At 73.3% G+C, this 113,178-nt stretch carries 116 protein-coding genes and 1 pseudogene (2 of these 117 only partly in view); 98 read left to right on the top strand and 19 right to left on the bottom strand.

Annotated elements, in window-relative coordinates:
• On the top strand, positions 1–286 hold the final stretch of the coding sequence (gene pdxS / locus ACQP0T_RS19915) for a pyridoxal 5'-phosphate synthase lyase subunit PdxS (protein ID WP_433869443.1). Its footprint begins 611 nt before the window's first position; only the last 286 of its 897 coding nucleotides appear in the window; its start codon lies beyond the left edge, outside the window; it ends in the stop codon at positions 284–286.
• Between the two features lie 94 nt (positions 287–380).
• Here the strand turns inward: pdxS and ACQP0T_RS19910 are convergent, their stop codons facing one another.
• Entirely contained in the window at positions 381–953 is a 573-nt protein-coding gene (locus ACQP0T_RS19910; RefSeq protein ID WP_433869442.1) for a helix-turn-helix domain-containing protein, read from the bottom strand.
• Positions 954–1,020: 67 nt separating this feature from the next.
• Here ACQP0T_RS19910 and ACQP0T_RS19905 point away from each other — a divergent pair, with 67 nt between their 5' ends.
• From ACQP0T_RS19905 to ACQP0T_RS19845, 13 genes are all read left to right on the top strand, one after another.
• Positions 1,021–1,713 (top strand): AzlC family ABC transporter permease, encoded by a 693-nt coding sequence (locus ACQP0T_RS19905; RefSeq protein ID WP_433869441.1) that lies wholly within the window; start codon positions 1,021–1,023, stop codon positions 1,711–1,713.
• The gene (locus ACQP0T_RS19900; RefSeq protein WP_345362351.1) at positions 1,710–2,018 is read left to right on the top strand and encodes an AzlD domain-containing protein; all 309 of its coding nucleotides are present in this window, start codon (positions 1,710–1,712) and stop codon (positions 2,016–2,018) included. Before ACQP0T_RS19905 ends, ACQP0T_RS19900 begins: the two co-directional genes overlap by 4 nt.
• Positions 2,019–2,043: 25 nt before the next feature.
• The gene (gene pdxT, locus ACQP0T_RS19895; RefSeq protein ID WP_433873787.1) at positions 2,044–2,673 is read left to right on the top strand and encodes a pyridoxal 5'-phosphate synthase glutaminase subunit PdxT; all 630 of its coding nucleotides are present in this window, start codon (positions 2,044–2,046) and stop codon (positions 2,671–2,673) included.
• A gap of 41 nt (positions 2,674–2,714) precedes the next feature.
• The gene (locus ACQP0T_RS19890) at positions 2,715–3,467 is read left to right on the top strand and encodes a YebC/PmpR family DNA-binding transcriptional regulator (protein WP_433869440.1); all 753 of its coding nucleotides are present in this window, start codon (positions 2,715–2,717) and stop codon (positions 3,465–3,467) included.
• A 160-nt stretch (positions 3,468–3,627) separates the two neighbouring features.
• Positions 3,628–4,122 (top strand): DUF4262 domain-containing protein, encoded by a 495-nt coding sequence (locus ACQP0T_RS19885; protein ID WP_345362345.1) that lies wholly within the window; start codon positions 3,628–3,630, stop codon positions 4,120–4,122.
• Between the two features lie 102 nt (positions 4,123–4,224).
• The gene (gene ruvC, locus ACQP0T_RS19880; protein ID WP_433873785.1) at positions 4,225–4,803 is read left to right on the top strand and encodes a crossover junction endodeoxyribonuclease RuvC; all 579 of its coding nucleotides are present in this window, start codon (positions 4,225–4,227) and stop codon (positions 4,801–4,803) included.
• On the top strand, positions 4,800–5,390 hold the full coding sequence (gene ruvA, locus ACQP0T_RS19875) for a Holliday junction branch migration protein RuvA (protein WP_345362342.1): 591 nt from the start codon (positions 4,800–4,802) through the stop codon (positions 5,388–5,390). The genes ruvC and ruvA overlap by 4 nt, the downstream gene beginning before the upstream one ends.
• 7 nt (positions 5,391–5,397) lie before the next feature.
• On the top strand, positions 5,398–6,465 hold the full coding sequence (ruvB, locus tag ACQP0T_RS19870; RefSeq protein ID WP_433869439.1) for a Holliday junction branch migration DNA helicase RuvB: 1,068 nt from the start codon (positions 5,398–5,400) through the stop codon (positions 6,463–6,465).
• A gap of 478 nt (positions 6,466–6,943) precedes the next feature.
• Entirely contained in the window at positions 6,944–7,348 is a 405-nt protein-coding gene (gene yajC / locus ACQP0T_RS19865) for a preprotein translocase subunit YajC (RefSeq protein ID WP_433869438.1), read from the top strand.
• 340 nt (positions 7,349–7,688) lie between these two features.
• The gene (gene secD, locus ACQP0T_RS19860) at positions 7,689–9,260 is read left to right on the top strand and encodes a protein translocase subunit SecD (protein ID WP_433869437.1); all 1,572 of its coding nucleotides are present in this window, start codon (positions 7,689–7,691) and stop codon (positions 9,258–9,260) included.
• 1 nt (position 9,261) lies between these two features.
• Positions 9,262–10,449 (top strand): protein translocase subunit SecF, encoded by a 1,188-nt coding sequence (gene secF, locus ACQP0T_RS19855; protein ID WP_433869436.1) that lies wholly within the window; start codon positions 9,262–9,264, stop codon positions 10,447–10,449.
• A gap of 20 nt (positions 10,450–10,469) precedes the next feature.
• A complete protein-coding gene (locus tag ACQP0T_RS19850; RefSeq protein ID WP_433869435.1) occupies positions 10,470–11,006 on the top strand; it encodes an adenine phosphoribosyltransferase in 537 nt (178 codons plus the stop codon).
• A 187-nt stretch (positions 11,007–11,193) separates the two neighbouring features.
• Positions 11,194–13,506, top strand: coding sequence for a RelA/SpoT family protein (locus tag ACQP0T_RS19845; protein WP_433869434.1), 2,313 nt, complete (start codon positions 11,194–11,196; stop codon positions 13,504–13,506).
• A gap of 225 nt (positions 13,507–13,731) precedes the next feature.
• Here ACQP0T_RS19845 and ACQP0T_RS19840 read toward each other — a convergent pair whose 3' ends face one another.
• Complete coding sequence (locus tag ACQP0T_RS19840) at positions 13,732–14,568, bottom strand: peptidylprolyl isomerase (protein ID WP_433869433.1); 837 nt, start codon at positions 14,566–14,568, stop codon at positions 13,732–13,734.
• Positions 14,569–14,756: 188 nt separating this feature from the next.
• Here ACQP0T_RS19840 and ACQP0T_RS19835 point away from each other — a divergent pair, with 188 nt between their 5' ends.
• From ACQP0T_RS19835 to ACQP0T_RS19820, 4 genes are all read left to right on the top strand, one after another.
• Positions 14,757–15,458 (top strand): MBL fold metallo-hydrolase, encoded by a 702-nt coding sequence (locus ACQP0T_RS19835; RefSeq protein ID WP_433869432.1) that lies wholly within the window; start codon positions 14,757–14,759, stop codon positions 15,456–15,458.
• A complete protein-coding gene (gene hisS / locus ACQP0T_RS19830) occupies positions 15,458–16,720 on the top strand; it encodes a histidine--tRNA ligase (RefSeq protein ID WP_433869431.1) in 1,263 nt (420 codons plus the stop codon). Before ACQP0T_RS19835 ends, hisS begins: the two co-directional genes overlap by 1 nt.
• Positions 16,717–17,352: a hypothetical protein gene (locus ACQP0T_RS19825; RefSeq protein ID WP_433869430.1), complete on the top strand. Its 636-nt coding sequence runs from the start codon at positions 16,717–16,719 to the stop codon at positions 17,350–17,352. The genes hisS and ACQP0T_RS19825 overlap by 4 nt, the downstream gene beginning before the upstream one ends.
• A gap of 104 nt (positions 17,353–17,456) precedes the next feature.
• Entirely contained in the window at positions 17,457–18,041 is a 585-nt protein-coding gene (locus ACQP0T_RS19820) for a hypothetical protein (RefSeq protein ID WP_433869429.1), read from the top strand.
• Here ACQP0T_RS19820 and ACQP0T_RS19815 read toward each other — a convergent pair.
• The 5 genes from ACQP0T_RS19815 to ACQP0T_RS19795 form a co-directional block, all read right to left on the bottom strand.
• Positions 18,004–19,269, bottom strand: coding sequence for a YibE/F family protein (locus ACQP0T_RS19815; RefSeq protein WP_433869428.1), 1,266 nt, complete (start codon positions 19,267–19,269; stop codon positions 18,004–18,006). The genes ACQP0T_RS19820 and ACQP0T_RS19815 overlap by 38 nt on opposite strands.
• A gap of 498 nt (positions 19,270–19,767) precedes the next feature.
• Positions 19,768–21,009 (bottom strand): AAA family ATPase, encoded by a 1,242-nt coding sequence (locus ACQP0T_RS19810; protein ID WP_433869427.1) that lies wholly within the window; start codon positions 21,007–21,009, stop codon positions 19,768–19,770.
• A 109-nt stretch (positions 21,010–21,118) separates the two neighbouring features.
• Positions 21,119–21,412, bottom strand: a complete 294-nt coding sequence (locus ACQP0T_RS19805) for a putative quinol monooxygenase (protein ID WP_433869426.1) — start codon at positions 21,410–21,412, stop codon at positions 21,119–21,121.
• Positions 21,413–21,542: 130 nt separating this feature from the next.
• A complete protein-coding gene (locus ACQP0T_RS19800) occupies positions 21,543–21,737 on the bottom strand; it encodes a DUF397 domain-containing protein (RefSeq protein WP_433869425.1) in 195 nt (64 codons plus the stop codon).
• Complete coding sequence (locus ACQP0T_RS19795; RefSeq protein ID WP_433869424.1) at positions 21,734–22,600, bottom strand: helix-turn-helix domain-containing protein; 867 nt, start codon at positions 22,598–22,600, stop codon at positions 21,734–21,736. The genes ACQP0T_RS19800 and ACQP0T_RS19795 overlap by 4 nt, the downstream gene beginning before the upstream one ends.
• A gap of 123 nt (positions 22,601–22,723) precedes the next feature.
• Here ACQP0T_RS19795 and ACQP0T_RS19790 point away from each other — a divergent pair, with 123 nt between their 5' ends.
• From ACQP0T_RS19790 to ACQP0T_RS19780, 3 genes are all read left to right on the top strand, one after another.
• Positions 22,724–22,960, top strand: a complete 237-nt coding sequence (locus ACQP0T_RS19790) for a zinc finger protein (protein ID WP_433869423.1) — start codon at positions 22,724–22,726, stop codon at positions 22,958–22,960.
• Between the two features lie 423 nt (positions 22,961–23,383).
• On the top strand, positions 23,384–23,665 hold the full coding sequence (locus ACQP0T_RS19785; protein WP_433869422.1) for a hypothetical protein: 282 nt from the start codon (positions 23,384–23,386) through the stop codon (positions 23,663–23,665).
• A gap of 80 nt (positions 23,666–23,745) precedes the next feature.
• Positions 23,746–24,792 (top strand): Rv2578c family radical SAM protein, encoded by a 1,047-nt coding sequence (locus ACQP0T_RS19780; RefSeq protein ID WP_433869421.1) that lies wholly within the window; start codon positions 23,746–23,748, stop codon positions 24,790–24,792.
• Positions 24,793–24,826: 34 nt separating this feature from the next.
• Here ACQP0T_RS19780 and ACQP0T_RS19775 read toward each other — a convergent pair whose 3' ends face one another.
• On the bottom strand, positions 24,827–25,855 hold the full coding sequence (locus tag ACQP0T_RS19775) for a hypothetical protein (RefSeq protein ID WP_433869420.1): 1,029 nt from the start codon (positions 25,853–25,855) through the stop codon (positions 24,827–24,829).
• A 273-nt stretch (positions 25,856–26,128) separates the two neighbouring features.
• Between ACQP0T_RS19775 and aspS the strand changes: the two genes are divergently transcribed.
• The 13 genes from aspS (at position 26,129) to ACQP0T_RS19710 (ending at position 41,248) form a co-directional block, all read left to right on the top strand.
• Complete coding sequence (aspS, locus tag ACQP0T_RS19770) at positions 26,129–27,943, top strand: aspartate--tRNA ligase (protein WP_433869419.1); 1,815 nt, start codon at positions 26,129–26,131, stop codon at positions 27,941–27,943.
• Between the two features lie 235 nt (positions 27,944–28,178).
• Positions 28,179–29,393 (top strand): phosphotransferase, encoded by a 1,215-nt coding sequence (locus ACQP0T_RS19765; protein ID WP_433869418.1) that lies wholly within the window; start codon positions 28,179–28,181, stop codon positions 29,391–29,393.
• Positions 29,394–29,876: 483 nt separating this feature from the next.
• Positions 29,877–30,260, top strand: coding sequence for a hypothetical protein (locus tag ACQP0T_RS19760; RefSeq protein WP_433869417.1), 384 nt, complete (start codon positions 29,877–29,879; stop codon positions 30,258–30,260).
• Positions 30,261–30,329: 69 nt separating this feature from the next.
• Entirely contained in the window at positions 30,330–30,920 is a 591-nt protein-coding gene (locus ACQP0T_RS19755) for a carbonic anhydrase (RefSeq protein ID WP_433869416.1), read from the top strand.
• A gap of 33 nt (positions 30,921–30,953) precedes the next feature.
• The gene (locus tag ACQP0T_RS19750) at positions 30,954–32,468 is read left to right on the top strand and encodes a SulP family inorganic anion transporter (protein ID WP_433869415.1); all 1,515 of its coding nucleotides are present in this window, start codon (positions 30,954–30,956) and stop codon (positions 32,466–32,468) included.
• A gap of 54 nt (positions 32,469–32,522) precedes the next feature.
• Positions 32,523–33,875: a replication-associated recombination protein A gene (locus tag ACQP0T_RS19745; RefSeq protein WP_433869414.1), complete on the top strand. Its 1,353-nt coding sequence runs from the start codon at positions 32,523–32,525 to the stop codon at positions 33,873–33,875.
• Between the two features lie 314 nt (positions 33,876–34,189).
• The gene (locus tag ACQP0T_RS19740) at positions 34,190–35,155 is read left to right on the top strand and encodes a 2-hydroxyacid dehydrogenase (protein WP_433869413.1); all 966 of its coding nucleotides are present in this window, start codon (positions 34,190–34,192) and stop codon (positions 35,153–35,155) included.
• Between the two features lie 142 nt (positions 35,156–35,297).
• Entirely contained in the window at positions 35,298–35,705 is a 408-nt protein-coding gene (locus tag ACQP0T_RS19735; protein ID WP_433869412.1) for a DUF948 domain-containing protein, read from the top strand.
• Complete coding sequence (locus ACQP0T_RS19730; RefSeq protein ID WP_345362252.1) at positions 35,702–36,001, top strand: hypothetical protein; 300 nt, start codon at positions 35,702–35,704, stop codon at positions 35,999–36,001. The genes ACQP0T_RS19735 and ACQP0T_RS19730 overlap by 4 nt, the downstream gene beginning before the upstream one ends.
• 70 nt (positions 36,002–36,071) lie before the next feature.
• On the top strand, positions 36,072–38,744 hold the full coding sequence (gene alaS, locus ACQP0T_RS19725; RefSeq protein WP_433869411.1) for an alanine--tRNA ligase: 2,673 nt from the start codon (positions 36,072–36,074) through the stop codon (positions 38,742–38,744).
• Complete coding sequence (gene ruvX / locus ACQP0T_RS19720; RefSeq protein WP_345362246.1) at positions 38,741–39,211, top strand: Holliday junction resolvase RuvX; 471 nt, start codon at positions 38,741–38,743, stop codon at positions 39,209–39,211. The genes alaS and ruvX overlap by 4 nt, the downstream gene beginning before the upstream one ends.
• Entirely contained in the window at positions 39,208–40,407 is a 1,200-nt protein-coding gene (gene mltG / locus ACQP0T_RS19715) for an endolytic transglycosylase MltG (protein ID WP_433869410.1), read from the top strand. Before ruvX ends, mltG begins: the two co-directional genes overlap by 4 nt.
• A complete protein-coding gene (locus tag ACQP0T_RS19710) occupies positions 40,397–41,248 on the top strand; it encodes a shikimate dehydrogenase (RefSeq protein WP_433869409.1) in 852 nt (283 codons plus the stop codon). Before mltG ends, ACQP0T_RS19710 begins: the two co-directional genes overlap by 11 nt.
• Here the strand turns inward: ACQP0T_RS19710 and ACQP0T_RS19705 are convergent, their stop codons facing one another.
• From ACQP0T_RS19705 to ACQP0T_RS19695, 3 genes are read right to left on the bottom strand one after another with little or no spacing between them, the layout of a single operon-like run.
• Positions 41,249–41,512: an HPr family phosphocarrier protein gene (locus ACQP0T_RS19705; RefSeq protein WP_345362237.1), complete on the bottom strand. Its 264-nt coding sequence runs from the start codon at positions 41,510–41,512 to the stop codon at positions 41,249–41,251. It lies immediately after the preceding gene.
• Between the two features lie 25 nt (positions 41,513–41,537).
• Entirely contained in the window at positions 41,538–42,767 is a 1,230-nt protein-coding gene (locus ACQP0T_RS19700; protein ID WP_345362234.1) for a PTS transporter subunit EIIC, read from the bottom strand.
• On the bottom strand, positions 42,764–43,519 hold the full coding sequence (locus ACQP0T_RS19695; protein WP_433873784.1) for a GntR family transcriptional regulator: 756 nt from the start codon (positions 43,517–43,519) through the stop codon (positions 42,764–42,766). Before ACQP0T_RS19695 ends, ACQP0T_RS19700 begins: the two co-directional genes overlap by 4 nt.
• 277 nt (positions 43,520–43,796) lie before the next feature.
• Here ACQP0T_RS19695 and ACQP0T_RS19690 point away from each other — a divergent pair, with 277 nt between their 5' ends.
• From ACQP0T_RS19690 to ACQP0T_RS19655, 8 genes are all read left to right on the top strand, one after another.
• Positions 43,797–44,033 (top strand): glucose PTS transporter subunit EIIB, encoded by a 237-nt coding sequence (locus tag ACQP0T_RS19690; protein WP_433869408.1) that lies wholly within the window; start codon positions 43,797–43,799, stop codon positions 44,031–44,033.
• On the top strand, positions 44,030–44,485 hold the full coding sequence (locus ACQP0T_RS19685; protein ID WP_433869407.1) for a PTS sugar transporter subunit IIA: 456 nt from the start codon (positions 44,030–44,032) through the stop codon (positions 44,483–44,485). Before ACQP0T_RS19690 ends, ACQP0T_RS19685 begins: the two co-directional genes overlap by 4 nt.
• A gap of 101 nt (positions 44,486–44,586) precedes the next feature.
• Complete coding sequence (locus ACQP0T_RS19680) at positions 44,587–45,210, top strand: prepilin peptidase (protein WP_433869406.1); 624 nt, start codon at positions 44,587–44,589, stop codon at positions 45,208–45,210.
• Between the two features lie 115 nt (positions 45,211–45,325).
• Complete coding sequence (gene aroC, locus ACQP0T_RS19675) at positions 45,326–46,531, top strand: chorismate synthase (protein ID WP_433869405.1); 1,206 nt, start codon at positions 45,326–45,328, stop codon at positions 46,529–46,531.
• Positions 46,531–47,055 (top strand): shikimate kinase, encoded by a 525-nt coding sequence (locus ACQP0T_RS19670; protein WP_433869404.1) that lies wholly within the window; start codon positions 46,531–46,533, stop codon positions 47,053–47,055. The genes aroC and ACQP0T_RS19670 overlap by 1 nt, the downstream gene beginning before the upstream one ends.
• A gap of 52 nt (positions 47,056–47,107) precedes the next feature.
• Entirely contained in the window at positions 47,108–48,214 is a 1,107-nt protein-coding gene (gene aroB, locus ACQP0T_RS19665; protein ID WP_433873782.1) for a 3-dehydroquinate synthase, read from the top strand.
• Positions 48,211–48,642, top strand: coding sequence for a type II 3-dehydroquinate dehydratase (gene aroQ / locus ACQP0T_RS19660; protein WP_433869403.1), 432 nt, complete (start codon positions 48,211–48,213; stop codon positions 48,640–48,642). Before aroB ends, aroQ begins: the two co-directional genes overlap by 4 nt.
• 87 nt (positions 48,643–48,729) lie before the next feature.
• Positions 48,730–50,169 (top strand): beta-xylosidase, encoded by a 1,440-nt coding sequence (locus ACQP0T_RS19655; protein ID WP_433869402.1) that lies wholly within the window; start codon positions 48,730–48,732, stop codon positions 50,167–50,169.
• 468 nt (positions 50,170–50,637) lie between these two features.
• On the opposite strand, the gene ACQP0T_RS19650 is transcribed toward ACQP0T_RS19655, so the two are convergent.
• Positions 50,638–50,841 carry a cold-shock protein gene (locus tag ACQP0T_RS19650; RefSeq protein WP_433873781.1) on the bottom strand — a complete coding sequence of 68 codons (204 nt, stop codon included), beginning with the start codon at positions 50,839–50,841 and terminating at the stop codon, positions 50,638–50,640.
• 234 nt (positions 50,842–51,075) lie between these two features.
• On the opposite strand from ACQP0T_RS19650, the gene ACQP0T_RS19645 reads away from it, so the two are divergent.
• The 4 genes from ACQP0T_RS19645 to nusB all read left to right on the top strand — a co-directional run bounded on the left by ACQP0T_RS19645 (position 51,076) and on the right by nusB (position 54,044).
• The gene (locus tag ACQP0T_RS19645) at positions 51,076–51,750 is read left to right on the top strand and encodes a spermidine synthase (protein ID WP_433869401.1); all 675 of its coding nucleotides are present in this window, start codon (positions 51,076–51,078) and stop codon (positions 51,748–51,750) included.
• A 72-nt stretch (positions 51,751–51,822) separates the two neighbouring features.
• Entirely contained in the window at positions 51,823–52,932 is a 1,110-nt protein-coding gene (locus tag ACQP0T_RS19640; protein WP_433869400.1) for a M24 family metallopeptidase, read from the top strand.
• Positions 52,933–53,006: 74 nt separating this feature from the next.
• Positions 53,007–53,570 (top strand): elongation factor P, encoded by a 564-nt coding sequence (efp, locus tag ACQP0T_RS19635; RefSeq protein ID WP_433869399.1) that lies wholly within the window; start codon positions 53,007–53,009, stop codon positions 53,568–53,570.
• Between the two features lie 36 nt (positions 53,571–53,606).
• Positions 53,607–54,044: a transcription antitermination factor NusB gene (gene nusB / locus ACQP0T_RS19630; protein ID WP_345362201.1), complete on the top strand. Its 438-nt coding sequence runs from the start codon at positions 53,607–53,609 to the stop codon at positions 54,042–54,044.
• A 131-nt stretch (positions 54,045–54,175) separates the two neighbouring features.
• On the opposite strand, the gene bldD is transcribed toward nusB, so the two are convergent.
• Positions 54,176–54,664, bottom strand: a complete 489-nt coding sequence (gene bldD / locus ACQP0T_RS19625) for a transcriptional regulator BldD (RefSeq protein ID WP_010311046.1) — start codon at positions 54,662–54,664, stop codon at positions 54,176–54,178.
• 288 nt (positions 54,665–54,952) lie between these two features.
• Here bldD and pyrR point away from each other — a divergent pair, with 288 nt between their 5' ends.
• The 21 genes from pyrR to metK all read left to right on the top strand — a co-directional run bounded on the left by pyrR (position 54,953) and on the right by metK (position 75,149).
• Positions 54,953–55,540: a bifunctional pyr operon transcriptional regulator/uracil phosphoribosyltransferase PyrR gene (gene pyrR, locus ACQP0T_RS19620; protein ID WP_433869398.1), complete on the top strand. Its 588-nt coding sequence runs from the start codon at positions 54,953–54,955 to the stop codon at positions 55,538–55,540.
• A complete protein-coding gene (locus ACQP0T_RS19615; protein ID WP_433869397.1) occupies positions 55,540–56,472 on the top strand; it encodes an aspartate carbamoyltransferase catalytic subunit in 933 nt (310 codons plus the stop codon). Before pyrR ends, ACQP0T_RS19615 begins: the two co-directional genes overlap by 1 nt.
• The gene (locus tag ACQP0T_RS19610) at positions 56,469–57,767 is read left to right on the top strand and encodes a dihydroorotase (RefSeq protein WP_433869396.1); all 1,299 of its coding nucleotides are present in this window, start codon (positions 56,469–56,471) and stop codon (positions 57,765–57,767) included. Before ACQP0T_RS19615 ends, ACQP0T_RS19610 begins: the two co-directional genes overlap by 4 nt.
• Positions 57,767–58,312, top strand: a complete 546-nt coding sequence (locus ACQP0T_RS19605; RefSeq protein ID WP_433869395.1) for a transporter — start codon at positions 57,767–57,769, stop codon at positions 58,310–58,312. The genes ACQP0T_RS19610 and ACQP0T_RS19605 overlap by 1 nt, the downstream gene beginning before the upstream one ends.
• Positions 58,309–59,430, top strand: a complete 1,122-nt coding sequence (gene carA / locus ACQP0T_RS19600; RefSeq protein ID WP_433869394.1) for a glutamine-hydrolyzing carbamoyl-phosphate synthase small subunit — start codon at positions 58,309–58,311, stop codon at positions 59,428–59,430. Before ACQP0T_RS19605 ends, carA begins: the two co-directional genes overlap by 4 nt.
• Positions 59,430–62,747: a carbamoyl-phosphate synthase large subunit gene (carB, locus tag ACQP0T_RS19595; RefSeq protein WP_433869393.1), complete on the top strand. Its 3,318-nt coding sequence runs from the start codon at positions 59,430–59,432 to the stop codon at positions 62,745–62,747. Before carA ends, carB begins: the two co-directional genes overlap by 1 nt.
• On the top strand, positions 62,744–63,580 hold the full coding sequence (pyrF, locus tag ACQP0T_RS19590) for an orotidine-5'-phosphate decarboxylase (protein WP_433869392.1): 837 nt from the start codon (positions 62,744–62,746) through the stop codon (positions 63,578–63,580). The genes carB and pyrF overlap by 4 nt, the downstream gene beginning before the upstream one ends.
• A 72-nt stretch (positions 63,581–63,652) precedes the next feature.
• On the top strand, positions 63,653–64,198 hold the full coding sequence (locus ACQP0T_RS19585; RefSeq protein WP_433869391.1) for a hypothetical protein: 546 nt from the start codon (positions 63,653–63,655) through the stop codon (positions 64,196–64,198).
• A gap of 102 nt (positions 64,199–64,300) precedes the next feature.
• A complete protein-coding gene (locus ACQP0T_RS19580) occupies positions 64,301–64,810 on the top strand; it encodes a YbaB/EbfC family nucleoid-associated protein (protein WP_433869390.1) in 510 nt (169 codons plus the stop codon).
• 103 nt (positions 64,811–64,913) lie between these two features.
• Positions 64,914–66,077, top strand: coding sequence for a WXG100 family type VII secretion target (locus ACQP0T_RS19575; protein WP_433869389.1), 1,164 nt, complete (start codon positions 64,914–64,916; stop codon positions 66,075–66,077).
• Positions 66,074–66,772, top strand: coding sequence for a hypothetical protein (locus tag ACQP0T_RS19570; RefSeq protein WP_433869388.1), 699 nt, complete (start codon positions 66,074–66,076; stop codon positions 66,770–66,772). Before ACQP0T_RS19575 ends, ACQP0T_RS19570 begins: the two co-directional genes overlap by 4 nt.
• Before the next feature lie 14 nt (positions 66,773–66,786).
• Positions 66,787–67,464, top strand: a complete 678-nt coding sequence (locus ACQP0T_RS19565; RefSeq protein WP_433869387.1) for a hypothetical protein — start codon at positions 66,787–66,789, stop codon at positions 67,462–67,464.
• Between the two features lie 283 nt (positions 67,465–67,747).
• Positions 67,748–68,257: a hypothetical protein gene (locus ACQP0T_RS19560; RefSeq protein ID WP_433869386.1), complete on the top strand. Its 510-nt coding sequence runs from the start codon at positions 67,748–67,750 to the stop codon at positions 68,255–68,257.
• On the top strand, positions 68,247–68,804 hold the full coding sequence (locus ACQP0T_RS19555) for a DUF3558 domain-containing protein (RefSeq protein ID WP_433869385.1): 558 nt from the start codon (positions 68,247–68,249) through the stop codon (positions 68,802–68,804). The genes ACQP0T_RS19560 and ACQP0T_RS19555 overlap by 11 nt, the downstream gene beginning before the upstream one ends.
• A gap of 11 nt (positions 68,805–68,815) precedes the next feature.
• Positions 68,816–70,096 carry a hypothetical protein gene (locus ACQP0T_RS19550; RefSeq protein WP_433869384.1) on the top strand — a complete coding sequence of 427 codons (1,281 nt, stop codon included), beginning with the start codon at positions 68,816–68,818 and terminating at the stop codon, positions 70,094–70,096.
• Positions 70,097–70,166: 70 nt separating this feature from the next.
• Positions 70,167–70,946, top strand: a complete 780-nt coding sequence (locus ACQP0T_RS19545; protein ID WP_433869383.1) for an ESX secretion-associated protein EspG — start codon at positions 70,167–70,169, stop codon at positions 70,944–70,946.
• Between the two features lie 358 nt (positions 70,947–71,304).
• On the top strand, positions 71,305–71,622 hold the full coding sequence (gene mihF, locus ACQP0T_RS19540) for an integration host factor, actinobacterial type (RefSeq protein WP_345362554.1): 318 nt from the start codon (positions 71,305–71,307) through the stop codon (positions 71,620–71,622).
• A complete protein-coding gene (gmk, locus tag ACQP0T_RS19535; protein ID WP_433869382.1) occupies positions 71,619–72,221 on the top strand; it encodes a guanylate kinase in 603 nt (200 codons plus the stop codon). The genes mihF and gmk overlap by 4 nt, the downstream gene beginning before the upstream one ends.
• A 98-nt stretch (positions 72,222–72,319) precedes the next feature.
• Positions 72,320–72,613 carry a DNA-directed RNA polymerase subunit omega gene (rpoZ, locus tag ACQP0T_RS19530; protein WP_345362146.1) on the top strand — a complete coding sequence of 98 codons (294 nt, stop codon included), beginning with the start codon at positions 72,320–72,322 and terminating at the stop codon, positions 72,611–72,613.
• Positions 72,610–73,869, top strand: coding sequence for a bifunctional phosphopantothenoylcysteine decarboxylase/phosphopantothenate--cysteine ligase CoaBC (coaBC, locus tag ACQP0T_RS19525; RefSeq protein WP_433869381.1), 1,260 nt, complete (start codon positions 72,610–72,612; stop codon positions 73,867–73,869). Before rpoZ ends, coaBC begins: the two co-directional genes overlap by 4 nt.
• Positions 73,870–73,937: 68 nt before the next feature.
• Positions 73,938–75,149, top strand: a complete 1,212-nt coding sequence (metK, locus tag ACQP0T_RS19520) for a methionine adenosyltransferase (protein WP_345362140.1) — start codon at positions 73,938–73,940, stop codon at positions 75,147–75,149.
• 132 nt (positions 75,150–75,281) lie between these two features.
• Here the strand turns inward: metK and ACQP0T_RS19515 are convergent, their stop codons facing one another.
• Complete coding sequence (locus ACQP0T_RS19515; protein WP_433869380.1) at positions 75,282–75,737, bottom strand: tRNA (cytidine(34)-2'-O)-methyltransferase; 456 nt, start codon at positions 75,735–75,737, stop codon at positions 75,282–75,284.
• Between the two features lie 87 nt (positions 75,738–75,824).
• Here ACQP0T_RS19515 and ACQP0T_RS19510 point away from each other — a divergent pair, with 87 nt between their 5' ends.
• Positions 75,825–77,837 carry a primosomal protein N' gene (locus ACQP0T_RS19510; RefSeq protein ID WP_433869379.1) on the top strand — a complete coding sequence of 671 codons (2,013 nt, stop codon included), beginning with the start codon at positions 75,825–75,827 and terminating at the stop codon, positions 77,835–77,837.
• 13 nt (positions 77,838–77,850) lie between these two features.
• Here the strand turns inward: ACQP0T_RS19510 and ACQP0T_RS19505 are convergent, their stop codons facing one another.
• Positions 77,851–78,861, bottom strand: a complete 1,011-nt coding sequence (locus ACQP0T_RS19505) for a polysaccharide deacetylase family protein (protein ID WP_433869378.1) — start codon at positions 78,859–78,861, stop codon at positions 77,851–77,853.
• Positions 78,862–79,014: 153 nt separating this feature from the next.
• Between ACQP0T_RS19505 and ACQP0T_RS19500 the strand changes: the two genes are divergently transcribed.
• From ACQP0T_RS19500 to ACQP0T_RS19420, 17 genes and pseudogenes are all read left to right on the top strand, one after another.
• Positions 79,015–80,592 (top strand): putative glycoside hydrolase, encoded by a 1,578-nt coding sequence (locus ACQP0T_RS19500; protein ID WP_433869377.1) that lies wholly within the window; start codon positions 79,015–79,017, stop codon positions 80,590–80,592.
• Between the two features lie 59 nt (positions 80,593–80,651).
• Positions 80,652–82,451 carry a gamma-glutamyltransferase gene (gene ggt, locus ACQP0T_RS19495; protein ID WP_433869376.1) on the top strand — a complete coding sequence of 600 codons (1,800 nt, stop codon included), beginning with the start codon at positions 80,652–80,654 and terminating at the stop codon, positions 82,449–82,451.
• Between the two features lie 205 nt (positions 82,452–82,656).
• Positions 82,657–83,202, top strand: a complete 546-nt coding sequence (gene def, locus ACQP0T_RS19490) for a peptide deformylase (RefSeq protein WP_433869375.1) — start codon at positions 82,657–82,659, stop codon at positions 83,200–83,202.
• A gap of 1 nt (position 83,203) precedes the next feature.
• On the top strand, positions 83,204–84,127 hold the full coding sequence (fmt, locus tag ACQP0T_RS19485; protein ID WP_433869374.1) for a methionyl-tRNA formyltransferase: 924 nt from the start codon (positions 83,204–83,206) through the stop codon (positions 84,125–84,127).
• Positions 84,124–85,551, top strand: coding sequence for an RsmB/NOP family class I SAM-dependent RNA methyltransferase (locus ACQP0T_RS19480; RefSeq protein WP_433869373.1), 1,428 nt, complete (start codon positions 84,124–84,126; stop codon positions 85,549–85,551). Before fmt ends, ACQP0T_RS19480 begins: the two co-directional genes overlap by 4 nt.
• A 198-nt stretch (positions 85,552–85,749) precedes the next feature.
• A complete protein-coding gene (locus tag ACQP0T_RS19475) occupies positions 85,750–86,208 on the top strand; it encodes a nucleoside deaminase (protein WP_433869372.1) in 459 nt (152 codons plus the stop codon).
• Complete coding sequence (locus ACQP0T_RS19470; protein WP_345362115.1) at positions 86,205–86,606, top strand: OsmC family protein; 402 nt, start codon at positions 86,205–86,207, stop codon at positions 86,604–86,606. The genes ACQP0T_RS19475 and ACQP0T_RS19470 overlap by 4 nt, the downstream gene beginning before the upstream one ends.
• Positions 86,607–86,678: 72 nt before the next feature.
• Positions 86,679–88,061, top strand: a complete 1,383-nt coding sequence (locus tag ACQP0T_RS19465) for an amino acid permease (RefSeq protein WP_433869371.1) — start codon at positions 86,679–86,681, stop codon at positions 88,059–88,061.
• Between the two features lie 83 nt (positions 88,062–88,144).
• Entirely contained in the window at positions 88,145–88,825 is a 681-nt protein-coding gene (rpe, locus tag ACQP0T_RS19460; RefSeq protein ID WP_369774595.1) for a ribulose-phosphate 3-epimerase, read from the top strand.
• Between the two features lie 31 nt (positions 88,826–88,856).
• A complete protein-coding gene (gene ribD / locus ACQP0T_RS19455) occupies positions 88,857–89,870 on the top strand; it encodes a bifunctional diaminohydroxyphosphoribosylaminopyrimidine deaminase/5-amino-6-(5-phosphoribosylamino)uracil reductase RibD (RefSeq protein WP_433873779.1) in 1,014 nt (337 codons plus the stop codon).
• A gap of 51 nt (positions 89,871–89,921) precedes the next feature.
• The gene (locus ACQP0T_RS19450) at positions 89,922–90,566 is read left to right on the top strand and encodes a riboflavin synthase (protein WP_433869370.1); all 645 of its coding nucleotides are present in this window, start codon (positions 89,922–89,924) and stop codon (positions 90,564–90,566) included.
• Entirely contained in the window at positions 90,563–91,870 is a 1,308-nt protein-coding gene (locus tag ACQP0T_RS19445) for a bifunctional 3,4-dihydroxy-2-butanone-4-phosphate synthase/GTP cyclohydrolase II (RefSeq protein WP_433869369.1), read from the top strand. The genes ACQP0T_RS19450 and ACQP0T_RS19445 overlap by 4 nt, the downstream gene beginning before the upstream one ends.
• Positions 91,867–92,345: pseudogene (ribH, locus tag ACQP0T_RS19440) on the top strand (6,7-dimethyl-8-ribityllumazine synthase). Before ACQP0T_RS19445 ends, ribH begins: the two are co-directional and overlap by 4 nt.
• 9 nt (positions 92,346–92,354) lie before the next feature.
• Positions 92,355–92,807 carry a PH domain-containing protein gene (locus ACQP0T_RS19435; protein ID WP_433869368.1) on the top strand — a complete coding sequence of 151 codons (453 nt, stop codon included), beginning with the start codon at positions 92,355–92,357 and terminating at the stop codon, positions 92,805–92,807.
• Between the two features lie 7 nt (positions 92,808–92,814).
• The gene (locus ACQP0T_RS19430) at positions 92,815–93,576 is read left to right on the top strand and encodes a nucleotidyltransferase domain-containing protein (RefSeq protein ID WP_433869367.1); all 762 of its coding nucleotides are present in this window, start codon (positions 92,815–92,817) and stop codon (positions 93,574–93,576) included.
• A gap of 316 nt (positions 93,577–93,892) precedes the next feature.
• Positions 93,893–94,915 carry a dihydroorotate dehydrogenase gene (locus ACQP0T_RS19425; RefSeq protein WP_433869366.1) on the top strand — a complete coding sequence of 341 codons (1,023 nt, stop codon included), beginning with the start codon at positions 93,893–93,895 and terminating at the stop codon, positions 94,913–94,915.
• A 140-nt stretch (positions 94,916–95,055) separates the two neighbouring features.
• Positions 95,056–96,135, top strand: coding sequence for a glycoside hydrolase family 172 protein (locus tag ACQP0T_RS19420; protein ID WP_433869365.1), 1,080 nt, complete (start codon positions 95,056–95,058; stop codon positions 96,133–96,135).
• Positions 96,136–96,192: 57 nt separating this feature from the next.
• On the opposite strand, the gene ACQP0T_RS19415 is transcribed toward ACQP0T_RS19420, so the two are convergent.
• Positions 96,193–97,116, bottom strand: a complete 924-nt coding sequence (locus tag ACQP0T_RS19415) for an MBL fold metallo-hydrolase (RefSeq protein WP_433869364.1) — start codon at positions 97,114–97,116, stop codon at positions 96,193–96,195.
• Positions 97,117–97,183: 67 nt separating this feature from the next.
• On the opposite strand from ACQP0T_RS19415, the gene uvrC reads away from it, so the two are divergent.
• From uvrC to ACQP0T_RS19350, 13 genes are all read left to right on the top strand, one after another.
• The gene (uvrC, locus tag ACQP0T_RS19410; RefSeq protein WP_433869363.1) at positions 97,184–99,196 is read left to right on the top strand and encodes an excinuclease ABC subunit UvrC; all 2,013 of its coding nucleotides are present in this window, start codon (positions 97,184–97,186) and stop codon (positions 99,194–99,196) included.
• Positions 99,189–100,067, top strand: a complete 879-nt coding sequence (gene rapZ, locus ACQP0T_RS19405; RefSeq protein ID WP_345362082.1) for an RNase adapter RapZ — start codon at positions 99,189–99,191, stop codon at positions 100,065–100,067. Before uvrC ends, rapZ begins: the two co-directional genes overlap by 8 nt.
• A gap of 17 nt (positions 100,068–100,084) precedes the next feature.
• On the top strand, positions 100,085–101,041 hold the full coding sequence (locus ACQP0T_RS19400) for a gluconeogenesis factor YvcK family protein (protein ID WP_433873777.1): 957 nt from the start codon (positions 100,085–100,087) through the stop codon (positions 101,039–101,041).
• Positions 101,032–102,018 (top strand): DNA-binding protein WhiA, encoded by a 987-nt coding sequence (whiA, locus tag ACQP0T_RS19395; RefSeq protein WP_345362079.1) that lies wholly within the window; start codon positions 101,032–101,034, stop codon positions 102,016–102,018. The genes ACQP0T_RS19400 and whiA overlap by 10 nt, the downstream gene beginning before the upstream one ends.
• 221 nt (positions 102,019–102,239) lie before the next feature.
• Positions 102,240–103,250: a type I glyceraldehyde-3-phosphate dehydrogenase gene (gap, locus tag ACQP0T_RS19390; protein ID WP_345362076.1), complete on the top strand. Its 1,011-nt coding sequence runs from the start codon at positions 102,240–102,242 to the stop codon at positions 103,248–103,250.
• A gap of 287 nt (positions 103,251–103,537) precedes the next feature.
• Positions 103,538–104,740 (top strand): phosphoglycerate kinase, encoded by a 1,203-nt coding sequence (locus tag ACQP0T_RS19385; protein WP_433869362.1) that lies wholly within the window; start codon positions 103,538–103,540, stop codon positions 104,738–104,740.
• The gene (tpiA, locus tag ACQP0T_RS19380; RefSeq protein ID WP_433869361.1) at positions 104,740–105,525 is read left to right on the top strand and encodes a triose-phosphate isomerase; all 786 of its coding nucleotides are present in this window, start codon (positions 104,740–104,742) and stop codon (positions 105,523–105,525) included. The genes ACQP0T_RS19385 and tpiA overlap by 1 nt, the downstream gene beginning before the upstream one ends.
• A gap of 228 nt (positions 105,526–105,753) precedes the next feature.
• Positions 105,754–105,987 carry a preprotein translocase subunit SecG gene (gene secG / locus ACQP0T_RS19375; RefSeq protein ID WP_345362067.1) on the top strand — a complete coding sequence of 78 codons (234 nt, stop codon included), beginning with the start codon at positions 105,754–105,756 and terminating at the stop codon, positions 105,985–105,987.
• Positions 105,988–106,035: 48 nt separating this feature from the next.
• Positions 106,036–106,380 (top strand): RNA polymerase-binding protein RbpA, encoded by a 345-nt coding sequence (locus tag ACQP0T_RS19370; protein WP_345362064.1) that lies wholly within the window; start codon positions 106,036–106,038, stop codon positions 106,378–106,380.
• 140 nt (positions 106,381–106,520) lie between these two features.
• On the top strand, positions 106,521–106,925 hold the full coding sequence (locus ACQP0T_RS19365) for a YciI family protein (protein ID WP_433869360.1): 405 nt from the start codon (positions 106,521–106,523) through the stop codon (positions 106,923–106,925).
• A gap of 61 nt (positions 106,926–106,986) precedes the next feature.
• On the top strand, positions 106,987–107,460 hold the full coding sequence (gene rraA, locus ACQP0T_RS19360; protein ID WP_433869359.1) for a ribonuclease E activity regulator RraA: 474 nt from the start codon (positions 106,987–106,989) through the stop codon (positions 107,458–107,460).
• A 219-nt stretch (positions 107,461–107,679) separates the two neighbouring features.
• On the top strand, positions 107,680–109,179 hold the full coding sequence (tcuA, locus tag ACQP0T_RS19355; protein WP_433869358.1) for an FAD-dependent tricarballylate dehydrogenase TcuA: 1,500 nt from the start codon (positions 107,680–107,682) through the stop codon (positions 109,177–109,179).
• 85 nt (positions 109,180–109,264) lie between these two features.
• Positions 109,265–109,882: a GntR family transcriptional regulator gene (locus tag ACQP0T_RS19350; RefSeq protein WP_433869357.1), complete on the top strand. Its 618-nt coding sequence runs from the start codon at positions 109,265–109,267 to the stop codon at positions 109,880–109,882.
• Positions 109,883–109,966: 84 nt separating this feature from the next.
• Here the strand turns inward: ACQP0T_RS19350 and ACQP0T_RS19345 are convergent, their stop codons facing one another.
• The 3 genes from ACQP0T_RS19345 to opcA form a co-directional block, all read right to left on the bottom strand.
• On the bottom strand, positions 109,967–111,187 hold the full coding sequence (locus ACQP0T_RS19345) for a glycoside hydrolase family 10 protein (protein ID WP_433869356.1): 1,221 nt from the start codon (positions 111,185–111,187) through the stop codon (positions 109,967–109,969).
• A gap of 313 nt (positions 111,188–111,500) precedes the next feature.
• Entirely contained in the window at positions 111,501–112,256 is a 756-nt protein-coding gene (gene pgl, locus ACQP0T_RS19340) for a 6-phosphogluconolactonase (RefSeq protein ID WP_433869355.1), read from the bottom strand.
• Positions 112,253–113,178, bottom strand: the 3' portion of a protein-coding gene (opcA, locus tag ACQP0T_RS19335; protein ID WP_433869354.1) for a glucose-6-phosphate dehydrogenase assembly protein OpcA. The gene runs 31 nt beyond the window's last position; only the last 926 of its 957 coding nucleotides appear in the window; its start codon lies off the right edge, out of view; the stop codon is at positions 112,253–112,255. Before opcA ends, pgl begins: the two co-directional genes overlap by 4 nt.

Raw genomic sequence — 113,178 nt, 5'->3', positions numbered from 1 at the left:
GGTCGCCGAAGCCGGTCGGCTGCCGGTCGTGCTGTTCACGGCGGGCGGGATCGCCACCCCCGCCGACGCGGCGATGATGCGCGCGCTGGGGGCCGAGGGCGTCTTCGTCGGCTCCGGCATCTTCAAGTCCGGCGACCCGGCCGCGCGTGCGGCGGCCATCGTCAAGGCGACGACGTTCTGGGACGACGCCGACGTGCTCGCGCAGGTCTCCCGGGGGCTGGGCGAGGCGATGGTCGGCATCAGCGGCGAGGCGGTCGACGATCACTACGCGACCCGCGGTTGGTGAGGAGTGGGTACATCAGGAGGCGATCGGCGCAGCGAGAAGGCCGCTGAGGTTCCGCCACCCGCACCGCCACGCAGGCCATTGGCGAAAGCGGTCCTCAGACGTGCTCCATGAGCAGGACCGCCGTCGTGCCGGGGGCCAGGGCTTCGTAGAGGTGCGGGGCGCTGCCGGAGAAGGCGGCGTAGTCGCCCGGGGTCAGCTCCACCGGCTGCTCGCGCGGGCCGACGCGCAGGTGCCCGGCGGTGACCAGCACGTGCTCGACGGAACCGGGGATGTGCGGGTCGCCGTGGCGCACGCCGCCGGGTTCGAGTTCGAGCAGGTACAGGTCGCGCCGGGCGCCCGGCGGGCAGGAGCTGAGCAGGGCCGCGGCGTAGGGCGACTGCTCGGAGCGCACCATCGGGGCCTCGCCGGAGCGGATCACCCGGACCTGCGGGGACGGCGGTTCGACGAGCCTGCTGAACGGGATGCCGAGGGCGACGCCGAGCGCCCACAGGGTCTCCACGCTCGGGTTGCCCGTCCCGGCCTCGAGCTGGGAGAGCGTCGACTTGGCGATGCCCGCGCGCTTGGCCAGCTCCGTCAGGGACAGGCCGGCGCGGTCCCGCTCCCGGCGCAGCGAGGCGGCGATGGTCTCCAGCGGTGGGGCCGCCCGGCTGGTGTCGTTCTCGCGCATCATGTTCGATGTACCGACCTTTCTGTTCGGTTTGACGAACGCGGGACGCATGTTCATGCTAGCGAACGTGAGTACGGTTCAACGAACGCGGTGGTGGCACGATCGGCTGGTCCGCGACGCCCTGTCGATGGCCGCGGCCATGGCGATCGTGGGCGCCTCCCTGGGGGCGATCGCGGTCGGCAAGGGCGTCCCGCTCTGGCTGATCACGCTGATGGGCGCGGTGGTCTTCGCCGGCGGGTCGGAGTTCATGGTGGTCGGCCTGGTGACCGCGGGCGCCGCGCCGGTGACCGCGGTGCTCGGCGGGCTGATGCTCAACGCCCGGCACTTCCCGTTCGGCCTGGCGGTCGGCGGGCTGCTCGACCGGGGATGGCCGAGCAGGCTGCTCGGCAGTCACCTCATGGTCGACGAATCGGTGGCCTTCGCGCTGGCCCAGCCCACCGAGCCGGAGCGCAAGCGCGCGTACTGGCTGGTCGGCATCGCCCTGTACCTGGCGTGGGCGCCGTCGGTGTTCGTCGGCGGCCTGCTGGGCGCCCGGATCGGCGACCCGGCGGTGCTCGGGCTGGACGCGGCGCTGCCCGCCGCGCTGCTGGCCCTGATCACGCCCGCCCTGCGGGAGCACCGGACGCTGCGGGCGGTCGCCCTGGGCGCCCTGGTCGCGGTGGCGACCACGCCGCTGCTGCCCGAGGGGCTGCCGGTGGTGGCCGGGCTGGTCGGGCTCGCCGCCGCGCTGCCGCTGCCGAAGGGGGTGGCCGCCCGATGACGGTGGGGATCGTACTCGCGCTGGCCGCGGGGACCTACGCGATGCGGCTGGCCGGGCCGCTGCTGCGCGGCCGGGTGGAGTTCTCGCCGCGCTGGGAGCAGCTCATGTCGATCGCCGCGATGGTGCTGCTCGGCGGGTTCGTGGCCACCAGCACCGCGTTCGAGGGCGGCGACCTGGCCGGCTGGGCCCGGTTCGCCGGGGTGGCCGTCGGCGGCGTGCTGGCCTGGCGCAAGGCGCCGTTCGTGCTGGTCGTGGTCGCCGCGGCGGCGACCACCGCGCTGCTGCGGGTGGTCGGCCTGAGCTGATCGAGATCGAGGAGGAGACGTGCAGGTGAGGAACGCCCGGCCGGTGATCGGGGTGCTGGCCCTGCAAGGCGGGGTGGCCGAGCACCTCACCGCGCTGGAGCGCGCCGGGGCGCTGGCCCGCCCGGTCCGCCGGCCCGAGGAGCTGGCCGAGGTGCACGGCATCGTGCTGCCCGGCGGGGAGTCCACCACCATGTCCCGGCTGCTCGACGCCTTCGAACTGACCGAGCCGCTGCGCGCCCGGCTGGCCGCCGGGCTGCCCGCCTACGGCTCCTGCGCCGGGATGGTGCTGTTGGCCCGCGAGGTCCAGGACGACCGGGCGGTGCGCCCGCTGGGCGCGCTGGACGTGGTGGTGCGGCGCAACGCCTTCGGCAGGCAGGTCGATTCCTTCGAGACCGATCTGGACGTGCGCGAGGTGGGCCGGGTGCGCGGGGTGTTCATCCGGGCCCCGTGGGTCGAGTCGGCGGGGCCCGCGGTCGAGGTGCTGGCCACCGCCGGACACCCCGAGGTGCCCGACGCGTCGGCCCCGGCGGCGCCCGCCGGTAGGATCGTCGCGGTTCGGCAGGCACGCGTGCTCGCCACCGCCTTCCACCCGGAGCTGGTCGGCGGGGACGAACGCGTGCACCGCCATTTCGTGCAGACCGTCCGCGCGCGGTGACGCTCGCCGTCGGCGTGCGGGCGAACAACGACGGAGGACAGATGAGCGGCCACTCGAAGTGGGCCACCACCAAGCACAAGAAGGCCGCCGTCGACGCCAAGCGCGGCAAGCTGTTCGCGAAGCTGATCAAGAACGTCGAGGTTGCCGCGCGGACCGGCGGTGGTGATCCGGAGGGCAATCCGACCCTCTACGACGCCATCCAGAAGGCCCGGAAGAACTCGGTGCCGACGGACAACATCGAGCGCGCGCGCAAGCGCGGCGGCGGCGAGGAGGCGGGCGGCGCCGACTGGCAGACCATCATGTACGAGGGATACGGCCCCAGCGGGGTCGCCGTGCTGGTGGAGTGCCTGACCGACAACCGCAACCGCGCCGCGGGCGACGTGCGCACCGCGATGACCCGCAACGGCGGCTCGATGGCCGACGCGGGCTCGGTGTCCTACCTGTTCACCCGCCGCGGCGTCGTGCTGCTGCCGAAGAACGGCCTCGGCGAGGACGACGTGCTCGGTGCGGTGTTGGAGGCCGGCGCGGAGGAGGTCAACGACCTCGGCGAGAGCTACGAGGTGCTGGCCGACCCGTCCGACCTGGTCGACGTCCGCAAGGCGTTGCAGGCGGCGGGCATCGAGTACGACTCGGCCGAGCTGAGCTTCCTGGCCTCGGTGAACGTGCCGCTGGACGCCGACGCCGCCCGCAAGGTGTTCAAGCTGATCGACGCGCTGGAGGACTGCGACGACGTGCAGAACGTCTACGCCAACTTCGACGTGTCCGATGAGGTCATGGCCCAGGTCGACGCGTAGAAGTCGGCGTTCCGCCCTGTGTCAGATTCCACGTGTCCGACGAGGTCATGGCCCAGGTCGACGCCTGATCGCCGGAGCGCCCCGGTCGACGGGTGTGGGCCACCGCACCCGGCCCGGCCGTCCGGGCCGTCCCGCGGTGCGCGGCAGGCAGAATGGCGCCGTGGTGGACGAGGAGCTGCGGAAGTGGTTGGTCGACACCGCCGAGCGCGAGGGCGCGGCGGTGGTGCAGGTCGCCGGGGACGAGGGCGGTGCCCCGTTCGCGTTCTCGGTGGGTGCCTGGCGCCGGTTCGGCAAGCCGGAGGTGGTCGTGATCGGGCTGCCGCCGGAGGTCGCGCAGTCGGTCATCGGCCAGTACGTGCGGCGGGTGTCGGCCGGGGAGCGGTTCGCCCCCGGGCAGCTCTACGAGGGCTTCCTGCGGGGCTGCCCGGTCACCTTCGAGCGCATCGACCACCGGCACTACCCGGAGTACCTGGGCAGCGCGTTCGTGGTCTACGGCGGTGACGACTTCCCCGCGGTGCAGCTCATCGTCGCCAGCCCGGAGGAGGGCCGCTTCCCCTGGGACGACGACGCGCCCGGCGGCTTCCGCGAGTACCAGCCGGTGCTGACCGCCAGCGGGGCCCCGGAGAGCTGGCGGCCCGGCGTCGACGGACCCTGATCGCGTCGGCATGTCGGACCCGGGGCGGTGATCCCGGTCGGCTAGGCTTCGAACGGGTGTTCACGGCCGGAGTCGTCAGGTCAGCGGGGGAGTCAGCTCATGGTGCGGGTGCTCGGCGTCGACCCCGGGTTGACCCGGTGCGGCCTCGGCGTGGTCGACGGCCGGGGCCGGAAGCTGAGCTGCGTGGCCGTCGGCGTGGCGCGGTCCCCGGTGGACGACGACCTGGCGCTGCGGCTGCGGACGGTGGCCGAGGTGGTCGAGGACTGGATGGACACCCACCGCCCGGAGGTCGTGGCGATCGAGCGGGTGTTCAGCCAGCACAACGTGCGCACCGTGATGGGCACCGCGCAGGTCTCCGGGGTCGTGGCGCTGGCCGCCGCGCGCCGCGACCTCCCGGTGGCCTTCCACACCCCCAGCGAGGTCAAGGCCGCGATCAGCGGATCGGGCCGGGCCGACAAGAAGCAGGTGACCGCGATGGTCACCAGGATCCTCGGGCTCGCCGCGGCGCCCAAGCCCGCCGACGCCGCCGATGCGCTGGCCCTGGCCGTCTGCCACCTGTGGCGGGCGCCGATGGTGGAGCGCTTGGCGGCGGTGGAGGCCAAGGCCGCCGAACTGGCCCGCAACCACCGCGCGCGGCTGCAGGCGGCGCAGCGCTCGGCACGGAACGGAGGTCGACCGTGATCTCAACGGTGCGCGGCCCGGTGCTCTCCATCGGTCTCGATCACGCGGTGGTCGAGGTCGGCGGGGTCGGGTTCGCCGTCCACGCCACCCCGGCGACGCTGGCGGGGCTGCGCCGGGGCGAGGAGTCCCGGCTGTGGACCTCGCTGGTCGTCCGGGAGGACTCGCTGACCCTGTACGGCTTCCCCGACGCCGAGTCGCGGGACCTGTTCGGCCTGCTCCAGACGGCGTCCGGGGTGGGCCCCCGGCTGGCCCTGGCGACGCTGGCCGTGCTCACCCCCGACCAGCTCTGCCACGCGCTCGGCGACGGCAACCTGACGGTGCTCACCCAGGTCCCCGGCATCGGCCGCAAGAGCGCCGAACGGCTGGTCCTGGAACTGCGGGACAAGGTCGGCGCGGTGGTCTCGCCCGCGCCGTCGGGGCCGGACCGCGGGCGGCTGCGGACCGAGGTCTCCGAGGCCCTGGTCGGCCTCGGCTTCTCCGCCAAGCAGGCCGAGCAGAGCGTGGAGGCGGTGCTGGCGGCCGGGCACGACGGGCTGGACAACTCGGCGGTGCTGCGCGAGGCCCTGACCAAGCTGGGCCCGAAGTGAGGCGGGCATGACCGAGCTCGACGAGGACGGCCCGAGGCGCGACGAGGTCGCCCTGGACCCGCACCGGCAGGCCACCGAGCAGGACGTCGAACGCACCCTGCGCCCGCACCACCTGGCGGAGTTCATCGGTCAGCCCCGCGTCCGCGAGCAGCTCGAACTGGTGCTGCGCGGGGCGCTGAACCGGGGCGACCAGCCCGACCACGTGCTGTTCTCCGGACCACCGGGCCTGGGCAAGACCAGCCTCGCCATGATCATCGCCGCCGAGCTGGGCGCCGCGATCCGGGTCACCTCCGGCCCCGCGCTGGAACGCCCCGGCGACCTCGCGGCGATGCTGTCCAACCTCGCCGAGGGCGACGTGCTGTTCATCGACGAGATCCACCGCATCGCCCGCCCGGCCGAGGAGATGCTGTACCTCGCGATGGAGGACTACCGGGTCGACGTGGTGGTCGGCAAGGGCCCCGGGGCCACCAGCATCCCGCTGGAGATCGCGCCGTTCACGCTGGTCGGGGCGACCACCCGGTCCGGCGCGCTGACCGGCCCGCTGCGCGACCGGTTCGGCTTCACCGCGCACATGGAGTTCTACGTCCCGGCGGAGCTGGAGCAGGTGCTCCGGCGCTCGGCGGGCATCCTCGGGGTGGACCTGCGCGACGACGGGGCGGTGGAGATCGCGCGCCGCTCCCGGGGCACGCCGCGCATCGCCAACCGGTTGCTGCGCCGGGTCCGGGACTACGCGGAGGTGCGCTCCGACGGCGCGGTCACCCGCGAGATCGCCCGGGCCGCGCTGGAGGTCTACGACGTCGACGAGATCGGCCTGGACCGGCTGGACCGCGCGGTGCTGGGCGCCCTGGTCCACTCCTTCGGCGGTGGCCCGGTGGGGATCTCCTCGATGGCCGTCGCGGTGGGCGAGGAGTCCACCACCGTCGAGGAGGTCTGCGAGCCGTTCCTGGTGCGCGCCGGGCTGCTCGCCCGCACCCCGCGCGGCCGGGTCGCCACCGCCGCGGGCTGGGCGCACCTGGGCCTGCCGGCGCCGGAGAACGCCCCGGGCGGGCAATCAGCGACCCTGTTCGACGTCTGATCCCCGCGCCCCGGAACGGCGGTCCGCGCGAACGGCGCGCGGTGCGAGTCCCGGTAGGTGAGGGGCACCCTTGCCGTCGTTGGTACATCAGGAGGCGATCCCGCAGCGAGAAGGCCGCTGAGGTTCCGCTACCCGCACCGCCACGCAGGCCATTGGCGAAAGCGGTCCTTACTTGGGCAAGGGCGCCCCTCGCTCATGTCCCGAAGGGGTGGCGGGCCTGGTGCGCGGGTGGTGCTGGTGAGAAGGCACACCCGGGCCTGGCGCGGCGGTCGCGGGGCTGTTCGGGGCGGCCCCGAGCTGCTGCTGGGGGCCGCGCGACCGCTGCTGGGAGCCGAGCGCTCGGCGACAGGTGCTGAGGCGGAGGAGTAGGGTGCCCGCTACCTCCAGTTGACCTGGCACACTGGAGGTTGTACATCCGAACAATTCGGGCGCAGTGCTGCGAGGGCTGGGCCCTTAGCGTCCGCTGAAACGGAGCACGATGGAATCCCTGATCTTCCCCCTGCTGATCGTCCTGCTCGCCGTTCCGCTGTTCCTGCAGGCGCGCAAGCAGAAGCGCGCGATGCAGGAGCAGCAGAAGCTGCAGAACTCGCTGACCGCGGGTGACCGGGTGATGACCACTTCCGGCGTCTTCGGCACCGTCGTGGCCACCGCCGACGACAGCATCGAGCTGGAGCTGGCCCCCGGCCTGACCACCACCTGGGTGCGCGCCGCCGTGCGCGAGAAGGTCGTCGACCAGGCCGCCGCGGAGCAGCCGGTCGAGACCGCCGACGCCGATGAAGTCGAGGACACCGGCAAGACCGAGGACGCGGGCAAGGCCGCTGCCGACGACAAGGCCGCCGAGACCGACAAGGTCGCCGAGCCGGAGCAGCAGAAGGCGAACTGAGCGGGTTCGGTGCCCGGGCGGTGCCGGTGGAACGACCGGCGCCGCTCTGGAACGCCACCGAGCCGACCCCGCCGAACCGTCCGCACCCGAAGGGCGGCTCCGGCCGCCACCGGGTGCCGGACCGGTTCGCGCCGGGACCCGTCGCGCCAGGCAGTGCTGCCTGGCGCGCACCTGTGCCGACCCCCGGCGACCCCGGGTGACCAGCGGTGCACCTCCGGTTAGCACCCCGCGGCGGAGGGACCGCGCACCCGGCCTGTCAGACTGAGGGGCGGATTTCCGCGTCGTCCGCCGGGCTGGCGCGGTCTGGAGACGTAGATCGTGGACGGGAGACGGACGCACCGTGGCACCTCCGGCCGGGCAGATCCGCCCAGGGCGTTATCTCGGGATCTTCGCGCTGATCGTGGTGGCGCTGTACTCGCTGGTCTTCTTCACCGGCGACGGCAAGCCCACCCCCAAGCTCGGGATCGACCTGCAGGGCGGCACCCGCGTCACGCTCACCGCCCGCACTCCCGACGGCGCCCCGCCCACCAACGAGTCGCTGGAACAGGCGCGGCAGATCATCGAGACCCGCGTCAACGGCATGGGCATCAGCGGCTCCGAGGTGACCCAGGACGGTTCGAACCTGGTCATCACGGTCCCCGGTGCGGGCGGTGAGCAGGCCAAGCAGCTCGGCCAGACCGCGGAGCTGAACTTCCGCAAGGTCACCACCGCCGTCCCGGTGCAGCCGGCGCCGCCGGGCACCACGCCGCAGAACGCCGCTCCCGCGCAGGCCCCGTCGCCCGAGGACCAGCAGCGGCTCATCGAGGAAGCCAAGTCCACCCGGCAGAGCACCGATCCGGCCGTGCTGCAGCAGGCGTTGCAGACCCTGGACTGCGGAGCCGAGGACCCGCTGCGCGGCAACGACGACCCGACGCGCCCGCTGGTCACCTGCGACCAGGAGGGCACCGCGAAGTACCTCCTGGAACCCGTCTTCCTCCAGGGCGAGCAGGTCGCCGACGCGATGGCCCAGCCGCCGCAGCCGCAGAGCGGCCAGGGCTGGACGGTCAACCTCGAGTTCAAGAGCGAGGGCGCCAAGAAGTGGGCGGACTTCACCTCCGCCAACGTCGGCCAGCAGGCCGCCTTCGTGCTCGACACCGAGGTGGTGTCGGCGCCCAGCATCGAGACCGCGCTGCTGGGCGGCAACGCGATGATCTCCGGCCAGTTCAACCAGCAGAGCGCCACCGAGCTCGCCGAGATCCTCAAGTACGGCTCGCTGCCGCTGGCCTTCGACCAGTCCGAGGCGGAGACGGTCTCGGCCACCCTCGGCGTCGCCTCGCTGGAGGCCGGGCTCATCGCGGGCGGTATCGGCCTGGCGCTCGTCGCGGTCTACTGCCTGTTCTACTACCGCCTGCTGGGCATCCTGACGATCCTGTCGCTGGTGCTCTCCGGCGGCATCGTCTACGCGGTGCTCGTGCTGCTGGGGCGATGGGTCGGGTTCACCCTCGACCTCGCCGGGGTGGCCGGGTTCATCATCGCCATCGGCATCACGGCGGACTCGTTCATCGTGTTCTTCGAACGGCTCAAGGACGAGATACGCGAGGGACGCACGTTCCGCTCGGCGGTGCCGCGGGCGTGGCCGCGCGCCCGGCGCACCATCCTGTCGGCGGACACGGTCAGCTTCCTGGCCGCCGCGGTGCTGTACGTGCTCGCGGTGGGGCAGGTCAAGGGCTTCGCCTTCACCCTCGGCATGTCCACCGTCCTCGACCTGGTCGTGGTGTTCCTGGTGACGCACCCGCTGGTCGCGATGGCCTCCAAGAACAAGTTCCTGTCCAAGCCCTCGGTTTCCGGGCTCGGTGCGGTGCAGCGGATCGGCGACCGGGCTCGCGCCGCTCGCCGCCGGACGGGTCAGCCGACGACCGCCGAGGAGGCGTGACGTGACGACCCCAGGGAACGAGCAGCGGACCAGCATCTTCCACCGGCTCTACACCGGCACCGGCGCGTTCGACATCATCGGCAAGCGCGCCCGCTGGTACGTGTCGCTGGGCCTGCTGGTGCTCATCTGCCTCGGCGCCGTCGGGTTCAAGGGCTTCAACCTCGGCATCGACTTCGAGGGCGGCACCAAGATCCAGATGCCCGCCGTCGGCGCGCAGGGCCCGATCGAGGACGACGAGGTCCGGGCCTCCTTCGAGGAGGCGCTGGGCCAGCCCGCCGAGACCGTCCAGACGGTCGGCGCGGGGGACAGCCAGAGCATCCAGATCCGGACCGAGTCGCTGGACGCCGCCGAGGTCTCGCAGGTCAAGGAGGCGCTGTTCGCCGACCTGCGGCCGTTGGACGTCCAGGGGCAGCCGAACCCGGCGGTGATCAGCGACAGCGCGGTCAGCGGCACCTGGGGCGGTGAGATCACCCAGCAGGCGCTGATCGCGCTCGGCGTGTTCCTGGTGCTGGTGACGGTCTTCCTGGCGTTCTACTTCGAGCGCTGGATGGCGGTCGCGGCGCTGGCCTCGCTGCTGCACGACGTCGTGGTCACCGCGGGCATCTACTCGCTGATCGGGTTCGAGGTCACGCCCAGCACCGTGATCGGTCTGCTCACCATCCTGGGCTTCTCGCTGTACGACACCGTGGTGGTCTTCGACAAGGTCAAGGAGAACACCCGGGGCCTGCTGAGCACGACGCGGCGGACCTACGCCGAGGCGGCGAACCTGGCGGTCAACCAGACCCTGGCGCGCTCGATCAACACCTCGGTCATCGCGCTGCTGCCGGTCGCCGGTCTGCTGGTGGTGGGCTCCGGGCTGCTCGGCGTCGGCGTGCTCCGGGACCTCGCGCTGGTCCAGCTCATCGGGATGCTGGCCGGGGTGATCTCGTCGATCCTGCTGGCCACGCCGCTGCTGGTGGACTTCAAGGAGCGGGACCCGAAGTACCGCGAGCACGCCGCCAAGGTGCTGGCGCGCCGCGAGCGGGCCGCGGCCAAGGAGGCCGGGATCGAGCCGCCGGAGCGCCCCGCCGTCGCGGCGGGCACCGCGAGCGGCCGCCGGGCCCAGCGGTCGAACGGCAAGCCCGCGGCCGGTTCGGGCAAGACCCCGACCGGGAAGACGCGGCAGCCGTCGGGCAAGCGGCGGCGTTGAGCAGGAGGAGTGCGGGTTCCGTGCAGGTGGTGGACCAGACCGACAGCGCGTTGCGCGCGGCGGCCGAGCTGGTCCGGGAGGTCCCGGACTTCCCGGAGCCGGGAGTGCTGTTCCGCGACATCAGCCCGATGCTCGCCGACGGTCCGGCGCTGGCCGCCGTGGTCGGGGCGCTCGGGCGCGACTACCGGTTCGACGTGGTCGCCGGGGTCGAGGCGCGCGGGTTCCTGCTCGGCGCCGCGGTCGCCCAGGCCGCCGGTACCGGGGTGATCGGGCTGCGCAAGCCCGGCAAGCTGCCGGAGGTCGCCGACCGCGTGGACTACACCCTGGAGTACGGGCGCGCGACCCTGGAACTGCCCGCGGGCACGCTGCGGGCCGGGCAGCGGGTGCTGGTGGTGGACGACGTGCTCGCCACCGGCGGCACCCTGGGTGCGGCGTGCCGGCTGGTCCGGCAGGCGGGCTCCGAGGTCGCCGCCGCGGCGGTGGTGCTGGAGCTGACCGCGCTGGAAGGTCGCGACAAGATCGCCGGGGAGGAGATCCGCGCGCTGCTCAGCGTGTGACCTGGACCACCCGTTCGGGTGGGTGTCCGATCGGTCCGGCCGATCGGTGGCGTGCCGGTCCCCAGCGCCAGGGGACCGCTGGGCGTTTCACACCCGCACCAGGGAAGGCCGATCACTCGGATGGCGTTATTCTCGACGTCTGGGTCCCAGGAACGAGACCACGACGCCTTTGTGCCGGGAGCGTGCGTTGAGCCAACACGTCGAGTCCCCCGCTTCGGCGAGCGCGCCGCTCGCCGATCCGCGCCCCGCCTCGGCGACGCGACGTGTCCGGGCCCGGTTGGCCCGCCGGATCACCGCGCAGCGGGCGGCGCAGGTCAAGCAGGTGCTCGAACCGCTGGCCGCGGTGCACCGCGACCTGCACCCGCAGGCCGACCTCGGGTTGCTCCAGCGGGCCTACGACGTCGCCGAGGACAAGCACGCCAGCCAGCGCCGCAAGTCCGGCGACCCCTACATCACCCACCCGCTCGCGGTGGCCACCATCCTGGCCGAGCTGGGCATGGACACCACCACGCTCATCGCCGGGCTGCTGCACGACACGGTGGAGGACACCGACTACTCGCTGGAGCGGCTCGGCGACGAGTTCGGCGAGGAGGTGGCGCACCTGGTCGACGGCGTCACCAAGCTGGACAAGGTCAAGCTGGGCGCCGCCGCGGAGGCCGAGACCATCCGCAAGATGGTCATCGCGATGGCCCGCGATCCCCGGGTGCTGGTGATCAAGCTGTCCGACCGGCTGCACAACATGCGCACCATGCGCTTCCTGCCGCCGGAGAAGCAGGCCCGCAAGGCCCGCGAGACGCTGGAGGTGCTGGCGCCGCTGGCCCACCGGCTCGGCATGGCCACGATCAAGTGGGAGCTGGAGGACCTGGCCTTCGCCATCCTCCAGCCCAAGAAGTACGACGAGATCGTCCGACTGGTGGCCAACCGGGCCCCGTCGCGGGACACCTACCTGCGCACCGTCGTCGACGAGCTGTCCGGGCAGCTCGACACCGCGCGGCTGTCGGCCAAGGTCGAGGGCCGCCCGAAGCACTACTACTCGATCCACCAGAAGATGATCGTGCGCGGGCGCGACTTCGACGACATCCACGACCTGGTGGGCGTGCGCATCCTGGTCGACGAGGTGCGCGACTGCTACGCGGCGATGGGCGTGGTGCACGCGCTGTGGCAGCCGATGCCCGGGCGGTTCAAGGACTACATCGCCCAGCCCCGCTTCGGCGTCTACCAGTCGCTGCACACCACGGTGATCGGCCCGGAGGGCAAGCCGCTGGAGGTGCAGATCCGCACCCACGAGATGCACCGCACCGCCGAGTACGGCATCGCGGCGCACTGGCGGTACAAGGAGACCAAGGGCCGCAACGGCGGTCAGGCGGGCGTCGAGGTCGACGAGATGGCCTGGATGCGCCAGCTCCTCGACTGGCAGCGGGAGGCCGCCGACCCCGGCGAGTTCCTGGAGTCGCTGCGCTACGACCTGGCCACCCGGGAGATCTTCGTCTTCACGCCCAAGGGCGACGTGATCACGCTGCCCTCCGGGTCGACGCCGGTCGACTTCGCCTACGCCGTGCACACCGAGGTCGGGCACCGCTGCATCGGCGCCCGGGTGAACGGCCGGCTCGTCGCGCTGGAGCGCAAGCTGGAGAACGGCGAGGTCGTCGAGATCTTCACCTCCAAGGCGGAGGGGTCGGGCCCGAGCCGGGACTGGCTGTCGTTCGTGGCCTCGCCGCGGGCCAAGGCCAAGATCAAGCAGTGGTTCGCCAAGGAGCGCCGGGAGGAGGCGATCGAGTCCGGCAAGGACGCGATCGCCAAGGAGATCCGCCGCCTCGGGCTGCCGGTGCAGCGGTTGGTCTCGGCCGAGTCGCTGGGCGCGGTGGCCCACGAACTGCACTACGTCGACGTCACCGCCCTCTACGCGGCCGTCGGGGAGCGCCAAGTCTCCGCCCAGCACCTCGTGCAGCGCCTGGTGACCATGATCGGCGGGCCGGAGCAGGCCGCCGACGAGATCGCCGAGCGGTCCACCCCGTCGACGCTGGAGGGGGGCCGCCGGACGCGCGGTGATTCCGGCGTGGTGGTCAAGGACGTCGACAACGTGTGGACCAAGCTGGCCCGCTGCTGCACCCCGGTGCCCGGCGACGAGATCCTCGGGTTCATCACCCGCGGCGGCGGGGTGAGCGTGCACCGCACCGACTGCACCAACGCCGACGAGCTGCGCACGCAGCCGGAACGGCTGGTCGAGGTGCACTGGGCGCCCTCTGCCTCGTCGGTGTTCCTGGTGGCCATCCAGGTCGAGGCGCTGGACCGGCACCGGTTGCTCTCCGACGTCACGAAGGTGCTCGCCGACGAGCGGGTCAACATCCTCTCGGCCTCGGTGACCACCTCGAAGGACCGGGTGGCGGTGAGCCGGTTCTCCTTCGAGATGGGCGACCCGAAGCACCTGGGCCACGTGCTCAAGGCGGTGCGCAACATCGAGGGCGTGTACGACGTGTACCGGGTGACGTCCGCGGCCTGATCGGGTTTTCCGGGCCGGATCTCCTTGCCCGGCCCCCCGGCGGCTGGCAGCGTTCGGATGTCGCTCGCGGTGGGTGGGCGGCTGGTCCGGGGTGGTGCGCGTGCACCACCCCGGATTCTTGGCCCTGCGGTCCCCCGCGTGCCGGGTGGCTCAAGCGGGTGAGGGGCACCTTCATCCGACCATGCCGGATGCAGGTGCCCCTCACTCGGCTCCCGAACAGGTGGGTCAGGCGTTGACGACGACGTCCTCGAAGGTGACGTCGACGTTGGGCTTGCCGCCTCCCGCGGAGGAGTCGAAGGAGCCGTCGTGGCCCTGCCGGGCGACCTCGTCGATGACCTGCAGCCCCTCCTCGGAGATGGTGCCGAACACCGTGTAGTCCGGCGGCAGCGGAGCCTCCCCGTAGACCATGAAGAACTGGCTGCCGTTGGTGTTCGCACCGGAGTTGGCCATGGCCAGGTAGCCGCGGCCGTACTGGAGCTCGGGGAAGGTCTCGTCGTCGAAGGCGTAGCCGGGGCCGCCGGTGCCCTGGCCGGTCGGGTCGCCGCACTGGAGCATCTGCAGGCCCTCGGTGCTGATCCGGTGGCAGGAGGTCTGGTCGAAGTAGTTCTGCTCGGCCAGGCTCACGAAGCTGTTCACCGCGCACGGGGCCAGCGCGCGGTCCAGCGTCACCGGGATCTCGCCCTGGCTGGTCCGCATCGTGACGCCGACGGTCCCGGTCGAGGAGACCTCGCCGCCCTCGGGCGGCTGCACCGGCTTGGCGGGTTCGCCCTCGGGGCGGTACTCGCAGCTCACCGGGTCGGGCAGCGGGGTCGGCCGGGACGGCGGCGGGGCGAGCTCGGTCGGGATCTGGATCTCCGGCTGCGCCGGGGGTGGCGGCGCCGCCGCCGGGGTGTCCTCGCCGCTCCTGGTGAAGTAGAAGACGCCCACGACGACCACGATCACCACCGCGATCGTGGTGCCTGCCGTGATCATCCGGCGTCGCTTGGCCTGCGCGGCGCGCCGCTCGAGCTGGCGTTCGAGCTTGCGCTTGGCCGCCTGGCGGCGTTGCTCGTTGCTGGGCACCTGCTCCCTCCCCGGGCCTTGGTGATGTTGTCGCGGGGAGTTTATGGGGCCGCTCGCCGGTTGAACCTGAGAGCCCTCCTCAGGTTCGGCGAGCCATGCGGCGTCCGCCCCGGGAGCGGGGACGATAATCTGGACGTCGACCCGGGCAGCCGGGTCCGACACGTCGTCGTAGGTGGAAAGGTCGCCCCGTGCTAGTCCTCGGCTTCCCGGTCGGACCGCTGCAGGCCAACTGCTACGTGCTCGCCCCGGGGCGCGGTGGGCCCTGCGTGGTGGTCGACCCCGGGCAGGACGCCCTGGAACCGCTGGCCGAGCAGTTCGCCGAGAACGAGCTGACCCCGGCCGGGGTGCTGCTCACGCACGGCCACTTCGACCACGTCTTCAGCGCGGGCGAGCTGGGCGAGCGCTACGGGATCGCCTCCTGGCTGCACCCCGCCGACCGCCACATGCTCACCGACCCGGGCGCGGCGCTGGGCCCCGCCGGGCGGCAGCTCTTCGGCGACGGGCTGCGGATGAGCGCGCCCGCCGAGGTGCACGAGCTGGTGCCGGGCACCCCGGTCGAGGTCGCCGGGCTGCGCTTCGACGTCGCCCACACCCCGGGCCATACCGGCGGGTCGGTGCTCTACGGCATCGAGGCCGAGGAGGGCGGGCGGCTGCTGCTGTCCGGCGACACCCTCTTCGCCGGTGCGATCGGGCGCACCGACCTGCCCGGCGGTGACCACGACCGGATGCTGGCCAGCCTGGCCGAGGAGATCCTCCCGCTGGCCGACGACGTGGTGGTGCTGCCGGGCCACGGACCGACGACGACCATCGGGCGCGAGCGCGCGGGCAACCCCTTCCTGCAGGGCCTGCCCGCTGCCGACGCCGTGACGAGGACAGAGAACCCCCGCTGATGAGCACCTTCACCGCCCCCAAGGGCATCCCCGAGTACTTCCCGCCGGAATCGGCCGCGTTCCTGGCGGTCCGCGACACCCTGGCGGACGCCGCCCGGCGCGCCGGGTACGGCTACATCGAGCTGCCGCTGTTCGAGGACACCGTGCTGTACGCGCGGGGCGTCGGCGAGTCGACCGACGTGGTCAGCAAGGAGATGTACACCTTCGCCGACCGCGGCGGCCGGTCGGTCACGCTGCGCCCGGAGGGCACCGCCGGGGTGATCCGCTCGGTCATCGAGAACGGCCTGGACCGCGGCCAGCTCCCGGTGAAGCTGCACTACGGCGGGGCCTTCTTCCGCTACGAGCGGCCGCAGGCCGGTCGGTACCGGCAGCTCCAGCAGGTCGGGGTGGAGGCCATCGGGGTGGACGACCCGGCACTGGACGCCGAGGTGATCGCCATCGCCGACGAGGGCTACCGGCGGCTCGGCCTGACCGGCTTCCGCATCGAGCTGACCTCGCTCGGCGACAGCACCTGCCGCCCCGCCTACCGGGCCAAGCTCCAGGAGTTCCTGCGCGGGCTGCCGCTGGACGAGGCGACCCGGCAGCGCGCCGAGCTCAACCCGCTGCGGGTGCTCGACGACAAGCGGCCCGAGGTGCGCGAGCTGGTCGCCGACGCGCCGCTGATGGTCGACCACCTCTCGGCCGAGTCGAAGGAGCACTACGAGCAGGTCAAGGAGCACCTGCGGGCGCTCGGGGTGGCCTTCGCCGAGAACCCCATGATGGTCCGGGGGCTCGACTACTACACCAAGACGACCTTCGAGTTCGTCCACGACGGGCTCGGCGCCCAGTCCGGCATCGGCGGCGGTGGCCGCTACGACGGGCTGATGGCCGAGCTCGGCGGGCAGGAGTTCTCCGGCGTCGGCTTCGGCCTCGGGGTGGACCGCACCCTGCTGGCCTGCGAGGCCGAGGGGCTCACCGTGGGCGACCGGACGCGCTGCGACGTCTACTGCGTGCCGCTGGGCGAGGCCGCCAAGGCCCGGTTGGTCGCCGCCGCGGGCGGGCTGCGGCGCGCCGGGGTCCGGGTCGACCTCGCCTACGGCGGCAAGGGCCTCAAGGGCGCGATGAAGGCCGCCGACCGGTCCGGTGCCCGCTACGCGCTGGTGCTCGGCGAACGCGACCTGGAGTCCGGCGCGGCCCAGCTCAAGGAGCTGACCACCGGCGAGCAGCGGTCGGTGCCGCTGGACTCGCTGGTCGAGGTGGTCACCGAGGCCGTGGCGCGATGAGCACCGACGAGCCGGTCGCGCTCGACCTGCTGGACCGCAGGACCATCCGCGCCCGGGCGCGCAACGTGGCCATCGCCGCGCTGCTGGTCGGCGCGGCGCTCGGCGGTGTCGTCGGCCTGTTCGCGGGTCCGTTCGGCTTCGGCCTCACGTTCGCGGTCGTGGCGCTGCCGCTGCTGCTGCTGGCCTTCGCCGAGGCCCGCAAGACGGTGCGGCTGTCCGGCACCGAGGTGTCGGTGACGGCGGTGGGCACCCGGGTGGTGGAGCTGAAGACGGTCGACCGGCTGGCCGTGTTCGTCACCGACATGCGCGGTGCCCGCACGGTGAACCTGCTGGTCGGCGGGCCGCCGAAGGGCAAGGCGATCAGCATCTCGCTGGCCATGTACGCCGGGACCGGCGGTCGGGAGCTCGGCGTGTACGCGCTGCGCAGGCTCGCCGACGCGCTGGCCGCCATCGGTGACACCCGGGCGCTGGTGCTCTCCGAGCTGATCGTCGCGCAACTGCGCGCCGAGGCCCGGGGCGACGCGGCGCCCGACCGCCCGCTGTACCGGCTCGCCTCGGCCGCCCCGGAGGGCCGCGTCGCCCAGCAGCTGCACCCCGATGCCGTCGCCCGCTTCGTCGCCGAACTCGGCTGAGCGCGCTCCGGCGAACGGGTGACACCCGCGGTCGGTTGGTTTGGCGCGGCTCCGCGTCGTCGATCCGGGTGAGGCGACGATGACGACGTAGGCGGAGGTGGTCCGTGCCGGGCTTCGCGCTGTCCGAATTCCCGCCGCTGGCGCTCGGTTTCTTCGGCCTGGGCACCGGTTATCTGATCTGGGGACCGCAGGAGTTGTTCGGGTTCCCACCGCGGAGCCCGTCGGTGGACCGGACGGTGGGCACCTGGGGCATCTGGATGCCCGGGTTCTGCCAACTGGTCACCGGGCTCATCCTCTTCGGCGGGCTGACCTGGTTCCCGGTGTTCGACGAACCACCGCTGTACATGGCGGCGCTGGCGTTCTCGGCCTACGGCATCCACTGGTTCTCGCTGGGGTGGAACCGCTACCGGGGCAACGACCCGCAGCCGAACGCGGGCATGGCGGTGGCCTTCGCGCTGCTGTCCATCCTCGGCATCATCGTCTTCTTCAGCGCCGGGGAATGGCCGGTCGGCGTGCTGTTCGTCGGCTTGACCTGGGTCTACCTCAGCGAGGTGTTCGCCAGCATCGGCAAGTCGGCCGCCGAGCGCTCGCTGGGCCTGGCGCACACCCTCACCGGCCTGTGGCTGATGTACCTGACGTACGCGGCGGTGCTCAACCTCGCCCTCGGGTACCAGCTTCCGCTGAACTGATCTCCGAGGCGCGGCGGAGCACCGGCATCGCCGCGCCCCGCTTCGCGCCGCGGGCCACCCGTTCGGCCACCGTGCCACCGGAGCCCGTGCCGTCGGTGGTGGGGGGCGCCTCCCGCACCGCGACCGCGGCGGCGATCGCGGTGGTGATCGGCACCGCCGCGATCAGCCCGATGCTGCCGACCAGGGTGCGCACCACCTCCTGCGCCACCGCCTGCGAGCTGACGATCTCGGCGAAGCTGCGGCCGGACAGCGAGTAGGCCAGCAGCAGCGGCAGCGCGGTGCCCGCGTAGGCGAGCACGAGGGTGTTCACCGCCGAGGCCACGTGATCGCGCCCGATCTGCAACCCGGCGGCGTAGAGCCGGCCGAACGGCAGCGTCGGGTTGGCGCGGCGCAGCTCCCACACCGCGCTGGTCTGGGTGACGGTGACGTCGTCGAGCACGCCCAGCGCGCCGATCACGATCCCGGCCAGCAGCAGACCGCGGGCGTCGATCTCGGTGCCCAGGGTGCCGATCAGGTTGGTGGTGTTCTCGTCCAGCCCGGTGAGCCGGGTCGCCGCCGAGAACAGGGCGCTGAGCAGCCCGATCAGGCTGAGGCTGAGCAGGGTGCCGAGCACCGCCGTCGAGGTCCGCGCCGAGAACCCGTGCGTGGTGTACAGCACCACGAACATGATCAACCCGGCGCCCACCACGGCCACCAGCAGCGGGTCGCGTCCGGCCAGGATGGACGGCAGCACGAACACCACGATCAGCAGGAACGTGATGCCCAGCGCGACCAGCGCGGCGAGGCCCTGCCAGCGGCCGAGCACCAGCACGGCGGCGGCGAAGACCAGCCCCAGCACCAGCAGCGGCATCTCCCGCTGGAAGTCCACGACCTGGTACGACGAGGCCCGCTCCGGGTTGGCGCCCGCGTAGCTGAGCACGATCCGGTCGCCGACGCCGAACTCCGGCGTGCTCGGCCCGGTCGGCATCACCTGCTCGATGGTCTCGCCGGGCCGGGGGCCGTCGGTCATCCGGATGCGCAGCTCGACGCAGTCGTCGGCCGCCGGTCCGGTGGCGCCGCTGGTGCACGGGCCGGCCTGGGCGGCGACCACCTCGCCCCGCACCGGGTGCTGCCCGAGCCCCAGGTCCGCGCCGGTGCTGCGCTCCTGCCCGAACGGGTGCAGCAGCAGCACCCCGAGCACCGCGGCCAGCGCGAACGGCACCAGTGCCAGCGCCAGCAGCCGCTTCACCTTCCGCGACGAGGGCGGCGCGGTCCCGTGGCCGTGGCCATGACCGTGGCCGTGCCCGTGACCGTGCCCGCGACCCGGCGCGCTCGACCGGCGGGCGGCCCGGCGCCTTCCCCGGCGGTGCGCGGGCGGTTCGGCGGGAGGCTGCTCAGTCACCCGGCAATTATGGGCGCCAAGGCCCCGCACCACCCCGAAGAGGGGCATCAGGATCACATCGCCGCCGCACCACCCGAACGAGGACCAGGTGAGGGGCCCCCTTGCCCGAGTTGGGACTGCTTTCAGAATGGCTTGCGTGGCGGTGCGGGTGGCGGAACCTCAGCGGTCTTCTCGCTCCGGGAGCCGTTCCTGATGCACCGAACACGGACACGGCGTCACGGCTGTCCTCGCGAGAAGACCGCTGAGAACCCGCCGCGGTGCACGCTGCGTGCCTCACCGCATGCGGCTCCGCCGCATTCTGAAAAGGACCCCCAACCGGGACAAGGGTGCCCCTCACCCAAATCCCTATCGGGCGACCGCCACCTGTTCGGGTGGTGCGTGAGGGGCGCCTTCATCCGGCATAGTCGGATGAAGGCGCCCCTCACTCGCTTCCGGAGGTGTCCGCGGGGGCTCGGGTGACTCTTCGGGGTTGGGGGTGAGCCGGTCGAGGAGGGGGCGTGCCGCCTGGAGCAGGGCGTTGGCGGTCTCGTCGGCGGTCCGCCCGGTGGTGTCGAGGACGGTGCGGTCCGCCGCGCGGTGGCGCATCCGGTCCGCTTCGGCCGCGGCCCGCGCCGCCACCCGCCGCTGGACGGCGGTCGGCGCGCCGCGCAGCTCGTCGCCCGCGAGCAGCGGCGCCTCACCCGCGGCCCGGCGCCGGACCCGGTCGGCCAGGGTCGGGGCGTCGGCGTCGAGGTGGACCACGGTGACCGGAGCGCCCGCCAGCGCGGGCGAGTGTTCCGGCGCGGGCTCGCGGACCACGACGAGCAGCGCGCGGGCGCCCGCCCGGTGGTAGCCGCGTCGCAGGGCGGCGAGGTGGGAGGCTTCCAACGCCGGATCGGGCCCGGGGTGGACGAAGCCGAGCTGGCCGAGATCGACGTAGCCGGTCGGGACACCGCGTGTCCAGAGCTCCCGCAGCGCGCGCCACGCGGCGGTCGACTTGCCCACCGCGGTCGCCCCCGTCACGACCACCGCGGGCACCGGTGCGCCGTCGCGGGGCTCGGCGGGCAGCGCGCCGAGCGGTGCGGGACGCACGACGCACCGCTCCAGCAAGGCGTCCACGGTCTCCTCGGGATGCTGTCCGGACGTGTCGAGGACGGTGCCGGGGCCGTCGTGGTCGAGCTGGTCGGCCACGGCGAAGAGTTCGGCCAGCGTCTCGGCCGACGAGCCGCGACCGAGGAACCGCCGCCGCAGCTCCTCCCGGTCGCAGCGGAGCCGCACCAGCGCGAAGTCGACGTGATCGGCCTCGGCCCGGCCTTCGAGGTGCGGCGCGATGCCCCGGAGCGGGTCCACGACACCGGACACGATCACCTGGCGGACACCGCGCTGCCGCAGGGGTTCGAGCATCCGCAGCAGGTTGTCGGCCTTGATCCGGTGGCTCGCGGAACCCCCGCCCGGGGGCGGCCCGACCAGCCCGAGCTGGTCGATGTCGACGTGCGCCACGCCGCCCCCGACTCCGGCGATGCGCGTGAACAGGCCCCAGCCGGTCGTGGACTTCCCCGTCCCCGGCGCGCCGGAGATCCAGAGCACCCGGGTCCGCTCGCTTTCCACGCCCCGAAGCCTAGGAACCGGGGCAACCGGTTTTCGGTGCCGACGCTGCGAAGATCAGTCCACACCGGACCGTGCGCCACCGCCGAGAGCGGCTGATCCCGGGCATCGATCAGCCGAACGGATGGCCCGACCGGCTGATCTCGTGCTTGCGGACCTGGTCGTCCGCGATGGCGACGGAGCCGGAGGGCGCTGGTGCGATCGCGCGCCAGGTGTCCAGCGCCTCCTGCGACTCCCAGTGCTCGAAGAGGTTCACCCGCCCCGGTTCGGTGGGGTCGGGTGAGATCGACAGGTCGAGACAACCGGGGTACCGGCGCGCCTGCTCCACCAGGTCCCGGTGGCCCGCGACGAACCGGTCCCGCTCGCTCGGGTCCACGTACACCTTCCCCGCGATGATCAGTGCCAAGGTGCTCTTCCTCCTCGCGTTGAGAACGTCCGGGAGGAAGACCGGATTCGCCCGCGAAATTCATCGGCCGCCCGGGCGGGGAACGCGGAAGCGCCCTCCCCGCCGGGGGAGGGCGCTGCGCGGTGCGGGGTCAGCGGTCGTAGCGGCCGGTCTTGATGGCGCCGACGAACGCGGCCCACTGCGGGCCGGTGGTGGTGAAGTACCCGGTGGCGCGGTTCTTGGTGTCGCGGACCGCGGCGCCGTCGGCGACCCTGCCGACCTCGACGCAGCTCGTTTGCTGGGCTGATCGGCTGGACTTGCGCCAGCCGCTAGGTTCCGTGATCACGATGCCCCTTCCAACTCGGTGATTCGCTGGGCAATGACCTTCGAGGACTGGTCGATGCTCATCGCTGCCTGCGCGACGCTATCGACTGCCTGTCGGTAGGCCGCTACATCCTCGGATTCCGAGAGGAACACGGAGGAGCTCACGTGTTCCAGGTGGACGATCGGCGGGGCCTTCGGGAACTCGAAGTAGATGAACGGACCGCCCAGCGCTGCATGCCATGAGGTGAGAGAAGCGGGGATCACCTGGACTGTGACGTTCGCCTGCTCGGCCATCGTGGAGATGTGGTGGAGCTGTTCGGCCATCACATCCTGACCGCCGAGCTGCTTGTGCAGCGCGGACTCCTCGATGAACGCGTGGAAGTCGGGAGCGCCGTTCCGCCGCATCAGGACATCACGGCGGCCGACTCGCATCGCAACGCGGGCATCCACCTCATGTGAGGGCATCCCGCCCATGACGGCACGTGCGTAGTCGGAGGTTTGAAGCAAGCCGGGAATCAAGATCGGCGATATGTCGGTGATCGATGTCGCGGTGCGCTCGAACTCCATCAGGTCGGTCAGTTCGTGGGCGATGCCGAGAGAACCCGCGGAGCCGGATTTGAGCCAGTTGACGCCGGTCACGTGCTCCCGTGCCATCTCGGTAAGGCGCTCGCGTTCGGCTTCGGAGGCGCCGAGCGCGGTCAGGATCGAGGCCACCTCTTCGGGCGACGGCGAGCGAGTGGCCTGTTCATTGCGGGTGTATTTCGAGTGATGGCCGCCGATTCTCTGCGCCAGCTCTCGCACGGTCACCCCGGCGCGCTCCCGAATTTCGCGCAGCTCGGCGCCCAAGGCGCGGTTGCGTGGTGATCCGGACCTGTTGCGGCTCATGCGCCAAGCCTAGAACCCCAGGACTGCCCAGCGGAGGAGGTACCTGAACGGGTCATCGCCACCGTGGCGCACTTGGCGCTAGCGTTGCTGCACCAAATGCTTGGTGCGGAGAGGGTGACAAGAATGAAATTCCGACAGCATCCGTTCGGCTGGGTTCCGGCGGCCGAGCGGCGGCACGCGACGAGGGCGATATGGCGTGATGGTGACGAGATCGCGGCGTTGTGCGGCGAGGTCGTCGTAGCGGTCGACACCACCGAGTCGTGGTTCTGGGGGACGTGCGAGCCGTGCAACGTCGAGGCGCACCGCATCGTGGGCGTGCCGATGCCGGGCGCCCGGCGGCGGGGGACGGGTGCGCTATGACGGCGAACCTGGGGCGGCTGCCGGCGTTCGGCCGCATGGCGCGGATCGTCGGTGGCGGGGCGGTCGACCGGTGAGCGCCCGGACGGGGCCGGTCGCCGCGGGATTGGCGGTGGTGTCGGCCGCGATCGTCGCCGGGCAGGTGGCGGGCGCGGGCTGGGTGGTGGCCGCGGGCGTGCTGGCCAACGTGGGCCTGTTCGCGGTCTCCCGCGGCGGGTGGTCGGGTGGGCGGCCCCGGGTCGGTCGGTACCGGGCCGGTCCGAATCCCGCTCCGAATCCCGGTCCGTATCGGAGTGCTGCCGTGCCCGCCGATCCAGTGATCAGGGGTGCCGAGTCGGCGGTCCCGGAGCGGAGCGCGGCCGGTGCCTGCTGGGCGATTTCGTCGCGCGAGTCGCGCGTCCACCTGAGCCGCGGCGGGGCCGGGCGGTGTGCGACCACCCGCTGCGCGGGGCGTGGCTGGAGCTTCAGGAGCTCGACGGCGTGGTCCGCCCCGGTGAGCACGTGCCGTGCAGCTCCTGCGTGGCGATCGACGGCACGGCGCGGCGGTTCGCCCAAGCGCTCCGGGTCTCGGGTCCGCCGACGCCGACCGGGGCACCGCGGTGGGAGGTGTCCGACCCGATGCGGGAGACGAGACCGCTGCCGAGGCCGATCGAGGCGTGCGCCCCCGCGCGCGCGGCGAACGGCCCCGTGCCCGGAGCCGTCGGGTGAAGGACGGCGCCGGTGGTCGTTCGGGTGGGGTGGGGCACGCGGGGTCGAGTTCGATCTCGAATCTGTGTTCGAATGTCCGTATGCGTTGGGAGGAGCAGCGGACCACCGCGGGGTTGGCGTCGGAGTTGCCGCTCGATCTGCCGGAGCCGGAGCGGCGCGGGGGGCGGGCCGGGTTGCGGTTGCCGGAGCCGGTGCCGATCGAGGCCGGGACCGAGGAGGCCTACGCGATCGAGGTGCGCGCGAAGTCGATCCTGAACCGGGTGCCGGGGGAATCGCACGTGCCGTTCCGGTGGACGGTGAACCCGTACCGCGGCTGCGGGCACGCCTGCCGCTACTGCTTCGCCCGCAACACCCACAGCTACCTCGACCTCGACACCGGGCACGACTTCGACAGCAAGATCGTGGTGAAGGTCAACGCCGGGACGTTGCTGCGCCGCGAGCTGGCCCGGCCGAAGTGGGCGGGCGAGCCCGTCGCGATGGGCACCAACACCGATCCGTACCAGCGCGCCGAAGGCCGCTACGGGTTGATGCGGGAGATCATCGGCGCGCTGCGGGACCGGGCCAACCCGTTCTCCGTCCTCACCAAGGGCACCCTGATCCTGCGCGACCTGGACCTCATCGCGCAGGCCGCCGAGGTCACGGACGTCTCGATCGCGGTCTCCCTCGGCTCGGTCGACGAGGAGCTCTGGCGCGGGGTCGAGCCCGGTGCGCCGTCACCGCTGCGGCGGCTGGACGTGGTGCGCCGGTTCACCGAGGCCGGCATCGGGTGCTCGGTGCTGATGGCGCCGGTCCTGCCCGGGCTCGGCGACGCACCGGAGCGGATCGAGGAGACGGTGGCCGCCCTGGTCGCCGCCGGGGCGCGCTCGATCACGCCGTTGGTGCTGCACCTGCGGCCAGGCGCGCGGGAGTGGTACCGGGCGTGGCTCCAGCGGGAGCACCCCGAACTGCTGCCGCTGTACGCGCGGCTCTACGGCGACGGCTCGTACGCCCCGAAGTCCTACCAGCGCGACGTGGTGCGGCGGGTGACCGAGGCGATGCGGCGGCACGGGCTCGTCGAGCGGCCCCGGGCCGCCGCGGTCCGCTCCGAGGCCGACCGGGACCGGCAGCGGCAGCTCTCGCTGCTGTGAACGCGGTCGCTGATCACCCCGCGTGCCGGTGGGTTCACCCGGGTGGTGCGGCAGCGGTCTCGGCGGGGGCCGTTCCGTCCGCCGGGTGCCAGCGGACGCCGAACACGCCCATGCCGAAGTCGAGGGCGACCGCGTGGGTGCGGCCGAACCGGTCCACCACCAGCGGTTTCGGCGGTTCCACCTCCTGCGTCGTCGAATCGCCGACGTAGCTCTCGGCGCTGGTCGGCGGGTGCGCCGGGTCGAACTGCACCTCCAGCACGTACTGCCGCACCGGCAGCCGGAACAGGCGGCAGAAGCTGTGGTCGGTCTCGTTCGGCCCGGTCGGGGGGTCGATGATCTCGAACTCCAGCAGCACCGTCTCCCCGCGCGCGAGCACGCGGTCGAACAGCAGCTCGCCCACCACCAGGTCCCGGGCGTGGTCGGTGAGGACCTGCCCGAGCAGGCAGGACCGGATCGGCCGCACGACCGGCGGGTTCAGCAGCGCCGACGCGCCGTCGAACATGATCACCCACCGGTCGACGCCGTTGCCCTCGGCGCGCACCAGCATCCGGGTGCGGATCTTGCGCAGCTCGCCCCGGTGGTCGACGTGCACCACGTCGTGGTGCGACAGCCGGGTGAGCTTGCTGTCGTGCGAGGTGTCGATCCTGGTCAGCAGCTCGGCGGCGGATTCGTTCTCGGCCCACAGCGCGCTCAGCGGCGGGGTGTCCGGCGGTGCCTGGCGGGTCCGCCCGCGCGGCCGGGGCGGCCCCAGCAGCGCCGACAGCGCGCCCTCCGGGACGCCGAGGACCTTTTCCAGCTCGTGCAGCGCCAGCAGCGAGTCCGGTCGCTCCGGGCGGCGGCGGCCGGACTGCCAGTAGCTCAGCGCGGTGATGCTCACCGGGGTCCCCCGGCCGCGCAGGCGGTGCTGGATGCGCTCCAGGCTGAGCCGGCTGGCGCGGATCGCCGCGCGCAGCGCCGCCTCGAACGGTCCGGTGCGCAGGAGCTGGGCGAGTTCGGCGGACAGGGCGTCCGGGTGCTGCGGGTCGCGGACGGTCGGATCGGGCCCGGTTCTCGAAGCGGTCATCGCTACTCCTCGTGTCCGCCGCGTGGTCGATTCACGCTCATCAGTGGGTCACCGCAGTGCGACGATCATGCCGCCGTCGGCGGTTCCCCGGGGGCGTCCCGGGGAATTGTGGCGCAGCTCCCCCGGCGCCGGTACCGACTTAGGGCGGTGCCCGTCCGCCCGGGCCTGCGCGCCGCGCCACCGGGCCCGTTGGCTAGCCTTGTTCCCTCGCCTCCGCCGGTTCGCGCCGGGGAGGCCCCACGAACGCCGAGCGCTGGAAGAGGAGCTCTCACCGTGATGCGCACGCACGAGGCCGGTTCGCTGCGAGCCGGTCATGCCGGGCAGTCCGTCACCCTCGCCGGGTGGGTGGCGCGCCGACGCGATCACGGCGGGGTGATCTTCATCGATCTGCGGGACGCCTCCGGCGTCGCCCAGGTGGTGTTCCGCGAGGGCGAGATGGCCGAGCTGGCGCACCGGCTGCGCGCCGAGTTCTGCGTCCAGGTCACCGGCGAGGTGGTCCAGCGCCCCGAGGGCAACGAGAACCCGGAGATCGCCACCGGCGAGATCGAGGTGACCGCCACCCGGCTGGAGGTGCTCTCGGAGGCCGCGCCGCTGCCCTTCCCGCTCGACGAGCACCTGGAGGTCGGCGAGGAGGCCCGGCTCAAGCACCGCTACCTCGACCTGCGGCGCACCGGCCCGGCCCGGACCATGCGGATGCGCAGCGAGATCAACCGGCTGGCCCGGGAGGTGCTGCACGGGCGGGACTTCGTCGAGGTCGAGACCCCGACCATGACGCGCTCCACCCCGGAGGGCGCCCGCGACTTCCTGATCCCGGCGCGGCTGCAGCCGGGCAACTGGTACGCGCTGCCGCAGTCCCCGCAGCTGTTCAAGCAGCTGCTCATGGTCGGCGGGGTGGAGCGGTACTTCCAGATCGCCCGCTGCTACCGGGACGAGGACTTCCGCGCCGACCGCCAGCCGGAGTTCACCCAGCTCGACATCGAGATGAGCTTCGTCGAGCAGGACGACGTCATCGAGCTCGGCGAGTCGGTCATCGCCGCGCTGTGGAAGGGCGTGCTCGGGCACGAGATCCCGCGTCCGATCCGCCGGATGACCTACGCCGAGGCGATGGCCGGGTACGGCACCGACAAGCCGGACCTGCGCTTCGGCCTGGAGCTGACCGAGCTCACCGAGTACTTCGCGGACACCCCCTTCCGGGTGTTCCAGGCGCCCTACGTCGGCGCCGTGGTGATGCCCGGCGGGGCCGACCAGCCGCGCCGCCAGCTCGACGCCTGGCAGGACTGGGCCAAGCAGCGCGGGGCCAAGGGCCTGGCCTACGTGCTCGTCGGTGCCGACGGCGAACTGTCCGGTCCGGTGGCCAAGAACCTCTCCGAGGCCGAGCGCGCCGGGCTGGCCGAGGCCGTCGGCGCGTCCCCCGGCGACTGCGTGTTCTTCGCCGCCGGGCAGCCCTCGTCCTCGCGGGCGCTGCTCGGCGCCGCGCGGCTGGAGATCGGGGAGCGCTGCGGGCTCATCGACCACGACGCCTGGTCGTTCGTCTGGATCGTCGACGCCCCGATGTTCGAACCGGTCGAGGACACCGACGACGTGGCGGTGGGCGAGGGCCGCTGGACCGCGGTGCACCACCCCTTCACCTCGCCGAACGCCGAGTGGGCCGACACCTTCGAGCAGGACCCGGCCAACGCGCTGGCCTGGGCCTACGACATCGTCTGCAACGGCAACGAGATCGGCGGCGGCTCGATCCGCATCCACCGCTCCGAGGTGCAGGAGCGGGTGTTCGGCGTGCTGGGCATCTCCGAGGAGCAGGCCCGCGACAAGTTCGGCTTCCTGCTGGAGGCCTTCAAGTACGGCCCGCCGCCGCACGGCGGCATCGCCTTCGGCTGGGACCGGATCTGCATGCTGCTCGCCGGGGCGGAGTCGCTGCGCGAGGTCATCGCCTTCCCGAAGAGCGGCGGCGGGTTCGACCCGCTGACCGGCGCGCCCGCGCCGATCACCGCCGCGCAGCGCAAGGAGGCCGGGGTGGACGCCAAGCCGGCCCGGCCCCGGGAGGAGAGCCTGTCGGCGCCGCCCGAGGTCGTCGAGAAGCAGGGCTGATCGCGTTCCGGGGCGTCCGCGCGGACGCCCCGGTGCGACGCGCTGCCGCCGCGGTGCAACGTCGGCGTCGCCGCGTTCCGTCATCGGCGAGGGCGGCGGACGCGGGTGGGTGACCGCACCGAGGGGGTGAGGCCGATGGCCGGACACGCTGCGGACACGGGCGCTCACGGTTCGTGCGCCACTTGACCGGTCATGCCCGTCCGGGTGTGAGCTGTGGGGGTAGTGTCTGGAGACGATGAGCGTGGAGATCACCACCGGCCCACCGGAGGTCCGCATCCCGGCGAGCACGGAAGCGACCGACACCGTCGGCACCGCTGAAGCCGTGCTGGCCAAGCGCACGGGCGCCCCGGTCCGGCTCGCCGACGCGGAAGACCTGGGCGGCAGCGACCGCTCGGTGGTGCTGCGCGTCCGGGTCGCGGAGAGCCCCTTCGAACTGCCCCGGACCCTGGTGGTCAAGCACTACGGCGAGTGCCCCGACGAGGCGCGCTCGGACCCGTTCGCGCACGAGGCGGCGAGCTGCCTGCTCAGCACCTCGCTGCCGCCGGAGGCCCGGGTGGGTCCGGAGCTGATCGCGCACGACGCGGGTGAGCGGCTCCTCGTCCTGGAGGACCTGGGCCGCGGTTCGACGCTGGCCGACGTGCTGTTCGCCGACGACCCCCGGGTGGCCGAGCGGGCGCTGTTGGCGTGGGCGCGGGCGCTGGGGCGGCTGCACAGCACCACGGCCGCCAGCGAGGCGGACTTCGACGCGCTGATGCGGCGGCTCGGGGAGCGGACCTGGACCGATCCGGTGGCCGACGACGTCATCCGGGCGGTCGACGAGCTGCCCGGCCTGCTGTCCCAGACGCTCGGGGTGCGGACCCCCGAAGTGATGGTGCGGCGGCTGGCCGACGCCTCCGAGCTGCTGGGCAGCAGCCGCTACCGGGCGTTCAGCCCCTCCGACATCTGCCCGGACAACAGCCTGGTCACCGGCAGCGGAGTGCGGTTCCTGGACTTCGAGTGGGGCTGCGTGCGCGACGTCGCGCTGGACGCGGCGTACCTGCAGTACCCGTTCCCGTCGTCGTGGTGCTCCTACGCGCTGCCCGAGACGCTGGTCGAGAACATGCTGTCCACCTGGCGGTCGGAGATCGCCGAGGTGTGGCCGGAGCTGGACGACGACGAGGTGCTGCTGCCCCGGCTGTTCAGCTCGCAACTGCTGTGGGTGTGGGTCTCGACGTGGTGGTTCCTGCCGCGCACCGGGGAGACCGACCGGCCGATCGACCTGCACATGCCCTCGCCCCGGCGCAGCACGGCGCTGGTGGACCGCTGGCGGCGGCTGCGCGCCGACGCCGACGGCTCGGGGATGCCCGACATCGCCGAGTTCGCCGACCGGATGATCGAGGCGCTCGTCGAGCGGTTCGGCGCGGGCGCGCTGCACCTGCAGGCCTACCCCGCCTTCCGCACCGACGGCTGAGGGCCGCTCCTGAGCTACCGGGCACGTCGGCTCCGAGCCGCCCCGGGGTCGAGTGCAGTTCGCCACATCGCCCGCCGCCCAGATTCATCCGGGCGGCGGTCGTCATTCGGGCGGTGCCGGTCGGTGTTCGGCCGGAGCGGCGGGCCGCTGTGTTTCGCGCATGTTTCATGGCAAACCGTTCATGTTTTTCCGCGTTGCCCGATCCGGTAATGCTCGTCACAAGCCGACTGGCCGAGCGGCCATCGTTGTCCTGACTCAGCGCAGTCGCGCAACCGGCTTACCGGCCACTTTAGAGTGAAGTCGGACGTACTCCACCCGGCTTCCGATAAACATATCTTCATTTTTCGTGGTCGTTCCCCCAAAACGCTACTTGCGCCTGCGCTACGCGGATCGGATATCTTGAGTTCAGCGTTTCGCTACCTCTTCCCCATAACGTCGGCGCGGCAGCCGAGGAGACGCGCTGCTCGAAAGGCGGAGACAGTCATGTGCGGCAAGGTCTGGCAGACCGTGAGGGCGGGATCGTTCCTGCTCTTCGTGGTGCTGCTCGCCGTGGCCGGACCGCTGGACGCCCCGCCCGACGCCAAGGCGTCCCGCGTCGTCCCCTCCGAGGTCAAGTCGGAGACGAGTGAGCACCGCGAGGGTGAGAAGCTGCGCGAGCGGCTGCCCGGTGCCACCGTGCACCGCCGCTGCCTGATCCGGCACGAGGACCGGGGGCGCGTGGTGCCGTGGACGCCCGAGTGCACCACGCTCCGCACCGGCTGCCGCTGCGCCTCCGGCGCCCCTCCCGATCGCGGGTGGCTGCCGAGAAGCGATGAATTCCGCTCGGAACGGCACTCGCCCGCCGCGCTCCAGGTTTTCCGGCGCTGATCGCCCCGCTTTTCCGAATTGCATTCATCCGCGGTTTTCCGCGGAACCACTCGGAGCGAAGGCGAACAAATGAACTACGAAGACTTCGTGCGGAACGCCAGGCGTCATCCGCAGGCCCTTTCGCACGCCGCGCGCAGTGAACTCGCCGCAGGTCAGAAACCCGGCGCGCTGTTCATCGGCTGCTCGGATTCGCGGGTGATCCCGTCGCTGATCACCGGAGCGGAACCGGGCGCCCTGTTCGAACTCCGCACCGCGGGCAACGTGGTGCCCAAGTACGCCCCGGATTCGGGGTCCAGCGAAATGGGAACGATCGAGTACGCGGTGCTGCGATTGGGCGTTCCCGAGATCATCGTGTGCGGGCATTCGCACTGCGGTGCGGTCACCGCCCTCGCGGTGGCCGGGCAGGGCCTCGACGACCTCCCGGCGCTGTGCGGCTGGCTGGGCACCGGGAGCCGCAGCGGCGGGACCGTGCAGGACCCGGCGGTGCGCGCCGAGAGCCAGGCGCACGTCCGCGAACAGCTCGACGCGCTGCGCGAGTACCCCTTCGTCCAGGACCGCGTGGCCGCCGGTGAGCTCCGGCTGCACGGCTGGTTCTACGAGATCGACACCGGCCGGGTCCACGCCCAGGACGCGGAGACCGGCGACTTCCTGCCGCTGTAATCCGGCTCCCACCCATCGACCACTGGAGTCACAGTGACCACTCGTACCTCGACGCCGCGCGCGGGAGGCCGCCGCTTCGGCGTCCCGGCGTGGCCGAAGGAGACCTTCGGTGCCGACCTCGGAGCCTCCCTGGTGGTGTTCCTGGTCGCGCTGCCGCTGTGCGTCGGCGTGGCCGTCGCCTCCGGCGTGCCCGCCGAGCTCGGCATCGTGACCGGCATCGTCGGCGGCATCGTCGTCGGCCTGCTGCCGGGCAGCACCATGCAGGTCAGCGGCCCGGCCGCCGGGCTGACCGTGCTGGTCGCCTCGGCTGTCAACCAGCACGGGCTGGCCGCCCTCGGCGTGATCGTCTTCGGCGCGGGCATCGTGCAGGTGCTGCTCGGCGTGAGCCGGCTCGGCACCTGGTTCCGGGCCATCTCGCCCTCGGTCGTGCAAGGCATGCTGGCCGGCATCGGCCTCGTGCTGATCCTGGGCCAGGTCTACCCGGTCGCCGGGATGGACCAGCCCGCCACCACCCCGGAGAAGTTCGCCGGGCTGCCCGATGTCGTGATCAACGCGGTGACCACCCCGGAGGGCCTGAGCGGCCTCGGGCTCGCCGTCCTCGCCCTCGGCGTGATGGCGGCGTGGAAGAAGGCCCCGGAGCGCATCCGGGTGATCCCGGCCCCGCTGATCGGCGTGGTCGTGGCCAGCGTCGCCGCGCTGGTGCTGGCGCTGCCGGTGGCCAACGTCGAGGTCGGTTCGCTGCTGTCGGCGCTGAACGTGCCCACCGGCCCGGAGTGGAGCGGCCTGCTCACCCCGGCGATGCTGGGCACGATCCTCACCGTCGCGCTGATCGCCTCGGCGGAGAGCCTGTTCAGCGCCGCCGCCGTGGACCGGATGCACGACGCGCCCAAGACCCGGTACAACACCGAGCTGGTCGCCCAGGGCGCGGGCAACACGGTCTGCGGTCTGCTGGGTGCGCTGCCGATGACCGCGGTGATCGTGCGCAGCTCGACCAACGTCAACGCGGGGGCCAAGACCAAGCTCTCCCGCATCCTGCACGGCATCTGGCTGCTGCTGTTCGTGGTGGCGCTGCCCGGCCTGCTCGGCTTCCTGCCGTTCGCGGTGCTGGCCGCGCTGCTGATCCAGGCCGGGTGGAAGCTGCTGGAGCTGCCGCAGGTGGTGGCGCTGGCCAAGGAGCAGCGCGGTGAGGCCTTCGTGCTGGTGCTGACGGCCGGCATGATCGTGGCCACCGACCTGCTGGTCGGCACCCTGACCGGTCTGGCGGTGGCGATCGTCAAGACCGCGATCGAGGTCTCCCGGCTGTCGGTGAAAGCCGAGCACGGGGCCGAGCAGGTGCACGTCGAGCTCGGCGGCAACGCCACGTTCCTGAAGCTGCCCCGGCTGCTGGACCACCTGGAGAAGCTGCCCGCGAACAAGCACGTCCACCTGGACCTGACCACGGTGCGGCACCTGGACCGGGCCTGCCACCAGGCGGTCGAGCACTGGGCGGCGCAGCACCGGCGCGGCGAGGGCACCGTCGAGGTGGCGATGCCCGCCCGGGTCGGCTAGGCGGTCCGCACGGGCTCCCACCTCGCCGTCCGCCCCGGCCGGTAGCGTCGGGGTGTGAGCGAGGGGTTGTTCGACGAGGGCCTGTTCGGCGCCGAGGTCGAGGAGCGCGCGGGGGAGCGGTTGGCCGAGAACGCACCGTTGGCGGTGCGGATGCGGCCCCGCTCCCTCGACGAAGTGGTCGGTCAGGACCACCTGCTCGGCCCCGGCGCCCCGCTGCGGCGGCTGGTGGAAGGCGCGGCCCCGGCGTCGGTGCTGCTGCACGGTCCGCCGGGGACCGGCAAGACGACCCTGGCGAACCTGGTGTCGCAGGCCACCGGCCGCCGCTTCGTCGCGCTGTCCGCGCTGTCCTCCGGGGTCAAGGAGGTGCGCGGGGTGATCGAGGAGGCGCGCCGCAGGCTGGGCCGCTCCGGCGAGTCGACGGTGCTGTTCATCGACGAGGTCCACCGCTTCTCCAAGACCCAGCAGGACGCGTTGCTCGGCGCCGTGGAGGACCGGATCGTGCTGCTGGTGGCGGCGACCACGGAGAACCCGTTCTTCTCGGTCGTGGCGCCGCTGCTGTCCCGCTCGCTGGTGCTCCAGCTCCGCAGCCTCACCGAGGACGACGTGCGGGTGCTGGTGCGCCGCGCGGTGGCCGAGGAGCGCGGCCTCGGCGGCGCGCTGCGGCTGGACCCCGACGCCGAGGACCACCTGGTCGCGCTGGCCGGGGGCGACGCCCGGCGGGTGCTCACCGCGCTGGAGGCCGCCGCCGAATCGGCCGGCTCGACCGGCGCCGGGGCGATCGACCTGGCCACCGTGGAGGCCACCGTGGACCGCGCGGCGGTGCTCTACGACCGCGGTGGCGATCAGCACTACGACGTGATCAGCGCCTTCATCAAGTCCATCCGCGGCTCCGACGTCGACGCCGCGCTGCACTACCTCGCCCGGATGGTCGAGGCGGGCGAGGACCCGCGGTTCATCGCCCGGCGGCTGGTGGTGCACGCGTCGGAGGACGTCGGGATGGCCGATCCGACCGCGTTGCAGACCGCGGTCGCCGCCGCGCAGGCGGTCCAGCTCATCGGCATGCCGGAGGGCAGGCTGGCGCTGGCGCAGGCGACCGTCCACCTGGCCACCGCGCCGAAGTCCAACGCCGTGATCACCGCGATCGACGAGGCGGCGGGCGACGTGCGCGCCGGGCGCGGCGGTCCGGTGCCGCCGCACCTGCGCGACGGCCACTACGCCGGGGCGGCCAAGCTCGGCAACGCCCAGGGCTACCGCTACCCGCACGACAAGCCCGAGGGCGTGCTGGCCCAGCAGTACCCGCCCGCCGAACTCGTCGGCCGGGACTACTACCGGCCCACCGGGCGCGGCGCCGAACGCACCCTCGGGGAGCGGGTGCCCAAGCTGAGGGACATCATCCGCGGTTCTTGAGCGGGTTTTGGGTGTCCGTGGTCCTTTTGCTGGGCGGTGCGGGTGGCGGAACCTCAGCGGCCTGCTCGCTCCGGGCGCCCTTCCTCACGTACCGAACACGTACACAGCGTCAGGGCGTCCTCGCGAGAAGACCGCTGAGAACCCGCCGCGGTGCAAGTTGCTCAGGTGGGGTAAGGCGGAAGCGGCTTTCGCCGCTTGCCTGGCGGTGGTTGCGGTGGCTCGGGTGCGCGGGAGGCGTTGATCTCGTCGGGTCCGCCGCGGTTGGTGCCCGGGGTAGGTTCTGCCGCGACGCACTCGCGCGAGGAGGTTGTTCGGTGGACGAGCGGATCGTGGTGACCCGGGCGGTCCCGGAACCGGCGCTGGAGCTGCTGCGGGCGGCGGGCGAGGTCCGGGTGTGCGAGCAGGACCGGCCGCTGACCCCGGACGAGCTGCGCGCGGCGGTCGCGGGGGCGCACGGGATCGTGGCGATGGTGCACGACCGGATCGACGCCGAGGTGGTGCGGGCCGCCGGACCGGGGCTGCGGGTGGTCGCCAACGTCGCCGTGGGCTACGACAACATCGACGTGCCCGCGGTGACCGGGGCGGGCGCGGCGGTGACCAACACGCCCGGCGTGCTCACCGACGCCACCGCCGACCTGGCGATGGGCCTGCTGCTGATGGCGACCCGGCGGCTCGGCGAGGGCGAGCGGCTGCTGCGCGCCCGGCAGCCGTGGAACTTCCACCTCGGGTTCATGCTCGGCACCGGGCTGCGGGACAAGACCCTCGGGATCGTCGGCCTCGGCGGGATCGGGCAGGCGGTGGCCCGGCGCGCCCGCGCGTTCGGGATGCGGATCGCCTACACCGGCCGCAACCGGGTCGACGAGCGGATCGCCGACGAGCTCGACGCCCGGTACCTGCCGATGGCGGAGCTGCTGCGCACCTCGGACGTGGTGAGCCTGCACTGCCCGCTGACCGAGCGCACCCGCCACCTCGTCGACGCCGCCGCGCTCGCCGCGATGAAGCCCTCCGCGGTGCTGATCAACACCGCGCGCGGCCCGGTCGTCGACGAACGCGCGCTGGCCACCGCGCTGCGCGAGGGCACCATCGCCGCGGCCGGGCTGGACGTCTTCGAGAACGAACCCGAGGTGGAGCCCGGCCTGCTGGAGCTGGACAACGTGGTCGTGGTGCCGCACCTGGGATCGGCGACCACCGAGACGCGCACCGCGATGGCCGAGCTCGCGGCGCGCAACGTGGCGGCGGTGCTCGGCGGGGGCGAGCCGGTCACCCCGGTCGGCGGTTGAGCGGGGGCGAAACGCCGACGCGGCCGAATCGACCGGGTGCGGGTCCGGCGCGCTCGCCCCGGTAACGTGTCGCTCGATCAACCGCGCCGCGCGCCCAGTCCGCGCCGGTGCGCAGAACATGACGTTAATCACGGGAGGCGACGTGACGCCTACGCAGATCGCCGCACTGATCGCAGCCGGTGCGTTCGTGCTGCTGGTCGTGCTGCTGGCGATCCCGCTGGTCAAGCTCGGCCGCACGCTGGACGAGGCGACCACCGCGATCCGCAAGGCGCACGAGAACTCCGACCCGCTGTTCCACGGCGCCAACACCACGATCGATCACGTGAACACCCAACTGGAGCGGGTCGACGGGATCACCGCCAACGCCAAGACGGTCAGCGGCAACGTCTCGGCGTTGTCCTCGCTGTTCACGGCTACACTGGGTGGTCCGCTGGTGAAGACGGCGGCCTTCTCGTACGGGGTCAGCAAGGCGCTGCGGACCCGTCGCAAGCGCAAGCAGGAGCCCGGCGGCAGGCACGTCCGCGGCAAGGGCAAAGGAGGGCGCAAGTGAGGCGCCTGTTCTGGTTCGGCGCCGGTGTCGCGGCCGGGGTCGCGGTGACCCGCAAGGTGAGCGAGACCACCCGCAAGGCGACACCGGCCGGGATGGCCGAGCAGCTCGGCGGCGCGATGCGCGAGCTGGCGGGTGCGGTCGGCTCGTTCGGCGCCGAGGTGCGCGCCGGGATGCAGGAGCGCGAGGAGGAGCTGCACGACGCGGTGGACGGCAGCAGCGCCGACACGGTGCAGTTCCGCCGGATCGAGGCCGACGACCGGGCGCCCGCGCGGCGAGCTCGGCGGGCGGGGCGCTGAGCGGCCGCGCCGCGCCGTCGTCCCGCCGCCACCACCGGCAGACCCGCTCCGAGACCTCCGAGGACCCATCGTGCAGACCCACGAGATCAACAACCGCTTCACCGAGCACTTCCGAGGCCGCGGCCACACCGTCGTCCCCAGCGCCTCGCTGATCCTCGACGACCCGACGCTGCTGTTCGTCAACGCCGGGATGGTGCAGTTCAAGCCCTACTTCCTGGGTGACGCCCCGGCGCCGTACCCGCGCGCCACCAGCATCCAGAAGTGCGTGCGCACCGGGGACATCGACGAGGTCGGCAAGACCACCCGGCACAACACGTTCTTCCAGATGGCGGGGAACTTCTCCTTCGGCGACTACTTCAAGGAAGGCGCCATCCGCAACGCCTGGGAGCTGATCACCGGCTCCCAGTCCGACGGCGGGTACGGGTTCGACCCGGCCCGGCTGTGGGTCACCGTCTTCGAGAAGGACGCCGAGGCCGCGCGGTTGTGGCAGCAGGTCACCGGCATCCCGGCGGAGCGCATCCAGGCCCGCGACGGCAAGGACAACTACTGGGACATGGGCGTGCCCGGTCCCGGCGGCCCCTGCTCCGAGATCTACTACGACCGCGGCCCGGAGTACGGCCGCGAGGGCGGTCCGATCGTCGACGAGGACCGCTACATCGAGATCTGGAACCTGGTGTTCATGCAGGACGTCCGCGGTGAGCTGTCCCCGAAGCTGGGGCACCCGCCGGTGGGCGAGCTGCCGATGAAGAACATCGACACCGGGATGGGCGTGGAGCGGGTCGCGTGCCTGCTGCAGGGCGTGGAGAACGTCTACGAGACCGACCTGGTGCGCCCGGTCATCGCCAAGGCCGAGGAGCTCTCCGGCCGCCGCTACGGCGCCGACCCCGAGGACGACGTGCGGTTCCGGGTGATCGCCGACCACGCCCGGTCCGGCGTGATGCTGGTCGGCGACGGGGTCACCCCGGGCAACGAGGCGCGCGGTTACGTGCTGCGCCGCCTGCTGCGCCGCATCATCCGCTCCACCCGCCTGCTCGGCGTGCAGGACCCGGTGCTCGGCGAGTTCAGCGCGGTGGTGCGCGACGCGATGGCCCCGAGCTACCCGGAGCTGGTCAGCGAGTACGACCGCATCGAGGCGGTGGTGGTCAACGAGGAGAACGCCTTCCTCAGCACGCTGACCGCGGGTTCCAAGATCTTCGACGTCGCGGTCTCCGAGATCAAGGCGGGCGGCGGTTCCCGGCTGGCCGGGGACAAGGCCTTCCAGCTCCACGACACCTACGGGTTCCCGATCGACCTGACCCTGGAGATGGCCGCCGAGCAGGGGCTCAGCGTCGACGAGCAGGGCTTCCGGGACCTGATGGCCGAGCAGCGCCGCCGCGCCAAGGAGGACGCGAAGGCCCGCAAGTCCGGCCACGGCGACCTGTCGACCTACCGCACCCTGCTCGACGAGCACGGCAGCACCGAGTTCCTCGGCTACACCGACCTGCAGGCGCAGAGCCGGGTGCTGGGGCTGCTCGTGGGCGGGCAGCCGGTGCCGTCGGCCGGGGAGGGCACCGAGGTCGAGATGGTGCTCGACCGCACCCCGTTCTACGCCGAGGGCGGCGGGCAGATCGCCGACACCGGCACCCTGGTCGGTCCCGGCGTCGAGGTCCAGGTGCAGGACGTGCAGCGGGCGGTGCCGGGGCTGTTCGTGCACCGGGCCAAGGTCGTGGCCGGTGAGCTCGGCGTGGACACCCGGCTGGACGCCTCCGTGGACGTCACCCGCAGGCGGGCCATCGAGCGCTCGCACTCGGCGACCCACCTGGTGCACGCCGCGGTGCGCAGCGCCTACGGCAAGCGCGCCGCGCAGGCCGGTTCGCTGAACTCCCCGGGCCGGATGCGGTTCGACTTCACCGCGCCCGCGGCGGTCTCGGCCGAGGTGCTCGGCGGGGTCGAGGAGGAGGTCAACGACTACCTCCAGTCCGACGTCGAGGTGAACGCCTACACCACCACGATGGACCGGGCGATGGAGCTGGGCGCGGTCGCGCTGTTCGGCGAGAAGTACGGTGACCAGGTGCGCGTGGTCGACATGGGCGACTACTCCCGCGAGCTGTGCGGGGGCACCCACGTCGGCCGGATCGGCCAGCTCGGCCTGGTCAAGCTCGTCGCCGACTCCTCGGTCGGCTCCGGGGTGCACCGGGTCGAGGCGCTGGTCGGGATGGACGCCATGCGCCACACCAGCAAGGAGAGCCTGCTGGTCAGCCAGCTCGCCGAGCAGTTCAAGGTGCCCGCCGAGCAGCTCCCGGACCGCATCTCCGGGGTCGTCAGCCGGTTGCGCAGCGCCGAGAAGGAGCTCCAGCAGCTCCGGGTCCAGCAGGTCCTGCAGTCGGCGGGCGACCTCGCGGGCAAGGGCGTGGACGTGCGCGGCGTGACGCTGGTGGCCGAGCAGGTCCCGGACGGCGTGGACGGCGGCTCGCTGCGCGCCCTGGCGGCCGAGGTGCGCAACCGGGTCGGGTCCCGGCCCGCGGTGATCGCGCTGTTCTCCGCCGACGAGGGCAAGGTCGGCTTCGTGGTCGGCACCAACGACGCCGCCCGCGACCAGGGCCTCGCCGCGGGCGGGCTGGTGCCGTCGTTCGCCGCCGAGGTCGGCGGCCGGGGCGGCGGCAAGCCGGACATGGCGCAGGGCGGCGGCTCGCAGCCGGAGGGCATCCCGGCGGCGATCACCGGGCTGCGCGCCGGTCTGGACCGGGCGGTGTCCGGCGGGTGAGCGAGCTCCGGCCCGATCCCGGCCCGGGACGGCGCATCGGCGTGGACGTCGGTGCGGTCCGGGTCGGGCTCGCGCTCAGCGACCCGGCGCCGTTCCTGGCCACCCCGCTGGTCACGCTGCGCCGGGACGAGGCGGGCGGCGCCGACCTCGGTGAGCTCGCCGCGCTGGTCGCCGAGCACGAGGTGGTGGAGGTCGTCGTCGGCCTGCCCACCACGCTCGCCGGGCGGCACGGCACCGCCGCGCAGCTCGCGCAGTCCTACGGCGAGGCGCTCGCGGAGCGGATCGCGCCGGTCCCGGTGCGGTTCTCCGACGAGCGGCTCACCACGGTGACCGCGAGCCGGATGCTCTCCCAGCGCGGGGTGAAGGGCAAGAAGCAGCGCGCCGTCGTCGACCAAGCGGCGGCGGTGGAGATCCTGCAGGCGTACTTGGACTCCCGGGGGCAGCAGACACGAGAGGAACTCCCGTGAGCGACGATCTGGGATTGTTCACCGACGAGCCGACCGACGTGCGCCGGCGCCGGTCGGACCCGGAAGCCTTCCGCCGCCGCAAGCGGCGGCGCTGGGTGACCGCGCTGGCCGCGGTGTTCGTGGTGGTGCTGGTCGGCGGCGGCGTGCTCTACGGCGCCAGCCAGATCGTCCAGCTCGGCGCCTACGAGGACTTCTCCGGCGAGGGCACCGGCCAGGTCGTCATCCGGGTCGAGTCCGGCGAGACGGTCAGCGCCATCGGCAGCACCCTCGCCGATCAGGGCGTGGTGGCCAGCACCAAGGCGTTCATCGAGGCCGCCGAGGGCAACCGCCGGATCAACGGCATCCAGCCGGGCTTCTACCTGATGCGCAAGGAGATGTCCGGCGAGTCCGCGGTCGAGCACATCATGTCGCCGGACGCCAAGGTCGGCCGGGTCGAGGTGCGCGGCGGGATGCGGCTGGAGGACCAGCTCGCCCCCGACGGCGGGACCACGCCCGGCGTGCTCACCCGGCTCGCCGAGGCGACCTGCGTCGGCAGAGCGGAGTGCATCACCTCCGAGGAGATGCACGAGGTGGCGGCGACGGCGGACCTGCGCTCGCTGGGCGTCCCGGAGTGGGCCGTGGGCCCCGCGTCCGAGGCGGAGCCGCGGCGGCGGCTGGAAGGGCTGATCCTGCCCGCCGTCTACGACGTGAAGCCGGGCGCCAGCGCCGAGGACGTGCTGCGCGACGTGGTGACCCGCTCGGCCACGATGCTGCAGGCCGCCGGGCTGCCGCAGGCGGCGGAGGGCACCGGGCACACGCCGTACGAGCTGCTCACCATCGCCTCGATCGTGCAGAGCGAGGGCATCGGCAAGGACTTCGGCAAGATCGCCCGGGTGATCGAGAACCGGCTGGCGCCGCCCGCGATGAAGCTGGGCATGGACTCCACGATCAACTACCCGCTGGACAAGCCCGCGCTGCTCACCAAGCCGGAGGACCGGGGTAGGCCGGGTCCGTACAACACCTACCTGAACTACGGGCTGCCGCCGACGCCGATCTCCGCGCCGGGCCAGGACGCCATCATCGCGGCGGAGAAACCGACCGAGGGAAGCTGGAAGTTCTTCGTGAAGTGCTACCCGGACGGCACCTCCTGCTTCGCCGACACCTACGAGCAGCACCAGACCTACATCGAGGAAGCCAGGGCGCGCGGTGCCTTCTGAACCGGCTCCCCGGCGGGCCGCGGTGCTCGGCTCGCCGGTGGAGCACTCGTTGTCGCCGGTGCTGCACGAATCCGCCTACCGGGCGCTGGGCCTGCCGTGGACCTACCAGCGGGTGGAGGCCGACGCCGACCGCCTGGTGGAGTTCGTCGCGGGGCTCGGGCCGGAGTGGGCCGGGTTGTCGGTGACCATGCCGGGCAAGCGGGCGGCGCTCGACGTCGCGGCCTCGGCCAGCGACCGCGCGGTGGCGGTCGGGGCGGCCAACACCCTGGTCCACCGGGCCGACGGGAGCTGGTACGCCGACTGCACCGACGTGGACGGGGTGCTGGGCGCGCTGCGCGGGGCAGGCGGTTTCCGGGCCGGGCACCGCGGACTGGTGCTCGGCGCGGGGGGCACCGCGGCGGCGACGCTGGCGGCCTTCGCCGAACTCGGGCTGGCCGAGGTGGTGCTGGCGGTGCGGGAGCCCGCGCGGGCGGGCGAGGCGCTGGAGACCGCGGAGCGGGTCGGGATGCCGGTGTCGGTGCGCCGGCTGGCCGAGCTGGACCTGGCCGCGGCCGCGGCGGCGGCCGACGTGGTGGTGTCCACGCTGCCCGCGGGGGCGCTGGACCACCAGGCCGGGGCGCTGGCCGGGGCGCGGTGCCTGCTGGACGTGATCTACCACCCGTGGCCGACGCCGGCGGCCGAGGCCGTGACCCGGTCCGGCGGCCGGGTCGCCACCGGGCTGGACATGCTGCTGCACCAGGCGTTCGGCCAGGTCGAGCAGTTCACCGGCCGGAGCGCGCCGCGCGAGGTGATGCGCGACGCGCTCCAGGCCGCCGGCGGCGGAGTTCCGCTGCCGCTGTGATCAGTCCAGTTCGGACCCGATGAGCCCGGCGAGTTCCTCCAGCGCCGTTTCGGCCCCCGCGCCGTCGGCGGTGAGGACGACCTCGTCGCCGAAGCCCGCGCCCAGGGTCATCAGCCCCAGGATGCTGGCCGCCTCGACCGGGTCGGCGCCTTCCTTGCGGATGGTGATCGTCACCGGCGTGGCCGCCGCGGCCTTGGCCACCAGGGCCGCGGGGCGCGCGTGCAGGCCCACCTTGCTCGCCACGGTGACCCGTCGCTCTGGCATGTCCGTCCTCCGCTTCTTCCTGTGATCAGCTCTTGCCGGTGCTGTCGGCACCATTGTCCGCACCGGCGACCTCGGTCTCGTCGTCCTCCCGCCCCGGCGTGCGCAGGTTCCAGCGGATGATCACCCAGCGGAACACGAAGTAGTAGACCACCGCGTAGCCCAGGCCGATCGGGATGAGCCAGAGCGAGTTCTGCGAGATGCCGAAGTTGAGCACGTAGTCGATCGCCCCGGCGGAGAACCCGAACCCGGTGTGGATGTCCAGCGCGTTGACCAGGGCCATCGACGTGCCGGTGAGGACCGCGTGGATCAGCAGCAGCGGCCAGGCCACGAAGATGAAGGTGAACTCCAGCGGTTCGGTGACCCCGGTGAGGAACGAGGTCAGGCCCACCGAGAGCATCACCCCGCCGATGACCTTGCGCTGCGAGGTCGGGGCGCAGCGCCAGATGGCCAGCGCGGCGGCGGGCAACGCGAACATGAAGATCGGGAAGAACCCGGTCATGAACGTGCCCGCGGTCGGGTCGCCCGCGAAGAACCGGGCGATGTCGCCCCGCTCGCCCTGGTAGTCGCCGAACAGGAACCACACCACGTTGTTCGGGATGTGGTGCAGGCCGAAGGGCAGCAGCAGCCGGTTGATCACGCCGTAGATGCCGCCGCCGATCACGGCGTTGGCGGTGACCGCGTCGCTGAACGCGGTCAGCCCCGCGTCGAAGTACGGGAACAGCAGGCCCAGGACCACGCCCGCGATCAGCATCGCGAACGCGGTGATGATCGGGACGAACCGCCGCCCGCCGAAGAACCCGAGGTAGTCGGGCAGCTTGATCCGGTGGTAGCGCTGCCACAACCAGGCCGCGGTGAGCCCGGCGATGATTCCGCCGAGCACGCCGTAGGGGCCCTTGTTGTAGACGGTGCCGGCTTCCTGGTCGGTGATCTTCCAGAGGACGCCGGAGAGCACCAGGTAGCCGACGACCCCGGCCAGGGCGGTGGACCCGTCGGCCTTCTTCGCGAAGCCGATCGCCACGCCCACGGCGAACAGCAACGGCAGGTTGTCGAACAGCGCGCCGCCCGCCGCGCCGATCACCTCGGCGAACGGCTTGATCGCCGCGAAGCTGCCGAGCAGGTCGTCCTGCCCGAGCCGCTGCAGCAGCGCCGCGGCGGGCAGCACCGCGATCGGCAGCATCAGGCTGCGGCCCAGCCGTTGCAGGAGCGCGAACCCCCTTCTGCCCCCGCCGGGCCCGGTGGTGGTGCTGGCACTCATCGGTTACCTCCTGTGTGGCGGTGATCCCCGGAACCGTCCGGATTCCGGTCGAGCTGCATCGTGACCTGGTACAGATCGCCCCGGTACCAGGAAGTCATGTCCTCCACCGGACGTCCCCGCGCGGTGGAGACCCGGTGGAACACCAGGACGGGCGAACCCGGCCGGACGTCGAGCAGCGCGGCCGTCGCCGCGTCGGCTCCTTCGGCCAGCACGGTCTGCGTGCCGCGCTCCAGGTGCACGTCGTAGACCCGGGCGAGCAGCGTGTAGAGCGAGTCGGAGAGGTCCTGGCGCAGGAGCCCGGGCAGCAGCCCGGCGTGGTACCAGCCGCGCTCGACGGCCATCGGGGCGCCGTCGGCCTTGCGCAGCCGGTGCAGGTGGTGGGCCCGCTGGTCGCGGCGCAGGCCCAACGAGGACGCGACCTCCGGCGGCGGCGCCTGCTCGGTGGCCTGGAGCAGCACCGTCTCCGGCCGCATCCCGCGGCGGCGCATCTCCTCGGTGAAGGAGGCGAGGTGGAGCTGGGCGTCGACCCGGGGCCGGGTGGTGAAGGTGCCCTTGCCCCGGACCCGCCGCAGCAGGCCCTCGGCGACGAGCTGCCCGACGGCCTCCCGCACCGTCAGCCGGGACACCCCGTAGCGCTGGGCGAGCTCGCGTTCGGAGGGCACCGGGGAGCCGGGCAGCAGCTCGTTGCAGGCGATGTCCCGGAGGATCTCGCGGAGCTGGGCGTGCTTGGGCGTCGGGCCGTCGCCGAGCACGCCGCGGGTGGGGCCGCTCCGTCCCGGGTCGCCGAGCCCCGCACCGCCCGCCGGTCGTGATGGGGTCACGTCGCCTCCTCGCGCCGCTTCCCGGCGCGTCCTGTCCAGCCGGTCCAGACGTTGGTACTGTCCGGTCTAAACCAGTTGGATGCGAACAATGCGCGGTCGGGCGATCGGGTGTCAAGACGGCGCCTGCTTCGTTGCCGCATCGACACCTCGCGGGCCAAGATCACCTGAACGGGGTTCCCCCGGGTGTCGGAGACGAAGGGAGCACGGGGTGGCGCAGGACAAGGCCGCGGCGATCCTGGCCGCACTGGGCGGCGGAGTCAACGTGGTGGAGATCGAACCGTGCATCACGCGGTTGCGGTGCGAGGTGGAGGACGCTGCGAAGGTCGACGAGACGGCGCTGAAGGCCGCCGGTGCGCACGGCGTCCTGCGGCAGGGCGCGGTCATCCAGGTCGTCGTCGGCCCGGAGGCCGACACGCTGGCCGAGGACATCGAGGACCTGCGGTGAGCCTGGAGGTCGGGAGCCCGGTGGAAGGACTGGCCGCGGCGTTGTCCGACGTGCCGGATCCGGTCTTCTCCCAGGCGATGGTCGGCCCCGGGGTCGCGGTGCGGCCCTCCGGCGGTCGCTCCGACGCGGTCGCGCCGATCGCCGGCGTGGTCGCCACGGTGCACCCGCACGCCTTCGTGGTGGCCGCGCCCAGCGGCACGGCGGTGCTGGTGCACCTGGGCATCGACACCGTGAAGCTCCAGGGCGAGGGCTTCGAGCTGCACGTGTCCAAGGGCGACGAGGTGACGGCCGGGCAGCCCGTGGTGAGCTGGGACCCCAGCCGGGTGGAGGCCGCGGGCTACTCCGCGGTCTGCCCCGTGGTGGCCCTGGACCAGGCGCCCGAGGCGCTGGCCGACCTCCGCGAGGACGGCCCGGTGCGGGTCGGGGACACCCTCTTCGCGGTGGAGGCCTGATCCGGAACCCGCGCTGCTCGGCCTGATCGAGCAGCGCACCGTCGGACACGCCGGCGGTGCGCATCCGCCGCACCTCCCGGGCGGCGCCCGATGCTGGGTCCGTGTCGATCCTCACCGGACTCCTGCTGGGCGCCGCCGCGGGCGCGGCCGGTGCGCGGCTGCTGCGCGCGCTCGGCAGGGGAGTGCGGCCCCCGCCGCTGTGCTGCGCGTCCGCCGTCGCGGTGCTGTGGGCGGTGGTCGCGGCCCGGCTGGCGGGCGGGGCCTTCGGCTGGTGGTGGGCGCCGGTCCCGTTGCTGCTCGGCTGGGTCGGCGTGCTGCTGGCGGTCTGCGACCTGCGGGCCGCGCGGCTGCCGGACGCGCTGACCCTGCCCGCGCACCCGGTGGCGGCGTGCCTGGTCGGGCTGGCCGCGGCGCACCGCCCGGCGGCCCTGCCCGGGATGCTGGTCGGGGCACTGCTCGGCGCCGCGCTGTTCGGCGGCGGGTACCTGGTGGTCCGGCTGCTGGCCCCGGCCGCGCTGGGGCCCGGCGATGTGAAGCTCGCCGCGCCGCTGGGCGCGGTCGTCGGTGCGGTCTCGGTCCCGGCGGTGCTGGCCGTGATGGGCGTCGCGGCGGTGCTCACGGCGCTCTGGTCGGCCGGCCGGGGCGGCACCGGGGTGCCGCACGGTCCTGCGATGCTGCTGCCCGCGTGGTGCGCGACGGTCTTCCCGCCTTGGTGGTGGACGTGAGCGCCGTGCCGCCGCGGCGCGCGGGCGGTGCGGGTGCGGCTCGGCGGCGCCGACGGGCGGCGGGGTCGCGACCCGGAGGCTCCGGCGACCACCGCGCGTGGCAGGATCTACCAGCGTGTTGCGCTGGATGACCGCTGGAGAATCGCACGGCCCCGCCCTCGTGGCGGTGCTGGAGGGCATGGTGGCCGGGGTGGAGGTCACCACGGCCGAGATCGCGACCCAGCTCGAACGGCGCAAGCTCGGCTTCGGCCGCAGCCCCCGGATGAACTTCGAGGCCGACGAGCTGGAGATCATCGGCGGGGTCCGGCACGGCCGCACCCAGGGCGGCCCGGTCGCGGTGCGCGTCGGCAACACCGAGTGGCCCAAGTGGGAGCAGGTCATGGCGGCCGACCCGGTCGACGAGGACGTGCTGTCCACGTTGGCCCGCAACGCCCCGCTGACCCGGCCGCGCCCCGGGCACGCCGACCTCGCCGGGATGCAGAAGTACGGCTTCGAGGAGGCCCGGCCGGTGCTCGAACGCGCCAGCGCGCGGGAGACCGCCGCGCGGGTCGCGGTGGGCACCGTCGCCCGGCAGTTCCTCCGGCAGCTCCTCGGCGTGGAGATCGTCAGCCACGTGGTCGCGCTGGGCGGGGTCGCCCACGACGGCGAGCTGCTGCCCGGCCCGGACGACCTCGGCGCCATCGACGAGAACCCGGTGCGCGCCTTCGGCGACGCGGCCACCGAGCGGATGATGGCCGAGGTGGACGCCGCCAAGAAGGACGGCGACACCCTCGGCGGCGTCGTCGAGGTGATCGCCTACGGGCTGCCGCCGGGCATCGGATCGCACGTCCACTGGGACCGCAAGCTCGACGCCCGGCTGGCCGGCGCGCTGATGAGCATCCAGGCCATCAAGGGCGTCGAGATCGGCGAGGGCTTCGCCAACGCCGCCCGGCGCGGCAGCGCGGCGCACGACGAGATCCACCCCGGCGAGGGCGCGCACTGGGTGCGGCGCGCCAGCAACCGCGCGGGCGGTCTGGAAGGCGGCATCACCAACGGCGAGCCGCTGGTCGTCCGCGCCGCCAAGAAGCCGATCTCCAGCCTGCCCAAGGCGCTGGCCACGGTCGACGTGGTGACCGGCGAGCCGGCGCAGGCGATGCACCAGCGCTCCGACATCACCGCCGTGCCGCGCGCCGCCGTGGTCGCCGAGACGATGGTGGCGCTGGTGCTGGCCGAGGCCGTGCTGGAGAAGTTCGGCGGCGACTCGCTGCCGGAGACCCGGCGCAACGCCGAGGGCTACCTGACCGCGCTGCGCGAGCGCGCGGAGAAGCGGCAGGTGCGCTGATGGCGCCCCGGGCGGTGGTGATCGGCCCGCCGGGCGCGGGCAAGTCGACGATCGGGCGGCTGCTCGCCGAACGCCTCGCGGTGGGGTTCCGGGACACCGACGACGACATCGTGCGCACCGAGGGCCGCGCCATCGCCGACATCTTCACCACCGACGGCGAAGCGGTGTTCCGCAAGATCGAGGAGGACGTCGTCGCCACGGCGCTGGCCGAGCACGACGGCGTGCTGGCGCTGGGCGGCGGCTCGGTGCTGTCCGAAGCGACGCGGGAACGGCTCGCCGGGCACCCGGTGGTCTACCTCTCGGTCGGGTTGGCCGAGGGGGCCAAGCGGGTCGGCCTGTCCACCGCCCGTCCGCTGCTGGCCGGGCTGAACCCGCGCGCCACCTTCAAGGCGCTGCTCGACGAGCGCATCCCGGTGTACCGCTCGGCGGCCTCGGTCGAGCTCCCCACCGACCGGTTGACGCCGGACGAGGTGGTGGCGCAGATCGTCGACGCGCTGTGGGGCGTCGACGGGTCGCCGAGCTGAACGCGAACGTGCGCCGGGGACGGGCGGCGCCGGACTCTCGGAAGGGACGATGATGACCGAACCGGTGCGGATCCCGGTCCGCGGTGCGCAGCCCTACGACGTGGTGGTCGGTCGCGGCCTGCTGGGGGAGCTCGTCGAGTTCCTGCGCGGCACCTCGTCGGTCGCGCTGCTGCACCAGCCCACCATCACCACGACCGTCGAGGCGGTCCGCGAGGAGCTGGCCGAGGCGGGCGTCGACGCGCACCGGGTGGAGCTGCCCGACGCCGAGGACGGCAAGAGCCTGGCGGTGGCCGGGTTCTGCTGGGAGGTCCTCGGCAAGATCGGGATGGACCGCAGCGGTGTCGTGGTGTCCTTCGGCGGTGGCGCGGTGACCGACGTCGCCGGGTTCGTGGCCAGCACCTGGATGCGCGGCGTGCGGGTGGTGCACGTGCCCACCACGCTCCTCGGCATGGTGGACGCCGCGATCGGCGGCAAGGCCGGCATCAACACCGACGCGGGCAAGAACCTGGTCGGCTCGTTCCACGAGCCCAGCGCGGTGTTCGTCGACCTGGCGACCCTGGAGGGGCTGCCGCGCAACGAGCTCATCGCCGGGATGGCCGAGGTGGTCAAGGCCGGCTTCATCGCCGACCCGGAGATCCTGCGGCTGGTCGAGGCCGACCCGGACGCGGCGCTGGACCCGGCGGGCGAGGTGCTCGCCGAGCTGGTCCGGCGCGCGATCCAGGCCAAGGCCGACGTGGTGTCCTCCGACCTCAAGGAGTCGCACCTGCGGGAGGTGCTCAACTACGGGCACACCCTGGCGCACGCCATCGAGCGGCGGGAGCGGTACCGGTGGCGGCACGGCGCGGCGGTCAGCGTCGGGCTGGTGTTCGCCGCCGAGCTCGGCAGGCTGGCCGGTCGGCTCGACGATGAGACCGCCGACCGGCACCGCAGCGTGCTCGGCCTCCTCGGCCTGCCGACCAGCTACGACCCGGACGCCTTCGGGGATCTGCTGGAGGGCATGAAGCTGGACAAGAAGAACCGCTCCGGGCTGCTGCGGTTCGTGGTGCTCGACGGGCTGGCCCGACCGGGACGGCTGGAGGGCCCGGACCCGGCGCTGATCGCCGCCGCGTACTCGGCGGTGACCGGCGAACCCACGTCCGGCACGGAGGTGCTGCTGTGAAGGCGCTGGTGCTCAACGGCGTGAACCTCGGCCGGCTGGGCACCCGCGAGCCCGGCGTGTACGGCAGCACCAGCCACCAAGAGCTGGTCGCGATGTGCGAGCGGGCGGGCACCGAGCTGGGCGTCGAGGTGGAGGTCCGCCAGACCGACGACGAGGGCGAGATGGTGCGCTGGCTGCACGAGGCCGCGGACGCGGGCTGGTCGGTGGTGCTCAACGCCGGGGCCTGGACGCACTACTCGATCGCGATCCGCGACGCCGCCGCCCAGCTCCGCGACGACCTCGTCGAGCTGCACATCTCCAACGTGCACCGGCGCGAACCGTTCCGGCACACCAGCTACCTGTCGGACGTCGCCACCGCCGTGGTGGCCGGTTTCGGCGTGCGCGGCTACCCGCTGGCGCTGCGCTGGCTGGCCGAGCGGACCGGCTGAAACGCCCGTCCTCGAATCCGGCGTTCTGCGCCGCGGCGCACCGACGATGGGGCAGGGTCCAGGGCAGGCGATTCGCGGGGGTGGGCGGTGGGGGAGCGCGGTCGGCTGCCGGTCGCGGCGGTGTCGGTGCTGCTGCTGACCGGGTGCGCGCCGGTGACCGGTTCGCCCACGCCCGAGGCGGTGCCCGAGCCGGTGCGGCTGAGCATCCGGGACCACCGGGAGAGCCCCGGCGTGGTCGCCTCGGGCGGTCCGGCGGCGCCGTACAACTACGGCCCGACGGTGCTCGACGCCGCCGGGCGGTACCGGGTCTGGTGGTGCAGCCAGCTCCCCGGCGCGGGACCGGCGGGCGATGACGTGCTGCACGCCGCCTCCGACGCGCTGGGCGGTCCGTTCACCGCCGGGGGCGCGGCGGCCGAACCGGTGTTCCACGGGCGGCCGGGCGCGTTCGACGGGATGCACACCTGCGACCCGTCGGTGATCCGGGTCGACGGCCGGTACTTCCTGTACTACACCGGCGCGGCGGGCGACCACGCGCACGGCAACGCGATCGGCGTGGCCACCGGCGAGGACGGCAGGTTCTGGCGCCGCGCCGCGGGCGGTGCGCCGATCGCCACGGCCGCCGCCGACGTGCGGCGGTCCAACACCTACGGCGCGGGCCAGCCCGCGGCGCTGCACCTGGACGGCTGGTTCTACCTGATGTTCACCGACACCACGGCGGCGGGCGCCGGGTGGAACGGCGCCGGGCAGTTCGTGCTCCGGGCCCGCGACGGCGCCTTCACCCGCGACGTCCAGGAGCTGACCGACGAGGGCTTCCGGCCGCGCGGCAGCGGACCCCGGGCGCGGTCGGTGGTGGACGCCTTCAGCGCCGACTGGGCGTGGTCGGCGACCCTGAACGCGTTCGCGATCGCCCACCAGACCGCGAAGGGCACCACGATCACCTTCTGGGACCGGAACTTCACCCGGCACCCCTACGAACCGGTGCTCGTCCCCGGGCGGTGGCGGGAAGGTCCGGGTCTGGTGCGGACCCCGGAAGGGCACCTGCCGGTGTCCGGGGCGGATCCCTGCGGCACCGCGCCGATCGACGTGCTCCGGGCGACCGAGGACCACGCGGCTCCCACCGATCTCCGCTGGTCCGGGCTCGACGTCGCGGGGTTCCGCGGTTGCGCCGAGCCGGCGCGCGCGAGCGCGGTGCTGGACGGTTTCGGCGTCCCCTCGCCGACCCGCACCGTCGAGGTGCTGCGGGACGGGGCGAAGGTCCGCGTCGAACGCCGCTCGGTGGCCGAGGCACTGACCCGCGCGGTGCTCGACGAGCGGGTGACCGCAGTGGACGAACTGCCGGTTGCGGCCACCCTGGCGGGCGGGGCCCCCGCGCTGCGCTCGCCAGGTGGCGACGTCGGCCTGCTCGACGAGCGCGGGCGGGTGTGGCTGGTGCCGCCGGAAGCCGCCCGCGCCAACGGTTCCCCGGTCGCCGAGGTGTCCTGGTCGGACTGGGAGGACTACCCGCCCGGCGGCGATCTGCGCCCGTGAACGCCGGTCCCCGCGCGAGCGGTCGGCACCGCTCCGAGGACGGCTCGGCGCGCGGTGGTGCGCGTCGCTCAGGTGCTCACGAACTGCCCGCCGACGGCCGGAAACGGCCCTCGGGCAAGGTCTAGGGCGCGGGCGGCTCGTCGCCGTCGTCGGCGTCGAAGGGCCGGCGCAGCCGGTGCATCGCGGTGTCCCCGCGGTCGGGCCGCGGTGCCGCGGGCCGTGGCGACGGGCGAGCGGGAGCGGGTTCTTCGAACCGGGCCGGCGTGACCGGTTCGGTCGTGCGGGGCGCGGGGATGTTTCCGGCGCCGGAAGTGTCCGGGGTCTGGAAGAGACCGAGGCGACCGCGTCGGTCGCGGAGTACGGGGGAGGTGCTGATGAATTCCTTCTTCCTGCGGTACCGCACCGGTTGGGTGCGGGGGGCCGGTGGTCCCGCCCGGACGGGCGGGACCACCGGCGTCGGGCCGCTGCTCAGAGAGCGCGGACCACGTCGGCCTGGGGGCCCTTCGGGCCCTGGCTGACCTCGAAGGTGACCTGCTGGTCCTCCTCCAGGGTGCGGAACCCGGAGGCGTCGATGGCCGAGTAGTGCACGAAGACGTCCGGGCCGCCCTCGTTCGGGGCGATGAAGCCGAAGCCCTTCTCGGAGTTGAACCACTTCACGGTGCCCTGCGGCATGGTGCTGCCTCTTTCCTGGGAGCTGGTGGGGAAGCGGACCGCACCGCGGGTGCGGGGGTCCGGGCCGGGAAGACGGCGGCCGCCCCAACTCACCGAGAACAGCAGCGCGCCCGCATCAGCAATCCTGCGAGCGTGCACGAACACGAACCAAGAAAACTACGACCAACGACGAGTCTACAGGTCCCGAGGCGCTCCGCCAGCGGCACCGGACATCGCGTCGCTACAGTTCCCGACATGTCCGGACATCTCGCCTGCGCCCGCTCGGAGCGCGGTGACGTCGCGCTGCTGCGCCGCGCCGGGGACGGCGCCCTGGAACTGCGGGTCAACGGGGTCTTCGTGATGGACACCGCGCACACCGGGACCGAACGGCTGCTGGCCACCGCGGCGCTGGACGTCGCGCTGCCCGGGCGCACCGGCGGCCGGGTGCTCGTCGGGGGCCTCGGCCTGGGGTTCACGCTGCTCGAAGTGCTCGCCGATCCGCGGGTCGGCAGCGCGCACGTGGTGGAACTGGAGGGCGCGCTCGTCGACTGGCACCGGCGGGGGCTGGTGCCCGGCACCGCCGAGGCGCTGGACGACGAGCGGGTCCGGACCAGCGTCGGCGACGTGGCCGAGGTGCTCGCCGCCGAACCCGAGGGCGAGCTCGACGTGCTGCTGCTCGACGTCGACAACGGCCCCGGCCACCTCGTGCACGACCGCAACGCCGCGCTGTACCGGGCGGAGTTCCTGGAGCTGTGCGCGGCCCGGCTGGCCCCGGGCGGCACCGCGGCGATCTGGTCGGCCGCGGAGGCCCCGGACCTGGCCGAGGCGCTGGCCGCGGCGTTCGGCGACTGCGCGCTCACCTCGGTCCCGGTGGTGCTGGGCCGCACCGAGACCAGCTACCACCTCTACACCGCGCGCCGCGCCCGGTAGCCGGTGGCGGCTTCCCGCCGAGGGGCGCGCACGGCGGGGTCCGGCCCGGTTCGCCGGGTTAGGCTTCCCGCCATGCCCGAATCGCACGCCCGCCGACGTCACGCCCTCCGCAGCTCGCTGCGCGAGCGGGAGCTGGACGCGATGTTGGTGACCGACCTGCTCAACATCCGCTATCTCACCGGCTTCACCGGGTCCAACGCGGCGCTGCTGGTGCACGCCGCCGACGACCCCGACGCCGAGGGCGGCACCGTGTTCTGCACCGACGGGCGGTACCTGGCGCAGAGCGAGGACCAGGTGCCGGAGCTGGAGCGGGTGATCGAACGGGCCAGCGATCTGGCGCTGGCCGGCCGGGTGGCCGCCGAGCGCGCTCGGTACCGCCGGGTCGGGTTCGAGAGCGGCCACGTCACCGTCGACGCCCGGGACGCGCTGGACGACGCGGCGGGCGCCGCCGAGCTGGTGCGCGCACCCGGCCTCGTCGAGCAGCTCCGGCTGGTCAAGGACGAGGACGAGATCGACGCGCTGCGGATGGCCTGCGCCGCCGCCGACCGCGCGCTGGCCGAGCTGATCGAGCACGGCGGGCTCCGGGCGGGCCGCACCGAGCTGGAGGTCGCCCGCGACCTGGAGGCCCGGATGCGGGACCACGGCGCCGCCGGACCGTCCTTCGACACGATCGTCGCCGCGGGTCCGAACTCGGCCGTGCCGCACCACCGCCCGGACGACTCGGTGCTGGCGGCGGGCGACTTCGTCAAGATGGACTTCGGCGCCCTCGTCGACGGCTACCACTCCGACATGACCCGCACCGCGGTGCTGGGCGAGCCGGCGGACTGGCAGCGCGAGCTCTACCAGCTCGTGCTGGCCGCCCAGGCGGCCGGCCGGGCCGCGGTCCAGGTCGGCGCCGACGTCCGCGAGGTGGACGCCGCGGCCCGCGAGGTGATCACCGAGGCGGGTTATGGGGAGCGGTTCCTGCACGGTCTCGGGCACGGCGTCGGCTTGGAGATCCACGAGGCACCGACGCTGTCCCAGCGCGGGGCCGGTAGAATCGCCGAAAGGATGGCGGTCACCGTCGAGCCCGGCGTGTACCTGACCGGGCGGGGCGGGGTCCGCATCGAGGACACGCTGGTCGTGCGGCCCAGCACGCCCGAGCTCCTCACGTTGACGACGAGGGAGCTCGTCGCCGTCTGACGCGCCGACGCCGCACCGTCGACGATCGCGCCGACGCAACCCATTCGCAGCCAGCACGCAGGAGAGACCCCCACGTGGCGACCACGAACGACCTCAAGAACGGATTGGTGCTCAACATCGACGGCCAGCTCTGGTCCGTCGTGAACTTCCAGCACGTCAAGCCCGGCAAGGGCGGAGCTTTCGTGCGCACCACGCTGAAGAACGTGCTCTCGGGCAAGGTCGTGGACAAGACCTTCAACGCCGGGGTGAAGGTGGAGACCGCCAACGTCGACCGGCGGGAGATGACCTACCTCTACTACGACGGCAGCGACTACGTGTTCATGGAGCCCGACACCTTCGACCAGGTCGGCGTGTCCCCCGCCGTCGTGGGTGACGCGGCGAACTTCATGCTGGAGAACAGCAGCGTGGTGGTGGCCCGGCACGAGGGCGAGCCGCTCTACGTCGAGCTGCCCGCCTCCGTCGAGCTGGAGATCGAGCACACCGACCCGGGCGTGCAGGGCGACCGCTCCACCGGCGGCACCAAGCCCGCCACCCTGGTTACCGGCGCCGAGGTCCAGGTGCCGCTGTTCGTCGGCACCGGCGAGAAGGTCAAGGTGGACCCCCGCGACGGCCGCTACCTCGGCCGCGTCAACAAGTGACGGGGTCGGCGACCCCGGGCGGAAAGAGGGTGTGAGGTGGGTTCTCGGACCAAGGCCCGCAAGCGCGCCGTCGACATCCTCTACGAGGCCGACCTGCGGGAGATGGACCCGGTGACGCTGCTGGCGGACCGGGTCGGTTCCGCGGACGTGCCGCCGGTCGCGGAGTACACCATCACCCTCGTCGAGGGCGTGCAGGGCAACCGCGCGCGGATCGACGAGGTGCTGTCCCAGCACGCCGAGGGCTGGACGCTGGCCCGGATGCCCGCGGTCGACCGCGCGGTGCTGCGGCTGGGCCTCTACGAGCTGCTGTGGAGCGACGACGTGCCGTCCGCGGTGGCCATCGACGAAGCGGTGGACCTGGTCAAGGGCCTGTCCACGGACGACTCGCCGCGGTTCGTCAACGGCGTGCTCGGCCGCATCGCCGGGATCAGCGGACGGCTGCGCAAGTCGGTGCGCGCCTCCGGTGCGGAGTAGCCGCCGAGGCCAGGATCACATCGACGTCGAGAGGGGCGCTCCCGGATGTGGGGAGCGCCCCTCTCGACCATTCGGGCCGCACCCGATCGTGTGGGGTTCGCCACGGCCCGTATCACGCCGTCCCGGTCGGCTCACTCCTCCCGGGCGGGACGGGCCTCCGGTGGGAGGACGCCCCAGTCGATGAGCTGCTCGGTGAGCTCGCCCGGGGTCATGTCGTAGATGATGGCCAGCGAGCGCAGGTCCTCGGTGCGGATGGACAGCACCTTGCCGTTGTAGTCGCCGCGCTGGCTCTGGATCGTGGCCGCGTAGCGGGCCAGCGGACCGACCTTCTCGGCCGGGAGCTGCTGCAACCGCTCCAGGTTGATCACGACCTTGGTGGCCGGTTCGGCGCCGGAGGGCACCCGGCCTTCCGGCAGGAGTTCCGCGACCGGAACGCCGTAGAAGTCGGCCAGCTCGGCGAGCTTCTGCACCGTCACGGCGCGGTCGCCGCGTTCGTAGGACCCGACGACCACGGCCTTCCACCGCCCGCCTGACTTCTGCTCGACGCCGTGCAGCGAAAGGCCCTGCTGCTGGCGGATAGCGCGGAGCTTGCTGCCCAGCGCCTTGGCGTAGTCGCCCATGTGGCGTGTCTCCGTTTCATTCGCCCCGTCAGCCGATACCGCCGACCGGGGAGCAAAGCTCAGATCAATACGGAGAGTAATATTCGCTTGCGAGCGTCACCAGGTCAAGTTGGTCTTCGTCGGGTCCGGGGCGAGTACCACCACACCACCCGGTCGATTGACCCGCGGACGCTGATAGCGTACAGGTCAGACCCGCTCACGGCAGCCGCACTCGTCGGTCGGACTGCGGGGCAGGTCACACACCATCCTTTAAGGACCCGTCCAGTGAGGCGGGGAAGGAGGTCCACCGTGGCGTCACGCCAAGGGGCGGGCGCGGCGGATCCGGCCGGGCAGCGGGAGCTGCTCTCGGCCGGTGACGTTGCGCGCACGATCGCCAGGATCGCGCACCAGATCATCGAGAAGACGGCCCTGGACACCGGGGGCGACGACGTCGTCCTGCTGGGCGTCCCGACCCGGGGCGCGCCGCTGGCCCGCAGGCTGGCCGCGCGGATCGAGGAGTTCAGCGGTGTGGCGGTGCCCACCGGCACCCTCGACATCACGCTGTTCCGCGACGACCTGCGGCACCGCCCGAACCGGCCGCTGGAGCCCACCGACCTGCCCCCGGGCGGCATCGACCACAAGCTCGTCGTGCTCGTCGACGACGTGCTGTTCTCCGGCCGCACCGTGCGGGCCGCCCTCGACGCGCTGCGCGACCAGGGCCGCCCCCGCGCCGTGCAGCTCGCCGTGCTGGTCGACCGCGGCCACCGCCAGCTGCCGATCCGCGCCGACTACGTCGGCAAGAACATCCCCACCGCCCGCAGCGAGGACGTCGCGGTGCGGCTCGACGAGGCGGACGGCGCCGACTGCGTGGTGCTGCGGCGGGAGGAGGAGCGGTGATGCGCCACCTGCTGAGCACCGACGGGCTCGACGCGGCTTCGGCGACGGCGGTCCTGGACACCGCCGACACGCTGAAGCGCACGCTGCTCGGCCGCGAGGTCAAGAAGCTGCCGACGCTGCGCGGCCGGACCGTGGTGACGCTGTTCTACGAGAACTCCACCCGCACCCGGGTCTCCTTCGAGGTCGCCGGGAAGTGGATGAGCGCCGATGTGATCAACGTCTCGGCCAGCAGCTCCTCGGTCGGCAAGGGCGAATCGCTGCGGGACACCGCGCTGACCCTGGCCGCCGCCGGGGCCGACTGCGTGATCGTCCGGCATCCCGCCTCGGGTGCCGCGCACCGGCTGGCCGGGTGGCTGGCCGAGGCGGGCACCCAGGTGGTCAACGCCGGCGACGGGACGCACGAGCACCCCACCCAGGCGCTGCTGGACGCCGCGACGCTGCGGGAGCGGCTGGGCGAGCTGGCCGGGCGCCGCATCGGCATCGTCGGCGACCTCCTGCACAGCCGGGTGGCGCGCTCGAACGTGCACCTGCTGCGCACCCTCGGCGCCGAAGTGGTCCTGGTCGCCCCGCCGACCCTGGTGCCCACCGGGATCGACGGGTGGGGCGCGCGGGTCACCCACGACCTCGACGCCGAGCTGCCCGGCCTGGACGCGGTGATGCTGCTGCGGGTGCAGGCCGAGCGGATGCACGGCGGCTTCTTCCCGTCGGCCCGCGAGTACTCGATCGGCTACGGGCTCAACGAGGCCCGGTCGGCGCGGCTGCCGGAGCACGCCGTGGTGCTGCACCCGGGGCCGATGCTGCGCGGCATGGAGATCGCCGGGACGGTCGCCGACTCGGACCGCGCCGCCATCACCCAGCAGGTCGGCAACGGCGTGCACGTGCGGATGGCGGTGCTCTACCACCTGCTGGCCGGAGAGGAGATCGCGGCATGAGCCGGGTGCTGCTGCGGGGCGTGCGTCCCTACGGGGAGGGCGAACCGGTCGACGTGCTCGTCGTCGACGGGACCATCGCCGAGGTCGGCGCCGCGCCGGGGACCGAGGCCGACGAGGTCGTCGCGGGCGGCGGCGCGGTGCTGCTGCCCGGCTTCGTCGACCTGCACACCCACCTGCGGGAACCGGGTCGCGAGGACGCCGAGACGATCCGCACCGGTTCCGCCGCCGCCGCGCTGGGCGGCTACACCACCGTGTTCGCGATGGCCAACACCGACCCGGTCGCCGACAACGCGGTGGTCGTGGAGCACGTGTGGCGGCGCGGTCGCGAGGTCGGGCTGGTCGACGTGCACCCGGTGGGCGCGGTCACGGTCGGCCTGGGCGGCGAGCGGCTGGCCGAGCTGGGCGGCATGGCCGCCTCGGCCGCCGGGGTCCGGGTCTTCTCCGACGACGGGCGCTGCGTGGACGACCCGCTGCTGATGCGCCGCGCGCTGGAGTACACCAAGGCCTTCGGCGGGGTCGTCGCCCAGCACGCCGAGGACCCGCGGCTCACCGCGGGAGCCCAGGCGCACGAGGGGCCGACCGCGGCGAAGCTCGGGCTGGCCGGCTGGCCCGCCCCCGCGGAGGAGTCGATCGTGGCCCGGGACTGCCTGCTGGCCGCGCACACCGGCGGCAGCCTGCACGTCTGCCACGTCTCCACCGCCGGGACCGCGGATATCCTGAGGTGGTGGAAGGCCCGCGACGCGGGCGGCGCCGTCTCGGCCGAGGTCACCCCGCACCACCTGCTGCTCACCGACGAGCGGCTGGCCACCTACGACCCGGTGAACAAGGTCAACCCGCCGCTGCGCACCGACGCCGACGCGGCGGCGCTGCGGCAGGCCCTGGCCGAGGGCACCGTGGACTGCGTGGCCACCGACCACGCCCCGCACGCGGACCAGCACAAGGACTGCGAGTGGTCCGCGGCCAGCCCGGGGATGCTCGGGTTGCAGACCGCGCTGGGGATCGTCGTGCGGACCGTGGTGCGCCCCGGGCTGCTGGACTGGCGGGGCGTGGCCCGGGTGATGAGCGAGCGCCCGGCGCGGATCGCCGGCCTCCCCGACCAGGGGCGGCCGATCGCGGCGGGGGAGCCGGCGAACCTGGTGCTGGTCGACCCGGACGACGAGTGGACCGTGCGGGCGGCCGAGCTGGCCAGCATCGGGTCCAACTCGCCGTACGAGGGCATGCGGTTGCCGGGCCGGGTGCTGGTGACGTTGCTGCGCGGCCGGATCACCGCGCACGAGGGCGAGGTGAGGTTCTGATGGACCGCCTGATCTGGGTGCTGCTGACGATCGTGCTGATCGCCCTGGTGTTCTGGGCGATGCGGCGCGGCTGGGTGAACCGGGTGCGACGACAGCAGGCGGTGCTGGCGGAGTTCCCCGCACCGCCCGCCGAGCTCGGCACCGTCGAGCTGCGCCCCGCGATGACCGGCATGTACGTCGGCACCACCCGGGCGCCCGACTGGCAGGACCGGATCGCGGTCGGCGACATCGGCCACCGGTCCGAGGGCGTCGCGCGGCTGCACCCCTCCGGGCTGCTGCTGGAGCGCACCGGTGCGACCGCGCTGTGGATCCCGGCGGAGTCGATCGTGGACGCCCGCCGCGACCACAAGCTCGCCAACAAGGTGGTGCCCGGGGCCGGTCTGCTGGTGGTGCGCTGGCGCCTCGGCGAGACCGAACTGGACACCGGATTCCGCTTCGACGACAAGGCGGAGCACGAGCCGTGGGCCGAAGCGGTCCGCGGGCTCGGCCCCGCGTCCGTCGCGGCGCACGACACGACCGCGAATTCGCGGCAGGAGGACGAATGACCGCGCACATCCCGGCCGCGCTGGTGCTGGAGGACGGCCGGATCTTCCGCGGGCGGGCCTACGGCTCGGTGGGCAGCACGCTCGGCGAGGTGGTGTTCACCACCGGCATGACGGGGTACCAGGAGACCCTGACCGACCCCTCGTACCACCGGCAGATCGTGGTGCAGACCGCCCCGCAGATCGGCAACACCGGCTGGAACGACGAGGACGACGAGTCGGCCCGGATCTGGGTCGCCGGCTACGCCGTCCGCGAACCGGCCCGCATCGCGTCCAACTGGCGCTCCCGCCGTTCGCTGGAGGCGGAGCTGGAGGCGCAGGGCATCGTCGGCATCGCGGGCATCGACACCCGCGCGCTGACCCGGCACGTCCGGGAGGCCGGCGCGATGCGCGGCGGCGTCTTCTCGGGTGCCGAGCTGGCCGCCGACGCCGAGATGCTGCGCCGGGTGACCGGCAGCAGCCCGATGGTCGGCGCCGACCTGGCCGGTGACGTCACCACCGCCGAGCCCTACGTGGTGCCCGCGCTGGGCGAGAAGCGGTTCACCGTGGCCGCGCTGGACCTGGGCATCAAGTCCAACACCCCGCGCATGATGGCCGCCCGCGGCATCGAGGTGCACGTGCTGCCGGCCGGCGCCTCGCTGGACGAGGTGCTCGCGGCGGGCGCGGACGGGCTGTTCCTGTCCAACGGGCCCGGCGACCCGGCCACCACCGACCAGCAGGTCGAGCTGACCCGGCAGGCGCTGGACCGGAAGCTGCCGCTGTTCGGCATCTGCTTCGGCAACCAGGTGCTCGGCCGCGCGCTGGGCCGCGGCACCTACAAGCTGCGCTACGGCCACCGGGGCATCAACATCCCGGTGATCGACGCCGAGACGGGCAAGGTCGCCATCACCGCGCAGAACCACGGGTTCGCGGTCGAGGGCGAGCCCGGCGAACGCTTCGACACCGAGTTCGGCCGCGCGATGGTCAGCCACCACTGCGCCAACGACGGTGCGGTCGAGGGCCTCGCGCTGCTCGACGGCCCGGCGTTCAGCGTGCAGTACCACCCCGAGGCGGCGGCCGGTCCGCACGACGCGGCGCCGCTGTTCGACAAGTTCGTCGACCTGATGAGTGAGGCGCGCTGATGCCCAAGAGGACCGACATCGAGCACGTGCTGGTCATCGGTTCCGGGCCGATCGTGATCGGCCAGGCGTGCGAGTTCGACTACTCCGGCACCCAGGCGTGCCGGGTGCTGCGCGAAGAGGGCCTGCGGGTCTCGCTGGTGAACTCGAACCCGGCGACGATCATGACCGACCCGGAGTTCGCCGACGCCACCTACATCGAGCCGATCACCCCGGAGTTCGTCGAGAAGGTGATCGCCGCCGAGCGCCCGGACGCGCTGCTGGCCACCCTCGGCGGGCAGACCGCGCTGAACACCGCGGTCGCGCTGCACGAGCGCGGCGTGCTGGAGAAGTACGGCGTGGAGCTCATCGGCGCCGACATCGACGCGATCCAGCGCGGCGAGGACCGCCAGATGTTCAAGGACATCGTGCGCTCGGTCGGCGGCGAGGTGCCGGAGAGCACGGTGTGCAAGTCGATGGACGACGTGCGCGCCTTCGTCGCCGACCGCGGCCTGCCGGTGGTCATCCGCCCCAGCTTCACCATGGGCGGGCTCGGCTCCGGCATGGCGCACACGCCCGACGAGCTGGAGCGGATGGCGTCCTTCGGCCTCTCCGAGAGCCCGGTGCACGAGGTCCTCATCGAGGAGAGCGTGCTCGGCTGGAAGGAGTACGAGCTGGAGCTGATGCGCGACAACGCCGACAACGTGGTCGTGATCTGCTCCATCGAGAACGTCGACGCGATGGGCGTGCACACCGGCGACTCGGTGACGGTCGCCCCGTCGATGACGTTGACCGACCGCGAGTACCAGAACATGCGCGACGTCGGCATCGCGGTGCTGCGCGAGGTCGGGGTGGAGACCGGCGGCTGCAACATCCAGTTCGCCATCAACCCGGAGACCGGCCGGATGGTCGTCATCGAGATGAACCCGCGGGTGTCGCGGTCCTCGGCGCTGGCCTCCAAGGCGACCGGCTTCCCGATCGCCAAGATCGCCGCGCGGCTGGCCGTGGGCTACACCCTCGACGAGATCCGCAACGACATCACCGGCGAGACCCCGGCGAGCTTCGAGCCGACGCTGGACTACGTCGTGGTGAAGGTGCCCCGGTTCGCCTTCGAGAAGTTCCCGGGCGCCGACCCGGAGCTGACCACCACCATGAAGAGCGTCGGCGAGGCGATGGCGGTGGGCCGCAGCTTCTCCGAGGCGATGGGCAAGGCGCTGCGCTCGATGGAGACCAAGTCGGTCGGGTTCTGGACCCGGCCCGACCCGGAGGGCGCCACCGCGGCCTCGACGCTGGCGGAGCTGCGCACCCCGCACGACGGGCGGCTCTACACCGTCGAGCGGGCGCTGCGACTGGGCGCGAGCGTCGAGCAGGTGCACGAGGCCGCCGGCATCGACCCGTGGTTCGTGGACCAGGTCGCCGCCTGGGTGGAGCTGCGCGCGGAGCTGGTCGACGCCCCGGTGCTCGACGTGGAGCTGCTGCGCCGGGCCAAGGTCGCGGGCCTGTCCGACCGCCAGATCGCCGCGCTGCGCCCGGAGCTGGCCGGTGAGGACGGCGTCCGCGCGCTGCGCCACCGGCTCGACGTCCGCCCGGTCTACAAGACGGTGGACACCTGCGCGGCCGAGTTCGCCGCCCGCACGCCGTACCACTACTCGGCCTACGAGGCGGACCCAGCGGCCGAGTCCGAGGTCACCGAGCAGCGGGAGCGGCCGAAGGTGCTGATCCTGGGTTCGGGTCCGAACCGGATCGGCCAGGGCATCGAGTTCGACTACTCCTGCGTGCACGCCGCGATGGCGCTGCGCGACGCCGGGTACGAGACCGTGATGGTCAACTGCAACCCGGAGACGGTCTCCACCGACTACGACACCAGCGACCGGCTGTACTTCGAGCCGCTGACCTTCGAGGACGTGCTGGAGGTCGTGCACTCCGAGCAGCGCTCCGGCGAGGTGGCCGGGGTCATCGTGCAGCTCGGCGGCCAGACCCCGCTGGGGCTGGCGCGGCGGCTCACCGAGGCGGGCGTGCCGGTGGTGGGCACCCCGGCGGAGGCCATCCACCTGGCCGAGGAGCGGGGCGCCTTCGGCGACGTGCTCGCCGGGGCCGGGCTGCCCGCGCCGAAGTACGGCACCGCGACCAGCTTCGAGGGGGCCAAGCGGATCGCCGACGAGATCGGCTACCCGGTGCTGGTCCGCCCGTCCTACGTGCTCGGCGGGCGCGGCATGGAGATCGTCTACGACGAGCCGTCGCTGGAGAACTACATCGCCCGGGCCACCGAGGTCACCCCGGAGCACCCGGTGCTGGTGGACAACTTCCTCGACGACGCCATCGAGATCGACGTGGACGCGCTGTGCGACGGCACCGACGTCTACCTCGGCGGCGTGATGGAGCACATCGAGGAGGCCGGCATCCACTCCGGCGACTCGGCCTGCGCGCTGCCGCCCATCACCCTGGGGCGCCAGGACATCGAGCAGGTCCGCCGGTCCACCGCGGCCATCGCCCGGGGCGTCGGGGTCCGCGGGCTGCTCAACGTGCAGTACGCGCTCAAGGACGACGTGCTCTACGTGCTGGAGGCCAACCCGCGCGCCTCCCGGACGGTGCCGTTCGTGTCCAAGGCGACCGCCGCGCCGCTGGCCAAAGCCGCCGCGCGCATCATGCTCGGGGCCTCCATCGCCGAGCTGCGCGCCGAGGGCCTGCTGCCCGCCGAGGGCGACGGCGCGGACCTGCCGATCGACGCCCCGGTCGCGGTGAAGGAGGCCGTGCTGCCGTTCCACCGGTTCCGCACCCGCGAGGGCTACGGGGTGGACTCGCTGCTCGGGCCGGAGATGAAGTCCACCGGCGAGGTCATGGGCATCGACACCTCCTTCGGGCAGGCGTTCGCCAAGTCGCAGTCCGGCGCCTACGGCTCGCTGCCGGTCAAGGGCCGGGTGTTCGTCTCGGTGGCCAACAAGGACAAGCGCTCGCTGGTCTTCCCGGTCAAGCGCTTGGCCGACCTCGGGTTCGAGATCCTGGCCACCAGCGGTACCTCCGAGGTGCTGCAGCGCAACGGGATCGCTTCCACCGTGGTGCGCAAGCACAACGAGGAGGGCGACCAGCGGCGCGACGTGGTGGACCTGATCAAGGCGGGGGAGGTCGACATGGTGATCAACACCCCGTACGGCAACCCCGGCCCCCGGGTCGACGGCTACGAGATCCGCACCGCGGCGGTGTCCCGGGACATCCCGTGCGTCACCACGGTGCAGGGCGCCGCGGCGGCGGTCCAGGGCATCGAGGCCGCGATCCAGGGCAACATCGGCGTCCGCCCGCTGCAGGCGCTGCAGGCGGCGCTGCGCGAAGGCGGACGGCGGTGACGCTCGGCGCGCCGTTCGGCGCGCGGCTGGCCGAGGCGGTGCGGCGGCGGGGCCCGCTGTGCGTGGGCATCGACCCGCACCCCTCGCTGCTCGGCGCCTGGGGGCTCGGCGAGGACGTCGCGTCCCTGGAGCGGTTCGCGCTGACCGCCGTCGAGGCCCTGGCCGACCAGGTGGCGGTGCTCAAGCCGCAGGCCGCCTTCTTCGAGGCCTACGGCTCGGCCGGGGTCGCGGTGCTGGAGCGCGTCGTCACCGAGGCGCGGCAGGGCGGCGCCCTGGTGCTGCTGGACGTCAAGCGCGGCGACATCGGGTCCACCATGACCGCCTACGCCAAGGCCTACCTCGACGAGCACTCGCCGCTGGCGGCCGACGCGGTGACCCTCTCGCCCTACCTCGGGTACGGCTCGCTGGCCCCGGCCATCGGCCTGGCCGAGCAGACCGGGCGCGGCGTGTTCGTGCTCGCCCGCACGTCCAATCCGGAGGGTGCGGGCCTGCAACGGGCGGTGACCGACGGCGGCGGCGTCGCGCAGTCCATCGTGGACGCAGCGGCGGCGGGCAACGCGGGCGCCGATCCGATGGGCCACATCGGACTCGTGGTGGGAGCGACCGTCCGGGCCGGCGAGCTGGACCTGTCCCGGCTCAACGGCCCGATCCTCGCCCCGGGTCTCGGCGCCCAGGGCGCCACGGTGGACGGCCTGCGCGCGACGTTCGGCCCGGTGCTGCCGCAGGTGCTGCCCGCCACCGCCCGGGACGTGCTCCGGCACGGCCCCGGCGCCGCCGACCTGCGCAAGGCCGCCCGACGGGTGCAGGACCAGCTCACCACCCTGCTCGATTGAAGCCGTGGCGGGGTGGTGGGATCTCGCCGATCCCGCCACCCCGCGCGGCGTCCGGCGGCTACGGTGGCCGGCGTGACCGCAGCGGAACGGGTCGAGGCGCGACCGCCCAAGCCCCCGCGCGTGCTGCGCTGGCTGGTGCTGATGCTGGTGACCTGGCTGGTGACGGGCGTGTACGCCGTCATCGCCCTGGAGTGGGCGATCTGGAGCGGGGCGCTGGGGCTGGGCACCGTGGCGGTGGAGCGGACCGCGCGCGTCGAGCTGGAGACCGGCGACCGGTTCGGCTTGACCACGGCGCACGAGGACGGTTTCGTCACCTGCGAGGTGATCCCGGATTCCGGGCAGACCCGTTCGCTCACCACCTACGCCCCGCACACGACCAGCCTGCGCAGCGCGCGCCTGCCGGACCCGGAGCGCGCCTGGTTCAGCGGCGGCGCCGAGGTCCGCTGCACCCACCCGGCCGTGGTCCTGCTCCCGGAGCGGTATTCCGAGACGGGGCTCCACGCGATGGGCTGGCTGTTCGGCGCCTCAGGCGTGCTCTTCCTGGTCGTCGTGGCCCAGCTCTCCCGGCGCGTCCAGCACTCCAACCGGAGAACGGCGCAGTTGTACGGCCGGTCGTGAGCTAGCGGGCGGTCGTGAACGGCCGCTCCGATGCCCCGAATCGGCCCCAGCGCCGCCGAGCCGTCCGCTACTGTTCGGTGCGACCGAAGCACCGTAGGCCGAATGGGGGAGTCCGTGAGCGGGGCGTCCGAGCGCATCCAGGAGATGATGCGCAAGTTCGAGGAGCAGGCCGCCAAGGCCGATGAGCTGCAGGAAGCGATGCAGGGCTTGCAGGGCACGGCGAGCAGCCCGGACCGGTCGGTGACGGTGACCGTCGCCCCGTCGGGTGCGCTGCTCGACCTGCGGCTGACCCCCGGCGCCGTCCGGCACTCGGCCGCCGAGCTCCAGCAGACCATCATGGCCACCGTCCGGGAGGCCACCGCGAGCGCGGCCGAGCAGCTCAACGAGACCGTCGCCCCGATCCTGGGCGACCGGTTCGACCAGTTCCAGCAGGCGTTCAACGTCGAAGGCGTCGCGATCAAGCCGCAACCGGCCGACGACCAGGACAACCCCGCCCCGGAGCCGCCGCCCGCGGCCCCGCAGCCCGGACCGGCCGCCGCCGCACCCCCGCGCCCCAAGCCGGACGCCGAACCCGAGGACGACGACTTCTCCGACGAGTCCTTCCTGCGCTGATCCACCGGGAACCGACGTCCCCGCGGTGGCCGAAGTGACATGGTGGCCCGTGGCGGAGCGCGCACGACCGGTGGCAGAACGACGGATCGCGGGAGGCAGGGGGATGACGGCACCGACGGGCCCGGGGGATTTCCAGGCGCTCAACGAGGGTGACGGCGAGTCGAAGAACTGGTTCGAGCAGGCGGCGGGGCGCGGCTCCTCGGCGGTCGGCGCGGCACAGGACCTCGCCGACGCCTCCTCGCCCCCGGAATGGGGCGCGGCGGTGGTCTCGGCCCGGATGGAGCAGCTCGAACTGCTGTCCAGCCCCGGGCAATCGTTGATGAGCAACGGGCTCGGCTTCCTGGTGTCGATCGTGCTGAGCCCGCTCATCGAGATCGCCGAGTACGCGATCGGCGACCCGGAGCAGATGCGCTCCACCGGCGAGGGCTGGGAGCAGGTGGCCACCTGGCTCGACGAGGTCGGCGAGCAGGAGAAGCGGCGTGCCGAGGCCACCGCGGCGGGCTGGCAGGGCGCCGATGGCGACGCGTTCCGCAAGCAGATGACCGAGTTCGGCGACGGCGTCACCGCGCTGGCAGCCGACGTCCGGGACCTCAAGGGCACCCTGGACATGATCGCCGACATCTTCGACATGTTCGTCGAGTTCGTCATCCAGATCATCACCGAGCTGGTCATCGGCCTCATCGTGCAGTGGCTCGCGGCCCTCGCCGCCTCCTGGATCACCGCAGGCGCCTCGGTCGCCACCGCCGGTACCACCACGACCGTCCAGGTCGGTTCCACCGGGATGCGCATCACGATGCGCGTCTCCAAGCTCCAGATGCAGCTCGCCAAGCTGGTCCAGCGCATGGAGGACCTGCTGAAGAACATCCGCCAGGTCGGCAGGCTCCGGTCCGTCATCGACCAGGCGAACGGACTGCGCAACGGCGGCCAGGTCGCCCAGTTCGTCGGGCGCAGGTTGGACGCCAATCCGGTGTTCAACACGCTCACCAGGGCGAACGAGGACCTGGCGACGACTGCCAGCAGTCGCTTCCTGCAGGGCAGCACCGGTGCCGAGGCTCTCGCGGGCAATCTTTCCCAGCGTTTCCTCTCCGGCGCCCTCGGCGGGCAGATGCGCTGGGGCGGGGCGATTTTCGAGGCCGGGATGACGCAGGCCACCGACGCGGCGATCGGCCAGGGGGCCGACATCGCCTACGGGACGGGCGAATCCGTCGCGACCGGTGAACCGGGCCAGGACGAGCGGCAGAACGCTCAGGAACGGGGTTTCTCGTGATCGAAGTGCTGGCGCTCCGGCATTCGTGGGCGCAGCCCGGCGAACCGCTGGCCTGGGTGATCGCTGCCTCGGGGCAGTACCTGTTCGAGGTGTCCGGCCGGGACGGGGCGGGAAATCCGCAGCACGGGATGGCGGCCCGGCTCGCTCGGGGCGCTGGACGCGCCGTCGGCGGTGCGCTCGTCGAAGCCGCCGACGCGGTCTCGGGCGACAGCGGACCGGCCTACCGGAACGCCCCGGCGGGTGTCGTCACGGGCGCCGGGCCGGAGTGCACCGCGGCCGCGCTCGTCGACGCCCACCGCGAGCGCGGTGGACGTGCGGTGTGGGTGCTCACCGATCGACGTCTCGCGCTGGTCGGGGTCTGCGAACGGGCCCCGGCCGAGGACCGGGGAGGTTCCCTGCTGGACCGGGCGAGGCGCGCGGGTGCCGGCCTCCTCGGCGGCTCGGCGCCGGAGGACGGACCGGGGAGCGCGGAACGCGGAGCACCCGGGCCCGCGCTGGAGCCGTGGGTGGAACGGCCGCGCTCGGCCATCGCAGGCTTCGAGCCCGGTCGGCGCGCCCTCGGCAGGCAATACGGCGGGGGCCGGACCTGCTTCCTGGTCACGCGGTTCACCGACGGCTCGGCGCTGGAGCTGGCGCCGTCGGCGGCGGAGTCGGACGTGCACAGGCTCGTGGCGATGAGCCGCGGGCAGGCGTGATGGGTGGTGGGACGGTGCGCAGCACGTCGTCGATGGTCAAGCTCCTGGTGAAGCACTGGGCGGAACCCGATGAGCAGGTCGTCTACGTCTTCGGAGCCGAGGAGCGCGCGGGCTACGTGGTGTCCACGGTGGGCGGGAGCACCCGGGTGCCGCACGAGGCGGAACCTTCGATCCCGCGGGCGGCCGACCAGCGCAGGGCCGGGCCGGAACCGATCGCCGCGCTGCGCGACGGCGCCTTCCTCGGGGACGAGTTCGTGCACGATCCGGGAGCGTGGGCGTGGGCCCTGGCCGGGGCGCCGGGGGAGACGGCGATCCGGTTCGCCGACGACTTGACCGCCTGGGGCTCGGCGAGCTTTCTCGCGTTCACCAGCCACCGCGTCGGGGTGGTCGTCGCGACCGACGACCTCGAGTCCGCGCCACCGGCGGAATCGGCCTCGGAGGGTGGTTTCTCGTTGCTCGGTGCCGCGCGCTCGGCGGTGCGCGGGGTGTTCGCCGGTGATGGCGAGAACCCGGTCACCAGCGGTGCCGACTTCGCCCTCGGCCAGGCGCGCGAACTCGTCGCGGTGCCCAGGGGTCGCGGCGGATACCCGGTGTGGTTCCTGCGCGTGACCTTCGCCGACGGGTCGAGTCTGGAGGTCAGGGCACCGCGGGCGCAGCAGCGGGTCGACACGATCCGGCAGAACCTCCGATGACGATGTCGGCGCGGTGGGTGCCCGTGGCGCCGGGCGGTCCTGCCGCTGGACGTGCTCCTCGCGCCTGAGCACCGGTGGACGGCCGGTCCGGTACGCCGGTTTCCTCGGCTGAGCGGGCCGCGCCGCGCTGACGGCTGAACCCCGGCGTCACCCTTTCGTCATCTTCGCGAGTCCGGCAAACCGCCCCGACCGTGGTGTGACGCACGCTATGTTGTGCGTCGACGGTATCCGATCGGCCACTGCGGGTGATCAGCGGTGGCGCGCGGACGAGGGGAGTTCAGCGGTGAGTGCGCCTGAGGGGGAGAACCAGGTCGAACTGGACGCGATCGACCAGGCACGGATCGACAGCGCCATGGCGCCCGATGCCTCGGACGCCTTCCTGGGCGGGGTGCTGGAGAACGTCGCCCAGGTCGGGCGGATCGTGGCCGGTGCGGCGCGCAAGGCCGAGCTCGCCAGCGCGATCAACGCCGGTTCGGCGATGCGGGTGGAACCGGACCAGGTCGACGAGCTGGCGCGCTTCTTCGAGTCCAAGGCCACGGAGATGAACGACCGCTCCTACGACGTGCAGATGCTCGCCTACGTCTCCGCGCCGGGAACGGACCCGGTCAGCTCCCAGGTCGTCGACGCCTACGGGAAGGTCGGCGCCGGGGACAGCAACGCCTACTACGAGAACTACATCAAGCTCGCCGAGGTGTTCACCAACACGGCTGCCAACCTGCGGGCGAGCGCGGCGCAGGTCCGGACGAACGACCAAGACGCCGCGGACAGCTTTGGAGGCAATCTTGCGCAGTAGTCTGGCCGTCAGCGCGGTGCTCGCCGGTTTTCTGCTCGCGGGATGCGGCTCGGGCGCCGACGGGGCCCTGCCGGAGCGGACCGGCACACCGGCGCCGGAGCCCACCGCCGAGGGACCGGCCCGCACGGCTCCGGCGAAGTCGGTGGCCGTGGCGGACCAGTGTTCGCTGTTGACCCCCGACCAGCTCAGCGCCTTGGGATTCGACCAGCAGCCCCGCGCGCGCGAATCGCAGGGCGTTCCCGGGTGCCAGTTCGAGGCGGGCGAACCGGGTTCGCCGGGGTGGGGCGCCTTCGTGGCTGCCGATCAGCGGACCATGCGGGACTTCCTCGCCGCCGGGCGGGGAGCTGTCCAGGGCGATCTCGGGGGTTACCCGACCGCCCAGGTCGACAACGGTTCCGGCTGCTTGCTGTCGATCGACGTCTCCGACTCGGGTTCGCTGTTCGTCAACGCCATCGTCCGTCCCGGGGCCGATCCCGAGGTGGGCAGCGGATGCGATGCCGCGACGCGCGTCGCGGAGGCGGCGATCGCCAACCTTCCCAATGCTTGAGGGGGCATCGGATGACCAGTCCGAGAGATATCGAACCCACGCAGTTCGACGGGGTTTCGCTCGCCCAAATGCGGGGCTGGGTGCAGAACGGCTCACCCCAGGGCCTGTACGACAAGGCTGACCAGTGGAAGAAGGAGGACGAATACCTCCGCGAAGTCGCTTCGCAGGTCAGCGAGAAGCTGAAGCAGGTCGGGGCCGTGATGCAGTCCCGGTCCGGTGAGGCGATGCAGGACGCCTCCATGCCGGTGGTGTTGTGGACCGAGGTCGCGGCCGACAACGCCCAGGCGCAGTCGTTGCGGATGCAGGACCAGGGCGAGGCGTTCTCGAAGGTGCAGTCGTCGATCCCGAAGGCGGGCGAGGAGCAGGCCGTCCCGGACGACATGTGGATCGAGGAGACCTGGGACACCATGTGGACCGGCTCCACCGACGCCGAGGACGCCAAGGCGCACAACGAGAAGCTGCGCCAGGAGGCGGTGACGGCGTTCAACGCCTACGACAACGCTTCGCAGAGCAACGTCGCGGCGAGCGCGGTGTTCACCCCGCCGCCGCAGGGCGGCGCCAGCGTCGCGGTCGAGGGCGGGCAGCACCAGCAGGTCGGCCAGCTGTACCAGGCGCCTGCGCAGACCGGCAGCCAGTGGGCCGGTCCGGGTGGCGGTACCGGACCGGGCGTCGGGCCGACCCCGGGCCCTGGTCCCGGCTCGCCCGGTTCCCCGGGCACGCCCGGCGGACCGGGGGTCCCGCTGCCGGGTCGGCCGGATCCGACCCGGCCGGAGTGGAACACGCCCCGGCCGCCGACTCCCGGTCCGGACGGGCGCACTCCCGGCCCCGGCCCGGGGTCGCCCGGCGGTCCGGGCTCGCCCGGGTACGTCGGTCCGGGCGGCCGCGGTGGCCCTGGCAGGTCCGGCGGTGGTGCCGGTGCCGGGCGCCCCGGTGCGGGGTCCGGGGCCGGCGGCGGTCGCGGGGGCGCCGGTGGCGGTCTCGGCGCGCGCGGGGGTGCGGGCGCCGGTGGGGCCGGTGCCGGGCGCGCTCCGCTCGGGCCGGGCGGGGCCAGCGGGGTCGGCGGGTCGGCCGGTGCCGGAGCGACCGGCGGGACCGGCTCGTCCGGCGGTGCCGGGGGTGCGGGTGGTCGCGGTGGTGCCGGGATGGCCGGTGCCGGTGCGCGTCCGCAGGGCCGGCAGGGCGAGGAGGACCAGGAGCACGAGACCCCCGAGTACCTGAAGGGCGACCACGGCTTCTTCGACGAGGAGACGAAGGTGGCCCCGCCGGTGTTCGGGGATTGGGACCAGCGCTGATCGAGGTGTGGTGATCGCGGGCGGCATCGGTTGTCCGGTGCCGCCCGCGCTTGTCGACTGGGGAGCATCCGTGAAACTCGAACTGTCGGAACAGGCATTCCACCAGGCGTGGAAGCACTTCGGGCTGGGGACGAAGCCGTTGGTGCTCAACGTGCTCCCGGAGGGCGTGCTGCAGGGCGAGCGCCGCGCCGCCGAGCAGCGGGCCTGGGAGGAGCTGCGCCGCGCCGGCTTCGGCGACGAGGTGCGGGAGGACGACGTGCACGGCGTCCTGCTGCCGCTGCACCGCTACGAGCAGGCCTTCGACCTCACCTTCCGGGAGAGCGCGCCGTCGGGGGAGCAGCGCGCCATGACCGGGCTGGTGGCCGTCGCGCGGACCCGCGCCACCCTCGCCGTGCGGGCCGACGGCGGTGTCCGGCTGGCCGCGGTGCCCGCGGACTCGGCGGTGCGCGCGCTGCTCGGCGTGCTGCCCGAGGTGCGACCGGGGCCCGGGCGGGGCGTGTCGGTGCGCAGCGCGGCGGTGGAGCACGCGGCCTCCCAGGCGGGCTCGGACGACCGCGCGATGACCGAGGGCCTGACCAGGATGGGCGTGCGCCGCGAGGACGCGCGGTCGCTGGTGGCGATGGCGGGCGGTCCGCGCCTGGCGTTCGCGCAGGTCGGGGCGGCGGTGATGGACGGCGGCGGCAAGCGGCAGCGGGCGCCGATGGTGACCCACTGCTTCGCCAACGCCCGGGGCTGGTACCTGTTCGAGAACAGCACCCGCAGCGGCGAGGCGTGGACCACCATCGCGCCGATCGACAAGCAGCGGATGGCCGGCCGGATCCAGGACCTGCTCAAGACCCTCCCGCGGTAGTCGTGGAGCACCCGGGGTTCCGTGATGCGGAAGGTTGGCGAGTTCTTGATCACTTCGCCGGTGCGAGACTTTTCACCCCGTCGTGACCTGCGAGGATGACACCGGCGTGGCTCAACGACCGGAAATCGGACACATTCGAAGAACTTTGGCCGAGATTGGTGCACTTCAGCGGCTTTGTTGATAGGACTGGCAGCGGCCCCGCGCTCGTGCACCCCTTGTACGGGCGCTTCCCGAAGGGCCTGCGCGGCGGTGCGGGTGAATCCCGCTCACGAAAACCGGACCCCGTTGGGGGGCCGTCGGGCCGAGTCGGTACCGTCGCCGCACCGATCAAGAGAAACCCCACATCACGGAGGACATGGTGGCCCTTCCCCAGCTGACCGAGGAGCAGCGGGCAGCAGCTCTGGAAAAGGCGGCTGCCGCCCGTCGCGCCCGAGCTGAGCTCAAGGAGCGCCTCAAGCGAGGTGGAACCACGCTGGCGGAGGTCCTGGACACCGCCGACAAGGACGAGGTCTTCGGCAAGATGAAGGTCTCGGCCCTGCTGGAAGCCCTCCCCGGCGTTGGCAAGGTGCGGGCGCAGCAGATCATGGAGCGCTTGGAGATCGCCAACAGCCGTCGGCTGCGCGGGCTGGGTGAGCGTCAGCGCAAGGCGCTGCTCGCCGAGTTCAGCGGCGAGTGATCGACGCACGAGCCGGCGCTGAGCCGAGGCAGGCCTCCGTGGCCGAGCCTCGGCTCACCGTCGTTTCCGGGCCTTCCGGCGTCGGCAAGTCCAGCGTCCTCGCCGAGGTGCGCGCGCAGGCGCCCGAGGTGTACTTCAGCGTCTCGATGACCACCCGCGCCCCGCGCGCCGGTGAGATCGACGGCGTGCACTACCACTTCGTCAGTGCCGAGGAGTTCGAGCGCAAGATCGCCGCGGGCGAGATGCTGGAGCACGCCCGGTACGCGGGCAACCGCTACGGCACGCCGCGCGAGCCGGTGGAGCGGGCGCTGGCCGAGGGGCTGCCCGCGCTGCTGGAGATCGAACTGCAAGGCGCCCGGCAGGTCCGCGCGAGCATGCCCGAGGCGCAGCTGGTCATGCTGCTCCCGCCGTCCTGGGACGAGCTGGTGGAGCGGCTGACCGGTCGCGGGACCGAGGATCCCGAGGTGCTGCGGGCGCGGCTGGACACGGCGCGGGCGGAACTGGCGGCCGAGCCGGAGTTCGACGTGGCCGTGGTCAACTCCGACGTGCGGAACGCGGCCGAGGAATTGGTAGGATTGATTCTCGGTTCCCAGCGGTGAGCCGACGCGGGCCCTAGAGCCGACCGCGTCGGTCGGCCCTAGGGGCTCGCGGCACCGCCGCACCGGAACAGTCATCCACAGGAGCAGGAGCCACCCACGTGAGCACCCCCAGCGCGCTGGCTGCGCTCAACAGCAGCCCGTCGACGAACACCACCGAGGGCATCACCTACCCGCCGATCGACGACCTGCTGGAGCAGGTCAGCTCGAAGTACGCCCTGGTCATCTACTCGGCCAAGCGCGCGCGGCAGATCAACGACTACTACGCGCAGCTCGGTGAGGGCCTGCTGGAGTACGTCGGCCCCCTGGTGGAGCCGGGTCCGCGGGAGAAGCCGCTCTCGATCGCGCTCCGCGAGATCCACGCGGGCGTGCTCGAGCACACCGAAGGCGAGTGACCTCCGGACGTCCCGAGGACCGCGCCGCGCCACCGCGGGTGGTCCTCGGCGTCGGTGGTGGTATCGCGGCCTTCAAGGCCTGCGAGGTGCTGCGCCGGTTGACCGAGTCCGGGCACGACGTCCGGGTGGTGCCGACCGACGCGGCGCTGAACTTCATCGGGGCCGCGACGTTCGAGGCCCTCTCCGGGCACCCGGTGCGCACCGGGGTCTTCTCCGACGTCGACGAGGTCCTGCACGTGCGGCTCGGCCAGGAGGCCGACCTGGTCGTGGTGGCCCCCGCGACGGCGGACCTCATCGCCCGGGCCGCCCACGGCCGGGCCGACGACCTGCTCACCTCGACGCTGCTGACGGCGCGCTGCCCGGTCCTGCTCGTCCCCGCGATGCACACCGAGATGTGGGAGCACCCGGCGACGCGGGACAACGTGGCGCTGCTGCGCTCGCGGGGCGTGGTGGTCGCCGAACCCGACCGGGGCAGGCTGACCGGCCCGGACACCGGCAAGGGCCGGATGCCCGAACCGCCCGAGATCGTCGACCTCGCCCGGCTGCTGCTCGCCGAGCGCACCGCGCTGCCCCGCGACCTGGAGGGCCGCCGGGTGGTGGTCTCGGCCGGGGGCACCCGCGAGCCGCTGGACCCGGTGCGCTACCTCGGCAACCGCTCCTCCGGTCGGCAGGGCTACGCGCTGGCCAGGGTGGCGGCGCACCGCGGCGCCGAGGTGGAGCTGCTGGCCGCGCACACCGCGGACCTGGTGCGCCCGGCGGGCGTCGAGCTGGTCCCGGTGGGTTCGGCGGCGGAGCTGCGGGACGCGGTGCTGACCCGCGCCGACGGCGCCGACGCGGTGGTGATGGCCGCCGCGGTCGCCGATTTCCGGCCGGTCGACCGGGCCGAGCACAAGATCAAGAAGACCGGCGTCGACCCGGAACCGGTGGCGCTGACCCGCAACCCGGACGTGCTCGCCGAGCTGGTGCGCACCCGCGACGCCGGGGAGGTCGACGTCCCGCTCATCGTGGGGTTCGCCGCCGAGACCGGCGACCCGGACACCTCGGTGCTCGACCACGGGCGGGCCAAGCTCGCCCGCAAGGGCTGCGAGCTGCTGGTGGTCAACGCCGTGGGCGACGGCCGCGCCTTCGAGGTCGAGGACAACGCGGGCTGGCTGCTGGGCGACGACGGGCAGGTGGCACCGATCCCGTTCGGCGCCAAGTCGCTGCTGGCCGCCACAGTGTGGGACGCGGTGAGCGCCCGGCTGGGCCACCAGTAGGCTGTCCGCCCGGGTCCATCCGTCCGGATGGCCGCACGCACTTGCCGCCGTACACCTCAGGGAGAGCCGTGAGCCAGGATCCGCGCACCGGTCGCAGGTTGTTCACCAGCGAGTCGGTGACCGAAGGGCATCCGGACAAGATCTGCGACGCGATCAGCGACTCGATCCTGGACGCGCTGCTCGCCCAGGACCCGCGGTCCCGCGTGGCGGTGGAGACGCTGGTGACCACCGGCCAGGTGCACGTGGCCGGTGAGGTGACCACCGACGCCTACGCCGACATCCCGACGATCGTCCGGGAGAAGATCCTGGAGATCGGCTACGACTCCTCGGCGAAGGGCTTCGACGGCAACTCCTGCGGCGTCAACGTCGCGATCGGGTCGCAGTCGCCGGACATCGCGCAGGGCGTGGACACCGCGCACGAGTCGCGGGTCGAGGGCGTGATCGACGAGATCGCCTCGCAGGGCGCCGGTGACCAGGGCCTCATGTTCGGCTACGCCTGCGACGACACGCCGGAGTTCATGCCGCTGCCGATCGCGCTGGCGCACCGGCTGTCGCGGCGGCTGACCCGGGTGCGCAAGGACGGCGAGCTGCCGTACCTGCGCCCGGACGGCAAGACCCAGGTGACCATCGAGTACGCCGGGGACCAGCCGGTGCGGCTGGACACCGTGGTGCTGTCCACCCAGCACGCGGCCGACGTCGACCTCGATGCCGTGCTCGCCAACGACATCCGGCAGCACGTGATCGACCCCGAGGTCGGCGAGCTCGACCTGGACACCGGCGGGGTGCGCACGCTGGTGAACCCGACGGGCCGGTTCGTGGTCGGGGGCCCGATGGGTGATGCGGGTCTGACGGGTCGGAAGATCATCGTGGACACCTACGGCGGGATGGCGCGGCACGGTGGTGGCGCGTTCTCCGGCAAGGACCCGTCGAAGGTGGACCGGTCGGCGGCGTACGCGATGCGCTGGGTGGCCAAGAACGCGGTGGCCGCGGGGCTGGCGGGCCGGATCGAGGTGCAGGTCGCGTACGCGATCGGCAAGGCGGCTCCGGTGGGCCTGTTCGTGGAGACCTTCGGGACCGAGAACGTGGACCCGGTCAAGATCCAGGCGGCGATCAACGAGGTCTTCGACCTGCGCCCGGCGGCCATCATCCGCGATCTGGACCTGCTGCGCCCGATCTACGCGCCGACCGCGGCCTACGGCCACTTCGGCCGCGCCGACGTGGACCTGCCGTGGGAGCGCACCGACCGAGCCGAGGCCCTCAAGACGATCGCAGGCGCCTGAGGCCCGACGTCTGGAACCAGGTGAGGGGCACCCTTGCCCGAGTAACTGGGGCAAGGGTGCCCCTCACTCACGTCCCGAACGGGTGACGGCGGACGCGGGGCCGCCGGTCGTGGCCCGCCGGTGGTTCCGGGGTCAGGCCGTGGTGAAGCCGATCTGCCGCCACGCCTCGTAGACCGCGACGGCGGCGGAGTTGGCCAGGTTCATCGAGCGGATCCCGGTGCGCATCGGGATCCGCACCGGTTCGGTCGCGGCCTCGATCAGCTCCTCGGGCAGGCCCACCGATTCGGGGCCGAACAGCAGCACGTCCCCGGCCCGGTACCGCACCGCCTCGTAGGAGCGCTCGGCGCGGGCGGTGAAGGCGAAGGTCCGCTCCGGGCGGATGGCCCGCCACGCCGACTCGACGTCCGGGTGGACGTGCAGCGCGGCGAGGTCGTGGTAGTCGAGCCCGGCGCGGCGCAGCTTGGCGTCCTCCACGGAGAAGCCCAGCGGTTCGACCAGGTGCAGCGCGCAGCCGGAACCGGCCGCCATCCGGATCGCGTTGCCGGTGTTGCCGGGGATCTCGGGACGGTAGAAGACGACGTGAAACACCCGGAATCCTGTCACAGCGCGGTCGCACCGGGGGCCTCGGGGCGCGTGCGCGCGGGGCGGTCGGCGGATTCTGGTAGAGAAGGGGCCATGGCAGCGGCACGGGGGCGGACCCCGCCCCAGGAGCGGACTTCGGCGCAGCGCCTGCCGGTGGCCCGCGTGCTGGTCGACGTGCCGCTGCCGGTGCACCTGGACCGCCCGTTCGACTACCTGGTGCCCGACCGGCTGGACGCCGACGCGGTGCCCGGCTGCCGGGTCCGGGTCCGGTTCCGGGGCAAGCTGGTGGACGGTTTCCTGCTCGAACGCCGCGAGACCTCGGACTTCGCCGGGGCGCTGTCCTGGCTCGAACGGGTGCCCTCGGCCGAACCGGTGCTCACCCCGGACCTGCTCGCGCTGGCGCGGGCGGTCGCCGCCCGCTACGGCGGGATGCTCGCCGACGTGGTCCGGCTGGTGGTGCCGCCGCGCGTGGCGAAAGCGGAGAAGGCCGTCACGACCGAGCCGGGGCCCCCGCCGCCGCGCCCGGTGGGCGAGTGGTCGCGGTACCGGCACGGCGCGTCGTTCCTCGACGCCGTGCACGAGGGCCGGTCCGCTCGCGCGGTGTGGCAGGCGCTGCCCGGTGAGGACTGGCCGCGCCGGTTGGCCGAGCTCGCGGCCACCACGGCGGCGGCGGGCCGGGGCGCGCTGCTGGTCGTGCCCGATCACCGCGACCTGCGCCGCCTGCACGACGCGTGCGCGGACCTGCTCGGCGCCGACGGGGTGGTGGCGCTGGCCGGTGAGCTCGCCCCCGGGGAGCGCTACCGCCGTTGGCTGACCGCCCTGCGCGGCGGCACCCGGGTGGTCATCGGCACCCGGGCGGCGATGTTCGCACCGGTGCCCGCGCTCGGGCTGGCGGTCGTCTGGGACGACGGCGACGATCTGCACAGCTACCCGCAGACCCCGTTCCCGCACACCCGCGACGTGCTCGTCCAGCGCGTGCACGCCGCCGGGGCCGCCCTGGTCGTCGGCGGTTTCGCCCGGACCGCGGAGGCCGCGCTGCTGGTGGAGTCGGGCTGGGCGCACGAGGTGGTCGCCGACCGGGAGGTGGTGCGCGGGGCCGCGCCCCGGGTGACCGCGATCGGGGAGGACTGGCAGCTCGCGCGGGACGAGGCGGCCCGCGCGGCCCGGTTGCCGTCGATGGCCTTCGAGGCGGCGCGCGGTGCCCTGGGGGCGGACGCCCCGGTGCTGGTGCAGGTCCCCCGGCGCGGCTACGTGCCCGCGTTGGCCTGCGGGGACTGCCGGGAACAGGCCCGGTGCCGCCGCTGCGCGGGACCGCTGGCGCTGCCCGGCGGGACCGACGGCGACGGTCCCCGGCCGGCGGCGTGCCGGTGGTGCGGTGCGGCGGAGGCGGCGTTCCGCTGCCCGTCCTGCGGATCGCGGCGGTTGCGCGCGGTCGCCGTCGGCCACGGTCGCACCGCCGAGGAGCTCGGCCGGGCGTTCAGCGGCGTGCCGGTGCGGACCTCCGGTGCCGGTGAGGTGCTGTCCTCGGTGCCCGCCCGGCCGGCGCTGATCGTGGCGACGCCGGGGGCCGAACCGGTCGCCGAGGGCGGCTACGGCGCGGCGCTGCTGCTCGACGGGCGGACCCTGCTGGCCCGGCCGGAGCTGCGGGCGGCCGAGGCGGCGCTGCGGTTGTGGTTCACCGCCGCCGCGCTGGTGCGCCCGGCCCGGGAGGGCGGTCGGGTGATCGTCATGGCCGATTCGGAGTTGCAGCCGGTGCAGGCGCTGATCCGCTGGGACCCGGGCTGGTTCGCGGGCTTGGAGCTGGCCGAACGCGCGGAGCTGGGGTTCCCGCCCGCGCGGCGGGTCGCCGCGGTCGACGGCACCCCGGAGGCCATCGAGTCGCTGCTCGACGTCGCCGACCTGCCCGCTTCGGCGGAGGTGCTGGGGCCGGTGCCGCTGGGTGAACCGGACGAGGACGGTGCCACCGAGCGGGAGCGGCTCCTGGTCCGGGTCGACCGCGGGGAGGGCCGCGCCCTGGCCCGGTCGCTGCACGACGCCCAAGCGGTCCGCGCCGCCCGGAAGGCGGCGGAGCTGCAGGTGCGCCTGGACCCGCTGGAGATGCTGTGACCGCGTGGGGCGTTCAGTACCGGTGCACCTCGACGTCGAGGCGGGGTTCGGCGGCGTCGGCGGGTGCCGAGATCCGGTCGGGGTCGCCGTCGGAGGTGTAGCGGCGGGCGGGATCGGCGGCCAGTTCGTCCAGCCACGCCGTCGAGCCGAACTCGGCTTCCGGGCCGGTCGGTCCCTGCGAGCGGATGCGCGGCACCGCGGCCGGGTCGAAATCGGCCGCCCACGGCGACGGAGCGGGGTTCGAACCGACGAGCATGACGCTGTCGTGCCGGTACGCGGTGCCCTCGGCCGCGCCCGCCACGGCCAGCGCCGGATCGTCCGGGCGCGCACCGAGCGGCAGGGCCAGCGACCGGACGGCGAGCCCCGGCACCGCGTCGGTGATGATCCGCTGCATCCCGGCGATCTCCGACCGCACCTCGGCGGCCCCGAGCCGGCCCAGGTTCGGGTGCCCGGCGGTGTGGTTGCCGATCTCGACGCCGAGCTCGTGCAGCGCGCGGAGGGTGCGCTCACCGCCCGGTTCGCCGAACGGCGGGTCGACGACGTAGCAGGTGGCGACGGGGCGGAAGCCCGGGTGGGCGGCGGCGACCTCGCGCAGCACGGCGATCGCCGTGCCCGGCAACGGGTTCCCGGCGGCGTCGACGGCGAACTGGGTGGGGGAGCCGTCGTCGAAGGTGAGCACGACGGGATGGCGGCCCGCCGGGATGTCGATCCGCCCGGTGGCGTACTCGGTGGCGGTCACCGGGACGTAGCCCTCGGCGGCCAGCCGCTCCAGCTCGGCGCGGAAGTCCGCGGGCGTCCGGTCGTACGCGCTGGTCGGCTCGGGCGTGACCCGGTGGTACATCAGGACTGGGACGTCGCCGAGTTCGTTGGCGCGCACCGATTCCGGCGTCGGCCGTGCGGGTTCCGGCGGTGGGGCGGCGGGCGGCGGAGCGGGAGGTGGCGCGACGGTCCCGGGAGCCGCGGAACAGGACAGGACCAGGGCGGTGACCAAGGCCAGCGGGACGGTCGCTGCTGCTGGGCGCATCGGCGTCCACGGTAGGCGCCCGCGCCGGGAGTGGGAATGCTCCACCCGGTTGATCCGCCCGGATCGGCCTGCGACAGTGGGAGTTCGGTCGGCGCTGCCGTCCGAAGTGCCCATTTTGCGGCCGAATTCGCCGACGTCGGGGAGGCGGGAACGGTGACGGGAACCACGGGTCGGCGGCATGTTCCGCGGGCGCTGCTGATCGGCGCGGGCGTGGTCCTGGCGGTGTTGCTGGGATTCCTGCTGCTGCGATGGTCGTCCACTTCGGACGTCGAGGTGCGCGGCGTTCCGGGGCGACCGCTGCCGCCCGCGGCGGTGAGCGGCGGGGCGATCACCGTCCGCGCCGGGGACGACGCCGCCGACGCCCGGGTGCTGCTCGACGGGCGCGCGGTCGAGGTGGTGCGCGAAGGTCCGGAGCTCGCGCTGCGCCCGGGTCCGCTGCCCGACGGGACGCACCGGGTGTCGGTGCGGGTGCCCGGGTTGCTCGGGTCCGGCACCGTGGAGCGCGAGTTCACCGTCGACGGCACGCCGCCTGCGCTGCACGTCGAGGATTCGCTGCGCCCGGAGGCGCCGGGCGAACCGGTGACGGTGACCGGCCGCGTCGAGGGTGCCGCCGAGGTCGCCGTCGCCGGCGCCGCGGTGACCCCGGACCGGCGCGGCGGCTTCGCCGCGGTGGTGCCGAACCCGGACCGCGAGGTGCGGGTGCTCGCCACCGACGCGGCGGGCAACCGGGCCGAACGCACCTTGACCGTCCACACCAGACATCCGGGGATGCGCGCGGTGCACATGACCGGCATGGCCTGGTCCAGCGCGACCTTGCGCGAGCCGGTGCTGGAGCTGGCCCGGCAGGGCCGGATCGACACCGTGGAACTGGACATCAAGGACGAGAGCGGTGAGGTCGCCTACGACTCGGCGGTGCCGATGGCCGAGCGGCTCGGCGCCGACAAGGGCTACTACGACGCGCGGCGGGCCATCGACGAGCTGCACGCGATGGGCGTGCGGGTGGTCGGCAGGCTGGTGGCGTTCAAGGACCCGGTGCTGGCCGAGGCGTCGTGGCGCGGCGGGCATCCCGAGCGGGTCGTGCAGACCGCCGACGGGCGGCCGTGGACCTCGGGCGGCTACGGCGCCTTCGCGTTCACCAACTTCGCCGATCCGGTGGTGCGGCAGTACAACGTCGACCTCGCCGCGGAGGCCGCCGAGCTCGGGTTCGACGACGTGCTCTACGACTACGTGCGGCGGCCCGACGGCGACCTGGACCGGATGCGCTTCCCGGGCCTGACCACCACGCCGGAGGCCGGGATCGTCGAGTTCCTGCGGCAGACCCAGGCCGAGGTGCGGTCCCGGGGCGCGCTGCTGGGCGCCTCGGTGTTCGGCATCGCGGTGGACCGGCCGACCCAGATCGCCCAGGACATCCCGGCGATGGCGCGCTACGTCGACTACATCGCGCCGATGGTCTACCCATCGCACTGGGGGCCCGGGGAGTTCGGCGTGGCCGATCCCGACGCCCAGCCCTACGAGATCGTCCGGCGCTCCCTCGCCGGGTTCGCCGAGGCGGTGCGCGGCACCGACGTGCAGATCATCCCGTGGTTGCAGGACTTCAGCCTCGGCCGGGAGTACGGCCCGGCGGAGGTCGCCGCCCAGGTCGACGCGGCGCGCGACGCCGGGATGCCGTCGTTCCTGCTGTGGGCGGCGAACTGCCGCTACACCGGGGAGGCGCTGGTCCCGGGCGGCTGACTTGTGGTCGCGGCGCGCGCTCGGCAGAGTGTGCGCCGTCACCGATGTGGGAGGTGGGGATGACCGCACGTTCCGTTCCGGCGCGGGCCGGTGCCGCGATCCTGGGCGCGCTGCTGTGCTCCGCGCTGGTCGCCCCGGTCGCGCACGCCGCGCCCCCGACGCCGCCCAAGCGCCCCTCGGCCGTCGGCCACGGCGGCGCGGTGTCCAGCGTCGACCCCCACGCCACCGCGATCGGCATCGACGTGCTGCGGCGCGGTGGCACCGCGACCGACGCGGCGGTCGCCGTCGCGGCGGCGCTGGGGGTGACCGAGCCGTATTCCGCGGGCATCGGTGGCGGCGGGTACTTCGTGCACTACGACGCCCGGACCGGCGAGGTCGCCACCCTCGACGGCCGGGAGACCGCCCCGGCGGCGACCCGGCAGGACCTGTTCCTGGACGGCGGCGAGCCGATCCCGTTCGACGAGGCGGTCACCAGCGGGCTCGGCGTCGGCGTGCCCGGCACGGCGCGCACCTGGCAGGCGGCCCTGGACCGGTGGGGCCGGATGGATCTGGCGCGGCTGCTGCATCCGGCCGAACGCCTGGCCCGCAGGGGATTCGCGGTCGACGAGACCTTCCGCGCGCAGACCGAGCAGAACCAGGAGCGGTTCCGCGACTTCCCCGCCACCCGCGAGCTGTTCCTGCCCGGCGGGAAACCGCCCGAGGTCGGCACCGTGCTGCGCAACCCGGACCTGGCCGACACCTACCGGGCGCTGGCCCGGCGCGGCGTCGACGCGCTGCACCGGGGACCGATCGCCGAGGACGTCGTCGCGGCGGTCACCGAGCCGCCGGTGGACCCGGCCGCCGACCGCGAGGTCCGGCCCGGGGCGATGACCGCCGCGGACCTGCGCGACTACCGGGTCGAGGAGCGCGCGCCCACGCACGTGGACTACCGCGGGTTGGACGTGTACGGGATGCCGCCGGCCAGCTCCGGCGGCACCACGGTGGGCGAGGCGCTCAACGTCCTGGAGGGCACCGACCTCGGGTCGGTGGACCGGGCGGAGTACCTGCACCGGTTCCTGGAGGCGAGCAAGATCGGGTTCGCCGACCGCAACCGGTGGGTCGGCGACCCGGAGTTCAGCGAGGTGCCGACCGAGGAGCTGCTCGGCCAGCGGTTCGCCGACGCGCGGGCTTGCCTGATCCGCCCGGACGCGGTGCTGCCGACCCCGGTGGCCCCCGGTGATCCGCGCGACCCGCAGGACTGCCGGGCGGGCACCGCGCCCACCGCCGAACCGCACGAGGGCCCCAACACCACGCACCTGACCACCGCCGACCGGTACGGCAACGTGGTCTCCTACACGCTGACCATCGAGCAGACCGGCGGCAGCGGGATCGTGGTGCCCGGCCGCGGTTTCCTGCTCAACAACGAGCTGACCGACTTCAGCTTCACCCCGGTCACCCCGGGCGTGCCGGACCCGAACCTGCCGGGGCCGGGCAAGCGCCCGCGCAGCTCGATGAGCCCGACGATCGTGCTCCGCGACGGCGAACCGCTGCTGGCTGTGGGCAGCCCCGGCGGGTCCACCATCATCACCACCGTGCTCCAGGTGCTCACCGCTCGCCTCGACCGCGACCGGACGCTGGCCGAGGCGATCGCCGAGCCCCGGGCGTCCCAGCGCAACACCGCCGCGACCGACGCGGAACCGGCCCTGCTGGCCGACCCGGCGACCGCCGAGCTCACCGCGCTGGGCCACCGCTTCGAGCGGACCGAGGAGATCGGCGCGGCGACCGGGGTCGAGCGGCTGCCCGACGGCCGGTGGGCAGCTGCGGCCGAACCCGACCGCCGAGGCGGCGGCGCCGCAGCGGTCCCTTACCCGGCGAGGTGACCCGACCCGGCCCGGCCGGGTGATCGTCGCCAGGTGAGGGGCACCCTGTACCGCGTCACGTGGTGCAGGGGTGCCCCTCACTCACGTCACGTTCGGGTGATGTGAGTCTCCGGGCGGGCCCCGGCGTGCGCGGTTGTCGGGGCGGCCGGTGCGGGCGACTAGACTCGTCGGGTCGTCCAGGAGCCCGTCGTCGACAGGAGCCCGCGTGACCGTCCAGCCGATCAGACTCTTCGGCGACCCCGTGCTGCGCACCCGCGCGGACGAGGTGGTCGACTTCGACAAGGAGCTGCGCACCCTGGTCCAGGACCTCTGGGACACGATGGAGTCCCAGGGCGGTGCCGGGATCGCCGCGCCCCAGCTCGGCGTCGGCCTGCGCGTGTTCACCTACCACTGCGACGGGTTCGCCGGTCACCTGGTGAACCCCGAGTTCTCGGTCGTCGGCGACGAGGAGCAGTTCGGCGCCGAGGGGTGCCTGTCCATCCCCGGCCTGTCCTGGGACTGCCGCCGCGCCCGGCACGTGGTGGCGCGCGGGTGGAACATGCACGGCGATCCGATCGAGGTCGAGGGCACCGACCTGCTGGCCCGCTGCATCCAGCACGAGACCGACCACCTGGACGGCGTGCTGTTCGTGGACCGGCTCGACGACGAGACCCGCAGGGCCGCGCTGCGCGAGATCCGCGGGTCGGCGTGGTTCGACGGCGCCACCCCGGTGATCAAGGAAAGCCCGCACCCGCTGTTCGGGAGGCGTTGAGATGCGCTTGGTCTTCGCGGGCACCCCGGCCGCCGCGGTGCCGTCGCTGCGCGCCCTGATCGACTCCGAGCACGAGGTCGCCGCCGTGGTGACCCGGCCGGACGCCGCCGCCGGGCGGGGGCGCAAGGTGCTGCGCTCCCCGGTGGGCGAGCTGGCCGACGAGCACGGCATCGAGGTGCTCACCCCGGCCCGCGCCTCCGATCCGGACTTCCTGGCGCGGCTGCGCGAGATCGCCCCGGACTGCTGCCCGGTGGTGGCCTACGGCGCGCTGCTGCGCGAGGCGGCGCTGGCCGTGCCCCGGCTCGGCTGGGTCAACCTGCACTTCTCGGTGCTGCCCGCGTGGCGCGGCGCGGCGCCGGTGCAGGCCGCGATCCGGCACGGCGACGAGATCACCGGGGCCAGCGCGTTCCAGCTGGTGCGCGAGCTCGACGCCGGTCCGGTCTACGGGGTGGTCACCGAGGAGATCCGGCCCGCCGACACCGCGGGTGAGCTGCTGGGCCGACTCGCGGAATCCGGGGCCGGGCTGCTGCTGGCGACCCTGGACGGCCTGGCGGAGGGCACCGTGCGCGGCGCGGAGCAGCCCGCCGAGGGCATCAGCTACGCGCCGAAGGTCACCGTCGACGACGCCCGCGTCGACTTCACCGCCCCGGCGGTCGCGGTCGACCGGTTGATCCGCTCGGTCACCCCCGACCCGGGGGCGTGGGCGGAGTTCCGGGGCGAGCGGTTCAAGCTCGGTCCGGTGGCGGTGACCGGCGAGATCGGCCTCGAACCGGGGGAGATCCGGATCGAGCGGCGCCGGGTGCTGGTCGGCACGGCGACCTCGGCGGTCGCCCTGGGCGAGGTGCAGGCGGCGGGCAAGAAGCGGATGGCGGCGCCGGACTGGGCGCGCGGCACCCGGATCGACGAAGGGGAACGGCTCAAGTGAACGATCATCGGCGCAGGCGCCCGTCGCGACCGAACGGATCGCGCCCGCCGAAGCGCAAGGACTCCCCGGCCCGGCCGCCGGCGGAGGTCGACCCCGCGCGGCAGGTCGCGCTGGACGTGCTGCGAGCGGTGCGGGAGCGGGACGCCTACGCCAACCTGGCGCTGCCGCAGCTCCTCGGGCAGCGCAAGGTCACCGGCCGGGACGCCGCGCTGGCCACCGAGCTGACCTACGGCACCTCGCGCGCCGCCGGTCTGCTCGACGAGATCCTCGCCGCGTGCAGCAACCGCCCGCTGTCCGATGTGGAGCCGACGCTGCTGGACGCGCTGCGGCTCGGCGCGTACCAGTTGCTGCGCACCAGGATCCCGTCGCACGCCGCCGTCGCGTCCACGGTGGACATGGTCCGCGCGGAGGCGGGGTCGCGGCCCGCCGGGTTCGTCAACGCGGTGCTGCGCCGGGTCGGCGAGCGCGACGAGGCGGGCTGGATCGCCGAGCTGGCCCCCGACCCCGCCGCCGATCCGGTGGGGCACCTGGCGCTGCGCCACTCGCACCCGCGCTGGATCGCCCAGGCGTTCGCCGATGCGCTCGGCTCGACCGGCGACGAGCTGGCCGCGGCGCTGGCCGCCGACGACGCCCGCCCGGCGGTGCACCTGGTGGCGCGCCCCGGCGAGATCAGCGCCGACGAGCTGGCTGCGATCACCGGTGGCGACCCGGCGCCGTACTCGCCCTACGGCGTGCACCTGGAGGCGGGCGCCGGTGATCCCGGCGATCTGGAGCCGGTGCGGGAGGGCTTCGCCGCCGTGCAGGACGAGGGCAGCCAGCTGGCCGCGCTCGCGGTGACCCGGCCGGACGTGGCGGGCTCCGACCTGCGCTGGCTGGACCTGTGCGCGGGGCCCGGTGGCAAGGCGAACCTGCTCGGCGCCCTGGTCACCCTCGACGGCGGCGTCCTCGACGCGGTGGAGCAGGCGCCGCACCGGGCCGACCTGGTGCGCGCGATCACCCGCGACCTGTCGGTGCGGGTCCACGTCGCCGACGGCCGCGACCCCGGCCTGGAACCCGGCTACGACCGGGTGCTGGTGGACGCGCCGTGCACCGGGCTCGGCGCGCTGCGCCGCCGCCCGGAGGCGCGCTGGCGCCGCAGCCCCGACGACGTCGGCGACCTCGGCAAGCTCCAGCGCGAGCTGCTGCTCGCCGCGGTGTCGCTGGCCCGCCCCGGCGGCGTCGTCGGCTACGTGGTCTGCTCGCCGCACCTCGCCGAGACCGAGGGCGTGGTCTCCGACGTGGTGCGCCGCTCCGGAGCCACCCAGCTCGACGCCCGGCCGCACTTCCCGGACGTCCCCCACCTCGGCGACGGCCCCGGGGTGCAGCTCTGGCCGCACCTGCACGGCACCGACGCGATGTACTGCGCCCTCCTCCGAGCCGCCTGACACGCCCGGGCGATCGTCGGTAGGTGAGGGGCACCCATGTCCAAGTAACTGGGACAAGGGTGCCCCTCACTCAGCACCCTTCCGGGTGAGCGCCGGTGGTACCGGTGGGCCGCCGCGGTTCCTCCCCGGATCGCCGCGCGAGGGTGGGTTCCGCGGGGAGGGGTGGCTAGGCTGCGGGGTGTTCCGGAGGAGGTGGCCGTGTCCGCAGCACCCGAGTACCGCGCCTGGCTGGAGGTCGCCGCGGCGGAGGCCCGGCAGGGCCTGGCCGAGGGCGGCATCCCGATCGGCGCGGCCCTGATCGGCGCCGACGGCCGGGTGCTCGGCCGCGGGCGCAACCGCCGGGTGCAGGACGACGATCCGTCGGTGCACGGCGAGACGGCGGCGTTCCGCGCGGCGGGGCGCCAGCGCGACTACTCGGCAACCACGATGGTCACCACGCTCTCGCCGTGCTGGTACTGCAGCGGGCTGGTCCGCCAGTTCGGCATCGGGCGGCTGGTCATCGGCGAGGCCCGCACCTTCCACGGCGGCCACGACTGGCTCGCCGAGCACGGGGTCGAGGTCGTGCTGCTCGACGACGACGCCTGCGCGGAGCTGATGGCCGGGTTCGTCGCCGAGCACCCCGGGCTCTGGTACGAGGACATCGGGGAGGCGCGATGAGCGAGCCGACGCCGGTCGAGGTCACCCGCACCGGGGACCACCGGTTCACCGCCACCAACGGGCGCGGCGGGCGGGTGGAGATCGGGCCCGACGGCGCGCCGGACACCTTCACCCCCGGTGAGCTGCTGCTCGCCGCGATCGCCGGCTGTTCCGCGCTGACCGGGGAGAACCTGCTGGTGCGGCGGCTCGGTGAGGACGCCGCGATCACCTTCACCGCCGACCGCGACAAGCCCCCGGACGACCCGCACCGGTTCGCCGAGGTGACCGTGCGGGCGGAGTTCGACGGCGTGCTCGACGAGCGGCTGCTCGCCGCGGTGGAACGGGCGATCGAGCGCTATTGCACGGTGAGCCGCTCGGTGGCGGAGGGCACGCCGATCCGCCTCGAACTCCCGCGCTGACCCCGCGGCGCGCCGCGCCGTACAGTGCTCCCGGCGTGTCGGCGCTCCGGCGCGCGGGACGGGAGGACGACAGTGGAGCAGGAGACCACGCAGCCGACCGGGTTGCGCCGCGACCTCAGCGGCAGGCAGGTCGGCATGATCGCGATCGGCGGCGCGATCGGCACCGGGCTGTTCCTCGGGTCCGGGCTGGCCATCTCGATCGCCGGACCGGCGGTGATCATCGCCTACGCGGTGGCCGCCTTCGCCGCGCTCGCCCTGGCCTACGCGCTCGCCGAGATGGTGGCGGTGCGCCCGGAGCCCGGTGGTTTCGGCGCCCTCATCCAGCGCTACCTGGGCCGGTTGCCCGGTTTCGTCTCGCGCTGGATCTACTGGGCCGCGCAGGTGGTCAACATCGGCAGCGAGGTCATCGCGGCCGGGCTCTACGTGCAGTTCTGGTACCCGCAGCTCCCGCTGTGGTTGCCGGTGGTCGCCTTCTCGGTGCTGATGCTGGCGGTGAACCTGGCGGCGGTGCGGTTCTTCGGCGAGTTCGAGTACTGGTTCGCCATGATCAAGGTCGTCACCATCGTGGTGTTCGTGGTGCTCGGCGTGGTCTACATCGTCTTCGGGCTGCCCGGCCAGGAACCCGCGGGACTGGCGCCGCTGACCGAGCACGACGGCTTCCTGCCCAACGGGATCGGCGCGGTGTGGCTGGCGCTGACCGTGGTGACCTTCTCCTACCTGGGCACCGAGGCGGTTTCGATGACCGCGGCCGAGTCGCGCGACCCGGCCCGCGACGTGCCGCGCGCGGCCCGCTCGATGGTGCTGCGGCTCGGCCTGTTCTACGTGCTCGGGATGCTCGTCGTGGTCTCCATCGTGCCGTGGCACCAGGTGTCGACCTCGGAGTCGGTGACCGAGAGCCCCTTCGTCACGATGTTCGGCATGGTGGGCATCCCGGCCGCCGCCGGGATCATGAACTTCGTGGTGCTCACCGCGGCGCTGTCGGCGATGAACACCAACCTCTACCTCACCGCGCGGATGACGCACTCGCTGGCCGCGGACGGCTACGCCCCGAAGTGGTTCGCCGCCGTCAGCGGCAACGGGGTGCCGCGCCGCGCGCTGCTGCTCTCGGCGGCCGGGCTGGTGCTGGCCGCCTCGCTGTCGGTGTTCGCCGCGGACTCGGCGTTCCCGCTGCTGCTCGGGCTGGCGCTGTTCGGCGCGCTGGTGGTGTGGATCCTGATCTTCGCCAGCCACCTGGTGTTCCGCAGGCGGCGGGTCGCCGAGGGGCTGCCGCCGTCGCCGGTGCGGCTGCGCGGGGCGCCGGTCACCACCGTCCTGGCGCTGCTGTTCGTCGCGGCGGTGCTGCTGACCACGCCGTTCACCGCGCAGTTCAGCATCGCCTGGCAGGCCGGAGTGCCGTTCGTGCTGCTGCTGGTGCTGGCCTACTACCTGGTGGAACGCCGCCGGCGGGTGCACTGAGGCGCCGGCAGCGGCGGCGCGGGACCGGTGCGCGGGTGCGGCCGGGGGCGGGATCTACACTCCCGCATGTGTCGAACCAGCCGATGATCGCGCCTTCTATCCTCTCCGCCGACTTCGCCCGCCTCGCCGACGAGATGACCGCCGTCGGCGGCGGTCCGGGCCGCGGTGCCGACTGGCTGCACGTGGACGTGATGGACGCCCACTTCGTGCCGAACCTGACGCTGGGCCTGCCGGTGGTGGAGTCGCTGCTCAAGGCGACCGAGATCCCGGTGGACTGCCACCTGATGATCGAGGACCCGGACCGCTGGGCGACCGGCTACGCCGAGGCGGGGGCGCACAACGTCACGGTGCACGTCGAGGCGGCGCAGGACCCGATCGCCCTCGCCAAGGATCTGCGCGCGGCGGGCGCCAAGGCGGGGCTGTCGATCAAGCCCGGCACGCCGCTGGAGTCCTACCTGGACGTGCTCAAGCACTACGACACGCTGCTGGTGATGTCGGTGGAGCCCGGTTTCGGCGGGCAGAAGTTCATCACCGAGGTGCTGGACAAGGTCCGCAAGGCCCGCGACCTGGTCGACACCGGCCACCTGAACCTGCTGGTGGAGATCGACGGCGGCATCAACGCCGACACCATCGAGCAGGCCGCCGAAGCCGGGGTGGACTGCTTCGTGGCCGGTTCGGCGATCTACGGCGCCGACGACCCGGCCGCGGCGCTGGAGGCGCTGCGGGACAAGGCGGCGCCGGGCTTCGCCCACGCCCGGCAGTGACCCGGTGAGCACCGAGGCCGAGCGGCGCGCGATGCGGATCGCCGTCGAGGCGGCGGAGGGGGTGCGCGGCAGCACCAGCCCCAACCCGCCGGTGGGCTGCGTCGTGCTGGACGCCGCCGGTGCCGTCGCCGGGGTGGGCGCCACCCGGCCGCCGGGCGGTCCGCACGCCGAGGTGGTGGCGCTGGGCGAGGCCGGGAGCCGGGCCGCGGGCGGCACCGCGGTGGTGACCCTGGAGCCGTGCGCGCACACCGGGCGCACCCCGCCGTGCACCGACGCGCTGCGCGCCGCCGGGATCGCCCGCGTCCGGTACGCGGTGGCCGACCCCGGGGCGGCGGCGGGCGGCGGTGGTGCGCTGCTGCGCGCCGCCGGGCTCGACGTCGCGGGCGGGCTGCTCGCCGGGGAGGTCGCGGCCGGGCCGCTGCGCGCCTGGCTGCACCGCCAGCGCACCGGTCGCCCGCACGTCACCTGGAAGTACGCGGCAAGCCTCGACGGCCGCGCCGCGGCGGCCGACGGCAGCAGCCGGTGGATCTCCGGACCGGAGTCCCGCGCCGAGGTGCACCGCATCCGGGCCGCCGCCGACGCCGTCATCGCCGGGACGGGTACCGTGCTCGCCGACGATCCCCGGCTCACCGCGCGCGGCCCGGACGGCGAGGCGCTGCCCCGGCAACCGCTGCGGGTGGTCGTCGGCGACCGGCCGGTGCCCGCCGGGGCGCGGGTGCTCGACGACGCGGCGCCGACGCTGCTGCTGCCCGGCGGCGATCCGGCGGCGGTGCTGGCCGCGCTCGCCGAGCGCGACGTGGTGGACGTGCTCCTGGAGGGCGGCCCCCGGCTGGCCGGGGCGTTCGTCGCGGCCGGGTGCGTGGACCGGGTGCTGGCCTACGTCGCCCCGGTGCTGCTCGGGGCCGGCCCGGCGGCGCTGGGGCCCGCGGGCGTGGCGAGCATCTCCGGGGCGTGGCGCTGGGACGTGGAAGGGATCACGATGAGCGGGCCGGACGTGCGGATCAGCGCCGTTCCCGGGCCCGACGACGCCCGCCCGGCGCGGTAGCCCCGAGCGGGGTGGCAGAACGGCCGCGGTGCGCGGCAGCAGGGAGGCAAGGTGTTCACCGGGATCGTCGAGGAACTCGGGACCGTCGTCGCGGTCGAACCGCTGGACGACGGCGCGCGGCTGACCGTGTCCGGGCCGCTGGTGACCAGCGACGCCCGGCACGGTGATTCGATCGCGGTCAACGGGGTGTGCCTGACCGTGGTGCGCAGCGGCGACGGCGAGTTCACCGTCGACGTGGTCGCCGAGACGCTGCGCCGCTCCGCGCTGCGCTCCCTGGCCGAGGGCGACCGGGTCAACCTGGAGCGGGCGATGGCGCTGGGCGACCGGCTCGGCGGCCACATCGTGCAGGGCCACGTGGACGGCACCGCCGTGCTGCGCGGCGAGCGGGACGGGCTGACCCGGTTCGAGCTGCCCGAGGAGCTCTCCCGCTACCTGGTGGAGAAGGGCTCGATCACCGTCGACGGGGTGTCGCTGACCGTGGTCGACGCGGGGCAGCGGGAGTTCACCGTGGCGCTCATCCCGACCACCGCGGAGCTCACCACGCTGGGCCGCCGCGCTCCGGGTGACGAGGTCAACATCGAGGTGGACGTGCTGGCCAAGCACCTGGAACGGCTCGCCGGGCCGCACCTGGCCGCCCGCGGCCGTGGTGCCCAGGCACTTCCGGGGGACAATGGCGGCGTCAGGGAGGCGCGGTGAGCCCGGACCAGGTGAACCCCGAGCGCAAGGGTGCGAGCACGGTGAGCAACAGGTTCGACGACATCGAACGGGCACTGGCCGACATCGAGGCCGGACGTGCGGTGGTCGTCGTCGACGACGAGGACCGCGAGAACGAAGGCGATCTGATCTTCGCCGCGGAGAAGGCCACCCCCGAGCTGGTGGCGTTCATGGTGCGCTACACCTCGGGCTACCTCTGCGTCGGCATGACCGGCGCGGACTGCGACCGGCTCGACCTGCCGCCGATGTACCACCGCAACCAGGACCGCAAGGGCACCGCCTACACGGTGACGGTGGACGCCGCCGAGGGCGTGAGCACCGGCATCTCGGCCGCCGACCGGGCCGCGACCCTCCAGGTGCTCGCCGACCCGGACGCCACCCCGGCCGACCTCACCCGCCCCGGCCACGTGGTGCCGCTGCGGGCTCGGGAAGGCGGGGTGCTGCGCCGCCCGGGGCACACCGAGGCCGCCGTGGACCTGGCCCGGCTCGCGGGCCTGAGCCCGGCCGGGGCGCTGTGCGAGGTCGTCAGCCAGAAGTCGCCGGGGGACATGGCCCGCCGCGACGAGCTGGAGGTTTTCGCCGAGGAGCACGAGCTGGCGCTGATCACCATCGCCGACCTGATCGCCTACCGGCGGCGCTTCGAGCAGCAGGTGGAGCGGGTCGCCGAGGCGCGGATCCCCACCGTGCACGGCACCTTCCGCACCTTCGGCTACGACAGCACGCTGGACGGCATCGAACACCTGGCGCTGGTCTACGGCGACATCGGCGACGGCGAGGACATCCTGGTCCGGGTGCACTCCGAGTGCCTGACCGGGGACGTGCTCGGCTCGCTGCGCTGCGATTGCGGTCCGCAGCTCGACGCGGCGCTGGCCAAGATCGCCGAGGTGGGCCGCGGCGTGGTGCTCTACATGCGCGGGCACGAGGGCCGGGGCATCGGCCTGCTGCACAAGTTGCAGGCCTACCAGCTCCAGGACGCCGGGGCGGACACGGTGGACGCCAACACCGCGCTCGGGATGCCGGTGGACGGTCGGGACTACGGCCAGGGCGCGCAGATCCTCTGCGACCTCGGCGTGCGGTCGATGCGGCTGCTGACCAACAACCCGGCCAAGCGGGTCGGGCTGGAGGGTTACGGCTTGCGCATCGTGGGCCGGGTGCCGCTGCCGATCCGGCCCAACCCGGAGAACATCCACTACCTGCGCACCAAGCGGGACCGGATGGGACATCTGCTGGACGGACTCGACGACGGCGAGGATTCCTCGCTCAGCGGGGGGATGACTGCGTCATGAGCACCGAAGGACGGCCGCGCACCGAGGTCCCGGCGGCGGCCGGGCTCACCCTGGGCATCGCGGCGATCCGCTGGCACGACCGGCTGGTCGGCCGGATGCTCGACCGCGCCGTGGTCGCCGCCCGGGAGGCGGGGTCGGTGAGCCCGCCGTGGTCCGGGTGCCCGGCTCGGTGGAACTCCCGGTGGTCTGCCAGCAGCTCGCCCGCCGGTACGATGCGGTGGTGGCGCTCGGCGTGGTCATCCGGGGTGGGACGCCGCACTTCGACTACGTCTGCGACTCGGTCACCCAGGGCCTCACGCGGGTCGCGCTGGACGAGTCGACCGCGGTCGGCAACGGCGTGCTGACCTGCGACACCCTCGAACAGGCCGAAGCGCGCGCCGGGTTCGAGGAGTCGATCGAGGACAAGGGGTTCGAGGCCACCGCCGCCGCGCTGGAGACGGCGCTGGTGCTGCGCGGGCTTCGCGGCGACGAGTAGAGGACGGCGATGGGTGCGCAGGCGGTGACGACGGTCGAGGTCCGGCCGCGCAAGGTGCGGCGGATCGCGATCCCGATCGCGGTGCTGCTCGTGGTGGTGTTCGCGGCGGTGGGGACGCTGCTGCGCAGCACCCCCACCGGCGTGGTGTTCCGGGTCTCCGACCAGATCGCGATGGGGCTGCTCGGGGTGCTGCTCGCGGCGGGCGTGCTGCTGCTGACCCGCCCCCGGCTGCGGGCCGATGCCGACGGCGTGGAGATCCGCAACATCATCGGCACCCACCGCTACTCGTGGGCGCTGGTGGAGGCGGTGAGCTTCCCCAACGGCGCGCCGTGGGCGCGGGTCGAGCTCCCCGAGGACGAGTACGTGCCGGTGATGGCGATCCAGGCTTCCGACGGCGAGCACGCCGTCGCCGCCATGCGCGCGCTGCGCGACCTGCGCCGCAGCCTCCCCGTCGACGGCTGAGGTCCCGATGCGCGACGACGTCTTCCCGGACCACGTGGCGGACCGGCTCGCCGCCCTGCCCGGCGTGCGGGCGGTGGCGCTGGGCGGCTCGCGCGCGCAGGGCACGCACCGCGCGGACAGCGACTGGGACTTCGCGCTGTACTACCGGGACCGCTTCGACCCCGACGACCTGCGCGCCCTCGGCTGGCCGGGCGAGGTGTCCGGGCTCGGCGACTGGGGCGGCGGGGTCTTCAACGGCGGCGCCTGGGTGACCATCGACGGCCGGAAGGTCGACGTGCACTACCGGGACCTCGACGTGGTGGAGCACCAGCTCGCCGAGGCCCGGCGGGGTCGCTTCGGCTGGGAGCCCCTGGCCTTCCACCTCGCGGGCATCCCCGGCTACCTGGTGGTCGCGGAGCTGGCCCTGAGCCGGGTGCTGCGCGGCGACCTGCCCGCCCCGGAGTACCCGCCCGCGCTGCGCGCCGCCGCGCCGCCGGTGTGGTGGGGGCAGGCCGAGCTCGGGCTGGCCTACGCCCGGGACAACCACGCCGCGGCGGGCCGGCTGGTCGAGACGGTGGGAGCGGCGTCCCAGGCGGCCTGCCAGGCGGCGCACGCGGTGCTCGCGGCGCGCGGCACCTGGGCGACCAATGACAAGCGCCTGCTGTCGGCCGCCGGGCTCCGGTGGGTCGACGCCGAAGTGGCGGCGTGGTCGGCCGCCCCGGAGGCCCTGGTCGCCGGGGTCGACCGCCTCCGCGACGCGCTCGCCGCCGCGGTCACCGCCGCCACCTGACCCACCACGCCCGTCACCCGGAAGTGAAGTGAGTGAGGGGCACCCTCGTCCGTGTTCGGTACATCAGGGACGGCTCCCGGAGCGAGAAGGCCGCTGAGGTTCCGCTACCCGCACCGCCACGCATGCCATTGGCGAAAGCGGTCCCAACTTGCGCAAGGGCACCCCTCACTCCGTCAATGCTGGTTGAAGCGAGTGAAGGGGTGCGGGAACTCCCCGGTCGCGCACCCCGGCGGGTGGGCGGCGGTGGGTGGGGGACAATGGGGCGGCGACCTCGACGTCGTCCGGGAGGGGTCGTCGGGAAGGGGTGGAGGAGATCGTGAGCGTGGCCCAGGAGCGCAACCTTCGGCTGGTGCGGGACGTGACCGACGGACCCGGCGTGCGGCTCGGCGACATCCGGTTGCGCAACCGCCTGGTGACCTCGTCGAGCCTGCTCGGCTACGGCGTGGCCAACGCCAAGCTGGTGCCCTACGGCATGAGCCCGATCTCCCGGTTCGTCCCGCTCGAACGCTTCGGCGCCGTGACCACCCGCACCGTGACCGTCGAGCCGCGCGAAGGGCACTTCACCACCCGCGACGTGTGGCCGCTGCGCGAGCTGCCCGCGCTGCTCCAGCGCTACGGGCAGGCGCTGCGGCAGGTCGACGGCGGCTGGCTGAACGCCTTCGGCTGGTGCAACGTCGGCATCGACGCCTACCTGCGCGACTACTACCCGCGCACCCGGGGTCAGAACACCATCATCTCGGTCGGCGGGTTCTCCGCCGAGGAGTTCGTGACGCTGGTCGACAAGATCAACGAGGCGGTGCCCGCCGGCGAGATCGCCGCGGTCGAGTTCAACGTCTCCTGCCACAACGTGAACTTCGACTTCAACGCGATCATCGAGGAGGTGCTGGCCGAGGCGGTGCCGCGCAGCGCGCACCCGGTGATCCTCAAGCTCTCCCCGGACTACGACTACCTGGGGCACGCCCGGCTGGCCGCCCGCCACGGGGTCTCGGCGCTGACCGCGATCAACACGGTGAAGGGCCTGCGGCTCGACCCGAACACCGGAACCCCGCTGCTGCGCAACGGTTTCGGCGGGTTGTCCGGGCGCGCGATCAAGCCGATCGGGCTGCGCGTGGTCAAGGAGCTGCGGGACGCGGGCGTGACGCTGCCGGTGATCGCCACCGGCGGCATCCGCTCGTTCGACGACTGCCGCGAGTACTTCTGGGCGGGGGCCGACGCGGTGAGCCTGGGCAGCGCGAGCTGGTTCGCCAGCTATCCGGGCTACGCGCTGTCGCCGCTGCACGCCGCGCGGATCCGGGCCCTGCTGCGCCGGCTCGAGCGGTACCAGCCGCCGTCCCGCTGACCCCCGCACGACTCCTCGCGCCGGCGCACGCCCCGCCGCGGTGACCGCACCTCGCGGGAGCGGAATCCCGCCTGCGCCCCCGAAAGATCCCATACGCTGGTGATCGGGGACACACCGGGAGACGAGCACGGGAGGTCGGGATGTCCGGATACGGGACGTTCGGGAGCAGTCTGCGCGACCTGCCCCGGCTGCGGAGGGCGCGGCGCGGTCGGGCGTCGAGCTGGGACCGGAGCGGGGGCAACACCGACAACCTGCGGATCGAGCCGGGCCAGACCAGGCTGCTCGCCGACCTCACCGGCCCCGGCGCCATCACCCACATCTGGTGCACCGTCGCGCTGGACCACGTGGGCCGCCCCGCCGAGCTGGAGGGCGACTACCTGCGCCGGCTCGTCCTGAAGATCACCTGGGACGACTCGCCGCACCCGAACGTGCTGGTGCCGCTGGGCGACTTCTTCGGCATGGGCCACGCCCGCACCGGCAACTTCGCCTCCGCCCCGCTGCAGATGAGCCCGCAGGACGGGAAGGGCTTCAACTGCTGGTTCGCCATGCCCTTCGCCGACCGTGCCCGGATCGAGCTGATCAGCGAGATGGGCGTCAAGCCGGTCACCTTCTACTACTACGTCGACTACGAGCAGTACCAGGACGCCGACCCGGAGCTGGGGTACTTCCACGCCCAGTGGCGCAGGCAGAACCCCACCGACGGCGTCGAGCAGGGCGACCAGACCAACGAGGAGTTCCTCTTCGGCGGGCACAACACCGACGGCGCGGGCAACTACGTGCTGCTGGAGGCCGAGGGGCGCGGCCACTACGTCGGGTCGGTGCTCAACGTGCACAACCTGCGGCACACCCACCAGTGGAACTGGTACGGCGAGGGCGACGACATGATCGTCATCGACGGCGAGCCCTGGCCGCCCCGCCTGCACGGCACGGGCACCGAGGACTACTTCAACACCGCCTGGTGCCCGACGCAGGTCTACCACGCGCCCTACCACGGCATCACGATGCCGGGCGGGCCGAACTGGAGCGGCCAGGTGTCCTACTACCGATTCCACGTCGAGGACCCCGTGGTCTTCGACCGGTCGATCAAGGTGACGCTGGAGCACGGGCACGCCAACAAGCGCTCCGACGACTTCTCCTCGGTCGCCTACTGGTACCAGGAGCTGCCGTCCCGGCCGTTCGGGCTGGCCCCGGTGGAGCAACGCCTCCCGCGACCGCTGTGAGCGGCGTCGGCGGGTCGCGGCCCAGGGGCAGACGGCCCAGGGTCAGACGGCGCAGGGTCAGACAGCGCAGCGCAGCGGCCCGCCGTGGTAGGTGACCGCGTCGGCCAGCGCGGCGGGCAGGTCGAGCGGCTCGCCCGCCGCGTCGGCCCGCACCCGGTGCAGGTTGAGCACCAGGCGTTCGGCGTCCGGCCAGTCCGCGAACTCGCCGAGGTCGGCGCGCCGGGCGGCCTCCAGCGGGGTGAGCCCCGCCGTCCGGGCGTGCTCCCCGGTGGCGAGCACGAAGTCGTAGTACCGGCGGTGCGCGTCCAGGACGGCGCGCACCCGCTCGCCCGGCACCACCGGGCCGTGCCCGGGGACCAGCACCCGCGCGCCGAACCCGGCCAGCCAGTCCAGCGAGCGCACCGCGCCCGCCACCGACCCCATGAGCAGCAGCGGCGTGACCTGGTGGAACACCAGGTCGCCGGTGAACAGCACCCCGTCGTCGGGCAGCCAGACCACCACGTCACCGGCCGTGTGCGCGGCGTGCCCGGGGTGGCGCAGCTCCACCCGCCGCGCGCCGACGTGCAGGTCGAGCCGGTCGTGCAGCACCACCTCGGGCGCCCGGTGCGCGGTGATGCCCCACTCCGGCACCGGGTCCCACACCGGCGGCGGGTCGGCCAGCAGGGTGTCGGCGAGGATGCCCTCCCTGGTGGCCCGGTGCCCGATCAGCGTCGCGTCGGCGGGCAGCAGGGCGTTGCCGTGGGTGTGGTCGCCGTGCAGGTGGGTGTTCACGGCCCAGCGCACGGGCGTGCCGCCGGAGGCGGCGTGGACGGCGTCGAGGAACGCGCGGGTGCGCCGCGCGGTGGCGCAGGTGTCGACGAGCAGCGCGCCGTCCTCGGCGAGCACCGCGCCCGCGTTGTTGATCCACCAGGAGCCGTCGGGCTGCACCCAGGCGTGCACCCCGGGGGCCACCTCGACCAGCGCACCGCCCGTTCGCGTCATGCTCGCGATCATGCCAGGTCCGCGCCCGCTCCGGACCCGGTGTCGGCCGCGCACGTAGGGTGGGGGCGTGGCCGACCCGTCCACCTACCGACCCGCTCCCGGCACGATCCCGGACGCCCCCGGCGTGTACCGGTTCCACGACGAGACCGGCCGCGTGATCTACGTCGGCAAGGCCAAGAGCCTGCGCAGCCGGTTGTCGTCGTACTTCGCCGACCTCGCCGGCCTGCACCCGCGCACCCGGCAGATGGTGACCACGGCGACCGGCGTGCGCTGGACCGTGGTCGGCACCGAGGTCGAGGCGCTGCAACTGGAGTACTCCTGGATCAAGGAGTACGACCCGCGGTTCAACGTGCGCTACCGCGACGACAAGTCCTACCCGGTGCTGGCCGTCTCGCTGCACGAGGAGTACCCGCGGCTGAGCGTCTACCGGGGGCCGCGCAAGAAGGGCGTGCGCTACTTCGGCCCGTACGCGCACGCCTGGGCCATCCGGGAGACCCTCGACCTGCTGCTGCGGGTGTTCCCCGCGCGGACCTGCTCGGCGGGGGTGTTCAAGCGGCACTCCCAGATCGGCCGCCCGTGCCTGCTCGGCTACATCGGCAAGTGCTCCGCGCCGTGCGTCGGCCGGGTCGACGCCGAGGAGCACCGGCGCATCGTCGAGGACTTCTGCGACTTCCTCGCCGGGCGCACCGACACCCTGGTGCGCCGGCTGGACAAGGCGATGCGGGAGGCCTCCGCCGACCTGGAGTTCGAGCGGGCCGCCCGGCTGCGCGACGATCTGGAAGCGCTGCGCCGGGCGATGGAGAAGCAGGCCGTGGTGCTCGGCGACGGCACCGACGCCGACGTCATCGCCTTCGCCGAGGACGAGCTGGCCGCCGCCGTGCAGGTGTTCCACGTCCGGGGCGGCCGGGTCCGGGGCCAGCGCGGCTGGGTGATCGACAAGGTCGCCGACAGCGACACCGCGGCGCTGACCGCCCAGTTCCTCACCCAGTTCTACGGCGAGCAGGCGGCGCTGGCCGACCAGGCCGACGCCGGGGGGAGCCCGGTGCCGCGCGAGGTGCTGGTGCCGTGCCTGCCCGACGGCGCCGAGGCCATCGACCAGTGGCTCGGCGACCTGCGCGGCAGCCGGGTCCACCTGCGGGTGCCGCAGCGCGGCGACAAGCGGTCGCTGATGGAAACCGTGGAGCGCAACGCCAAGGAGGCGTTCCAGCAGTACAAACTGCGCCGCGCCGGTGACCTCACGGCCCGCTCGGCGGCGCTGCAGGAGTTGCAGGAGGCGCTGGGGTTGGAGACCGCGCCGCTGCGCATCGAGTGCGTCGACGTCAGCCACGTGCAGGGCAGCGACGTGGTCGCCTCGCTCGTGGTGTTCGAGGATGGCGTGCCGCGCAAGTCCGAGTACCGCCGCTTCGAGGTCCGCGAAGGCGCCGCGGGCGGTGACGTCGGGTCGATCGACGAGGTGGTGCGCCGCCGCTTCGCCCGCTATCTGGCCGAAGCCGGCGATAGATCCGGGGACGGGGCCGGGACCGGCGACGAGGCCGGACAGCCGGGCATCGACCCGGAGACCGGGCGCCCGCGCAAGTTCGCCTACCCGCCGAACCTGCTGGTCATCGACGGTGGTGCGCCGCAGGCCAACGCGGCGGCCGACGCCCTCGGCGCGCTCGGCATCACCGGGGTCGCGGTGATCGGGCTGGCCAAGCGGCTGGAGGAGGTGTGGCTGCCCGCCGACCCGGATCCGGTCGTGCTGCCCCGCACCAGCGAAGCCCTGTACCTGCTCCAGCGGGTCCGCGACGAGGCGCACCGGTTCGCGATCAGCTACCACCGCTCGAAGCGCTCCAAGCGCATGACGAGCTCCACGTTGGATTCCATCCCGGGCCTCGGCGAGACCCGCCGGGCGGCGCTGCTGAAGCACTTCGGTTCGGTGCGCAAGCTCAAGCAGGCCGGGGTGGACGAGATCGCCGAGGTGCCCGGGATCGGCAGGCGCACCGCCGAAACCGTGCACTCGGCGCTGGCCGCCCGAGGGGGAGGCGCAGAGCAGCCGGGCGCGGCCCGGCGACGGAGCACTGAAGGGGAAGGCAGTGACTGAGGAACACTCGGGCATCGAGGTCGCGGTGGTCAGCGGCCTGTCCGGTGCCGGGCGATCGACGGCGGCCAAGTGCCTGGAGGACCTGGGCTGGTTCGTGGTGGACAACCTCCCGCCGGAGCTGATCGCGACCATGGTCGAATTGGGGGCCCGGTCCAGCGGCGCGATCACCCGCGTCGCGGTGGTGATGGACGTGCGCAGCCGCGCGTTCACCGAGGACCTGGGATCGGTGATCAAGGACCTGGACGCCCGCGGCTACAAGCCGAAGGTGCTGTTCCTGGAGGCGACCGACGACGTGCTGATCCGGCGCTTCGAGCAGGTCCGCCGGGGGCACCCGCTGCAAGGCGAGGGCAGGCTGGCCGACGGCATCGGCACCGAGCGCGCGCTGCTGTCCAAGCTGCGCTCGGAGGCCGACCTGGTGCTGGACACCACGAACCTGTCGGTGCACCAGCTCCGGTCCAAGATCGAGGACGCGTTCGGCACCGAGGCGGGCACCCGCACCCGGGTCACCGTGCTGTCCTTCGGCTACAAGTACGGCTTGCCGATGGACGCCGACCTGGTGATGGACTGCCGCTTCCTGCCCAACCCGTTCTGGATCCCGGAGCTGCGCGAGTACAACGGGCTCGACGACGAGGTCCGCAACTACGTGCTCGGGCAGGAGGGCGCCGAGGAGTTCATGCAGAGCTACCAGCAGTTGCTGCGGCTGGTCGGGGCCGGGTACCACCGGGAGGGCAAGCGCTACCTGACGCTCGCGCTGGGCTGCACCGGCGGCAAGCACCGCAGCGTGGCGCTGACCGAGGAGCTGGCCCGCAGGCTGGCCGACGACGACGGGATGATGGTCAAGACGGTGCACCGGGATCTGGGGCGCGAGTGAGCGACGAGGGTGGTCCGCTGCGCGCGGTGGCGCTCGGCGGCGGGCACGGCCTGCAGGCGACGCTGGCGGCGCTGCGGCGGATCACCCCGGCGGTGACCGCGGTGGTGACCGTCGCCGACGACGGCGGGTCCTCCGGTCGGCTGCGCCGGGAGCTGGGCATGCTGCCGCCGGGCGACCTGCGGCAGGCGCTGGCCGCGCTGGCCGCCGAGGACGACGGCGGGCAGCTCTGGGCGCAGGTGTTCCAGCACCGCTTCGCGGGCAACGGGGCGCTGGCCGGGCACGCGGTGGGCAACCTGGTGCTGGCGGGGCTGCTGGACGTGCTGGGCGATCCGGTCGCGGTGCTCGACCACGCCTGCGCCCTGCTGGGCGTGCGCGGCCGGGTGCTGCCGATGTCGACCAGCCCGCTGGAGATGGAGGCCGACGTCTTGGGGCTGGATTCGGACCCCGACGCGGTTCGCACGATCCGGGGACAAGTCGCCATCGCCAGTACACCTGGTCGGGTGAAAGAAGTGCGATTGTCCGCCGTCGGCACCGAAATCCCGAAGGCGTGCCCGGAAGCGGTGCAGGCCGTCCTGGACGCCGATCTCGTGCTGCTCGGACCAGGGTCGTGGTTCACCAGCGTGCTGCCTCACCTGCTGGTCCCGGAACTGCACGAAGCCCTGGTGCGCACCGCCGCGCGCCGCGTCGTGGTGCTCAACCTTGTCCCACAACCGGGGGAGACAGCGGGTTTCTCACCCGAACAGCATCTCGACGTACTCTCCCAGCACGCACCCCGGCTGCGCTTCGACGCCGTGCTGGCCGACGCCGATTCCGTTCCGACGCCGGACCGGCTCCGCGCCGCCGCGCAGGGCCTGGGTGCCCGGACCGTGCTGGAGCAGGTCGCCATGCCCACCCTGCCGGGCAGGCACGACCCGCAGGCGTTGGCGGCCAGTCTGCGGGCCGCGTTGGAGAGGAGGTCGGACCGGTGGCGATGACCGCGGCGGTCAAGGACGAGTTGAGCCGGTTGCCGGTGACCAAGACGTGCTGCCGTCGGGCGGAGGTGTCGTCGCTGCTGCGCTTCGCGGGCGGGCTGCACATCGTGGCCGGCCGCGTCGTCGTGGAAGCGGAGCTGGACGGCGGTTCCTCGGCCCGACGGCTGCGCAAGGAGGTGCACGAGCTGTTCGGGCACTCCTCGGACGTGCATGTGATCACCTCCGGCGGGCTGCGCAAGGGCACCCGCTACGTGGTCCGGGTGGTCAAGGACGGGGAGAGCCTGGCCCGCCAGACCGGGCTGCTCGACCCGCGGGGACGCCCGGTGCGCGGACTGCCCGCCCACGTCGTCTCCGGCGGGGCCTGCGACTCGGAAGCCGCCTGGCGCGGCGCTTTCCTGGCGCACGGCTCGCTCACCGAACCCGGGCGCTCCTCCTCGATGGAGGTCACCTGCCCCGGCCCGGAGGCCGCGCTGGCGCTGGTCGGTGCCGCCCGCCGGATCGGGGTGCAGGCCAAGTCCCGGGAGGTGCGCGGGGCCGACCGCGTGGTGGTCCGCGACGGCGACGCCATCGGCGCGCTGCTCACCCGGCTCGGGGCGCACTCCAGCGTGCTGGCCTGGGAGGAGCGCCGGATGCGCCGCGAGGTGCGGGCCACGGCCAACCGGCTCGCCAACTTCGACGACGCGAACCTGCGCCGCTCCGCCCGCGCCGCCGTCGCCTCCGCCGCCCGGGTGGAGCGGGCCCTGGAACTGCTCGGCCCGACCGCACCGGACCACCTGTCGGTGGCGGGCAAGCTCCGGTTGTCGCACCGGCAGGCGTCGCTGGAGGAGCTCGGCCAGCTCGCCGACCCGCCGATGACCAAGGACGCGGTCGCCGGGCGCATCCGCAGGCTGCTGGCGATGGCCGACAAGCGGGCCCGCGAGCTCGGGCTGCCCGACACCGAATCCGCCGTGACGCAGGAAATGCTCGAAGCCGAGGCCTGACCGGTGCAGAGATGCCGATCACGGGTGCGAGGGCGCCGAACGCGCACGTCCGCCGCCGGGTGCGGCCGGTCGGCGGCACCGCCCCCGCCATCCGGGTGTCCCCCGGCGACCTGCGACGAGCGCCCCGCGTGCGGACCGGCGATCGACCGATAGGGTTGGGCCGAGACCATCAAGCCCACCCGCCGCATCGGCGGCCGGGTCAGTCACGAGGAGAGATCGGCGTGACCGTTCGCGTAGGCATCAACGGCTTCGGTCGTATCGGGCGGAACTTCTGGCGGGCGGCCACCGCCAGCGAGCACGACATCGAGATCGTGGCCGCCAACGACCTGGGCGATGTCGCGACCATGGCCCACCTGCTGAAGTACGACAGCGTCCTGGGCCCGATCGCGCAGGACGTCAAGGTCACCGGTGAGGGCATCGAGGTGGGCGGCAAGCTCATCAAGATCCTCGCCGAGCGCGACCCGGGCAAGCTGCCCTGGGGCGACCTGGGCGTGGACGTCGTGGTCGAATCCACCGGCTTCTTCACCAAGGCCGAGGACGCGCGCAAGCACGTCGACGAGGGCGGGGCCAAGAAGGTCATCATCTCCGCGCCCGCCAAGGGCGAGGACCTGACCGTGGTGCTCGGCGTCAACGACGACAAGTACGACGGCACGCAGACCATCCTCTCCAACGCCTCCTGCACCACCAACTGCCTGGCGCCGATGGTGAAGGTGCTCAACGACTCCTTCGGGATCGAGCAGGGCCTGATGACCACCGTGCACGCCTACACCGCCGACCAGAACCTCCAGGACGGCCCGCACAAGGACTTGCGCCGCGCCCGCGCCGCCGCGGTCAACGTGGTGCCCACCAGCACCGGTGCGGCCAAGGCCATCGGCCTGGTGCTGCCGGAGCTCAACGGCAAGCTCGACGGCTACGCGATGCGCGTCCCGGTGCCGACCGGCTCGGTCACCGACCTCACCGCCACCGTCCGGGAGAGCACCTCGGTCGAGGCCGTCAACGAGGCGTTCAAGGCCGCCGCCTCCGAGGGCAAGCTGAAGGGCGTCCTCAAGTACAACGAGGACCCGATCGTCTCCAGCGACATCGTGACCGACCCGTACTCGACGATCTACGACGCGCCGCTGACCAAGGTCATCGGCAACCAGGTCAAGATCGTCGGCTGGTACGACAACGAGTGGGGCTACTCCAACCGGCTCGCCGATCTCGCAGCCCTCGTCGGCAAGAAGCTCTCCTGAGGTGAGCTGTGGTTCCGCTGCTCGTCGGCGCGGGTGGCGGAACCTCAGAAGTCTTCTCGCTGCGGGACCGCCGACATCATGAACGCCCGGTTCACCACGTCGGCGCCGTCCTCGCGGGAAGACCGCTGAGAACCCGCGGCGGTGCCGGTTGCGCGCGCGGTGCGGAAGCGGCTTCGCCGCTTGCCTGACGCGGTTCGGCATGTCGTGCCGACACCGCCGGGTGGTGGTTTTTGGGGGACCCGTCCGGGGTGGTCCGGGCGGGTCCTCCCCTACTTGAGGAGCAGAGCGTGAAGGATCTCGACGATCTGCTGTCCGAGGGGGTGCGGGGGCGGCGCGTGCTGGTGCGCGCCGACCTGAACGTGCCGCTGGACGGCGACCGGATCACCGACGACGGGCGGGTGCGGGCCTCGCTGCCGACCCTGTCGAAGCTGGCCGAGGCGGGGGCGCAGGTCGTGGTGACCGCGCACCTGGGGCGGCCGAAGGGCGAGCCGGACTCGAAGTACTCGCTGGCGCCGGTCGCGCGGCGGCTCGGGGAGCTGCTCGGCGCGGAGGTCGCGCTGGCCGGTGACGTGGTCGGCGAGTCGGCCCGGTCGGTGGTCGACGGCCTGACCGACGGGTCGGTGGCGGTGCTGGAGAACGTCCGCTTCGACCCGCGCGAGACCAGCAAGGACGACACCGAGCGCGGGGCGCTCGCCGACGAGCTGGCCGCGCTGGTGGGCTCCGGCGCCGCGTTCGTCTCCGACGGGTTCGGCGTGGTGCACCGCGAGCAGGCGTCGGTCTACGACGTGGCCAAGCGGCTGCCCGCCTTCGCCGGTGGCCTGGTGCTCTCCGAGGTGGAGGTGCTGCGGACCCTGTCCGGCGACCCGCGGCGGCCCTACGTCGTGCTGCTCGGCGGTTCCAAGGTCTCCGACAAGCTCGGCGTGATCACCGCGCTGCTGCCCAAGGTGGACTCGCTGCTGATCGGCGGCGGGATGGCCTTCACCTTCCTGGCCGCGCAGGGCTACGGCACCGGTGCCTCGCTGCTCCAGGAGGACCAGCTCGACAACACCCGGAAGCTGCTGGCCGAGCACGGCGACAAGCTGGTGCTGCCGGAGGACGTCGTGGTGGCCGACCGGTTCGCCGCCGACGCCGCGCACGAGACCGTCGCCGCCGACGCCATCCCGGACGGCTGGATGGGGCTGGACATCGGCCCGCGCAGCGTCGCCCGGTTCGCCGAGGTCCTCGGCTCGGCCGCCACGGTGTTCTGGAACGGGCCGGCGGGCGTCTTCGAGTTCCCGGCGTTCGCCGAGGGCACCCGGGGCGTCGCGCAGGCGATCATCGACTCCTCGGCCTTCAGCGTCGTCGGTGGCGGCGACTCGGCCGCCGCGGTGCGCACCCTGGGCCTGTCCGAGGACGGGTTCTCGCACATCTCGACCGGCGGCGGTGCGTCGCTGGAGTTCCTGGAAGGCAAGGACCTGCCCGGAGTGGCCGTCCTGGAAGGTGAGCGCTGATGGCCAGGCAGCCGCTGATCGCGGGCAACTGGAAGATGAACCTGAACCACCTCGAGGCCATCGCCCTGGTGCAGAAGGTCGCCTTCGCGCTGCCGGAGAAGTACTTCGCCAAGGTGGAGGTGGCCGTGCTGCCGCCGTTCACCGACATCCGCAGCGTCCAGACCCTGATCGACGGGGACAAGCTGCTGCTCAAGCACGGCGCGCAGGACATCTCCGAGCACGACTCCGGCGCCTACACCGGGGACGTGTCCGGGCCGATGCTGGCCAAGCTGGGGTGCGACTACGTGGTCGTCGGCCACTCGGAGCGGCGGGAGCACCACGCCGAGACCGACGAGGTGGTCAACCGCAAGACCCGGCAGGTGCTCAAGCACGGCATGGCGCCGATCGTGTGCGTCGGCGAGTCGCTGGAGATCCGCGAGGCCGGTTCGCACGTGGCGCACTGCACGACGCAGCTCATCGAGGGCCTCAAGGGGCTCAAGGCCGAGCAGGTGCGGCAGGTCGTGGTGGCCTACGAGCCGGTCTGGGCGATCGGCACCGGCAAGGTCGCCACCGCCCAGGACGCCCAGGAGGTCTGCGCGGCGCTGCGCGCGGCCCTGGCGGACAAGTACGGCGCCGAGATCGCCGACGAGGTCCGGGTGCTCTACGGCGGCTCGGTGAAGTCCAGCAACATCGGCGAGCTGATCGGCCAGGCCGACGTCGACGGCGCGCTGGTCGGCGGCGCCAGCCTCAACGGCGACGAGTTCACCAAGCTGAGCGCGATGGCCGCGGGCGGCCCCCTGCCGTGAACCAGGTGAGTGCGGGGCACCTCCATCCGACCATGCCGGATGGAGGTGCCCCGCACTCGGTGCGCAGGCCCGGGGTGCCGGGCGTCCGGTGATGATCCCGGCGGACCCGGCGCGGGCGGGACGTCCGGGTTGTGAGACCGTCGGTGCGGCGTTCGGGTGGACGGTGGTCTACGCCCCGTTGGCGGCCCGGTACTCTAGGTTGCGAACCGCTGTGCGAACGAGGACGTGATGATTCTTTTCCTGCAGATCAGTCTGATCGTGTTGAGCGTGCTGCTGGTCCTGCTGGTGCTGCTGCACCGGGCCAAGGGTGGCGGGCTCTCCTCGTTGTTCGGCGGTGGGATGCAATCCAGCCTGGCCGGTTCGAGCGTGGCGGAGAAGAACCTCGACCGGATGACGTTGTTCGTCCTCGCGTTGTGGGTCATCTGCATCGTCGCGGTCGGCCTGCTGGTCAAGATCGGTTGAGCGGCCGGACGCGGCCGATCGACCCGGCGGCTTGGTGGGTGAGGTTGAATGACTGGTGGTAACGCCATCCGCGGCACTCGCGTGGGGTCGGGACCGGCCACCGGCGAGTCCGAGCGGGGCGAGTCGGCTCCGCGCCAGCGGGTGGACTACTGGTGCGGCAACGGCCATCACGTCCGGCCGTCGTTCGCGGTGGACGCCGAGGTGCCGGAGGAGTGGGACTGCCCGCGGTGCGGGAGCCCCGCCGGGCGCAACGAGGAGGATCCGCCCTCCGCGCGGCGCAACGAGCCGTACAAGAGCCACTTGGCCTACGTCAAGGAGCGGCGCAGCGATGAGGACGGCATGGCCATCCTCGAGGAGGCGCTGACCAGGCTCAGGGAGCGCAAGGGCCGCTGAGCGGCAGGTCCGGGAAGCCGGGTGGACTCGGGTCCGCCCGGCTTCGTCGTGTCCGGAGCGGGTATCCGGGAGGTCCGCGGGCGGTCGCGCCGCCCGCGCGACCGGCCGGGAACCGCTCGGCCACGAGGGGGAGGACCACCATGCGCTTCATGATGTTCGTCAAGGGCGATGCGCCCGACGAGGCGGCCGCGATGCCCGACGCCGGGACGCTCGAAGCGATGACCGACTACAACGAGCAGCTCGTGGACGCGGGCGTGCTGATCGCCGCCGAGGGCCTGCGGCCCAGCTCCCGGGGCTGGCGCACCGAGCTCGGGCCGGACGGCGCGCGCACCGTCGTCGACGGCCCGTTCGCCGCGTCCGAGGAGCTGGTCGCCGGTTTCTGGCTGCTCCAGGTGGAGTCCCGGGAGGAGATGCGGGACTGGTCCACCCGGTGCCCGGCGCCGGTGGAGGTCCGCGAGGTCTTCGAGATCGACGACTTCGCCGCGTACGCGCCGGAGCAGGCCGAGCGGGAACGGCGGCTCGCCGAGCGGATGCGCCGCGGCTGATCGGGACGTCCCGCGGTCGGGTTACGCTCGCGGCCCAGCCGGCTGCAGAAGGAGTGCGCGAATGGACATCTCGACCGCCGACCTCGCCGACCGGGAGGGTCTCGCCGTGCGGAGCTGCGACCTGCAGTTCCGCGACCTGGGCGGGCGGACCGCGTTCGCCGGGCGGATCCGCACCGTGCGGTGCTTCCAGGACAACGCGCTGCTCAAGTCCGTCCTGGGCGAGGAGGGGGACGGTCGGGTGCTGGTCGTCGACGGTGGCGGTTCGCTGCACACCGCGCTGATCGGCGACCTGATCGCCGAGATCGGCCGGTCGCACGGGTGGAGCGGTGTGGTGATCCACGGCGCGGTCCGCGACGCGGCCGTGCTGGGCGGGATGGACTTCGGCGTCAAGGCGCTCGGCACCAACCCGCGCAAGAGCACCAAGACCGGGGACGGTGCGGTGGACGAGGTCGTCGAGTTCGGCGGCGTCCGGTTCGTGCCGGGCGAGACCGTGGTCTGCGACCAGGACGGCATCGTGGTGGTCGCCGAAGCCTGACGCCTCCGGGCGTGTCGTGCTGAGTGGGGGCACCTTCATCCGGCTAGGTCGGAGGAAGGTGCCCCTCGCTCAGTTCCCCGGACGCGCCCGGGTGTCGTGCGCGGCGGTTCCGCCCGAGGGCTCCCGGCGGCGGGGCGGGTGGGATTGACATCGGTGGGGCCATGGTGCGTATTCTTGTGTATACAGTCGTGTACTGAATGGGCGGCGGAGGAGGATTCGATGGTCGAGCGGGTCGACGTGGTGGTCGTCGGCGGGGGCAACGCGGGGTTCTGCGCCGCGCACGCCGCGGCCGAGCAGGGCGCCCGGGTGCTGGTCCTGGAGAAGGCGCCGGCGGCCGAGGCGGGTGGCAACTCCTACTACACGGCGGGTGCGTTCCGGTTCGCCCTCGACGGCCTCGACGACATCGCCGACCTGCTCGACGACGAGACGACCCGGCAGCGGCTGGCCGACACCGAGCTGCCGCCGTACCCGCGCGAGGCCTTCGCCGCGGACATGCACCGGGTCACCGAAGGGCGCTGCGACCCGGTGCTCACCGACGTGCTGGTCGCGCGCTCGGCCTCGGCGGTGCGGTGGCTGGCCGACAAGGGCATCCGCTGGCGGCTGATGTACGAGCGGCAGGCCTACGTCTCCGGTGACGCCTGGGTGTTCTTCGGCGGGCTCTACGTCGGGACGGTGGACGGGGGCAAGGGCCTCATCGCGCAGCACACCGCCGCGGCCGAGCGCGCCGGGATCGAGGTCCGCTGCGGCGCCGAGGTGGTGGCGCTGCACCTCAACGCCGAGGGGAACGCGGAGGAGCGCGGGGTGAGCTACCGGGACGCCGCCGGGGCCGAGCACCGCGTGTCGGCCGGTGCGGTGGTGCTCGCCGCCGGGGGCTTCGAAGCCGATCCGGCGCGCCGGGCCGAGCACCTCGGGGCGGGCTGGGAGCACGCGTACGTGCGCGGGACCGGCACCAACACCGGTGAGGTGCTCGACCTCGCGCTGGCCGCCGGGGCGGCGCCGCACGGCGACTGGGGCTCCTGCCACAGCACCGCGTGGGACGCCGGGGCCGACCCGGTGCGCGGCGACCGGGAGCTGACCAACCAGCTCACCCGGCAGAGCTACCCGATCGGGATCGTGGTGAACCGGGACGGGCAGCGGTTCCTCGACGAGGGCGCGGACTTCCGCAACTACACCTACGCCAAGTACGGCCGGGAGATCCTGCGCCAGCCGGGGGGCCGGGGCTTCCAGCTCTTCGACGCGCGGACCAGGCCGCTGCTGCGCACCGAGGAGTACGACTCGCGCCCGATCAGCGAGACCACCGCCGACACCCTCGACGAGCTCGCCGCGCGGGCCGGGATCGACGCGGACGGGTTGCGGCGCACCGTCGCGGAGTTCAACGCCGCCATCGTGGACGTCCCGTTCGACCCGGCGGTGAAGGACGGCCGCGCGGCCCGGGTGGATCCGCCGAAGTCGAACTGGGCGCAGCCGCTGGACACCCCGCCGTACTACGCCTACGCCGTCGGCTGCGGCATCACCTTCACCTTCGGCGGTCTGCACGTCGATCCCGCCGCGCGGGTGCTCGACACCGCCGGGGCGCCGATCGACGGGCTCTACGCCGCGGGCGAGCTGGTGGGCGGGCTGTTCTCCGGCAACTACCCGGGCGGCAGCGGTCTCACCTCGGGCGCGGTCTTCGGCCGCCTCGCCGGTCGGCACGCGGCGGGCGCGTCGCCCGAGGACTGAGTGCATACCGGCGTATCCTGGTGCGGACCGGTGCGCGTCGCCGTCCGGTCCGCAACCGCGAGCGAGGAGGCCCGTCCTGTCCGAGGTGTACGACCGGCTGCGCGCCGACATCGTGGCCGGCGCGTTCGACGCCGGAGCCGCGCTCGTCGAACTCTCCCTGGCCGAGCGCTACGGCACCAGCCGCACGCCGGTGCGCGAGGCGCTGCGCAGGCTCGAGCAGGACGGGTTGGTCGAGCGCGGGGACCGGGGGATGCGGGTCCGCACCCGCAGCCCGGAGGAGATCCTGGAGATCTACGAGGTGCGGATCTCGCTGGAGGCGACCGCCGCCGCGGCGGCGGCCCAGCGGCACGGCGAGCTGGACCTGATCCGGATCCGCCGCGCGCAGGCCGCGATGGAGGCCACCGACACCGGTGACCCGGGGGCGATGGCCGACGCCAACCGCGCGGTGCACGAGCAGATCTGGGCGGCCGGGCGCAACGGGACGATCGTGGACCTGCTGACCCGGCTCAACAACCACCTCACCCGCTACCCGGCGACCACCCTGGCGCAACCGGGGCGCTGGACCGAGGCGATCGCCGAGCACCAGGGGATCATCGAGGCCATCGAGGCCCGCGACGCCGAGCGGGCCCACGACCTCGCCCGCGACCACATGACCCGCGCCCGGGACCTGAGGCTGCGGATCTACCAGGACGGGGACGACTGAGGACCGCTTCCGGAATGGTCTGCGCGGCGGTGCGAATGTCCTCGCGAGGGGACCGCGGCGAACCGCCGCATCCTGACCGGCCGGTCAGCGCGCGTGCTGGTAGTGCTCCGCGACCACGCGGTCCATCGCTTCGGCGGCGTTGGTGCGCAGCGAGGTGGCGCTGAAGAAGATGTCCCCCGACACCCCCGGGTGGTCCCGGTTCAGCGTCAGGTGCGCGGACAGCTCGCCCGGGTCGGTCCAGCCGGGGGAACTGCCCGCCCGGTGCGCGGCCTGCCCGATGTAGAGCTCGACGTCGGTGCCGTCGACGGTGCGGTGCCACCACGGCACCAGCGCGGCGTAGTCGGCCGCCGGGTGCCCGATGTACCAGTAGAGCTGCGGCGCGATGTAGTCCACCCAGCCCTCCCGGACCCACTTGCGGGAGTCGGCGTAGATCGCCGAGTACGACTCCAGGCCGCTGGTGGCCGAGCCCGCCGGGTCGCTGCTGTCGTTGCGCCAGATGCCGAACGGGCTGATCCCGAAGCGCACCCCGGGCTTGGCGGCGTGCACCTCGCGGTCCAACGTGGACACGAGCTGGTCGACGTTGTGCCTGCGCCAGTCGGCGATGTCGGTGAACCCGCCGCCGTGGCGGGCGAAGGTGTCCCGGTCCGGGATCTCCACCCCGTCGGCCGGGTACGGGTAGAAGTAGTCGTCGAGGTGCACGCCGTCGATGTCGTAGCCGCGCACCGCGTGCATGATCGCCCCGGTGACGAACTCGCGGACCTCGGGCAGGCCCGGGTCGTAGTAGAGCTGGCCGTCGTACTCGAAGGTCCACTCCGGGTGCTGCCGGGCCGGGTGCTCCGGCACCAGCCGGGACGGGTCGGCGTGGGTGCTCACCCGGTACGGGTTGAACCAGGCGTGGAATTCCAGCCCGCGCCGGTGCGCCTCGTCGACCATGAACCGCAGCGGGTCGTAGCCGGGATCGCGGCCCTGCTCACCGGTGAGCCAGTGCGACCACGGTTCGCGCGGGGACGGCCAGAACGCGTCGGCGGTCGGGCGGACCTGCACGAACACCGCGTTGAGCCGATGGTCGACCGCCTGGTCCAGCAGCGCCCGGTACTCGGTCCGCTGCTGCTGCGGGGTCAGGCCCGGGCGGCTCGGCCAGTCGATGTTGTGCACCGCCCCGATCCACATGCCGCGCAGCGCCGTGGTGGGTGACCGCGCCGCCGCTCCGCCGGTGCCGATCAGCCCCAGCAGGACCGCCACCGAAGCCAGGGCCAGGCACAGCACGTCGGCGCGGATCCGGCGGACGCCCTGCTCGCGGTTCATGCGCGCCTCCGACAACGCTGTCGTGGATCATCCCGCGACGGACAGGGTACGCACCCCGACGCCGTTCCCGCTGCCCCTTCGGCCAAGGACCGCTTTCGCCAATGGCCTGCGTGGCGGTGCGGGTGGCGGAACCTCAGCGATCGCGTCCGAGCACGGGCCGCGGTGCAAGCTGACGGCCGCACCGCATGCGGCTCCGCCGCATTCTGAAAGACCCCTGAGCGGGGCCGGTCGCCGACGAGCTGCGCGCCGCTTCCTGGACGCCTGGGCTCGCGCGGGAGGCGGCGGTCCGGCCCGGCGGCCGGACCGCCGGGGATCAGCTCGCCAGGTGCGCCGCGGCGTCCCGGTCGAGCAGCCACCGCGTGCGATCCCGGCCGACCGCGCCCGCCGCCGGGATCTCAGCCGGTTCGGCACCGCCGAGCGCGGCGGTGACCGGGTCGGCCTTGCCCGCGCCGGCGGTCACCAACCAGACCTCCCGGGCGGCCCGGATGGCGGGCAGCGTCAGGGAGACCCGGGTCGGCGGCGGCTTCGGGCAGTCCCGGACGGCGGCGGTGGTCCGGGCGTCCTCCCGCACCTCCGGCGTGCCGGGGAACAGCGAGGCGGTGTGGCCCTCCTCGCCGACGCCGAGCAGCAGCACGTCGAAGACGGGCACCTCGACGTCGGTCGCCGGTCGCGCCGTGGCGGCCAGCACCTCCGCGTAGTGCAGCGCCGCCGCGTCCACGTCGTCGCCGAACTTGCCGTCCGACGCCGCCATCGGGTGCACCCGCTCCGGGTCGACGCCGACGTGGTCCAGCAGCGCCTGCCGGGCCTGCGTCTCGTTGCGCTCCGGATCGCCCGCGGGCAGGAACCGCTCGTCGCCCCAGAAGAACTCGACGTGGTCCCACCGCACCGCGTCGCGCGCGGGGGAGCGGCGGACCTCCTCGAGGATCCTGATGCCGGTGCCGCCGCCGGTGAGCACCACCGAGGCGGTGCCGCGCGCGGACTGCGCGTCCACCAGCGCCGTGATCAACCGGGCGGCGGTGGCCGCGGCGAGCACCTCGGCGCTGTCGTGGACGACGACCTCGGCGCTCATCCGGTCCCCTCCTCGGCGGCCTCGGACTCGCGCTCGCCGCGCACCACGTCGGACAGGCCGTGCAGCGTCGCCTCGTAGATCTCGTCCGGGTCGAGCCGGCGCAGCTCCTCCACCAGGCAGTCCCCCAGCTCGCGGCGTTGCAGGCCGACCTGGCGGTCGGGCTGGCCGGGCTGGGTCAGGGTGCCGACCTTGCCGTCCGGGCGGATGATCTCGATGTCCCCGGCAGGCCGTTCCAGCGTCGCCGAGTACATCCCCGGGCCGCCGTGGTGCTCCAGCCGCCGCACCGGGATGTCCAGGTAGGCGGCCAGCCAACCGGCCAGCAGGTCGGTGGACGGCGACGCGGGCGCACCCGCCACCGTCGCCGAGGTCACCGGCTCGTGCGGCGGCAGGTCGAGCGCGGTGGCCAGCAGCGCGCGCCAGGTGGTCAGCCGCGTCCAGGCCAGGTCGGTGTCCCCGTCGGCGTAGGACTCCAGCCGGGCCTGCAGGGCCGCGATCGGGTCCTCCTCGGCGGCCGAGTCGGTGATCCGGCGGTGCGCCAGCGCGCCGATCGGATCCTTCGCCGGGCTCTCCGGGGCGTCCGAGGGCCACCACACCACCACCGGGGCGTCCGGCAGCAGCAGCGGCACCACCGAACCGGCGCCTTCGTCGGCCAGCGCCCCGTAGAGCCGCAGCACCAGCACCTCGGAGGCACCGGCGTCGCCGCCGATGCGGATCTGGGCGTCCAGCCGGGGAGCGGCCTGGCGGGCGCCGCGGGCCACCACGATCACCCGGCAGGGGTGCTCCCGGCTGGCCTCGTTGGCGGCGTCGATCGCCTGCTCCACCTCGGTGCCGTCCCCGGTGACCACCACCAGGGTCAGCACGCGGCCGAGCGCGACCGCGCCACCGGTCTCGCGCAGCTCGACCAGCTTCTTGTTGACCTGCG

The sequence above is a fragment of the Saccharopolyspora sp. CA-218241 genome, assembly GCF_050954615.1.
In the GTDB taxonomy this organism is placed as follows: Bacteria; Actinomycetota; Actinomycetes; order Mycobacteriales; family Pseudonocardiaceae; genus Saccharopolyspora; species Saccharopolyspora cebuensis.
This window is presented reverse-complemented; position numbering and strand designations above follow the sequence as displayed.

What these genes read in the sequence shown, in the direction of transcription:
- ACQP0T_RS19910 (WP_433869442.1), bottom strand. Translation starts at nt 953, where the DNA reads ATGCGCGAGAACGACACCAGCCGGGCGGCCCCACCGCTGGAGACCATC.
- ACQP0T_RS19420 (WP_433869365.1), top strand. Translation starts at nt 95,056, where the DNA reads ATGTCCGGATACGGGACGTTCGGGAGCAGTCTGCGCGACCTGCCCCGG.
- ACQP0T_RS19610 (WP_433869396.1), top strand. Translation starts at nt 56,469, where the DNA reads ATGAGCCGGGTGCTGCTGCGGGGCGTGCGTCCCTACGGGGAGGGCGAA.
- rraA (WP_433869359.1), top strand. Translation starts at nt 106,987, where the DNA reads ATGGACATCTCGACCGCCGACCTCGCCGACCGGGAGGGTCTCGCCGTG.
- hisS (WP_433869431.1), top strand. Translation starts at nt 15,458, where the DNA reads ATGAGCACCTTCACCGCCCCCAAGGGCATCCCCGAGTACTTCCCGCCG.
- ACQP0T_RS19415 (WP_433869364.1), bottom strand. Translation starts at nt 97,116, where the DNA reads ATGACGCGAACGGGCGGTGCGCTGGTCGAGGTGGCCCCCGGGGTGCAC.
- ACQP0T_RS19790 (WP_433869423.1), top strand. Translation starts at nt 22,724, where the DNA reads ATGAAATTCCGACAGCATCCGTTCGGCTGGGTTCCGGCGGCCGAGCGG.
- ACQP0T_RS19780 (WP_433869421.1), top strand. Translation starts at nt 23,746, where the DNA reads ATGCGTTGGGAGGAGCAGCGGACCACCGCGGGGTTGGCGTCGGAGTTG.
- ACQP0T_RS19435 (WP_433869368.1), top strand. Translation starts at nt 92,355, where the DNA reads ATGGGTGCGCAGGCGGTGACGACGGTCGAGGTCCGGCCGCGCAAGGTG.
- ribD (WP_433873779.1), top strand. Translation starts at nt 88,857, where the DNA reads ATGCGGATCGCCGTCGAGGCGGCGGAGGGGGTGCGCGGCAGCACCAGC.
- ACQP0T_RS19670 (WP_433869404.1), top strand. Translation starts at nt 46,531, where the DNA reads ATGGCGCCCCGGGCGGTGGTGATCGGCCCGCCGGGCGCGGGCAAGTCG.
- rpe (WP_369774595.1), top strand. Translation starts at nt 88,145, where the DNA reads ATGATCGCGCCTTCTATCCTCTCCGCCGACTTCGCCCGCCTCGCCGAC.
- ACQP0T_RS19605 (WP_433869395.1), top strand. Translation starts at nt 57,767, where the DNA reads ATGGACCGCCTGATCTGGGTGCTGCTGACGATCGTGCTGATCGCCCTG.
- ruvB (WP_433869439.1), top strand. Translation starts at nt 5,398, where the DNA reads ATGACCGAGCTCGACGAGGACGGCCCGAGGCGCGACGAGGTCGCCCTG.
- aroB (WP_433873782.1), top strand. Translation starts at nt 47,108, where the DNA reads ATGACCGAACCGGTGCGGATCCCGGTCCGCGGTGCGCAGCCCTACGAC.
- ACQP0T_RS19580 (WP_433869390.1), top strand. Translation starts at nt 64,301, where the DNA reads ATGGGGGAGTCCGTGAGCGGGGCGTCCGAGCGCATCCAGGAGATGATG.
- ACQP0T_RS19760 (WP_433869417.1), top strand. Translation starts at nt 29,877, where the DNA reads ATGTGCGGCAAGGTCTGGCAGACCGTGAGGGCGGGATCGTTCCTGCTC.
- ACQP0T_RS19765 (WP_433869418.1), top strand. Translation starts at nt 28,179, where the DNA reads ATGAGCGTGGAGATCACCACCGGCCCACCGGAGGTCCGCATCCCGGCG.
- ACQP0T_RS19505 (WP_433869378.1), bottom strand. Translation starts at nt 78,861, where the DNA reads ATGCGCCCAGCAGCAGCGACCGTCCCGCTGGCCTTGGTCACCGCCCTG.
- ACQP0T_RS19755 (WP_433869416.1), top strand. Translation starts at nt 30,330, where the DNA reads ATGAACTACGAAGACTTCGTGCGGAACGCCAGGCGTCATCCGCAGGCC.
- secG (WP_345362067.1), top strand. Translation starts at nt 105,754, where the DNA reads ATGATTCTTTTCCTGCAGATCAGTCTGATCGTGTTGAGCGTGCTGCTG.
- yajC (WP_433869438.1), top strand. Translation starts at nt 6,944, where the DNA reads ATGGAATCCCTGATCTTCCCCCTGCTGATCGTCCTGCTCGCCGTTCCG.
- ACQP0T_RS19890 (WP_433869440.1), top strand. Translation starts at nt 2,715, where the DNA reads ATGAGCGGCCACTCGAAGTGGGCCACCACCAAGCACAAGAAGGCCGCC.
- ACQP0T_RS19640 (WP_433869400.1), top strand. Translation starts at nt 51,823, where the DNA reads ATGCCCGAATCGCACGCCCGCCGACGTCACGCCCTCCGCAGCTCGCTG.
- ACQP0T_RS19370 (WP_345362064.1), top strand. Translation starts at nt 106,036, where the DNA reads ATGACTGGTGGTAACGCCATCCGCGGCACTCGCGTGGGGTCGGGACCG.
- ACQP0T_RS19705 (WP_345362237.1), bottom strand. Translation starts at nt 41,512, where the DNA reads ATGCCAGAGCGACGGGTCACCGTGGCGAGCAAGGTGGGCCTGCACGCG.
- tpiA (WP_433869361.1), top strand. Translation starts at nt 104,740, where the DNA reads ATGGCCAGGCAGCCGCTGATCGCGGGCAACTGGAAGATGAACCTGAAC.
- ACQP0T_RS19430 (WP_433869367.1), top strand. Translation starts at nt 92,815, where the DNA reads ATGCGCGACGACGTCTTCCCGGACCACGTGGCGGACCGGCTCGCCGCC.
- ACQP0T_RS19650 (WP_433873781.1), bottom strand. Translation starts at nt 50,841, where the DNA reads ATGCCGCAGGGCACCGTGAAGTGGTTCAACTCCGAGAAGGGCTTCGGC.
- ACQP0T_RS19470 (WP_345362115.1), top strand. Translation starts at nt 86,205, where the DNA reads ATGAGCGAGCCGACGCCGGTCGAGGTCACCCGCACCGGGGACCACCGG.
- fmt (WP_433869374.1), top strand. Translation starts at nt 83,204, where the DNA reads ATGCGCTTGGTCTTCGCGGGCACCCCGGCCGCCGCGGTGCCGTCGCTG.
- ACQP0T_RS19365 (WP_433869360.1), top strand. Translation starts at nt 106,521, where the DNA reads ATGCGCTTCATGATGTTCGTCAAGGGCGATGCGCCCGACGAGGCGGCC.
- ACQP0T_RS19345 (WP_433869356.1), bottom strand. Translation starts at nt 111,187, where the DNA reads ATGAACCGCGAGCAGGGCGTCCGCCGGATCCGCGCCGACGTGCTGTGC.
- ACQP0T_RS19795 (WP_433869424.1), bottom strand. Translation starts at nt 22,600, where the DNA reads ATGAGCCGCAACAGGTCCGGATCACCACGCAACCGCGCCTTGGGCGCC.
- ACQP0T_RS19825 (WP_433869430.1), top strand. Translation starts at nt 16,717, where the DNA reads ATGAGCACCGACGAGCCGGTCGCGCTCGACCTGCTGGACCGCAGGACC.
- tcuA (WP_433869358.1), top strand. Translation starts at nt 107,680, where the DNA reads ATGGTCGAGCGGGTCGACGTGGTGGTCGTCGGCGGGGGCAACGCGGGG.
- ACQP0T_RS19645 (WP_433869401.1), top strand. Translation starts at nt 51,076, where the DNA reads ATGTCCGGACATCTCGCCTGCGCCCGCTCGGAGCGCGGTGACGTCGCG.
- pgl (WP_433869355.1), bottom strand. Translation starts at nt 112,256, where the DNA reads ATGAGCGCCGAGGTCGTCGTCCACGACAGCGCCGAGGTGCTCGCCGCG.
- bldD (WP_010311046.1), bottom strand. Translation starts at nt 54,664, where the DNA reads ATGGGCGACTACGCCAAGGCGCTGGGCAGCAAGCTCCGCGCTATCCGC.
- ACQP0T_RS19510 (WP_433869379.1), top strand. Translation starts at nt 75,825, where the DNA reads ATGGCAGCGGCACGGGGGCGGACCCCGCCCCAGGAGCGGACTTCGGCG.
- ggt (WP_433869376.1), top strand. Translation starts at nt 80,652, where the DNA reads ATGACCGCACGTTCCGTTCCGGCGCGGGCCGGTGCCGCGATCCTGGGC.
- ACQP0T_RS19775 (WP_433869420.1), bottom strand. Translation starts at nt 25,855, where the DNA reads ATGACCGCTTCGAGAACCGGGCCCGATCCGACCGTCCGCGACCCGCAG.
- ACQP0T_RS19550 (WP_433869384.1), top strand. Translation starts at nt 68,816, where the DNA reads ATGACCAGTCCGAGAGATATCGAACCCACGCAGTTCGACGGGGTTTCG.
- ACQP0T_RS19615 (WP_433869397.1), top strand. Translation starts at nt 55,540, where the DNA reads ATGCGCCACCTGCTGAGCACCGACGGGCTCGACGCGGCTTCGGCGACG.
- carA (WP_433869394.1), top strand. Translation starts at nt 58,309, where the DNA reads ATGACCGCGCACATCCCGGCCGCGCTGGTGCTGGAGGACGGCCGGATC.
- ACQP0T_RS19575 (WP_433869389.1), top strand. Translation starts at nt 64,914, where the DNA reads ATGACGGCACCGACGGGCCCGGGGGATTTCCAGGCGCTCAACGAGGGT.
- ACQP0T_RS19700 (WP_345362234.1), bottom strand. Translation starts at nt 42,767, where the DNA reads ATGAGTGCCAGCACCACCACCGGGCCCGGCGGGGGCAGAAGGGGGTTC.
- ACQP0T_RS19900 (WP_345362351.1), top strand. Translation starts at nt 1,710, where the DNA reads ATGACGGTGGGGATCGTACTCGCGCTGGCCGCGGGGACCTACGCGATG.
- carB (WP_433869393.1), top strand. Translation starts at nt 59,430, where the DNA reads ATGCCCAAGAGGACCGACATCGAGCACGTGCTGGTCATCGGTTCCGGG.